Raw genomic sequence first — 112145 nt, forward strand, 5'->3', positions numbered from 1 at the left:
AGTCGATTTGGTGCCGTCCCGGCGGCTGCGATGGAGCCGCGGCACAAAACTGCTTGAACGCGATTCTGCGTGGATCGGATGCGCCGGGCCTTGAGGGCTGACTCGAGCGACATCGCGCGCCACATCAGCGGACGCCAGCAAGTCAATGAATTTACGGCGGAATTTGGCTCCCCGGGCTGGATTCGAACCAGCGACCATCCGATTAACAGTCGGATGCTCTACCGCTGAGCTACCGAGGAAAAGGGCGAACTGTCGTCCGCGCGCGGGTGCGTATAACAAAGCCGGTTGCGCTTGCAAAGGACGAATTCGTCATCTTCCGCAACGCGCCTTGGGAAGGGCCTGGGCCGGCCCCTCCTCCGGGCCGCAAGGTTTTTGGTTTGACGCGTTTTCTTTGCGCGAACGGGCATCCACTTCGCTCGAAAACGCTCTCTCCACTATTCGGCGACGAACGAGGTGGTCTTGGTGCCGGAGTCGTAGCGCAGCCGGAGCGCGGTGAACTTGCAGAGGTTGACGTTCTTCCAGAGTACGGCCTCGTCGTAGTTCTGCCAGTCGACGCGGATGTTCCAGACGCACCCCTCGTCATCATCGTCGAACTCGACATAGGTGCTCGCCTGGTTCTGCAAAACCTTGTCGAGCTCGTTCTCCCATTCGTCCAGGCCATCGTCCGGCGCATTGAAGCCCAGGAATTTGATGGCATAGCCGGTCTCGTTGACGACGGTGACGTTGCGGGCGTCGGCAGCAAACGACGCCGTGGCCGCGATCGAAAGACCGATCGCGATCAGTCCGGACAGAAGATACTTCATGTGAAATTCTCCCGATCGAAACAGGCTGGAAGCGCCTGACGTCGATCGGCGCAGGCGCCGCGGCAACGAATGACGTTGCCTCAAAGAGTCGTCCGGAGTGTGATCGACGGATACGCGATCGATCCGCACTCCGGGATGTTGCGCGACGCGAGACGCGCAACGCGCCTGTTCTTATCGTTTCGAATTCTCAGCAGCAATGAACCGGCATTCATAGATCGGCGCTGTTTGTTTTCTCCGACGCGGGCGCCGGCACTGCGGCGCCGTTGCTTTTGCCGGTCACGGCGCCGACCAGCGCCTTCACGGGATCGTCGCCCGGCGCAAAGCCGCTCTGGCGCAGGATCTCGTCGATCATCGGACGCAGCGCGTGCACCTTGAGCAGCTCGCCGGCAAGGCCTTCGCCGAAACCGACATTGCCGCTACCTGCGCCGTTGCCGCCGAACGCACCGCCGGTGTGCAGGATGCGGACGTCCTTGAGGTTGGCGATCGGCTTCACCATCTCGGCCAGCGCCGAGGGCATGGTCTCGATCCGCTTCTTGGCGATCTCGAAATCGATGACGTTGCTGCCGAGCTTGTTCTGCGCCTCGTTCTTCATGGTGATGACGGCAGCTTCCGCCTCGCCGATGTTGCGGACGCCGACAGCCTTGATCTTGTTGGACTCGGCTTCGGCGGTGGCCAGGGTCTTCACTGCCTCGGCACGGTCGAGCGAGGCCTTCTTCTCGGCTTCGGCCGCGACGATCAATTCGGTCGACTTGCGCTCGGCCTCGGTGCGTGCGGCGAGCACCTGGGTGAGACGGGCGCGGTCGGCGACCTCGACCGCGCGTGCGGTGACGACCTTTTCCTCCGCCGAGACCGCCAGTGCTTCGGCCGTCTTGGCCTCCGCAACGGCTTCCGAGGTCTGCTTGCTCTTGGCCGCGATCTGGATCTCGTTCTCCTGCGTCGCGATCTGGATCTCGCGCTGGGCGTCGGTCTTGCGCTTGTTGATTGCGAGATCGGACTCGATCACAGCGGTTTCCTTGACCTGCTTGGCGCCCGCCTCCTTCTCGGCGACCGCCCTGTCGGTGTCGATGCGGGCGTTCTCCTCGGTGAGGCGCGCGGTCTGGGTCGCGGTCGCGACCTCGGCGCGGGTGCTGGCGGTCTTGTTGGCGATGTCGCGCTCCTGCGACAGCTCGGCTTCCTTCTTGGTCCGCTCGATCCCGAGGGTCTGCTGCCGCGCCTCGAGGTCCTTTTGCGCGATCGCCACCTCGTTATCGCGCACGATGGCGTTGCGGTCGCGGCGGCGGGTCTCGGTCACCGTCTTCAACTGGGTGAGGCCTTCGGCATCGAAGAAATTCTCCGGGTTGAAGAATTTGACGTCGGTCTGGTCCAGCTTGGTCAGCGACACCGATTCAAGCTCGAGCCCGTTGGATTTCACGTCGGACTCGACCGTCGACTGCACGTGCTTGACGAAGTCCGAGCGCTTCTCCTGAAGCTCCAGGATGCTCATGGTCGCGGCGACCGAGCGCAGGCCGTCGACGAATTTCGCCTCGACCTGGTTGCGCAGCGCCTCGGCATCGTTGGTCAGTGCGCCCAGCGTCTGGCTTGCCAGCGCGATGCTTTCCTCGTCCGGGCGGACGCGCACGTAGAACTCGGCGACGATGTCGACGCGCAGGCGATCCTTGGTGATCAGGGATTCCCGCTCCTTGCGCTCGACGGTCAGCCGGAGCGTCTTCAGGTTGACGCTGGCATAGGAGTGGAAGATCGGCAGGATCATGGCGCCGCCGTCGAGCACGACCTTCTTGCCGCCGAGGCCGGTGCGCACAAAGGCCTCGTCACGCGTAGCGCGCTTGTAGAGAATGGTGAAGACGATCCCCAGAACGACGATCAGCGCGACGCCGATCATGGCCGGGACTGCGATGTCGAACATGACTTTCTCCAATGAATGACTTGCTAAGTGCTTAGAGGTGGCTTCGACGGTTTGAGTTCATCCTCGGCCTTCACCGCCACGAAGCGGGTGCCATCGCGATCGACCAGCAGGACCAGGGTTCCCTGCGGCAGGGGCGACGACGAAGGTGCTGCGACCGCCAGGACAAAGTGGCGGTTGCCATGGACGTCGGCGACGCTGACTCGGCCGGGCGGCCCCTGGTCGAGCGGACCGATGACGACCTCACCGACGCGGCCGACGAGATCGCCGAGGCCGACGACATAGCTCTCGTCCTTGGGAATGATCCGCGCGATGGCGCCGCTGGCGGCGCGCACCAGCGGTACCGACACCGCGACGGCCCCGATCGAGGCGACCGTCGCCGGCAAGGGCCCGGCCACCATCCGCGCGATGTCCTGGATCAGGAAACCGGTGATGGAGAAGGCGCCCAGCACCAGCAGCAGGAAGATCAGCAGCGGCACGCCGCCGACATTGATCCAGGAGATGGCGTTGAGCACGCCGTTATCGCTGGGATGGCTGAAATCGACGCTGGTGCCGAGCATCTCGCTGAGGGAGGCCCCGACCAGCATCGTGACCACCTCGAGCGAGCCGACGATGACGATCATGGCCGCCGCGATCGCGAACGGCCTGACCTCGGGCGACATGACGTGTTCGAGCAATGCGCTCATGACACGGCACTCAGGAGCGCGACTTCAACCGCGCCAGCCTCGCCGCAATCTCCTTGTCGCGATGAAGCGAGCTCAGTTCATCGATGTCGCTGGAATACGGGATGCCCTGCGGCACGCCGGTTGCGCGCGCCACCGCCCTGCCAGCCCGCAAGGCCTTGGCTGCTGCGGACGTCCCGCCCGACTTCCGGGGCGACGTCGAGGCCTGATGGCTCGCATGTGCCTCGCTCTTTTCGAGATCGGCGCGGCGCTGCTCGGCATCCTGGAGCGCCGACAGCACCGCACGCAGCGAGGTCACGCATTGCTCGATCTTCTCGTTGTTCTCGTCGATGGCGCGGGAGAGCACCTCGAACTGCGCCTCCAGATCCATCTGCCGCGCGATACCGGCGCGGGCGAGATCGTCGCGGCTGTCAGCGATCGCGCCCTCGATCTTGGCGGCGAGATCGGTCATCTCGCGCTCGATCTCGGTACGGCGCGCGTTGAGGCGGTATTCCTCGGCGCGCGCGGCCGCGAGCGCGTCGCGCGCCTCGCCTTCCGCACGTTCGATCTCGCGGATGGCCTGTCCGACCACCTTGAGCTTGTTCTTGCCTTCCGCCTGCTCGATCGCGTCATAGGCGATCCCGGCGATCAGGCGCCCGACCCGGGACAGGAAGTTGTCGGGGGCGGCAGCGATGGTATCCATAGCGTTCTCCTCCTCTGGCAGGCTGTTCGGCGTGACGCCGTAGTGAACTTCGAAACCGTCGTCGGTGCGGATGAGGTGCGCGGGCACGCTCTGCCCCCAGCCCTCGGCATAGCCGGCGTAGTCGAAGGGCACGCTGAAGCGCCCTTGCACGGTCGCAATCGAAATGGTGGCGGGGCCCTTGATCTTGGCGAGCTTGTCGTCGAGCGGCAGGCGGCGGCCTTGCGCCGCGCGATACTCCGTGCGGTCGCGCAGGCCGAGCGTCACCAGCCGCGAGGGCAGCGCGGTCTGTTTCCGGATCGGCTCATAGGCGTGGGCGTGGAGCAGGACGACGTTGGAACCCACATTGTGGGTCCGGGCCACCTCGTCGAGGATCTCCATCATGCGGTCATAGGCCTGGAATGTCGCCTCGATGGCGGCCTTGGCGGCCGGGTCGGGGGCAAGCCTGTAACGCAGCGCGGACGGCGCGTTTCGGGGCGACTGGCTCATGGAAAGCACTAAAGCACCATTTTGGTGCTTTAGGAAGGGGAAGCTCGATCACGTTCCACTGATCCCTAGGCACTCTGCTGGTTAGTCGCTGCCGACAGGCGGCCCGTTCAAGGCGGCAGATCACACCTAGCTCATCGCCGATCAAGACTTCTTGCACGCGCGGGTTGCAATTTGAGACGAAATGCGGGGAGCGTTAGGCAGGCCGTCACTCTCTCGGCTCGTCATTGCGACTCTTGCGACGAAGCAATCCAGAATCCCTCCGCGGAAATATTCTGGATTGCTTCGCTGCGCTCGCAATGACGGAGTGTGGAGGAGCGCCGCTCCTTCAAACGCACATCTCAATCGTAGACACACCGTCGCATCCTCGCGGCATATCTCGCCCGAGCTTTGCTTCATCACATCGCGAAGCGACATCCGGGATTCGTGCGAGCGGTGGTCCCGGATATCGCTTCGCTCATCCGGGCTACGAAAGCTGGCCTCACGGCCGCCGGCACACCAGGTCGATCTCGATCAGCGCGTCGTAGGCCAATCCGGTGACGCCGACGCAGGTGCGGGCCGGCAGGCGGTCGGCAGCGAAGAAGCTGCGATAGGTCTCGTTCATAGCCGTGTAGTCTTCCTTGAAGCGCGTCAGATAGACGCGCGTCATCACGACGTGCTCGAGGTCGAGATCGAGGCCCGCCAGAACGACCTTCAGGTTCTCCATCACGGCGCGGGTCTGCGCGACGATGCCGTCGGGCAACACGCCCGGCGCTTGCGGCGTGTCCGGCATCTGGCCAGTGACGAACACAAAGCCGTCAGTCTCGACGGCGTGGCTGAAGGGTGCGACCGGTTTCGGTCCGCCGCTGATCATGTGGAATTTCACTCGATGTGTCCTTGTTAAGTCGCGCTCTGGAACAGGCGCTTGCTGAGGATGGCGTGCACGCCCCAATTGCCGTCGACGACCTGCGTGACGCCGAAATCGACGGCGGCCGACATCAGTGCGATCGCCTCGTCCTCACTGAGCCCTTTGGTGTTCATCAGGAAGCGCCGCATCTTGCGGAACGCATCCTTCATGGCGAGGTCGAGCGAGGACTTTGCATAGACCTCGCTCTGCCCTTGCGCGCCGAATTCGGCGAGATAGTTGGGGTGGCTGAAGCCGGTCAGCACCCAATCGGTGGCGGTCTCGATCAGGGGATAAGAGAGATCGGCGAAGGGACGGCCAGCGAGATCGGCTTTCTTGTGCAGGATCACCTCGAAGGTGCCGGTCATCGAGCACTCGATCGCGGTGCCGCTGAGCTCGCCGTCGCCTTGGGCTGCGTGGGGATCGCCGACCGACAGCAGCGCGCCGGGCACGGAGACCGGAAGATAGACGGTCGCTCCCTTCCCCAGCCGCCAATTGTCGAGATTGCCGCCGAAATAGGACGGCGGCACGGAATCGACGAAATCGACCTCGCGCGGCGCCACCGCGATCACGCCGAAATGCGGCCGCAAGGGAATGCGGATGCCGTCGAGCACGGCGTGGCGGCGCTTGATCGTACCGGGTGTGACGGGAACGCCGGGATAGTCGTAGGTGGCATGCACCACGCCAAAGGGATCGGTCTGCGGCTCCCAGCGATAGGAATAGAGCGCGCGGGCATGCGGCGCGTCCACATCGTCAAAGATCTCGTAAATGGTCACGGCCTCGCGCGGCTTGGGACCGCCGAGAAACTCGTTGTAGTGATAGCCCCACCAGGCCGCCACCGAGGAGCCGAACACGCGCCCGGCATGGTTCGGGCTCCGGCTCGCCCGCGGCACGATGTCGAGGATGCGCACCTCCAGCACATCGCCGGGCTGGGCGTCCTTCACAGCGACGGGCCCGGTGCAGATGTGCACGCCAAACCCCTCGCCGGCACCGCGGCCGAACACGCTGGCATCCATCGGTCCTGCGCCGCGGCGGTCGACGTTCTTCTTGTTCCGGGTCCAGCCGAACACGCTTTCGGCGGCTGCATCACCGGCGATCATCATGTCAGGGGCATCGGAGGCGTGCTGCGTCAGAGTTTCGATGGTGATGGTATCGCCCGAGGCGATCTCGATCTGCGGCGCCAATGAGCGGCTGAAATAGCCCCAATGAACGCGGCTGGCCTCGACCGGGAGATGATGATGCCTGCGCTCCGTGGTGGTGCGCTCCTCGGCGCCGGCACAGGCGACGTTGCTGCGGGCCTCGATGCTCGGATGCGCGCGAAGCTGCGCCAGCGCCTCCAGTGGCCAGCCGCGCTGGCCGGCGACGCCATGCTGCGAGGTCGCCCGCTCCGCCTCCTGCTGGCGAAACTCGCGCGGCGGCAGGCCGAAGCGATGACGGAAGGCCCGGCTGAAATGCGCGGAATCGCCAAAGCCATAGGCGTAGGCGATCTCCGAGATCGAGCGATGCGCCTCGCTCGGGTTGGAGAGATCCGCCCAGGCGCGCTGGAGACGACGCTCGCGAACGTAGTGGGTAAAATTGTCGCCGACCGTTTCGAACAGCTTTTGCAGGTAACGTTCGGAAATGCCCTCGGCTTGCGCGACCCGCGCCGGCACAAGGTCGGGATCGTCGAGCCGGCGTTCGATGGTCTGGCAGATCCGGTGCAGCAGCGCGGCCTGCGTCGCGCTCGACCCGGCATCGGACGTCGATGCCGCCAGTTGATGCGCAAGCGTCAGCAGCAGATCGACCAGCGACTGCGCAAGCGAATTCCATTCGGCATCGCTCAAGCTGTCGAGCGTGCGCGCGGTCGCATCCAGCATGCGCGCGAACACATCGGCGAAACCGCCCGGTGGAACCACGCGAGGCTCGCCAAGCCGCGGCTTGCCCGACAGGCGTCCGTGCAACGCTTCGGAGGTCACCGACAGCACGATGGCGCGCATGTCGCGCTGGAACACGATGCTCCAGTCGCCGCTGCGCGGCAGCAGCACAAGATGGCCGACGGGAACGATGCGGTGACCGCCGGCGCTTCTGAGCACCATGCCGTCCTCGACCGGCATCAGCGCGATGGGGAGGTCTTCACTAGCTTGCGAGAGAGGCGCGACGCTCTGCGCGCCAGCGGCCATGCGCGTCAGCGCAACACCTGCGGTCTGGCGATGCGAGGCGGTTGCGTGCCCGTCAAAGAAGGAGTGCCCGCCTGCCGGCTGCAGGCCGACCGCCGCCAGCACGTCCCGCCAGGCTTCGGGGCGGTCGTCTTGCGCGTAGGACTCGCTCGTGAACGGCCGGAAGCTCATCGGATCGACCCAGATTGCAGTCGATCGAAGCAACCTCTGTGCCAGACGAACGCGGTCATCCGTCGCCGCGACGGGCCGCAAATGGGGCTCGTTGGTCAAGTGTTCATCCGGGAATTGGAAGATTCCTCAAAGTATTAGAGTATGGCGAGCCCTCTTCGTCATTCCGGGGCGCGCGCAAGCGCGAACCCGGAATCCATTGCGCGCAGAAGACAGTGGTGAAATGGATTCCGGGTTCGACGCGTTGCGTCGCCCCGGAATGACGAAGTTGAGAGATTCAGTCGCATCGAAACATGTTCTTTCGGATCGTGCCGTGGACGCCCCAATTGGCATCGACCACCTGGGTGACGCCGAAATCGGCGCCGACCGACATCAGCGAGATCGCCTCGTCCTCGCTGAGGCCGTGCACGGTCATCAGGAACCGGCGGAGTTTTCTGAACGCATCGCGCATCGCACGGTCGAGACTGCTGTGATTGGCAATCTCGGTTTGCGCCTCAGTGCCGAGCGCCACGAGGTAGTTCGGGTAGGTGAAGCCGTAGAACGACCAGGCGTGGTCGGTCTCCAGCATGGGATGGTCGAGGCCTTCCAGATGGGTGCCGGCCAGATCAGCCTTCTTGTGCAGGATGAATTCGAAATCGCCGGTCAGCGAGGTCTCGATCGCGGTGCCGCCAAGCTCGCTGTCGCCCTGCGCGGCATGGGGATCGCCGACCGAGAAATAGGCGCCGGGCACGGCAACCGGATAGAACATCCGCGCGCCCTTGCCGATGCGCCAGTCGTCGATATTGCCGCCGGTGTAGCTCGGCGGGATCGAGCTGACGAAATCGGCTTCCGACGGCGCGAGGCCCATGGTGCCGAAATGCAATCGTGCGGGCACCTTCACGCTGGAGAGGATGTTCTCGCGCTTTTTGATGGTGGCGTGGTCGACGCGGACACCGGGATAGTCGATGGTCGGATGCACGATGCCGTCAGGATCGGTCTGCGGCGTCCAGACATAATTGTAGACCGCCTTCGCATGGGGCTCGCCTGACGTGTCCAGCTCGAAGATGGTGACGACCTCGCGCGGCTTCGGCTCCTCGATCAGATCGTGATAGTGAAAGCCCCAGTTCGCGGCGACGTTGGAGCCGAAGCAGCGGCCGGCATGGCAGGCGCTGCAGCTTGGCCGCGGCCTGATATCGAGGATGCGCACTTCGAGAATATCTCCGGGCTCGGCACCTTCGATTGCGACCGGGCCGGTGAGCAAATGCACCCCGATCCCCTCGCCTGCTCCGCGGATGAACGGGCCTTCCGTCGGGCCGGAGCCGCGCCGCGCCACGGCCTTGTGCTCGCGCGTCCACTGGAACACGCTCTCGGCGCCGGCATCGCCCTGGATCATGCGCTCGTAATCGTCGTTGGCGTGATGGGTCAGCGTCTCGATGGTGGCGCGATCCCCGGAGCGCAGCGTCAGGGCCGGGGTGACCTTTTTGGAGAAATAGCCCCAGTGGACGGTTTTCGGCGAAACCGGCAGCGTGACATGCTTCATGAGGTGGCCTCTTCGGGAGTCTTGAACCTTGTGGACGCGCCGCTCATCGCACCGCCTCCGGAGTCTTGTCGGCTTCCATCACGCTGAGGAACCGCGCCGTCAGCGCATTGCGCGGGTTGGAGAGCACCTCGTGCGCCGGCCCCTCCTCGATGATCGCGCCGCCGTTCAGGAAAGCGACTCGGTCGGCGACCTCGTCGGCGAAGCGGATCTGGTGCGTCGAGATGATCATGGTGAGGCCGTCGTCGATGGCGAGACGCCGGATCACCTCCAGAACCTCGTTGACGAGTTCAGGGTCGAGCGCCGAGGTCGGCTCGTCCAGCAACAGCACGCTCGGATTGGGCGCAAGCGCGCGCGCGATGGCGACACGCTGCTGCTGGCCGCCGGAGAGATGCCGCGGCAGCGCATCGGCGCGATGTGACAGCCCGACGTTATCGAGCAGCTCGGTGGCGCGGCGGTCGGCATCGATGCGGGTCATGCCGTGGACCCAGCGCAGGGGCCCGGCGATGTTCTCCTTCGCCGAGAGATGGGCGAACAAATTGAACTGCTGGAACACCATGCCCACGCCGACGCTGGCCCGCTCGTTGGCGACGGCACGCGGCGACAGCCGCTTGCCGTCTTCGCCAAAGCCGAGGCGCCGGCCGCCGACGCGCACGGTGCCGGCATCCCAGTTTTCGAGATGATTGATACAGCGGAGCAGCGTGCTCTTGCCTGAACCGCTCGGACCGAGCAGCGCCACCACCTCGCCCACACGGACCGTGAGGTCGAGACCGTCGAGGACCTTTTGCGGACCGTAGCTCTTGGTGAGATCCTTGACCTCGACCGCGATGTTGTTGCGCGCGATCGTCGCGGTGCGGCGGGCGCGTTCCTCCCGGGTCAGGGCCAGCGGCGGCATATCCGTGAGCTCTGCCTGCGCGGGCTCGGGATCGATAGCGGTCGCATCGGCAAGCTCCAGCTTGGAGACCAGGTCGACGCGGCGCCAGGGCAGATAATCGGGGAGCTTGCGCTCGCGGCCCTTCGTACGGTCGAGATCGAGCAGCCATTCGACGAAAAGCTGGATGCCACTGATGGTCGCGGTCAGCACCAGATAGAGCAGGCCCGAAGCGAAGAAGATCGAGAAGAAGTCGAATGTGGAGGACGCCAGCTGGGTCGAGCGCAGCGTCAGCTCCTGGACCGCGACGACGGAGGCGAGCGAGGAATTCTTCAGCGCACTGACGGCCTCGTTGCCGAAAGCCGGAATCATGGTGCGGATCGCCTGCGGCGCGATCACCCGCCACATCAGGATTCGGGGCGTCATGCCGAGCGCCTGCCCCGCAGTCACCTGCCCGCGGTCGACGCCGAGCACGCCGGCGCGTAGCATCTCCGCGATGAACGGCGCCTCGTTGCAGGCGAGCGCGAGACCGGCGGCCAGCACCGCCGGCAGCTTGATGCCGATATGCGGCAGCGCGTCGTAGGCGAACACCATTTGCAGGATCAGCGGCGTGCCGCGGAAGATCACGGTGTAGGCCCTGGCGATCGCCGCCAGCGGCCAGAAGCGCGAGAGCTGCATGCCGGCGAGGATCAATCCGAGGATCAATCCGCCGCCGAGCCCGAGGGCAGTCACCTCGAGGGTGAGCTCGATGCCCTCGAGCAGATACGGCATGCTCAGGTAATGGAGGAACAGCGACATCAGTCAGCCGTGAGAATGTCCGGCTCCTTGAAGTTGTTCACATCGAGCCCGTGCTTCTTCAGAAGCTCCATGTGCGTGCCGGCCTTCTGCACCTCGATCAGCGCGGCGAGCACGGCGTCACGGAATTTCGGCTTGTCCTTGGGAACGGCGATGCCGACCGAATACGGGATCGTCACCGCGATCGCCTTCTCCAGCTTGTCCGGATAGGCCTTCACCGCGCTGTCGACCGTGTTGACGTCGTTGACATAGGTGTCGGCGCGGCCGGCGAGGATCGCCTGGATGCAGTTGGCGTTGTTGTCGTAGAGCTGGATGGTCGGCTCCGCCTTGCCGGCCTTCTTGCATTCCGGCATCAGCGCCTGGATCAGGGGCACCTCGACATAGCCGGTGTTCTCGGCCGCGGCCGCGCCGCACATCGACATGTTGATGCCGTTGATGCCCTTCGGATTGCCCTTGGCGACCAGCACGCCGTCGAACACCTTCGAGTAGGTGATGAAGTCGGCGGCCTTGGCGCGCTCCTTGGTGGCGTAGATGTCGGAGATCACGATGTCGGCCTGGCCCGCCGAAAGCGTGGTCAGGAGCGCTGCGAACACCACGGGCTTGTAGGTCAGCTTGAAGCCGAGGCATTCGCCGATAGCTTCGCCGAGATCGATGTCGAAGCCGATATATTTGCTGGGATCCTTGGGATCGATGGTCTCATAGCCCGGCGTGTGCGGGTTGATGGCGTTGACGAGCGTCTTGCCCTTCCAGTCCGGATATTTCTCCTGGAGCGTGGTGCAGGCGGCGGGTGCTGCGGCCTGTGCGCCCAGCGGTGCGGCGGCGACGAGGCCGAAAGCGATGGCCGCGCCGAAGCTGGCCTTGCGCCACGGCATCGATGTGCGCGCCATCCCCCGCCGCGCCTGGGGCAAAACCCGTCTGTCCATGTGCTGCTCCTTCGAATTGGCATGGCCATGTGGCTGGACTCGGCCATGTTGCTGAACTCGAAGGTCAGCCTAGGTGCAGAGCGCACGGAAAAGCTTGTCCGCGGGCGTACAAAAAATTGGACGGAAGCGGCCCGCGATTTGGGCAAGTAGCTGCACAAAAACTGTTCGCTGGTCGCAAGCCGATGCAGGTTCGGGATTCCGAATTCGGCGGAACCAAATCACTCTGAATGGTGCAGCGATCAGTACGATCCTGGAATCATCTGGTGAGGCGATTTGACAGAGATATGACGCCTGCTGACGGAGATACGGCGCCAGGCGAACGGATCTGCGGCCGGCATCCACAGCACTCCACAGCCTGTCCGCAGCATATCCACAGGCCGACTATGGCGGATTCGCGAGACGGTACGTGCCACTTGCTGCGCACAAATTCACAGACCTGGCATGTCAGCCGCCGGCCTGGTCGAACACCGAGCGGCAAGCCTCGCTCAAGCTTGATCGGTTACGGCGCAGGCAGGCCGTGATGGCGCGGACATTGGGAATCTCGCCGGCGCAGAGCCGGTAGACGTCGGGGGTGCAGGCCCGGCGCTGCTCTGCCGTTCCCTGCGCATGAGCCGCCGAGGCAAACAGCGTCAGGAACAGCCCGACCGTCGAGGCGCCGCGCGCCCGGCTCGTCACGCCCGCAAACCGCAAGAACCTTGCCTTCATGACCAAGTCTCCCGTTCTGCCCGCCCGCTCCCGGCCCGCGTTGGCCGGTCGTTGCGAAGGGGTAGGAGAAATAAATCGCCGAGAATGTGATCTCTTTCACACTGGCGACGGGCCACGGACGCCTAGGTTCCCGCGGGGATTTTTAAGGAATCGCTAACCAAACGGGCCCCGATCGCCGGATCGTTAAAATGCGAACGATCTGCTCAATCGGGTAACAAACCGGCTTTGCGACATTGCGCCATCCGCGTTCTGCGAGGGTGTGATGAGCGAAGCCGAATTCAACTTGCTGCTGGATGCCGTCCGGGACGCCATGATCATTGAAGATTTTGCGCCCGCGCCGGAGGAGGAATTCGTGCCCCGTTCGTGGTCGTACGCCGCAACGCCCAAAGCCGCCAACGACAATGAGGGCGCCTGGCCCCTGCTGCCCTTTCCGGACGGCTGGTACGCGGCCTGCTGAGGCCCGCTCTGCCGTGAACTGACGCGCCCGCCTTGCGGGCGGTTCGGCATCACCGAGCGCCGGGGACCGGCGCAGCCCGGATCAAGTCTTGACGCGCTCCTCGCCCTGCTGCGGCGCCCGGTCGGGTGCAGCCGGCGGGAAGATGCTGTCATAGATCGCGCGCGCCTCGGCAATGAGGCGGGCCCGCTCCAGCTCGGATTTCGGGACAAATCGAACGACGTCGCCCACGTGCTCTCCAGCTCCAGGGTTTTGGATGCGTCTCTTCGCAGAGGCGAAGTCCATGCCACAGGGCCTGAACCGCACCCCCGGGCAAACCCGGTGGCCAAGGCGCGGCAAGCCTCATCCGCGCGTTCGGCGGAACTCGCGCCGATGGCAATTTGCGCTGGAAAATCAGAAGGTTGCGATGGAGGCCACGACCAGAATTGAACTGGTGTACACGGTTTTGCAGACCGTTGCGTAACCACTCCGCCACGTGGCCCCGTAAGGGCGGACCAATATAGGGGATCAATGGCTTAGGCAACCCCGCGGGCCGCCGGCAGCACAGGGAAATGTCCGGCCGAAATCAGGCGCGCTTGCTGCGCCGGAAGTCGCGCCGGCGGCCCTTCGGCGCGGGCTTGGGTGCCAGTTCCGGCATCTCGGCCTGGACCTCGCGGTAGCGGGTCAGCATCCGTTCGAAACTGGCGTGCAGGGTCTCGGCGATATCAGGGCGCCGCTCGAGACCGGCCAGAATCGTTGCGGCCGCTTCGATGGTCGAGAGGCCGTCGCGGCGCGGCTCCTTGCGCAAGCGTCCGTAACGCGAGGGCTTCTGCGGGTTGAGGATCACGCGCTGGCATTTCAGCATCCAGGGATTGCGCCACCACAAGGCCTTGGCCTGGCTCCAGGTGCCGTCGAGCAGCACGACGCCTTCGAGCTTGCCAAGGATCGCGCGCTGGTTCTCCGCCACCTCGCCCTTGCGGGTCAGCGCCACGATCTCGCCCTCGGCCTCGAGGTCGGCCGCGCGGGCCGAGCCGAGATAGAGCACCCCCCAGCGCGCGGCGTTCTCGACCGGCCGACCCAGGGCCTTGGACAGGCTCGGCCAGGACAGTCCGACCCGTACCGTGGCATCGGTGAAATGCTTCGCCAGCAGCCGCGCGGTGCCAAGCGCCCTGTCCTGCTCCTGCGGATGCTGCAGGATCAGCAGCGACAGCCGGTTCTCGATGGGCGTGACACTGTCGCAGATGCACAGCGGCATCGGCTTCTGACAGTGCGGGCATTCGGGGATCGGCTCGGCCGGCGCGGCGGCCGGGGTCTCGGACGGGTTCGACATGGTCGCCGCTATACGCTTCGCGCGGCGCTGCAACAACCTATTCCGCCGGTGCAGGGACTGGACGCGGCTCGGACCGGCGCCGCAGGCGATCGATCAGAAGGTAGATCACGGGCGTGGTGTAGAGCGTCAGGATCTGCGAGACGAACAGGCCGCCGATGATGGTGATGCCGAGCGGACGGCGCAGCTCCGTGCCGGGACCGGTCGCGATCACCAGCGGAATGCCGGCGAACAGCGCCGCCATGGTTGTCATCAGGATGGGACGGAAGCGCGCCTGGCAGGCTTCAAAAATCGCCTCCGCCGAGGACAGGCCGCGCTGGCGCTCGGCGTCGAGCGCGAAGTCGACCATCATGATGCCGTTCTTCTTGACGATGCCGATCAACAGGATGATGCCGACGAAGGCGATCACCGTCAGCGGCGTATTGGTCAGCTGCAGGGCCAATAGCGCGCCGAGGCCGGCCGAGGGCAAGGTCGAGATGATCGTGAGCGGATGGGCAAGGCTCTCGTAGAGCACCCCCAGCACGATATACATCGCCACCAGCGCGCCGAGGATCAGCAGCGGCTGGCGACCGCTGGTCCTGGCGAAATCGCCGGCATTGCCGTCGAAGCTGCCGCGAATGCCTTCAGGCATGTGCAGCTCCTCGACCGCACGCTGGATGTTTTGCGTCGCAGCCTGGAGCGGCACATCGGGCAAGAGGTTGAACGACACCGTGGTCGAGGGGAACGATTGCGAATGGTAGACCGCGAGCGCGGCCAGTCCGCGCGTCGCATGCACCACGGCCGACAGCGGCACCTGCGCGTCGCCCGCGCCGGCGACATAGATGCGGTCGAGGTTGGAGGGATCGACCTGGAATTTCGGATCGATCTCGAGCACGGTCATGTACTGGTTGCGCTGGGTGTAGATGATCGAGATCTGCCGCTGCGAGAACGCATTGTTCAGCGCGTTGTCGATGTCCTGGACGCGGACGCCGAGGGCCGAAGCCTTCTGGCGGTCGATGGACAAGGTCAGTTGTAGCCCGCCGGGATCGCGGTCGCTGGAGATGTCGGTGATGCCATCGACGCTTTCCATGCGCTTGGCGACGATCGGCGCCCATTTCTGCAACAGGCCGAGATCGGTCGAGGAGAGCGTGTACTGGTAATCGGAATCGCTCTGCCGTCCGCCGGCGCGCACGTCCTGGGCGGCGAACATGAAGAGGCGGATGCCGGGCACCGGGAACAGCGCGCGCCTCAGCCGGTCGATCACCACCTGCGTCGAGACGTGGTCGCGCTCCTCCGGCGGCTTCAGGCTGATGAACATGGTGCCGCGGTTCGAGGTCGCCGGCCCCGGCCCCCCGCCTCCGCTGCCGACGGTCGAGCCGATGCCGGCCACCGCGGGATCCTGCATCACGATGTCGGCGAGGCGCTGCTGCAGGCCGAGCATGGACTGGAACGAGATGTCGGCCGAGGCGCGCGTCGCGCCGATGATGAAGCCGGAATCGTCGGTCGGGAAATAACCCTTGGGGACCTTGACGTAGAGCGTCACCGTGAGGCCGATCGTGGCGAAGAACACCAGCAACGTCAGCATCGGATATTCCAGCACGGTGCGCAGGGTACGGGCATAGAACGCGACGATACGCGACAGCGAGCCCTCGATGATCCGGTCGAACAGCGTCGCGGTGCCGGAGGTGGTCTGCCGGATGTAATGCGCGCAGATCATCGGCGTCACCGTCAGCGACACCAGCGTCGAGACCAGGATCGCGAAGGTCAGCGTCAGTGAGAATTCGCGCAGCAGGCGGCCGACGATGCCGTCCATGAAGATCAGCGGCGTGAAGGCCGCAATCAGCGACAGGCTGATCGAGACCACGGTGAAGCCGATCTGCTTTGCCCCCTCCTGAGCCGCCTGGAACGGCCGCATGCCGTGCTCGAGATTGCGGAACATGTTCTCGATCATGACGATGGCGTCGTCCACCACGAAGCCGACGGAGATGGCGAGCGCCATCAGCGACAGATTGTCGATCGAGAAGCCCGCGACCCACATGCCGGCGCAGGTGCCGGCCAGCGCCAGCGGCACCGAGATGCCGGCGGCGATCGTCGGCGTCATCCGCCGCAGGAACACGAACACGACGACCATCACCAGGAATGCGGTCGCAAGCAGCGTCCATTGCATGTCCAGCACGCTGGCGCGGATCGTGCCGGTGCGATCGACCAGGGTCGATATCTCGACGCCGGCCGGAATCCACTGCTTTAGCGCGGGGATCAGCGCCTTCACCCGGTCGACGGTGTCGATGACGTTGGCATCGCCCTGCTTGGTGATCTGGATCAGCACCGCCGGCTGCTTGTTGAACCAGGCGATCGAGCGGGCGTTGCGGACGGAATCCTCGATGTCGGCGACGTCGGAGAGCCGGGCGAAATTGCCGTTGGAGCTCTTGATGACGATGTCGCGGAACTCTTTCGCCGTGCGCATCTGCTTGTTCAGCGACAGCGTCTCGCTCTGGCGCTCGCCGTTGAAGATGCCGACAGGTCCGAGCGGATTGGCGTTGATGATCGCGGTCCGGACGTCGTCGGTGGCAATGCCGGCGTTCGACAGCGCCACGGGGTTGAGCTGCACCCGCACCGCCGGCTGGTCGGCGCCGGAGACGGTGACATCTCCCACGCCCGGCACCTGCGAGATGCGCTGCGCCAGCACCGTGTCGGCGACGTCGTAGATCGCGCTCGCCGACAGCGTCTTCGAGGTCAGCGCCAGCACGAAGACGGGCGCGCCCGCGGTGTTGGCCTTGCGGAAGCGCGGCAGCGTCGGCAGGTCGCTCGGCAAGTCCACCAGCGAGGCGTTGATCGCCGCCTGCACGTCGCGCGCGGCCTTGTCGATGTTGCGGCCGATGTCGAACTGGAGCTGGATGTTGGTCGTGCCGAGCGAACTCGTCGAGGTGATCTGGTTGATGCCGGATATCTCGCCCAGCCGCCGCTCCAGCGGCGAGGCCACCGTTGCCGCCATCACGGAGGGGTCGGCGCCCGGACGGCTGGCCGAGACGAAGATCGCGGGAAAGTCAACGTTCGGAACCGAGGCGACGGGCAGGAACTCGTAGGCGACCACACCCAGCAGGAACAACCCGATCGACAGCAGCGTGGTTGCGACCGGGCGGCGGATGAAGGGCTCCGAGATCGACGCCATCACTCACATCCCCTCGGTCGCGCCCGCGACCGGCGGGCCGCCGGATTCGGCCGGCGGCAGCGCCTGCTCGAGGCGGCGGTTGATGCGGTCGAGCGCGAGATAGATCACGGGCGTGGTGTAGAGAGTAAGCAGCTGGCTCAGCAGGAGGCCGCCAATGATGGAGATGCCGAGCGGAAAGCGCAGCTCGGCGCCGGTGCCGCTCTCGATCGCGAGCGGCAGCGCGCCGAACAGCGCCGCCAGCGTCGTCATCATGATCGGACGGAAGCGCAACAGGCACGCCTGCACGATGGCCTCATGCGCCGGGATCCCCTGCCCGCGCTCGGCCTCGAGCGCGAAGTCGATCATCATGATCGCGTTCTTCTTGACGATGCCCATCAACAGGATGATGCCGATCAGGCCGATCACCGAGAGGTCCTGCCCGCACAGCACCAGCGCCAGGATCGCGCCGACGCCGGCCGAGGGCAGCGTCGACAGGATCGTGATCGGGTGGATGTAACTCTCATAGAGCACGCCGAGCACGATGTAGATCGTGATCACGGCGGCAAGCAGCAGCCAGGGCTGACCGGCGAGCGCCTTGGCGAATTCGGCGGCATCGCCGGCATAGACGCCGACGATGCTGTTGGGCATTTCGATGCGGGTCTCGATCGCCTTCACGGCTTCGACGGCATCGCCAAGCGCTGCGCCCGGCGCGAGGTTGAAGCTGAGCGACACCGACGGGAATTGCGCCTGGTGCGAGATCGCGAGCGGCGCCGTGGTGCGCTTCAGCGTCGCCACCGCCGACAGCGGCACCTGCGCGCCGGGCGCGCCGACGATCGTGCTCGCCGCGCCCGGCAGATAGAGTTTTGACAGGATCGAGGGATCGCGCTGGTACATGGGCAGCGCCTCCAGCACCACGCGATACTGGTTGGCCTGGCCGTAGATGGTCGAGATCTGGCGCTGCGCGAAGGCGTCATTCAGCGTGTCGGTGATTCCTTGCAGGCTCACGCCGAGCTGTCCGGCCCGGGTGCGGTCGACATCGAGCTGCGCCCGCAGGCCGCCCTCCTGCGCCTCCGAGGAGACGTCGCGGAACAGGGGATCGCGCCGCATCTCCGCAACCAGCTTGCGCGCCCATTCCGACACCAGCGCAGCATCGGTGCCGGTCAGCGTGTACTGGTATTGCGAGCGGCTCGACTGGGTCGAGATCTGCACGTCCTGCACCGGCTGGAAATAAACGGTCATGCCGGGAATGCCCGCCACCCGCTCCTTCAGCCGGGTCACGACCACGCCGACATCGTCGCGCCGCTCGCCGCGCGGCTTCAGCGTCATGACGAGACGGCCGACATTGGTGGTCGGGTTGACCGAGCCCGCACCGATCACGGAGACCACGCCGACCACGTCGGGATCGGCCTTGATGGCGTCGGCGGCCTCGGCCTGCCGCTTCTGCATTTCCGCGAACGAGACGTCAGGTCCCGCCTCCGTCACCGCTGTGATCGAGGCAGTGTCCTGCAGCGGCAGGAAGCCTTTTGGCGCGACGACGTAGAGAACGAGGGTTGCAATCAGCGTCGCGAAGGTCACGACCAGCGTGGCGCGCTGGCGCTCCAAAACCCAGAGCAGCGTGCGGTGATAGAACTCGACGGTGCGGTCGATGAAGCGGCTGATGGCGGCGAGGCCCGGAACCGCCAGCTCCTCGTGCGCATGCTTGAGCAGCCGCGAGCACATCATCGGCGTCAGCGTCAGCGACACCACGGCCGAGGTCACGACCGCGATCGTCAGCGTCAGCGCGAATTCGCGGAACATGCGCCCGACGAGGCCCGACATGAACAGCAGCGGGATGAACACCGCGATCAGCGACACCGTCAGCGAGATCACGGTGAAGCCGATTTCGCTGGCGCCCTTCAGCGAGGCCTGCATCGGCCCGTCGCCGTTCTCCATATGGCGGACGATGTTCTCGATCATGACGATGGCGTCGTCGACCACGAAACCGGTGCCGATCGTCAGCGCCATCAGCGACAGATTGTCGAGGCTGAAGCCGGCGAAATACATGATGCCGAAGCTGGTGATCAGCGACAGCGGCAGCGCCACGCCCGCGATCAGCGTGGCCCGCAGCGAGCGCAGGAACAACAGCACGACAAGCGTCACCAGCACCACGCTGAGGATCAGCGTGAACTGCACGTCGCGCACCGAAGCGCGGATGGTGACGGTGCGGTCGGAGACGATGGTCAGGTTCACGCCGGCCGGAATGGCGCGCTGGACTTTCGGGATTTCGGCGCGGATCTGGCTGACGACGTCGATGACGTTGGCGCCAGGCTGGCGCTGGATGTCGATGATGACGGCCGGCGTGCCCTGGTACCAGCCGCCGGTGCGGTCGTTCTCGAGGCCATCGACGATCTGCGCGACGTCGGCGATCGTGACCGGCGAGCCGTTACGATAGGCGATGATGACAGGCTTGTAGGCCTCGGCCGCGGCGATCTGGTCGTTGGCGGCGATGATGTAGGATTGCTGCGCGCCGTCGAGCGAGCCCTTCGGTCCTGATACGTTGGCATTGGCGATCGCGGTGCGCAGGTCTTCCATGGCGATGCCATAGGCGGCAAGGCGCGCCAGATCCGCCTGGATGCGCACGGCCGGCTTCAGCCCGCCGAGCACGGAGACGCGCCCGACGCCGGAGATCTGGCTCAGCCGTTGCGCCAGAATCGTGTCGGCGATGTCGCTCATCGCGCGCAGCGAGATCGTGTCGGAGCGCAGCGCCAGCGTCATCACAGGCGCATCCGCCGGGTTCACCTTGGCGTAGGTCGGCGGATAAGGCAGCGTCTTGGGCAGCACGCCGGCGGCCGCGTTGATCGCGGCCTGCACATCCTGCGTCGCGCCGTCGATATCGCGGTTGAGGTCGAACTGCAGCGAGATCTGGCTGACGCCGAACGAGCTCGTCGAATTCATCGCCGACAGCGACGGGATCTGGCCGAGCTGCCGCTCCAGCGGCGCGGTAATCAGCGAGGCGATCACGTCGGGGCTGGCGCCCGGCAGCTGCGTCGTCACCTGCACGGTCGGGAAGTCGACCTGCGGCAGCGCCGAGACCGGCAGCGCGAAATAGCCGAGCAGCCCGCCGATCAGGAGCGCGATGCCGAGCAGCGAGGTCGCGATGGGCCGGCGGATGAAGGGTTCGGAGACTCCCATGGAATACGCCTGCCGCCTAGGCGGCTGTTGTCGAGATCATGGCTGCTTGGCTCCAGATCCCGATGCCCCCGGCCCCGGTGCCGGACCGGTTTGTCCCTTCTGGTCGCCTTCAGTGCTGTTTCGCTTGGCGCGGAACTCGCCGTCCCTGGCTTGTCCGTCCTTTTGCGAATCCTTCTGACCGTCCTTCTTCTGAGCGTCCGGTCCGCGCGAGCGCTTGCGCGGGGCGAGATCGGCCGACGGGGTCTGGTCGTCGCGGCCGACGACCACCTTGGAGCCGTCGGACAGATTGGCAAAGCCCGTGGTGACGACCTTGTCGTGCGCCGACAAGCCGCTGGCGATGACAGCATCATGCTCGTTCTGCTGCGTCACCGTCACGGGCTTGGCCGAGACGACATTGTCCTCGCCGATGACATAGCTGAAGGTGCCGATCGGGCCGCGCTGCACCGCCGATGTCGGCACCACCAGCGCCTGTGTCAAGGTCTCGACCTTGAGGCGGACATTGACGAACTGGCCGGGCCAGAGCTGGTAATTGGCGTTGGGGAATTCCGCCTTGAGCTTGAGCGTGCCGGTGGTCTGGTCGACCTGGTTGTCGATGCCGGTCAGCTTGCCGGTGTCGATCACGGTGATGCCGTCGTTGCCGAACACGTCGACCGCGAGCGTACCCTTGGCGGCTGCCGCGTTGACCCGCATGATCTGCTGCTGCGGCAGGCTGAACCACACCGCGATCGGCTGCAATTGCGTGATCACCACGAGGCCGGTGGTGTCGGCGGCGTGGATGATGTTGCCCTGGTCGACCTGGCGCAGGCCGGCGCGCCCCGACAGCGGTGCCACAATCTTGGTGTAGCTGAGCGTTGCCGCGGCGTTGTCGATCGCTGCCTGGTCGGCCTTGACCAGCGCCTCGGTCTGCGCGACCAGCGCGCGCTGGGTGTCGGCCTGCTGCTTGGAGCCGGCATTGGAGGCAGCCAGCTGCTCGTAGCGCGCGAGATCGATGCGCTGGTTGGCGAGCTGGGCCTGGTCCTGCGCCTTCTTGGCGACCGCCTGATCGTACTGCGCCTGGTAGATCGCCGGATCGATCTCGCCGAGCACGTCCCCCTTCTTGACGTCCTGGCCCTCGGTGAAGTTGACCGCGATCAGCTTGCCGTCGACCTGTGAGCGCACGGTCACGGTGTTGAGCGCGCGGATCGCGCCGACGCCGTCGAGATAGACCGGCACATCCTGGATGCGCGGCGTGGCGGCGAGCACCGGCACCGGCAGATCGGGCCGCTGGTTACGGCCGTTCGCTTGCTGTGGCTGCTGATGCCAGACGGTCCATCCGAAATAGCCGAGACCGCCGAGGATCGCGAGCGTGATCAGCATCATGACGAAGCCGCGGCCGCGCGACCTGGTCGCCGTGCCCTCTTTCGCGCCTTCCTTCGTATCCGGCTTAAAGAGCATTGACCGGTTTCTCCATGCGCGGCTCCCAGCCGCCGCCGAGCGCCTGATACAGGCTGACGATGGCGAGAAGCCGTGCGAGTTGGGCCTGCCAAAGCGCGTCTTCCGCCTGAAATAGTGTCTGTTGGACGTTCAGCACGGTCACGATGTCGGCGGTGCCGGCGTGCAATTGCTGCTCGGCGAGATCAAACGCGCGCCGGGACGAGGTGACGACATCGCGCTGCAATTGCAGCTTGATCGTGGTTTGCTTGATCGAGTACAGCGCGTTGTCGACGTCGGTGAACGCCTGAACGATCGTCTTGCGGTAGATCTGGAGCAGTTCGTCCTGCCGTGCCTTGGCGAACTCGAAATTGCCGAGGATCTTGCCGCCATCGAAGATGGGTTGCGTCGCGCTGCCGACGAGCTGGAAGAACGCTGCGTGCGGTTGGAACAGCGACACGAGCGCCGAGCTCTGATAGCCGCCATTGCCGGTCAACTGTATGGTTGGAAAGAACTGCGCGCGGGCATTGCCTATGTTCGCGGTGGCCGAGGCGAGCTGCACCTCCTGGCGACGAATGTCGGGCCGCTGCGTCAGGATTTCCGACGGCAGGCCGGGCGTGACGCGCGGAATCGCGACGCTGTTCAGCGAGCCGCCGGCGATGCGGACGCTCTCGGGCGGCCGTGACACCAACACGGCGAGCGCATTTCTATTCTGGTCGAGCGTCTGGCGCAGCGGCGGCACTGACGCCTTCTGGTTGCCCAGCACGCTCTCCTGCTGCGCAACGTCGAGATCCGTGCCGGTGCCGGCCTTGCGGCGATCCTTGATGGCATCGAGGATGCGCTGTGCGCTCGTGATGTTGTTCTGCGCGGTCCGCAGGCGGTCCTGCGAGGCCAGCACCTGGAAATAGGCATTGGCGACGGCGGCGAGCGTCGTCAGAGCGACCGTGTCGCGATCGAAGCGGTTGGCGTTTGCGGTCTCTTCCGCCGATTGCAGCGCATCGCGGTTCTGGCCCCAGAAGTCGAGCTGGTAGCTCGCACTCAGCGAGGCCGAATAGTTGACGACTTCGCGCCCGCCATTGGTGAGGCCGGACGACGAGGAGCCCGAGGTGCGCGAATAGGTTTCCGATCCGCCCCCCGACAGGCTCGGCAGCAGCGCCGCACCCGCCTGCCGCGCCTGCGCGTCCGCCTGGACGATGCGGGAGACGGCGGCGGCGATGTCGAGGTTGACGGTCTGTGCCTCCTCCATCAGCTGCGTCAGCTCGTTGGAGCGGAAGCCGCGCCACCAGTCCAGCGACGGCGGCGCATCGCCCTTCCCGGCATATTTGTATTGAGCGGGAACATCGAGCGCGGGATCCGGAAGATCCTGCGTCAGCACGCATGCGCCTGAACTTGCAGCCAGGCACAGCACGGCAAGCCAGCGCGCTGCACGACGCGTCCGGGACGCAGACCCTAGAGACCGCCGGACGGCGATCACCGGAACATTCTGTGTCACATCCACCCCCCGCCGGGCAGATCGAGCCGCCACCGCGCCGCCGGATTAACCGATTCGCGGCGGGGTCGTCGGGAGGCTTTTGGCAACTCGTGCACAGGTGATGCTTTCTGCGGAACCTTGAGCTTCATACTAGCCGGGCGCGGAACAGCGGGACAGTGCCGCAGGTGCGAGGTGGCGGGCCATGCGCCTCCCCATCGCGATCATGAAAATGCAAGATATGCCTGTCTTGCAGTGACTTCTCGATCTTTCACGGCGCCGGAATGGGCGCTCAAGCTTACCAAGATTTCATGTGATATTGGCGCCACACCCAGGTGATGCGGCTTCATCCGGCTGCACCGGTCGGCAACGAGCTGCATGCGGCCTCAGCTCCGTCTCAAGGCGTAGCGGGCCGCTCTCACAAGACCGTTAAGAATCGGGCACGAACACCCGGCCCGCGCACGTTTCTCCGGATGCCACTCAACTCGTCCGGGACCCATGCGCGGCCAGCCGGCGCGCACGCGGTAGAGATTGGCTGCGAGAGCTGCTTGCGACGACCGATATCTTCCGTGTCCCGACGGTCGCCGGGCATATTCGTTCCACCGAGATCCGGGATCGCATCCCGGCATCATTCGCGCTGTTCCTTGCTAGGGAATATCGCCGCTCCGCGGGCCGCGTCCACCACCTTCGCCGCAACGCAAAAGCCTTCCCCTTTGGCCTCCCAGGCACTAGGTTCTGGCCAATCAGATCAACCCTTTGCCAGTGATTTCCCCCGACATGACCTTTCGAACCAACGTTGTCGAAGCCATCGGCAACACCCCGCTGATCAAGCTCAAGCGCGCCTCGGAATTGACCGGGTGCACCATCCTGGGCAAGGCCGAGTTCATGAATCCCGGCCAGTCGGTGAAGGACCGGGCCGGCAAATGGATGATCCTGGAGGCCGAGAAGCGCGGCGAGCTCAAACCCGGGGGTCTCGTGGTGGAAGCGACCGCCGGCAACACCGGCATCGGGCTCGCGGTCGTCGCCAGCGCCCGCGGCTACCGCACGCTGATCGTGATCCCGGAGACGCAGAGCCAGGAGAAGAAGGACTTCCTGAAGCTGTGCGGCGCCGAGCTGATCGAGGTCCCGGCCCTTCCTTACGCCAATCCCAACAATTACCAGCATGTTGGCCGCAGGCTCGCCGACGAGCTGCGCAAGACCGAGCCGAACGGCGTGCTGTTCGCCGACCAGTGGAACAACCTCGACAACGCCAAGGCGCACTACGAGTCGACAGGCCCCGAGATCTGGGAGCAGACCGGCGGCAAGATCGACGGCTTCATCTGCTCGGTCGGCACCGGCGGCACGCTGGCCGGCACCAGCCGCTATCTCAAGGAGAAGCACCCCGGCATCGTCAATGCTTGCGCCGATCCACACGGATTTGCGATGTACGAGCTGTTCAAGAACGGTCAGGCCAAATCCACCCCGGGTGACTCCATCACCGAGGGCATCGGCCTTGGCCGCGTCACGGCCGTGATCGAGACCGCCAAGGTCGACGATGCCTTCCTGATTCCGGACGCCGAGGCCGTGTCGGTGATCTACGACCTGCTCCTGCACGAAGGCCTGTGCCTCGGCGGCTCTACCGGCATCAACATTGTGGGCGCCATGCGGCTCGCCAAGCAGCTCGGGCCGGGCAAGACCATCGTCACCGTGCTGTGCGATTCCGGCAGCCGCTATCAGTCCAAGCTGTTCAACGCGGATTTCATGCGCGCCAAGAACCTTCCGGTGCCGGAATGGCTGGAGAAGCGCAGCAACATCAAGCCGCCGTTCGTCTGATCGGCGGCGGCCGCCTCACGTCGGGGACGGGCGTCCCCGTGCGCGCCGGGGCTCGGCCGGTTTACGCTACGTCGTCGCTGTCCGAGCTGCAGCACAATAGTCGCGCCAGAACTGGCGGTAACCCGCTTCGAGCTCACGCGTGTAGATCTCGACATTGCCGGCGGGCGAGGCTGCAATCTTTGCCGGCAGGTCTGCGCGCAACTTCGCAAGAAGCGCCGGCTGCGAGGCAAATTTCCGGGCGATCTCGATATAGCCGTCGTCGTCCTCGGCGACCCAGTCGCCGAGACCGACAGAAGCCATGATCGAGCCGCCGGCCCGCGAGGGGGCGCCGTTGCCGAGCTTGGCCACAACGGGAACACCCGCGTAGAGCGATTCCCAGGTGCTGATGCCGCCATTTTGCGGGAACGTATCAAGGGAAATATCGACACCGGCAAAGGCCAACAGGTGCTCGCTACGCGAGGTGAAGCCCAGGCAGGTGATGTTCTCCTCGGCAATGCCCTGCGCGACGAAGCGTGCGACGAGGCCATCGCGCAGCAGGGGTTCATCGAGCAAACCATGCTTGAGGATGATCCTCGACCCCGGCAGCTCCCGCATCAGGCGCGACCACACACGGATCGCATCATCCGAAATCTTGTAGATGCGGTTGAACACGCCGAAGGTGACGTAGCCGTTGCGCAGCATCGGCGGCTCCGATGGCTGCAGATCCGAGACGGGCTCCATCGTGATCAGACACGGCAGATCGTGGATCTTCTCGGGAAACAGATGCCGGACCGATGGCGGAATGAAAACGGAATCCGCGAGCACATAGTCCATGGTCTGCATGCCCGTGCCCGTCGCATGTCCGAAGCCGGTGGCCTGGATCGGAGCCGGCTTCCGCGCGAAAACCTGCAGCCTGTTAGTGTTCGTGTGGCCCGAAACGTCGATCAGGATGTCGACATTGTCGGCCTCGATGCGATCGGCGAGTTCGTCGTCCGAAAGCTGCCAGGCGTCCACCCAGACGTCCGCCAGTTGCTTGAACATGGCGGTGTACTCGTCCGCTCCCGGCCAGGTGTAGTAGCAGATGATCTTGAAGTTGGCGTGATCGTGATGGCGCAGCACCGGCAGCAAGGTGAGTCCCGCCGAGTGTTGCCGGAATTCGGCAGCGACATAGCCGACTACAATTTGCTTGTCCGGATCGAGCGGCCGCTTCGGCAGTGTCCGCCGCGGCAGCTTGGAGCCGATCAAGTCCCACCAATCGCGTCGCACCGCCTGCTGGAGCGCAAAATCGGCCTCGGGAAGGTAGTCCAGCAAGAAGATCTTGCCCCTGATCGCATCCTCGTAGTCCGGCCTTATCGCCAGCGCGCGATCGAGATATTCAATCGCGGCGTCCATCTCTCCCTGGTTCGAATAACAGAAACCCATCAGCGCCAAGCCGAGCTCGGAGCGCGGATTTTGCTCGATCAAGGCCGTCGCGGCCGCCATCGCCTGCGCGGTCTTTCCCATCACGAGACAGGCCTGTGCCTTGCCCTGGAGAGCCAGCTCGAACTTGGGCGAAATCGCAAGCGCGGCCTCGAAATCCGCAAGCGCCGGCTCCAGGCGCTGCAACTCGTAACTGAGCCGCCCACGCTGGGCGAGAATCCTGGGCGAGCCCGGCTTGATCGCGAGCGCCATGGCAAACTTGGCTGCCGCCTCCTCGTGATGCCGAAGCTCCATGCTGATCATACCGTTGCCGACGATCGCCTCGGCGTGCCGCGGCTGAAACAGCAGGGCGCGATCGAAACTTTCCTTGGCGCGCTCGATCTGTCCGAGCAACATCTCGACCATGCCGCGATTGCAGAATGCATCGGCGTAGTCCGGCTTGATCTTGATTGCGCGCTCGTGCAGCTTGAGCGCCTGCTCGTACTGCCCCAGATGCATCAGCGTATTGCCGAGGTTGGTCAGCGCCACCGCGAAATTCGGCTTCAGCGCGATCGCCTTCTCCTGGCACCGCCGCGCCTCCTCTAGATTGCCGAGATCGAAATGCACGGTTGCAAGGTTGTTGTGGGCATCGTGCAGGCGCGGATCGAGCGCAATCACGCGTTCGAGCAGTTCCTGCGCCTCCTCGAGGCGTCGGCCGTCATGCGCGCACATCCCGAGCAAGTGCATGGCGTCGACATGATCCGGAAGCGCTTTCAGGATCTCACGGCAGAGCGCCTCGGTCTCGGCATATTTTCCCTGGCCATAGGCGCTCGCCGCGGCGGAGATGATGGCGTCCGCCTGCTTCATCAATTTCTTCTGCAATCGCGCGTTCTGGAATGCGCGTGCGCCGGCGCCGCTGTTCTGCAAGATTGCTCTCCGGAGGATGGCCCAGGAGGAGTCTAGCTGATTCGCAAGCCTGGCCAGCCCGGCCGGCAACGCCCCGGGATTTCCCGGTGCTCACGTATGCTCATCCGGCGCAGCCGATCTGCCTACGCAACCTCACCGCCTTCAGAGGGCGACGTACAGTAGTCGCGCCAGAACTGGCGATACCCCGCCTCGACCATGCGCGTGTAGGCCTCGACATTGCCGGCGGGCGAAGCCGCGATCCGGGCCGGAAATTCCGCGCGCAGCTTCGCCAGATGCGCTGGCTGGGCGGCATATTTGCACGCGATCGCGGCATAGCCCTCGTCATCCTCGGCAACCCAGTCGCCAAGACCGACGGCCGCCACGATCGACCCGCCGGCACGCGATGACGAGCCGTTGCCGAGCTTGGCGACGACAGGTACGCCCGCATAGAGGGATTCCCAGGTGCTGATGCCGCCGTTTTGCGGAAAGGTATCAAGTGAAATGTCGACATTGGCAAAGGCCCGCAGATGCTCGTTGCGCGGCGTCGTGCCCATGCAGATGACGTTCTCCTCGGCAATACCTTGCGCCACGAACCGCGCGACCAGCCGGTCGCGCAACATGGGATCGTCGAGCAGCCCGTTCTTGACGATGATCTTCGATCCCGCCACTTCGCGCATCACCTTCGACCACACCCGGATCGCCTCGTCCGAGATCTTGAAGATGCGGTTGAACACGCCGAAGGTCACATAGCCGTTGCGGAGCATGGGAAGCTCCGAAGGCGGCACGTCCAGGATGGGATCGATCGTGATCAGGCACGGCACGTCATAGACCTTTTCGGCCAGCAGATGCCGCGCCGATTGCGGAATGAAGATCGGGTCCGCGAGCACATAGTCCATGGTCTGCAGACCCGTACCGGTGGCGTGCCCGAAGCCCGTGACCTGGATGGGAGCCGGCTTCCGTGAGAACACATGGAGCCTGCTGCCGGTCGTATGGCCGGACACATCGACCAGAATATCGATTCCGTCGGCCTGGATGCGATCGGCCAGTTCGTCGTCCGAAAACTGCGCGGCCTCGACCCATACGTCTGCGCAAGCCTTGAACTTTTCGGTCATCCTGTCCTGCAACGGCCAGCAGGAATAGCAGACGATCTTGAACCCGGCGCGATCGTGATTACGCAGCACCGGCAGCAGCGAGTACGCGGCCGAGTGCTGCCTGAATTCGGAAGCGACATATCCGATCACGATCTGTCTGTCCGGATCGAGATTGCGCGGCGCCAGCGTCCGTTGCGGAAGCTTGGCGCCGATCTGATCCCACCAGTATTTTCGTGCCGCCTGCTGGACCACGAAATCGGCCTCCGGCAGGTAATCCAGCACGAAGATCTTGTATCCGATGGCCTCCGGAAAGTCCGGCGCGATCGCCAGCGCCGCGTCGAGATGCTCGAGCGCCGTCGCGATGTCGCCCTGATTCACATAGCAGGCGGCCAGGAGCGCCATGCCCGCCTCGGATTGCGGATTGACCTCGAGCAGCTTCTTGACGCCCACCATCGCGCCCGCTGTGTTCCGTACCATAATGTCGACTTGCGCCCGCCAGCACAGCGCGAGCTCGTTCCGTGGCGATTGCGCCAGCGCGGCATCGAAATCCGCTGCCGCCTGCTGCAGCCGGGACAGCGTCAAATAGAGCCGTCCGCGCTGCACCAGAATTCTGGGTGAACCCGGCTTGAGCGCCAGCGCGGTATCGAGGGCGGCTTCCGCCGCCTCGAAGTGCCGGAGCTCGAGGCTCACCATGCCCTTGCCGGCGATCGCTTCCGCGTGGCGCGGCTGAAACAACAGGGCGCGATCGAAGTTCTCCCCGGCGCGCTCGAACTGACCGATCATCAGTTGCGCCATGCCACGGTTGCAGAATGCATCGGCATAGTCCGGCTTCAGCCTGATGGCGCGATCGTGCAGTTCGACCGCCTCTTTGGCCTGGCCGAGATGCAGCATCGTATTGCCGAGATTGGTCAGGGTGATCGGACAATTCGGCTTCAGCGCAATGGCCTTCTCCTGGCATGCGCGGGCATCCTTGAATCTCTCGAGCGCGAAATACACAGCCCCCAGATTGCTGTGCGCATCGGGCGAACGCGGATCGAGCATGGTCGCACGCTCGAGCAGGAATTGCGCGTCCTCGAGCCACCCGCCGTCGAACGCCCGCAGGCCGAGCAGGTGCGTGGCGTGGAAGTGATCCGGAACCTCTTTCAGGATCTCGCGGCAGAGTGTCTCGACCTCGTCAAGCCTGCCCTGCCCCAGCGCCTCGATGGCGAAAGACATGACGGCGTCCGCCTGCTTCCTCAACTTCTGCTGCAATCGCGCGTTCTGGTAGGCGCGCGCGCCGAGACTGCTCTGCAAGGTTTCTCTCCGGAGGATGGTCCGAAAAGAGCCAAGCCGATTCGCATGGTGCCAAGCTTACGTACCGGTCAGGCCCGGCGGGGCCGCCGGACTGCGGGCGCTCACCGCAGAATCTGGCTCAGGAACAGCTTTGTGCGGGCGTGCTGGGGGCTGGCGAAGAACTCGTTCGGGGTGTTGGCCTCGATGATCTGGCCGGCGTCCATGAACACCACGCGGTTGGCGACCTCGCGCGCAAAGCCCATTTCGTGGGTGACCACCAGCATGGTCATGCCCTCCTTGGCGAGGTCGACCATGGTGTCGAGCACCTCCTTGACCATCTCGGGGTCGAGCGCCGAGGTCGGCTCGTCGAACAGCATCACCTTCGGGTTCATGGTCAGGGCGCGGGCGATCGCGACGCGCTGCTGCTGGCCGCCGGACATCTGGCCCGGAAACTTGTTGGCCTGGTGCGGGATCTTGACCCGCTCCAGGAACTTCATCGCGGTCGCCTCGGCGTCCCTCTTGGGGATGTTGCGCACCCAGATCGGCGCCAGCGTGCAATTGTCCAGAACCGTCAGATGCGGAAACAGGTTGAAGCTCTGGAACACCATGCCGACCTCGCGGCGCACGGCGTCGATGTGCTTGAGATTGGGCCCGAGCTCGATGCCGTCGACGACGATCTCGCCCTCCTGGAATTCCTCCAGCGCATTGATGCAGCGGATCAGCGTGGACTTGCCGGAGCCCGAGGGCCCGCAGATCACGATGCGCTCCCCCTTCTGGACCTCGAGGTCGATGTCGCGCAGGACGTGAAATTCACCGTACCATTTGTTCAGGCCTGAAATCTTGACGATAGGGTCGGACATGGTGAGCTCGATCAGTTGCGGCGGTGGGCGTTGAGGCGGCGCTCGACGAACAGCGAATAGCGCGACATTCCAAAGCAGAAGATGAAGTAGATGATCCCGGCGAAGGCAAAGCCGGTGAATGCGGTCGACGGCGTCGACCATTTCGGATCCGAGAACGAGGCGCGAAGCGAACCCAAAAGGTCGAACAGCGCCACGATCGAGACCAGCGAAGTGTCCTTGAATAGCGAGATGAAGCTGTTGACGAGGTTTGGAATGACGTGGCGCAGCGCCTGCGGCAGCACGATCAACGAGGTGGTCTTCCACCAGGAGAGTCCCAGCGCGGCGGCGGCCTCGCCCTGCCCGCGCGGGATCGCGGCAAGCCCGCCGCGCACGTTCTCGGCCTGGTAGGCGCCGGTGAACAGCGCGATGCCGATCAGCGCGCGCACGAGGCCATCGACGGTGAAATTGCCGGGCAGGAACAGCGGCAGCATGTAGGTGGCGAAGAACAGCACGGTGATCAGCGGCACGCCGCGCCAGAACTCGATGAAGGCGATCGAGAATATCCGGATCAGCGGAATGGTCGAGCGGCGGCCGAGCGCGAGCGCAATGCCGATCGGCAGCGAGGTGACGATGCCGGTGACGGAGACCACCAGCGTCACCAGCAGCCCGCCCCATAGGCTGGTCTGCACCACCGGCAATCCGCCGTGATCGAGCCCCATCAGCTTGATCACGATCGCGATGGCGAGGAAAGTCGCGATGCTCGCGGCCAGCGCACGCCATCCGGTGCGCAGGCCGCCGCCGAGGACGAAGGCGATCAGTGAGACGACGGCGGTCGTGACGGCGAAGTCGGCCCAGACCGACTGGCCCGAGCCCTGGATCTGGTCGCGCAGCCAGATCAGCGGGAAGACAAGCCAGTGGATCGCCGTGCCGACCAACACGATCAGGTTGCCGATGATCCACAGCAGCGGCGCCATGGCCGAGGTCTTGCTGAGATTGAGCACGACGTTTCCGGCGCCGGTGATGCTGTCGTCGAACAGCTCCAGCAGGCCGGCCGTCCAGCTCAGGCCAAAGCCCTTGATGCCGCCGCCATGCAGCAGGAAGAACGCGACGACCGGAAAGGCGAAGAAGAACAGGCCGGCATTCAAGCCCTTGGCCGGCAGGCGCGGCACGAGCAGCGGCAGCAGCAGCACAGCCGCCAGGACGAGGGCGAGATTGACCCGCCAGCGCTCGGCCTCGGGATAGAAGCCGTAGATTAATTGCGGCAGCTTGGCCTGGATATAAGGCCAGCAGGCGCCGACAGCGAAACCCGCGTTCTCGGTCAGGCAAGCTGCGCGGTCCTGGCCGCTCCAGACCGCATCGACCATCAGGAACTTCACGCTGGGAACGATGGTGAACCAGAGCAGCAAGGCGCCGAGGATCGTGAGCAGGATGTTGGTCGGCGAGTTGAACAGGCGGGTCCGCACCCAGCCGATGAACCCCGTGGTCTTCACCGGCGCGGGCCGCTCGTTTACGAGATCGTGCCGGACGAAGGAGGATGAGGCGATATCGGTCATGCGCCAAGGCTCCGGCTGACGCGCCAACCGTAGACGCTCATGACTGCGCTGGTGACGAGGGAGATCAGGAGATAGACGCCCATCGTCATGGCGATGATCTCGATCGCCTGCCCGGTCTGGCTCAGCGAGGTGCCGGCGAACACCGAGACGAGGTCGGGATAGCCGATCGCGACCGCCAGCGAGGAGTTCTTGGTGAGGTTGAGATACTGGTTGGTCAGCGGCGGCACGATGACGCGCATGGCCTGCGGCACGACGATCAGCCGCAGCGTGGCGCCGCGGCTGAGACCGAGCGAAGACCCCGCCTCCATCTGTCCCTTGTGCACCGACAGGATGCCGGCACGCACGATCTCGGCGATGAAGGCGGCGGTATAGGTCGACAGCGCCACCGTCAGCGCCACGAATTCCGGAATGATGCGCGAGCCGCCGGCGAAATTGAACCCCTTGAGCTGCGGCAGCTCGAAGGTGAAGGGCAGACCGAAGACCAGCATGGTGGCCAGTGGAAGCCCGAACAGCAAGGCCAGCACAGAGGGCCAGATGCGGATCACCTGCCCCCGCTCAAACAGCGCGCGCCTGGCGTAGAAGCGCAATCCCAGCGAGACGACGATGCCGAGGGCCAGCATCGCCAGGAACGGCTCGAACCCGCTTTCGCCGATCGGGCGGGGAATGACGAGGCCGCGATTGCTGATGAAGGCGATGCCGAGCACCGAAATGCTCTGTCGCGGATTGGGCAGGGCCGCGAGCACCGCCAGGTACCAGAACAGGATCTGGAACAGCAGCGGCAGGTTGCGGATGATCTCGACATAGATCTCGCCGACGCGCGACAGCAGCCAGTTGGGCGACAGCCGGCACAGCGCGACGATGAAGCCGATCACGGTGGCGAAAAATATGCCCACCACCGAGACGACGAGCGTGTTGAGAAGCCCGACCACGAACACGCGCAGGAACGTGTCCGAGCCGGTATAGGAGATCAGCGTCTGGTTGACGTCGAAGCCGGCATTGTTGCGCAGGAAGCCGAAGCCGGCGGCGATGTGCTGGTTCTCGAGGTTGGCGCGCGCGTTGGAGACGATCTCGTAGCCGATCCAACCCAGGATCGCGGCGAAGGCAAACTGGACGGCGACGCCGTTCCAGCCTGCCTTGCCGCCCAGAATGCGCCTGATCTTCAGCGCGATCTGGGCCGGCGGTTTTCGAGCCTCGGTGCTCATCGCCGCGTGCCGCTGATCAAGCAGGATCAGCGGATCGGCGGCGCGTACTGGAGACCGCCCTTGTTCCAGAGATTGTTGAGACCACGATTGATGCCGAGCGGCGAGCCGGCGCCGACGTTGCGATCGAACACCTCGCCGTAATTGCCGGTAGCCTTCACGATCCGCACCACCCAGTCCTTGGTCAGGCCGAGCTGTTCGCCGAAATTACCGTCACTGCCGAGCACGCGCTTCAGCTCCGGGCTCTCCAGCTTCGCCTTCTCGTCGACATTCTTCGAGGTGATGCCGAGCTCTTCGGCGGTGACGAGCGCGAACAGCGTCCATTTCACGATGTCGAACCACTGGTCGTCGCCGTGGCGCACCATCGGGCCGAGCGGCTCCTTCGAGATGATTTCGGGAAGCACCATGTGGTCGTTGGGATTGGCGAGCTTGAGGCGATTGGCGTAGAGGCCCGACTGGTCGGTGGTGAAGACGTCGCAGCGGCCGGCTTCATAGGCCTTGACGGTTTCGTCGTTGGTGCCGAACGCGATCACCTCGTACTTCATGTTGTTGGCCTTGAAGTAGTCGGCAAGATTCTGCTCGGTGGTGGTGCCGGTCTGCACGCAGACGGAAGCGCTGTTGAGCTCGAGCGCCGAATTCACCTTGAGCGACTTCTTCACCATGAAGCCCTGTCCGTCATAATAGGTCACGCCGGTGAAGTTGGCGCCGAGCGAGGTGTCGCGCGAGATGGTCCAGGTGGTGTTGCGCGAGAGCAGGTCGATTTCGCCGGACTGCAGCGCCGTGAAACGGTCCTTGGCCGAGGTCGGCACGAACTTGACCTTGGTCGGGTCGTTGAAGATGGCGGCCGCGATCGCGCGGCAGACGTCGACGTCGAGGCCGGTCCAGTTGCCCTTGTCATCGGGCGAGGAGAAACCCGGCAGGCCCTGGCTGACGCCGCAGGACAGCGTGCCCCGGTCCTTGATGGTCTTGAGCGTTTGCGCATCGGCGGCCTGGGCGGACAGGCCGGCGGCGAGAGCGAGAGTGAGAACCAGGGCTACGCGTTTCATGGGCTGAAGGCCTTTCAAAGTCGTCTCAAGGTCAGGAATGTTGTCTCAGGATCGTCTCTGCCAGGGGTAGCCCTGCAAGAGTCATGCTGGGAAACCTTGCCGAACACTCGCCGATCCTGGGAGGCCATACCTTAATCCCCGCCGCAGCGCCCGCCGTGATGGCCGTGGCGCAAGGTTCGGTCAGACGATGGATCGAAGGTCGCGGCAGGCCCCTCAACATGCGGCGACTGAATAGCACCTGCGCATCACAGAACGACTGGCGAGCCGGGTCAAGGGGTTGACGGGACTCTTCTGTGTTCTGTTATTAACGACAGCGGCCTTTCGGCCGGCCCGCACGGCGCAAAGCGCCCGGCGGGAAACGCGGTTTTGAAAGCAGACGCATGGATTCCTCGCACCCCTCCCAGCAACAGGCCGAGACCCGGCTGGTCACCTCCGGCCGCGACACCAAGGCACAGAAAGGGTTCGTCAACCCGCCGGTGTTCCACGGCTCGACGGTGCTCTATCCGACCGCCGAGGACCTCCATGCCCATCGCGGCGAGTTCACCTATGGCCGCCACGGCACCCCGACGACCAGGGCGTTCCAGGACACGCTGATGGCGCTGGAGGGGCCGCAATGCGCCGGCGTCGGCATCGTGCCGTCGGGGCTGTCGGCGATCTCCACCACCCTGCTCTCGGTGCTGAAGGCCGGCGACCATATTCTGGTTGTCGACAACGTCTATCGGCCCTCGCGCAATTTCTGCAACGGCATGCTGACCCGCTACGGCGTCGAGACCACCTATTTCGATCCGCTGATCGGCGCCGGCATCGACAGACTGTTCAAGCCCAACACCCGCGCCGTGCTGGTCGAGGCGCCCGGCTCGCAATCGTTCGAGATGCCCGACATCCGCGCCATTGCCGAGGTCGCGCATGCAAAGGGCGCGCTGGTCATCGACGACAACACCTGGGCGACCCCGCTCTATCACCGCTCGCTCGAACAGGGCGTCGACATCAGCATGCAGGCCGCCACCAAATATATCGGCGGTCACTCCGACATCATGTTCGGCACCATCTCCGCCAACGCCAAGGCCTGGCCGCAGATCGCGGAAGGCATCCGCCTGCTCGGCGTCTGCGCCGGACCCGATGACGTCTTCCTGGCACTGCGCGGCCTGCGCACATTGTCGGTGCGCCTGGCACAGCATCATCGCTCCGGGCTCGACATGGCGCGTTGGCTGGCAGCCCGTCCCGAGGTCACTCGCGTGCTGCACCCGGCGCTGGAGACCGATCCCGGCCATGCGATCTGGAAGCGCGACTTCACTGGCGCTTCGGGCCTGTTCAGCATCGTGCTGAAGCCGGCGCCGCAGAAGGCCGTCGATACCATGCTCAACACGCTCAAACTGTTCGGCATGGGCTTTTCCTGGGGCGGCTTCGAGAGCCTTGCGATTCCCTTCGATTGCGACGCCTATCGCACCGCGACCAAGTGGTCGCCGGGCGGCCCTACCCTGCGACTCCACATCGGCCTCGAGAGCACCGACGACCTCAAGGCCGATCTCGATCGCGGCTTCGCTGCCCTCAAGGCGGCAATGTGAGCACACTGACGAGGCATTGCGCCTGAGGAACGCGCAGTTACGGCAAACGTTAACGCCAACGCGCCAACAAAGGGTTGATCCGCCGACGTTTGGCGCTAGCCTCACCAATCGACTCCAATCCGGACACGGAGCATGGGTACGTTGGTTCTGCTCGATCTGATGGGCGGCGTTGCGCTGTTGCTGTGGGGCCTGCACATGGTCCATAGCGGAATCCTGCGCGCGTTCGGTCCCGACCTGCGGCGGCTGCTCGGCAAGGCGCTGGGCAACCGCATCAGCGCATTTGCGGCTGGCCTCGGGCTCACCGCGCTGCTCCAGAGCAGCACGGCAACCGCCCTGATCACGAGTTCGTTCGCGGCCGAGGGCCTCGTCAGCCTAGCCGCCGCGCTCGCCATCATGCTGGGAGCCAATGTCGGCACGACGCTGATCGTGCAGGTGCTGTCGTTCAACATCGCCGCCATAGCCCCCGTACTGTTCGTGCTCGGCCTCGTCGCCTTCCGCTCGGGACCGCGCTCCCGGATCAAGGACATCGGCCGCGTCTGCATCGGCCTCGGCCTGATGCTGCTGTCGCTGCACATCCTGCTCGACACGATGGCGCCGGCGGAGAACGCACCCGGCATGCGCGTCGTGATGTCGGCCGTAACCGGCGATCCCGTGCTCTGCATCGTCATCGCCGCGCTCGTCACCTGGGCGGTGCATTCGAGCGTCGCCAGCGTGCTCTTGATCATGTCGCTGGCCTATTCGCAGTTCATCTCGCCCGAGGCGGCGCTGGCGCTGGTGCTGGGCGCCAATCTCGGCAGCGCCATCAATCCCGTGTTCGAAGGTGCCAGGCGCGACGATCCCGCGAGCTATCGCCTGCCGGTCGGCAATCTCGTCAACCGCGTGGTCGGGATCGCGCTCGTGCTGCCGTTCCTGGGCGTGATCGCCGCGCACATGCATGCCTGGCAGCCGGATCTCGCGAAGATGACGGCCGCCTTCCACGTCGCCTTCAACCTCGGCACCGCCATCATCTTCATCGGGCTGCTCGACACCATGTCGCGCCTGCTGACGCGGCTGCTGCCCGATCGCGTGCAGGAGACCGACCCGGCCCGGCCACGCTATCTCGACGAGAGCGCGCTGGAGACGCCGTCACTGGCGCTGGCCGACGCCGCCCGCGAGGTGCTGCGCATGGGCGACCTCGTCGAAATCATGCTGCGCAAGGTGATGACTGCGATGATGACCGGCGACCGCGCGCTGGTCGACCAGGTCTCGAAGATGGACAATGCCGTCGACGGTCTCGACGAGGCCATCAAGCTCTACGTGACCAAGCTGATGCGCGGCAGCCTCGACGAGAGCGAGGGACGGCGCGCGATGGAGATCGTCTCCTTTGCCATCAACCTCGAGCATATCGGCGACATCATCGACAAGAGCCTGAGCGAGCTTGCGACCAAGAAGATCAAGCGCCGCTTCCAGTTCTCGGCCGAGGGCGCCGAGGAGCTCGCCGCCTTCCACAAGCGCACGATGGAATCGCTGCGGATCGCCTTCGGCGTGTTCATGTCGGGCGATGCCAACGAAGCGCGCAAGCTGCTGGTGGAGAAGACCACGCTGAAGAACACCGAGCTCGCCGCCGTCGAGCGCCATCTCGACCGCCTGCGCGAGGGCCGGCCCGAGACCATCGAAACCACCTCGCTGCATCTCGACGTGCTGCGCGATCTGCGCCGCATCCACTCGCATATCTGCTCGGTCGCCTATCCCGTGCTGGATGCGGCCGGCGAGCCCTATCGCAGGCGTGAGGCGGAGACGGCCACCCTGCCCGCCTCAGGCGCGGCCTCGGCGTTGCCGCGCTAGAATTGGCAGTCGCTCCTTACGGCCAGTCAGTCGATCCGCTGACCTGTGATCTGCCAAGGCCCGGGATTGAGCACCAGACCCGTCGCCTTGCCCGCCTCATCGTGCGAGAACGCAAGGCGCGTGTGATCGCCGCCATCGACGAAAAACGCGTCGCTGGACATCGGGACGACCGCGATCGGCGCGCCTTTCTCAAAGTCCAGAACGGGCAGCGCTCCGGTGGCCTCGACCTGGAGCTTGCCATCCTTGGCGGCGAGCTGGAGATCGACTCCCGGTGCTCGGATCGAGGCGCGAACGACCGTTAGCTCGATCGGTTCGATCTGCCCCTTGCGCATGATTCTGAGGCGGATCGCAGTGTTAGCGGGTCCGCGCATCTTGTCGAGCACCTGATTGAGAGGCCTGCCTTGCATCGCCTCGCCATCTAAATGCGTGATCATGTCATTGGCAATCACACCAGCCTTGGCGGCAGGCGCGTCCTTGATCGGAGACACCACCTTGACGGCGCCCCCCTGCGTCGTGATCTCCAACCCGACGCCACCAAATGCGCTGGCTTCTTGCCTGTCGCGCGCATTGGATGATGCAAACCTGTATGTTCCTGCGTAGCCGGCAAGCGTATTCGCGTCGACTCTCATGACGCCCGCCGCAGCATCCGGGTTGACCTGATCGGGAATGCGGAACGCACCGTAGGTGAGATCGCGGAACATGCGCTGAAATGGGCCGCTCCCGCCACGCACATGGATCATCTGCGCGGCAACCAGCTGCTCCGTCGGGTCAACCCAGAAATAGGTGCCCGATACGCCCATCCAGCTAAAGCTGCCAGTCGATCCCGGCACCACACTCCACGCCGCATCACTGCGCACGGCAAAACCAAGTCCCCAGGTCGAGCCAGACTGTGGCCCGACGAGACCGCTGGCAAAGCCCGCGAAGCGGATCTCGCCCGGCAGCGCATTTGTAGTCATGCGCCGAACGCTGGCAGGCGACAAGATGCGGACGCCGTCCAGTTCGCCGCCGTTGAGCAGCATCTGGCAGAACCGCAGATAATCACCGGCCGTCGACGCAAGTCCGCCTCCGCCCGAGAACAGACTGGTCGGCCTGGTGATATCCGCCAATACGCTGTCTGGCGGACCACCCCAGCCATTGGCGGGCGGATCGACCAGCCGGGACAACTTGGCTGCCGGCACCGCGAAGGCGGTGTCGACCATGCCGAGCGGTTTGAACAGACGTGTGTCGAGGAACTGGTCGAACGGCTGGCCTGAGGCCACCTCGATCACACGCGCGAGCACATCGACGGAGAGGCCGTAGTCCCAGACGTCACCCGGCTGGTGCGCAAGTGGAAGCTTGGCGAGTTCAGAGATGACGTCGGCAAGAGTCCTGTCCCGGCGCCAAACGCCGGAATTGCCGTAGAGTCGCCTGCCGACAAGCTGATCGACCATTGTGCCGCCGACGCCATAGACGAGCCCGGCAGTATGGCGCAGCAGGTCCTCGACCGTCATGGGGTGCTTCTGAGACTCGTACACCAAATCGATCTTGCCGCTCGCAGCGTCTTTCCTCTCGACGCCGACCATCATGTCCTTGAGCTCGGGAAGATACTGGTGGACCGGTGCGGCGAGATCAAGTTTGCCCTCCTCGACCAGCATTATGGCGGCCACGCTGGTGACTGGCTTGGTCATCGAGGCGATCCAGAAGATCGCATCGCCCTGCAGCGGGCTGGTCTTTGCCTGGTCACGAAAACCGACGGCACGCAGATACGCCACCTTGCCGTTCCGCGCGATGGCCGCCACCGCGCCCGAGAAGGCGCCGGAATCGACCTGCGTCTGCTGCCAAGCCGCGATCCGGGCCAGCCGCGACGGCGAGAAGCCGAGCGACTGAGGATCGCTCACTCGTGCGGCGTCGTACGCATGCGTGACGGTCGCAAGACCGAGGGTCACGAGGCAGAGGATCGGTAACGTCGCGCAACGGCGATGTAAGCGCTTCATCGGGACGATCTTCCAATTGGAGAACGATCGGCGCAAAAATCCACGTCATCGGACCGGTCGGAAAACCGGCATCGCGGCCAGAATGCTACAACTCGTAACACTAACGAAGTGGCGGGTCAATCGACAGACAGCTTGTGATTGCAGCCGTCTCCGGGACCACTGCTATGGGATCAGCGCTCGAGCGTCTTCGAGGTGCGGCCGCGGTTCTTGATGATCAGCATGATGTTGCGGACATAGATGATGGTCGCCAGCGCCTGTCCGAGGATGATGACCGGCTCGCGCTTCACGACGCCGTAGACCAGCGTCATCAGCCCGCCGCCCATCGAGCAGAACCAGAACGCCATCGGCACCACGCTGTTGCCAGCGCGCTCGCTCGCGATCCACTGCACCAGGAAGCGCGCGGTGAAGAACAGCTGTGCGACGAGGCCGAACGCCAGCCAGAAGTCAAACTTGGCGACGAACACATCGTAGAGATAGTTGCTCAGCGCCTGACCGTATTGAATGATCATGCGCTCACCTCAGTCACATCTGGTGTCGGCTTCTTGCGACGGATCAGCCACCACACGCCGACGAGGTCCATGATGCCGATCCACAGCCGGTCGAAGAAGCCATAGTTGGACACGCCGGAACGGCGCGGCCGGTCGATCACGTCGACATAGGCGATGTCGTAGCCTTCGCGGCGGACCAGCGCCGGCAGGAAGCGATGTAGCCCATCGAAATAAGGCATCATCAGGAACACCTCGCGGCGGAACGCCTTCAGTCCGCAGCCGGTGTCGCGCGTGCCGTCCTGAAGGATCGCGTTGCGGACCTTGTTGGCCACGCGCGACTGGAATTTCTTGAAGCCGGTATCCTTGCGTCCGACGCGCTGGCCCGCGGCAAGGCCGACCCGCCCCGCGCCTTTTTCCACCGCAGCGATCAGGTCCGGCAGGAAGGCCGGATTGTTCTGTCCGTCGCCGTCGAGGGTTGCCACGATCACCCCGCGCGCGGCGCGCACGCCACTGCGCACCGCGGCCGACTGGCCGCCTGATCTGGCGTGGCGGAGCTGACGCAGATTGCTCCGCCGCGCCATGATGGCGTTGAGCCGTTCGCCGGTCGCATCAGTCGAACCGTCATTGACGTAGATGATCTCGTAATCCCAGCGGCCATCGAGCGCCGCCGTGATCTCCTCGATCAGGGGCGCGATATTGTCGGCTTCGTTGCGCACGGGAACGACGATGGAAACCGAAGGCTGGGACGTCGACAAATCGAGGCTCGTGGTTGGAATTGGCCTGCCCTATGGAACCGGCGGTCCCGGCAGGCAGCCGCTTTTATGGGGCGGATGCCCCGCGGGCAACCCTTTTGAGGCGCGCTGTGACCGGCCCCGGAAGCGGCACGATGGTGCCGTCGGCACGGATGGCAAAGGCGAGCCGGCGCGCTGCAAACCAGTAGCGGACCGCCATGGCACCGACCAAGCCGACCAGAGCCCCGGCGATGACGTCGCTGGGGTGATGCGCGAGCAGCACGAGCCGTGTCAGCAGGATCACGATTGCGTAAGTGAACATGAACACGCGCAGCCGCGGCCAGAGTGCGGAGACCGCAAACGCCAGCGCGAACGCCGCGATGGCATGACCTGACGGCAGGCTGGCATAGGCTCCCGACCCCTCGAACGGGATGAAATTGAACGGATCGGCCTTGCCGCCGACGAAGGGCCGCCCCCGGCCGATGAGATATTTCAAGATCTCCCCGATGAACGCGGAGACGGCAACAGACAGAAACAGGAATTGCAGCCGCGTGCCCAAGCCCAGCAGCAGCGTGCGGCTTGTGCCGTGAAGCCCTGCCGCAACGAGCGCCACAACGATCAGCACAACTCCGAGCACCGAGAGCACATACTCGTCCTTGCCGAAATCGGTGAGGATGCGGATCGGCCACAGGCTCGGCGTGCCGCGCGCCGGCATCAGCTGGATCTCGGTCAGGTCGAACGCCAGCATCAGCGCGATGACCAGGGCCGCGCCCGCCATGCTGAGCCAGAGCGAATGCCGCGCCAGCTTTCGTGCGGCCTCGGCGCGACGCGAATGCGACGGCGAGCGCACGAGCTGCGCCAGCGCACGTCCCGACACCGTGAGCAATTGCGCAGGATAGCCCGCACGCGGCGCGATATGGGTCGGGGCCGACATCCTATTCGGTACCTTCCGAACGGAAGATCGAGATCGAGATCGCGCGGCCTTGCGAGAAATTGTAGCCGTCGATGCGCGCGCCGACCTTGTAGCGCAGCCCGATCGCCTCGGCGCGCTGTACGAAGCTGCGCTCCGAACGTTGCTCGATCAGCGCGAAGCGGCAGCTGCCCTGCCGCAGGAAGTCCGCCGCGCCCGAGCCGTCGGTGAGCAGCGTCTGCGTGCCGGTCAGGAACACCAGACTCGGCTCGTGATAGCCGGCGGCGGCCGCCTTCGGTCCGACGCAGGTGACGTTGCGGAGCGCCCGCGCGATCTCGATGCTCGGAAACAGCGGGGTCAGCGACGGCAGCACGATGCCCCAGACCACGACCGCAAGCATCAGGGCCGCGACCAGCGCGTTCAGCACCGAGCGCTCGGCGCGATTGGTGTCGAACAGCCACCAGGCGAACAGGCCGAAGATCAGCGAGGCCGCGATGAACGGCCAGGCCACGAAGGCCGGCTGCCGGGTCAGCACGACCGCGCCGACCACTGCGATGATCGAGGCCGCCGCGGGAATCGCGAACCACCAGGCCGAGCCGCGCATCAGCCAGGACCGCGACAGCACGCGCCGCTCCAGCGCGCCGACGGTGAGGATCGCGATCGCCGGATAGAGCGGCAGCACGTAATGCGGCAGCTTGGTCAGCACCGCCTCGAACACGATCCAGGACGGAATCAGCCAGGCCAGCAGGAATTGCGCGCCGGGCTCGCGCCGCGCCCGCCACACCGCAGGTGCCGCCATCGCCGCCAGCGGCGCGCCCGGCCAGAAGGTGATCCAGAACAGCGCCAGGTACATTCCGGGCGGCGCGCCATGGGATTCCTGGGCGCCGATCTTGCTGAGCATGTCGCCGCCGACGGAATCGGCGAAGAAGGCATCGCCCGCACGCCAGAAGATTGCGACGAACCAGGGCAGCACCAGCACCAGCATCCACATCAGGCCCCAGAGCGGACGCAGCTTCCACAGCCAGGAGGCGTCGCGATCCAGGATTGCGAGCGCGACGATGGTGAGCCCAGCGAACATCAGGATCAGCGGGCCCTTGATCAGGATGCCGACCGCGAGCGCGGTCCAGAAGATCGCGGGCCAGCTCCAGGGCGGATGCGTCTCGTCCTCGGCGCGCTGCCAGGACAGGTAAGCCCGCGCCATCGCGCCCATCGTGGCGGTGACGCAGAACAGCAGCATCGCGTCGGTCTTGGCGAGCCGCGCCTCGACGCCGAGCAGCACGGAGGCGCACATCAGCAGCGCCGCGAGCACCGCGGCGCGCCGCGTGACGAAGCCGAGCGCGGCCCAATAGGTCATGAGCACGGCGCCGATCGCGCCTATCAGCGACGGCAGCCGGTAGACCCAGATGCGCAATTCGGCCTTGGGCAGCTTGAGCGCGGATGCGATTTCGACGGCGGCCGATTGCAACCAGTAGATGCCGACCGGTTTCTTGTAGCGGACGTCCTCCTGGAAGCGAATGTCGACATAATCGCCGCTCTCGACCATCTGCTTGGTGGCCTGGGCGAACCGCGCCTCGTCGCGATCGACGGGCGGAATCGTGAAGAAGCCCGGCAGGAACAGCAGCAGCGCGCACAGCACCAGAAAGGCGACCGCGCGGGCGTGGCTGGTCGTCGCGATATCGAGCATGGACACGAGCCGACTGCCAGGATTCACGGGCGATTTCGGCTCACGGGGCGCTCCAAAACGGGGGCTTGGGTAGGTCTCGGCCATTGGTTCCGCTTACGCTGAAACCGCCATCGCCACAACCGCTTAAGGCCGGCTCATTGAATTCGAATGACAACTGTGTCCGCGGCGCCCGTAGCATCGATCACGGTGAGCCGAGCAAAGCCCGGGCCGGGCGGATCGATAAGGCGCTGGCGGCGGCCGTCGATCTCGCCGCGCGCCGCGCCGTTTACCATCACGGTCATGGGCAGAACGCCGCCAGCGACCTTGACGGGCATGGCCGCACTCTCGCGCCCGCCCGAGCGATCGACGTCGATGCGCGAGCCGTTCAGGGGAAACTGGATGTGCAGCGCCTGCTCGCCCCCGGTTCGCACCAGTTCCCCGACCGGACGGAACCGCTTCAACGGCAGCGGCAGTTTCGCGTTGCTGGCAACCAGGGTTCCCTTTGGCGGCTTGGGCAAGGGGGTCAGCGTCTTGCCGCTCCGGGCAAAGGCGTCAAACAGGATGGGCGCGGCCGCGATCCGTCCGATCAGGCCGGGAACCGGTGCCCCGTCGGGCCGTCCGACCCAGACGCCGATGGTCATGCGGCCGTCGAAGCCGACCGACCAGGCATCACGATAGCCGTAGGAGGTGCCGGTCTTGAAGGCGATGCGGTTGTGGGCCGCGTTCTCCGGCGGGGGCGTGCCGAGCAGGACGTTGCCGACCTGCCACGCCGCGACCTGATCCAGCAGCCGCAGCGGCTCGCGGTCGTCCTTGGCCGTGACGATCTCGCGCAGTGGCTTGGTGGTCCCGAGGCGCGCAAAGCCGGCATAGAGCTGGGCAAGGTCCTGGAGAGTTACGCCGACGCCGCCGAGCCCCATGGCAAGGCCTGGCGCCTCATCCTTCGGCAAGATCAGATTGCCGCCGGCCTGCCGCAGCCGCGACGCCAGCCGGCTCGAGCCGACGCGGTCGAGCAGCACGATGGCCGGCACGTTCAACGACAATTGCAGCGCCTTCCTCACCGGCACCGTGCCCTGGAAGGTCATGTCGAAATTTTCCGGCGCGTAGGAGCCGAAGCGGACCGGCCGATCGTCGATCAGACTGTCGGGATGGACAAAGCCGTCCTCGAAGGCGAGCCCGTAGATGAACGGTTTCAGAGTCGAGCCCGGCGAGCGGATGGCGCGAGTCATGTCGACCTGCCCTGCCCGGCTTTCGTCGAAATAATCCGCAGAGCCAACGCGTGCGAGCACGTCGCCGCTCTCATTGTCGACCACGATGATGCCGACCGAGATGTTGGGCCCGAGCGCAATGGCGCGGTCACGAGCCAACGGCTCCAGCACCTTTTGCAAATTCGCATCCAGCGTCAGCTTGATGACGGGACTGTCCTTCACGGTCGACAGCGCGGTGTCCGAGGCATGCGGCGCCAGGATCGGCATCGGCTTGCGCAGTTTCGGCACCGGCACGGCCTTGGCCTGCGCCGCGTCGTCAACGCTGACCACATGCTCCTCGACCATGCGATCGAGCACGCGATCGCGCGCCTTGCGCGCCGCCTCGGGATAGCGGTCGAGCCGGCGCGTCTCCGGCGATTGCGGCAGCGCGACCAGCAATGCGGCCTCGGCCAGCGACAGCCGCTTCGGCTCCTTGCCGAGATAGGCGATCGAGGCGGCGCGAATGCCTTCGAGATTGCCGCCATAGGGGGCGAGCGCCAGATAGAGATCGAGGATCTCTTCCTTGCTCATGCTGCGCTCGATCTCGATGGCGCGCACGATCTGCCGCAGCTTGGCATAGAGCGAGCGCTGTCTCCGCGGCTCCATCAGCCGCGCCAGCTGCATCGTGATGGTCGAGCCGCCGGACACGATGTGGCCGCGCGTGCCGAGTTGCAAGGCGGCGCGGCCCAGCGCCAGCGGATCGATGCCGTCATGGGCGTAGAAGCGCTGGTCCTCATAGGCGAACAGCAGCTTCAGATAGGTCGGATCGACGTTGGTCCTGGTATCGACCGGCAACCGCCAACGTCCATCCGCCATCGCATAGGCCCGCAGCAGCTTGCCGTTGCGATCGACGATGGTCGTGGAGACCTGGCGCGCCTCGTCGAGCGGGAGCGGACCGAGGGAATACACCCACGCGACGAAGCCGGTGATGGCGAGGATGAGGGTGAGCGCGAGGGCGGAGAGGATACGCATGGTCGTGCGCCCTCCTCTCCCGTCGTCGTTCCGGGATGGTCCGAAGGACCAGACCCGGAACCTCGAGATTCTCAGGCGCGTAATCGCGCGCCGTAGTTCGGCTCTTCGAGCCGCCCCGGAATGACGAGATACCTGGTTGGCGTCGCTCATCCCACCACCACTCACTTCGCCGCTCGCACCTCGACCGTTCCCGTGCCGGTGCGGCCATAGCGCGAGGGATTGTACATGTCCTCGACATAGGCCTGCGGCAGCACGTATTTGCCGGGCGAGACCGCGCGCACGACATAGGCGACGGTGAAGACCGCCTTGGAGTCCGAGGCCCGATCGACCGCCGCGGTGAACCGGTCGTCGCGGAACTCGGTGTCTTCAGGCTCCTCGCCGTCCTCGATCCAGTCCAGCGTGCCGCTGTCGCCCGACGAGACCAGCTTCGGATTGTCGATCTCGAGGCCCGCGGGCAGATAGTCGGACACCATGATGTGGCCGTACTCGGGCTTGGCCTCGGTGATCTTCAGCACCACCGCGAAGCGCTGGTTCTGCTTGACCTTGCTGATGTCGGCGGGCTTGCCGTCGAGCGTGAAGTAGCTGCGCTCGATCTTGAAGCCGTTCGACGCTGCCGGCTCCGGCGTCACCGGCGAGCCCGACACCGAGACCACCGCCTGCACCGGCGCATCGCCCGTGTTGGTGATCTTCAGCGGCTTGCCGCTCAGCGTGTCCGCCTTGTAGCTGCGATAGAGCGCAGTCTTGACCGGCTGGCCGTCGACCTCGATCGAGAGGTTCTCCCTGGCGAGCGCCCGCGCCGCCAACACCAGCCACGCATTCTCCTGCGTGGAGGTATAGGGCGTCAGCCCGCGCGCGGTCTCGACCCGTGTCACCGCCTGCGTCAGCGTTGCCTTCGGTGCATTGCCTTCGCTGGCGAGCGAGACCAGCGCTGCGGCATCGCGCAGCTGCGAGCCGTAATCGGTGCGGCCGAACTCCAGCACCGGCTTTGGCGCGAGGCTGTCGAGCGCCGCGCCATAGACGCGTTCGGCGCGGTTGCGGTCGCCGACCAGGGCCAGCGCTGCGGCAAGCTGCGACTTCGCGATCGGGGTCGCGAGGTTGTTCAGCTTGGTGTCGGCGAGATAGCGGAGATCCCCGATCGGAGCTGCGCCGTTGCGGGCGAGCACGTAGAGGCCGTAGGCGAGATCGCGGCCGCCGTCCTTCTCCGGCTCGTTGCCGTTGACGACGGAGTTTCTGATCCGGTCGAGCGCATTCTTGAACAGGACATCAGGCACCGCAAAGCCCTTCTCGCGGGCGCGGGTCAGGAAGTCCGTCACGTAGGCATCGAGCCAGGCGTCGTCGCCGCCCGCCGACCACAGGCCGAACGAGCCGTTCGAGCCCTGACGCGCCAGGAGCCGCTCGATCGCGTCGCGGATGCGCTGGTCGACCTCGGTGTCCATGGCGAGATGCGCGCCGGCCGCGAGCTCGTTGACATAGAGCAGCGGCATGGCCCGGCTCGTGATCTGCTCCGAGCAGCCATGGGGATAGCGGTCGAGCGCTTTCAGGATCGTCGCCGCATCGAGCGCGGTCGACAGGCTAGCCGAGACCGAGACGCTGCCGGTGCCCGGCACGAGGTCGGAGAACATGTCCGAGGTCAGCGTCAGGCTCTCGCCCTTCGCCAGCGTCCGGATCGAGCGCCGCGCCAGCACCTGCGTCGCCGCCTTGACATCGAACGCATAGTGCCGCGCCAGCGCGAGGCCATTCGGCCCCTTGATGTCGACGTCTAGCGTCGCCTGTCCCGCCGCGGTCGCATCGAGCGCGAGCGAGAACGAATTGCGCTGCTTGGCGGCGAGCTTCACCGTGGTTGCGGGATTGCCGGTCATCTTCACCGGGCCGCCCGTCTTGACGTTGATGACGTAGTCGCCGGCCTGGCCCTCGACATTGTCGATCTCCAGGTTGACCGTGCCGTGGTCGCCATTGAGCAGGAAGCGCGGCAGGGTCGTGGTCAGCACCACGGGGTCGCGGATCACGACATCCGTATTGGCGCGGCCGAGCTTGGTCGCGGTCCACGCCACCGCCATGATGCGCGCGGTGCCGGCGAACTCCGGAATATCGAAGCTCACCTCCGCGGTGCCGTCGGCACCAACCGTGACGATGCCCGAATAAAGCGCCAGCGGCTTTTGCGAGGGTGGTGAGCCCTGCAGCTCGGCGGCTCCGGCGTCGCCGCCGGACTTGATCTGTCCGCGCGTGCCCGACATGCCGTCGATCAGCTGGCCGTAGAGATCGCGGATCTCAGCGCTCAGGCGGCGCTGGCCGAGATAGTAATCGTCCGGCGCCGGCGGCTTGTAATTGGTAAGGTTGAGGATGCCGACATCGACGGCGGCGATGACGATCTTGGCGTCCTCGCCCGGATTGAGCCCGTCGAGCTCGACCGGGATCTTCAGCGTCGCGTTGGGGCGGATCAGCGCCGGCGGCGTCAGCTTCACGCTCAGCGTGCGGGTCTGCTTGTCGATGCCGAACCATTTCAGGCCGATCGCACGGCCCGGCATGCGCTGGGCGGCGGCATCGAGCGGACGGCGCAGCGTCGCCACCACATAGGCGCCGGTGCCCCAGTCCTTGCCGACCGGGAGCTTCACCTGGGCGGTGCCTTCCTTGACGTCGATGGTCTGCGTCGTCAGCAGGCGGTCACCGAGCACGTTGATGGTGAGCTTGCCGGCGCTGCGGACGTTGACCGACACCGTCATGGTGTCGCCGGAGGCGTATTGCGGCTTGTCGATCGAGGTTTCCAAAAGGTCGGGCGTATCGGCGCTGCCGTCGGAATACCAGCCGACGTCGAACTGCACCGAGGTCACCGGGCCGTCGGCGTCGTTCGATTTCACATCCAGCCGATAACGGCCGGGCTGCGGCGCCAGCGAGATGCGCGACGGCTTGTCGGCAGCGATCGTGACGTCACCGTCGGCGATGCGCGAGGTCGACTTGACCGGCTCGTACTCCCAGTAATTGTTCTGGCGGTACCACTGATAGCGCGACTCCATCTTCAGGAGCTCGTAGCGCAGGCCGTCGCGGCGCAGCCTCTCGCCCTCCGGCGAGACGAACACGACGTCGAACTCGGCCTTGTCACCCTCGGCGACGTTCTTGTCGCCGAACAGAGGCTTGATGCCGATCTGCGCAGCAGTGGGCGCGACCGGGAGCACGATCTTGCGCTCGACGGCGCGGCCGCCGGTCTCGACCATGCGGACGAAGATCTGCGCTTCCTGCGGACGCGTCGAGGCCGGCTGCTTGTCCAGCGTCACCGGGAAGGTCGCGACACCGTTGGCATCGGCCTCAGGCAGGTTCTCCAACGGCGTGCGCTCGTTCGAGGTGGTCTCCTCGTCGGCAACGCCGAACTGGTAGCCGGCAAAGCCGGGCCGCTCGGCCGCGGGCGCGATCAGCATGTCGCCTTCGAGCTGAAGGCCCGAGGCCGGCGCGCCATAGAGGAAATGACCGTCCGCCTTAAGCTCCACTGGAGCGTTAGCTTTGATCAGCTTGCCCTTGGCGGACAAATCGAATTCGATCCGATCAGGAACGTAATCCTCGACCATGAAGGTGGTCTCGCCGATCGAAGCGCCTTTCGGATCGGTGAAGGCGCGCACGCGCCAGGTGCCGGTCGGCACCGCCGAGTTGAGCGGCACGGACAGGGTGCGGCCGCCGGCGCCCTGGTCGGGCAGCACGGCGCGACGGTATTCGACGCCGTCGGGGCGCTCGACCACCAGCGTCATCGGCCCACCGGTCACGGCGTTGCCCTGCCCGTCGCGCAGCAGCGCAGTGAGGAATACCGTCTCGCTGGAGCGGTAGACGCCACGCTCGGCATAGACGAAGGCATCGGCGCCGGCGGGCACGGCACGCCCCGCAACGCCGCGGTCGGAGAGGTCGAAGGCCGACGTCTTCAGGCTCAGGAAGGCATAATCGGCCTTCTCGCCCGTGACCGTGAGCATCGCCGGCGACAGGCCGCCCTCGCCGCGCGCAAGTCCCGCCTCGAACAGCACGTGACCGGACTCGTCGGTCTTGCGCATCGCCAGGATCTCGTTGTTGCGGGCGACCAGCCGTACCTCGGCCTTGCCGACCGGATCGGTTGAGGCCAGCGAGTTGACGAAGACGTGGATGCCGTCATTGCCGGAATAGGCGGTGACCCCGAGATCGGAGACGATGAACCATTGCGTGGCAAGCTGGTACTCGTCGTCCGAGCCTGGGCCCTTGGCCGCCGCGGTCATCACGTAGACGCCGGGCTGGAGCTCGCCGAGCGCCTGGTCGACCGGGAATGCCGTGGTGACGTCCTGGTTCAGCGTCATCGCGGTCGAAAGCTCGCCCGACCAGACCTTGACGCCGCGCTCGTCGCCGAGATCGCCGAGCTGATATTTGGTCAGCGTCTTCTGGAAATCGCTGTCGACCACCGTGTTGATCAGGTTGCGGTCGCCGATGCGGAAGACGTTGATGTTGACCGCGGGCGTGTTGACGCTGACCACGGGAATGCCGCGCTGGCCGGTCCGCGGCAGCACATAGGCGCGGCTGGTGAAGCGCACGAAGGGCTTGCGATCGCGCACATAGACGTTGAATTCGGCCGATTTCGGCAGGCCCTCCTTCACCGTGGACGGCAGGCCGGCGCGAAGGTTGATGTTGTAGCGCTCGCCGTGCTTCAGGCCGTCGACGCAGAGCTGCTTGCCTTCCGCCGACAGCGCCGGCTTGTCCTGCCCTGCGAGGGCCAGGAACGGCGCGAAGTCGGTGCGCTTGGCGAGCTCCTCGGAGAACTGGAAGCAGGCGCGTGGACTCGCCGAATCCGAGTCCACGGTGTAGTCGAGCAGCCGGAAGCCGTGCTCGTCGCGCAGCTTCTCATATTGCCCGCGGACATCGGCGACCTCGCGCAGGTCGAGCGACAGCCGCAGCGAATCCAGCGCCGGCCGCCACAGCTTGCGTTCGGCCAGCGACTTGCCGAGGACGGCGAGCGCGTCGGCCTCCTCGCCTGGATTGCCGGCCCGCATGTAAGCGATGTAGGCCGCGGTCGAGGCGCGCTCCAGCAGGAAGGTCTGTTCGCTCGAGTTCTTCGGCCAGATCTGGAAGATCACCTTGGCGAGCCGCAGCCAGTTGCCGGCATCGTCAGGGTTCGTGGCCGCGATCTGGCCGAGCACCGACAGGCCCGTGCGGTAATCGTTGCGCCTGAAGGCGGCGTCGGCATCCGTGCGCAGCGTCGCGTTGGTCTTGGCGACCGGGCCCGCCTCGCTCTTGATCTGCGCCTCCAGCTTGATGGCGGAATCAGCGAGATCGTCGCGTTTGAAGGCTTTGTCGGCGGCCTGCGCAGCCGAAAGGCCGAGCGCCAGCGCGGCGCAGATTGTGACGGCGCGAACAAGACCGATCATGGATGGACTCCCGGAAATCGCGGACGAACGCCGCTTGTCGCATGAAATGCGTGGAAAGGTGACGGACTCAAGGCGATGGAACCAGAGGTGCAAAACGTCGCATTCGCCATGACGAGGCAGGCCCAGAGGAGACCAGTCCAGATACCGCCGCGCACGCCGTCCTGATGGCGCAGCAACACCTAGCCAGTCGACCGGCGGCCGTGTCCCGGAAGCTGTTCAGCGTTCCCGGCGATGTGATCCATCGTCCGGTCCGCTGCCGCTCAACCCGGCACCCTGACACCCCACCGTTCCGCTTTGTCGCGGCATTGAGGAAAACGGTTCGGTTCAGGCTTGGCGAAAGACCAGATTTTTCATATTGGCATGCTAGATGAACGGCCAGCCGCCCAAACCGGGCGGCCCAGGACGGTCCCGTAGCTCAACTGGATAGAGTAGCGGATTTCTACTCCGCGGGTTGCAGGTTCGAGTCCTGCCGGGATCGCCAGTGTTTTCAAGATGATGGGCGTTCTTCTCCTGGAAAAACCGTGTCTCACTGGTAGAGACAAAAACCCTCTGATTTCGGGCTTTCCGGTTTAGTCCCGCTGAGTCCGCAGTACACGAATGGTACACGACGCTTCCGCGTTTGTTCTGTTCATGAAGGCTCACCAGCGAGCCCGCCGAACCTTTGGTTTTTTCACCATCTGAAGGCCCATCCGACGGCTCCCACGAAGCCATTTCCCGAGTGCCACGAAATGTCCCTGAAACACAGCCGGCCTAGCCTCCCAGCATTGAACTAAGGGGGACTGCGATGTGGACATTCATTGACAGCTTGTATCGCGAGTTTTGCCTGGCGCGGCTTCAGGAAATGAGGAAGCTCGAGCTGCCCCAATAACCGCGACCGCCGCAGCCAGCCGGCGCCGTCATAAGACTGTGGCATAGCCATTGCATCCTAAACGCCAGCTGGGATTTCAGTGCTCAGTGCGAAAATAGGCGCTGCCGAGACAACGTATTTCGAGCTCGGCAATTTGTTTAGGATCTGGCTCATGGCTTACGACGCAGCCACGGTGCAAATGCTTCGTGATGTTTTAGACGAAGTTCTCTCCAGCCCGGCATTCACCCTTCAGCATCAGCGGACCGCCGTAGAGGTCGCCGAGCGCGTGCTTAAGCTGGCCGCCCAGGGCGAGCGTCAGCCCGAGAACATCAAGCGACACTTGCGAAACGAGTTCTTTGCGCCGGATGTCTCGCGGCATTGAGACGCTCGCCAGCGTGAAACCGGCGGGCCTTAATTTGGTCAGGCCTTCGCGGCTTGCTTTATTCGATGCGGTCGCAGCCCGCAAACCCTGGCGCAACGAAGTAGCTTCGCCTCGGCGTTCCGACACCGCGCGGAAACGCTGCTGTAAGTCGCGCAGTCGCCGCTCGGACCCGGGTCTAACCGGATCTGGACTCGGTAGGCGTGGCATCGGCTCAGCTGCTCCGCCATACAGACCAGGCATGAAATAGAACCAGACCCGGTATTCGTCGGCAAGCACCAGTGCAGGCTGCCTCTGGTCTGTCTCGCGCAACGCCAGCCAGACGACACTTACCTGCCAATCCATCGTCCTTCACGAACGCGTGGGTATCCCCTCCTCGGGCTTTGAAGCGGGCACATCAACCCCATCTATGCGCCGGGCGAATTGCGCCCGAGAAGGACGCCGATGCCACCATCCGAGTGGACGAGAATGGCCATCGCATCAGCAGTGGCCGTCCTCGCAATATCATTTTTGGCAATCGACGCAGGCGTCGACGTGAACACCGGTGCGATCGCAAAACGCGTCGAGACGGCGCGGGCGTCCATCACAGACGCGGTGGCGCGCCAGCACGAGCGCGCCTTCGCCGTTCAGGTATGGTCGCGAGGAAATCACCAGAAGCCGCTCTCGGAGAAGCAGCCCCTGGAGCAGTGCCTGGCGATCGATTGATCCAGACGCGCCGCGTGACGACACCAGGCCCCTTCGACGGCCTTTCGTTTGTTCACGATCCAACTCCGCTTCGTTCGCAAAGCACGAATCGCGACCGCGAGAATCAGCGCTGCGCAAATGTTAATATGAGATTGCCGTAGCGCTGATCGCTTGCGCGCCCGCTATTCCGTCGGCTCATCCTCGCGCCGCTCGCGGGCAAGCTGATGCCAGGCGATGGCAAGCTCGATCAGGCGTTGCCGGTCGGCGCCTTCGGCCGCCGCGGCGCGCTTCATTGCGGCCTCGGCTTCGTGCTGCGGGTCGTACTTGTTGCACATGAAGCGATTGTAACCGCCCGATCTGGACAAGTGCGTGGCAATTTCGCCCGTATGATTGCGGAGGACCGACGTTGTCGTAGGCGATTCAAGCACGCTTTGATTGTGGCGCCAGGGATTTTGCACTCGCGGTTTCAGACCCTCCCCCGGCGCAAGTTGAAAAGAGGCTCGGCTTCATTCCGAGCGATCTGTGAATTGCGTCACAGCCTGCGCACGGCCTCTCGCGCTAAACAGGACCTCAGCGCTTCCATGGGGAGCGCGAGACGGCGTGGGAGGTCTTTCCCGTCATGACACAGGAAGCAACCGCCGAAGCCAGGGTCCCGACACAACGACAGAGGTCCGACCTGTTCGGGATCGTGTGTCTTGCGACGATCGGTCTCGTGATGCTGACCTGGATCGCAGGCCTGGTCTGGGGCGCGATGGCATTCTTCAACTGGCTGGTAGCCTGACGCGCGAGGCGATCAGCGCTCGTTCGCGCGCAACTGGATCGACCGGCAAACAAGAAAGGCGGGCCTTTCGCCCGCCTCCTCGGTTTCAGATCCTGCGCGGAAGCTCAGTAGCACGCGCGCGGATCGGCCTGCACATACTGCCCGTTTGGATAGCGGTAGTAGCAATTGCCCTCGGCCAGATAGTAGCCGGGGCGCGAGGCGGCTGTTGCGCCGGCGATCGCGCCGGTGGCGCCGCCGAAAACCGCGCCTGCGGCAGCCCCCGTTGCATTGCCCGAGATCAGCCCGCCAAGCAAACCGCCGACAATCGCCCCGCCCAGCGCACTTGCGCCGGGGTCGGCCGGCGGCGGCGGAGGGGGCGGTTCATAGGCGACCGGAGGCGGCGCCGGGGCATAGGCCACCGGCACATCGTCGTAATACTCCTCCGAGATGTAGGCGGGCGGACCGGCCATCCGCTGCGGATAATAGTACCAGACGCCGCCGACGTCCCACCACCAGCCGGAGCGGCCGTTATGGACTTCGTGGCGCCAGCGCCCGCCGTCCCAGGCGAGGTTGCCGCGATAGGCATGTCCGCCCCAGTCGCGCGCCGGCGCGGGGCCCCGCGCGTAGTTGCGGCCGGGCGGCGGGCCGCCGGCATTGTGCGGGCCGGGACCAGGGCCGCCAGCGTGAGGCTGGCCGCCGGGCTGCGGCGCGGGCCGGGCCGCCTGCTGCGGTGGAGGACCCTTGCGCATGTTGTTCTGCGGCGGCGCGCCGGCACCGGCCCCTGCCGGCGGATGGCCGTCATGCTTTGGCGGCCCGGCGTCCTGCGCCTGCGCCGAAAGCGCGAGCAAAGACATGGCCGAAACCAAGGGAATGATGATCTTGATGCGGCTGGACGCACTCATGCGTGATTGCCCCCCTATTCTCTCGCTCGCCGTGGTCCCTCGCGCGATAGACGATTCGCCTCGCGCCGGGGTGATGCCGGCTGACATAACTGACCTGCTTGATCGGCCAAGTGATCGGCGAAGTCCCGTTACAAATGATTAAGATCACGGCAATTTTTCGGCCCGACGAGGCCGCAGCGGGCGGAGCTGGAGCGCCGCTAGCGGGCCGGCTCGATAACGTTGCAATTGCTCCGCCCCGACATCAGGCAGTCCTGCATCTTGCTGGCTGAGGTGAGATCACGGGCGAGCCACCAGCCGATCGCGAGGATCACGATGGCGATGATCAGGCCGGCGATGGCGCCGCGGCGGTTGTCGCCGGGTTGAGGTCTTGGCGGGGATTTGGGCTTCTCGCCCGGTTCGGGCTTGGACGCAGGGCTCGACATGACAACCTGATCGCACGGGTCGGCCGGCTTTATCACCTCTGCGGCGTGGCGTCACATCCCGGCCGGCCCTTCCGGCTCAGCCCCGGGTCTGGCGGATCGCATCCTTGCGCAAGGTTTCGACAGCCGGGGTCGCCTCGCGGGTCCGCGGTGCGCAGGTCGTGAGCACAAAGGCGGTCTGGCTGCACTCCCAGTCGGCGCCCAGGACGGCGTTCTCGACCGGTTGCGGACGGGCAAACAGCAGTGCGGCACCCGCCAGCGCCGCCACAACGAGGATAAGCGCGAGCGCCTTGAGGCTCAGCCGGAAGATGGTCATGCCCGTGCTCCGTCTCGTATCGGGGCGGACGCTAGGTGTTGCGTCAGGGCGCCCCCTATGAGGGACATCACAATTCGGCAGTTTTTCGGGGCTACGAGAGATCGTCGGGGGAGCGATTTTTCGTCTACCTGATCGGCTGCGATTATGGGTGGCTTCGCGACGCGCGCCGATGTACACGCTTCTGCGTCGCGTGGCGCCTGCTATGCCCAGCCGACGTACCAACAGGCACCGATGTAGGATCGAAAGCGAGGAAGACAAGGCTCGTCGATGAGTGGATTCAGGGAACCCGGCTTCGCAGACCGGCAAAAGGCGGCGCAGGACGCACGCAAAAATCTTTTGAACAAATTCAAGTCTCAGCCGGGGCCCGATGATCCCGCCGTTGCGGCTCGACGCGCCGAGCGCGAGGCACTCGCGGCCAAGCGCGCCGAGGCCAAGGCTGCGCGCGAGGCGGAAAGGGCCGAGCAGAAGCGCCTCGAGGAGGAAGCCAAGGCCGCCGAAGCCGCGCGGATCGCGCGCGAAGCTGAAGAAGCAGAAGCCAGGCAAGCTGCGCTCGAGGCCGAGCAGAAGGCCAAGCGCGACGCGCGCTACGCCGCCCGCAAGGCAAAGCGCAAGTAGCGTTCGCGAAGCAACGTTCGGAAGTCACGTTCAATTGAAGTTGAACTGAGACTGCTTTCGGGGCGGTCCATCGACCGCCCCGGGACTTTCCGAACCGCGCGCGTCTGCCTTTTGCACGCGCCCGCGACGACAGCCGAAGATCAGTTCTTCTTCATCATCCCGTCGTCTTTCTTCATCCCGTCCTTCGACATGTGATCCTTCTTCATGCCGTCGTCCTTGGACATGGCATCCTTCTTCATGCCGTCCTTGGACATCGTATCCTTCTTCATCATGCCGTCGTCCTTGCCCATCTTGTCCTGGGCATAGGCGGCCGGTGACAGCGCGAGGCCAAGCGAGAGAACGGCAGCCGAGACGCCGAGCGCGATACGGGTACGAATGGTCATGGATCATCTTCCCTTCGAGATGGTGTTTGTCAGCGACGGACGCCGCTATTCGATCTCGACGGATCGACGGCAAGACTTGTTACGGCCTCGCCGGTAAATTTCTCCAGGCCGCGCGTTCACCGCGATCACGTCCGCGGCATCGGACCTCCATTCGGGAAGAGTTGACCGCAAGTGTGCAGCGCAGCACGGCCGGCACTTGCCGCGGCATTCGGTCTCGAACTATCAGATGAGAGAATATCGGGTGAAAGACCGGCTAGGATGGGCCTGAAGCCGGTCTGACAAGACCCGACCCAATCACGCCAACAAGAACAGTCCTAAGAAACGTTCAAGGGGATACACCATGATTACGCGCCGCCATCTGATCGCGACCGCCGTCGCCGCACCCGCCATCCTGCGCTTCGGGACCGGAACCGCGCAGGCCGCCACCACGCTGAAGATCTCGCATCAATTCCCGGGCGGCACCATCGACAAGGGCGATTTCCGCGACCGCCTGTGCCGCATGTTCGCCGCTGAAGTCAGTAAGCGCAGCAATGGCGACATCGCCGCCGAGATCTATCCGAACTCCTCGCTGATCAAGACCAACGCGCAGTTCTCCGCGATGCGCAAGGGCGCGCTCGACATCTCGCTCTATCCGATGCCCTATGCCGGCGGCGAGCTGCCGGAGACCAATATCGGCCTGATGCCGGGTCTCGTCACCACCTACGACCAGGGCCTGCGCTGGAAGAAGGAGCCGGTCGGCAAGGCGCTGACCGACTTCCTCGCTGACAAGGGCATCATCCTGCTCACCTGGGTGTGGCAGGCGGGCGGCCTCGCCAGCCGCTCCAAGCCGATCGTCGCCCCCGAAGACGCCAAGGGCATGAAGGTGCGCGGCGGCTCCCGCGAGATGGACATGGTGCTGCAGACCGCCGGCGCCTCGGTGCTGTCGGTGCCTTCGAACGAAATCTACGCGGCGATGCAGACCGGCGCGTGCGACGCCGCTCTCACCTCGTCCACCAGCCTGATCTCGTTCCGGCTCGAAGAGGTCGCGAAGTCGCTGACCTCGGGCGCAGGCGCATCCTATTGGTTCATGCTCGAGCCCCTGATGATGTCGAAGGCGATCTTCGACAAGCTGCCGAAGAACCAGCAGGACGTCCTGCTTGCCGTGGGTCAGGAGCTCGAAGCCTTCGGCCGCAAGGGCGCGCAGGATGACGACGTCGAGGTCGCCAAGGTCTACGAGAAGGCCGGCGCCAAGGTCTCCGTGCTGGATGCCGCGACCGTCGGCAAGTGGCGCGACATCGCCCGCGACACCGCGTGGAAGGATTACGGCGCCAAGACCGCGACCTCGGCCAACCTGCTCAAGCTTGCCACCGACGTTGCGGCATGAGCCACGGTCCGCTTCCGGATCGTGACGACCAGACGAGCGCTGCCGCAGGCTCCGGCCCCGCGGCGGCAATCGATCGCGGTCTCGCCATCCTCAACAGCATCATCGTCGTGTTCGCCGCGATCGCGCTGGTCGCGGCCTGCGCCATCCTGAGCTACAGCGTGCTCAGCCGCGCGCTGTTCAAGGCCGCCAATTACTGGCAGGACGAGGCCGCCGTGTTCCTGCTGGTCGGCGCCACCTTCATGACGGCCGCCTATGTGCAGCAGAACCGCGGTCACATCGGCATCGAGGCGTTTGTCGGCCTGCTGTCGCCGCTCGCCAACAGGGTCCGGCTCTGGCTGGTCGACGCCGCGACGTTCCTGTTCTGCGCCTTCTTCACCTGGAAGTCCTGGACACTGGCCCATGAGGCCTATGTCGACGGCCAGGTCTCGAATTCGATGTGGTCGCCGCCGCTCGCCATTCCGTATTCGCTGATGGCGCTCGGCATGAGCCTGCTCTGCATCCAGATTCTCGTGCAGCTCGCGCTGCCCTTTGCTGGAGGCCGGCGGCCATGAGCGTGTTCGGGATCGGCATCGCCTACGGCATCGCGACGCTGCTGGTGATGTTTTCGGGCATGCCGATCGCGTTCGCGCTCGGCGCGGTCGCGGTGGTGTTCATGGGCATCTACATGCCGTCGGCCTCGCTCGATACGGTGACGCAGAACGTCTACGAGGAAATGGCCTCGATCACGCTGCTGTCGATCCCGCTCTTCATCCTGAAGGGCGCGGCGATCGGCAAGTCGCGCGCCGGCCAGGATCTCTACTCGGCGCTGCATGCCTGGCTGCATCGCGTCCCCGGCGGCCTTGGCGTTGCCAACGTGTTCGCCTGCGCGCTGTTCGCGGCGATGGCGGGCTCGAGCCCGGCGACCTGCTCGGCGATCGGTTCGGCCGGCATCCCCGAGATGCGCAAGCGCGGCTATTCCGGCGGCTTTGCCGCAGGGATCATTGCAGCCGGCGGCACGCTCGGCATCCTGCTGCCGCCATCGATCACCATGATCCTGTTTGCGGTCGCGGCGGAAAAATCGCTCGGGCGGCTATTTCTCGCCGGCATCGGGCCCGGCCTGCTGCTGGTCACGCTGTTCGGTGCCTATGCCGTGATCCGCTTCCGCCGGGAATACAGGGCGGCCGAAGCGATCTACAAGAACGGCGGACCTGAGGCTGCGATCCTCGCCCGCGACGAGTACACGCTGGCCGAACGCTTCAGTGTGCTGCCGCGGGTGATCCCCTTCGTGCTGCTGCTCACCGGCGTCATGATCGCGCTCTATGGCGGCTTCGCGACGCCCTCGGAAACCGCGGGCCTCGGCGGTCTCCTGGCGCTGGCGCTGATCGCGGCGATCTACAGCGTGTGGCGGCCGAGCGACCTTGCCCCCATCATGAAGTCGACGATCCGGGAATCGACCATGCTGATGATGATCATCGGCATGTCGCTGCTCTATTCCTACGTGATGAGCTATCTGCACATCTCGCAATCGGTCGCCGAATCCATCGTCGCGATGCATCTGCCGCGCTGGGAGCTGCTGTTCGCGATCCTCGTCATGGTCGTCGTGCTCGGCTTCTTCCTGCCGCCGGTCTCGATCATCCTGATGACCGCGCCGATCATCCTGCCGCCCTTGCGCGCCGCCAATTTCGACATCATCTGGTTCGGCGTGGTCATGACCATCGTGATGGAGATGGGGCTGATCCATCCGCCGGTCGGCCTCAACATCTTCGTCATCCGCAACGTCGCGCCGGACATCCCTCTGCGCGAGGTGATCTGGGGCACCCTGCCCTTCGTGCTGCTGATGATGCTCGCGGTGCTGCTGCTGTGCTTCGTGCCGGGGATTTCAACCTGGCTGCCGGACCTCGTGATGGGACCGGACGGGAGCAGGTAACGCTGCCGTAGGGTGGGTTAGCTGCGCGGATGCGCGAAGCGCAGTCGCTGGGCGTAACCCACCTCTTCTCTTTCCGCGGAGGCACGCAGTGGTGGGTTACGCCTTGCACATGCGCTTCGCGCATCTGCTCGACTACCCCCCCCCTACGAATTCTCCTTCCGCCGCTGCTTTGGCGCGTTCGCCACCACCTGCAACAGATCCTTGCGCACGGCTTCGATGTGCCGCTCCAGGAACCGGCAGGCTTCCTCCACCTTCTGCGCGCGGCACAGCGCGATCAGCTGGGCGTGCTCCTTCTCGGCAATGCCCATCGCCTTGGTGTTGGAGAGCTGGAGCCGCGTATAGCGGTCGCTGGTCTGAAGCAGCGACAGCACAATCGCGCGGGTGCGCGGCTGCGGCGCATGGACGTAGAGCGCCATGTGGAAGTCGGCGTTGAGCTGGCCCCAGTCGCTGACATTGCGCGCCTTGATCGCCTTCTCGAATTGCTTGTGGATGTCGTCGAGCCCGTCGAAATCCTCCGCCGTGAAACGCGGTGCCGACTGCGCCAGCAATCGCGGCTCCAGGATGCGGCGCAGGTCGAACACGTCGTTGATCTCGTCCAGCGACAGCTCGGAGACGATGGCGCCCTTCTGCGGCACGATCCGCACCAGGCCTTCGGCCTCGAGCTGGAACAGCGCCTCGCGCACCGGGATGCGGCTGACGCCATAGGCATCCCCAAGCGCGTCCTGGCGCAGCTGCGACCCGGCCGGATAGGTGCCGTCGAGGATCGCCTGCCTGAGCTGGTCGACGATCGCAGCCGACAAGGTGCGATGCTTCAGAGGCTGTTTCATCTGACCTTCCGTCCTGCTTGCCGACTCGTCCGTCCCAAGCGGTCCCTCTCTTGCATGTTGACCTGCCCGGCAAAAGCCGTGACTCCGCAAAAGCCGGTGCCCAGCAAAAGCGCGTCCTGCCGCCGAATTGACCGCAATCTCCGTTTGACTCCCAAAATGTATAAATTATACATTTGGCAATCGCACGACAAATCTTCGGGGTTTGGGGCCTTTTTCATGATCGAGCAGACGATGCCGGCCACCCGCGCGCTCAGCCTCCGACGTACGATCGTCCGGATGTCGAGCGCCCTGCTCGCCTTCGAGCGCCTGGCCCTGATGGGCCTGATGTATCTGCTCACCGGCCTGATCCTGATGAACGTCATCACCCGCTACTCGCATTTCCCGATCTACTGGATCGATGAATCCGCGGTCTATTGCGTGGTCTGGCTGACCTTCATCGGGGCGTCCGCGATGACGCGGCTGCGGCTCGACTTCGCGGTGACGATGCTGACGGAGCGGCTTTCGCCGCAGCACCAGAAGGTTGCCAAGGTGATCTCGACCGGCCTCGTCGTCGTGTTCGGCGTCGCCCTGATCATCACCTGCGTGCTCTGGATGGACCCGATCGGCCTCGCCCGCGCCGGCTTCGACGGGCGCAGGCTCGCGGCCGAGACCTTCAACTTCCTCTATACCGAGCACACCCAGACGCTGAACTGGCCGACCTGGGTGCTCTATATGACGCTGCCGATCTTTGCGGTGTCGATGACCGTGCACGGCCTCGCCAATCTGCTGGAAGATCTCGATCTGGTGCCGCGCACGCCGCCGAAGGGTTTTCAGCTCTCCGAGCTCGACGGGGTCAATTGATGATCACGTCCGCCGCCTTCGTCGCATTCATGCTGGTCGGCGTGCCGATCGGGCTCTGCCTGTGCCTTGCCGGCCTCGTCTATATCGCAGCGTCGGGCAATCCCGTGCTGTTCCAGTCCTATCCGCTCCAGCTGTTCGGCGGCGTCGACAGTTACGGCCTGATCGCGATTCCGCTGTTCATCCTGATCGGCGAGATCATGAACGGCGGCGGCATCACGCGGCGCATCGTCGACATGGCGATGGCGTTCGTCGGCTCGCTCAAGGGCGGGCTCGCCTACGTCAACATCCTCGCCAACATGTTCATCTCCTCCATCCTGGGATCGGCGACCGCGCAGGTCGCGATCATGGCCCAGATCATGGTGCCGGAGATGGAGAAGAAGGGCTACGACAAGACGTTTGCAGCGGGCTTGACCGCCTACGGCGGCATGCTCGGCCCGATCATCCCGCCCTCGGTGATGTTCGTGGTCTACAGCGTGCTGGCGCAGGTCTCGGTCAGCGACATGCTGATCGCCGGCATCGTGCCGGGCGTCATCCTCACCGTGATGTTCTGCCTCGTCATCGCGCTGATGGGATACATGTACAACTATCCCCGCGCCGACTATCAGACGCCGCGCCAGCGCCTGATGACGATCCTGCGGACGTCGCCGACGCTGCTGATCCCGATCGTCATCGTCGGCACGATTCTGAGCGGCCTCGCCAACGCCACGGAATCCGCCGCCGTCGGAGCGGTCGCCGCAGCTCTCGTCGGAAAATACTGGACCAAGGAATTCGAGTTCTCGCAGCTGCCGCAGATGATGCTCCGCAGCGGCATCTATTCGGCGATCGTGCTGTTCCTCGTGGCCGCCGCGGCCGTGTTCTCCTGGGTTCTGATCTTCGGCAAGGTGCCGCAGGAAACCGCCGGCTGGATCCAGTCCGCCGCCAAGGACCCGATCAGCTTCATGCTGATCTGCAACGTCATCCTGCTGGTGATCGGCACCGTCATCGACGGCATTCCCGGCCTGATCATGACAGTGCCGATCCTGCTGCCTGTTGCAACCGACGTCTATCACATCGATCCCCGGCAGTTTGGCGTCGTGGTCGTGATCAACCTCGTGCTGGGCTTGCTGTCGCCGCCGGTCGGGCTCTGCTTTTTCGTCGCGGCCGCCGTCACCGGCGCCAAGCCCGGCAAGATGTTCATGGTGACGCTGCCGTTCTTCGTCATCTCCTGCGTCCTGCTGGTGCTGCTCTCGCTCTACCCCTCGCTCTCGCTGATCCTCGTCAAATAGCCCGTACAAAAGGAAGCCCGACCATGTCGCTTTCACGCCGCCGCTTTCTCGCCGCCAGCGCCGCCGCATCGGTGTTCGCGCCGTCGCTGGCGCTCGCCCAGGCCAAGGAGTTCCGCCTCGGCCTGATCACGCCCAACGGCCATTCCTGGAACAAGGCCGCGCTCAAGTTCGGCGATGAGCTGAAGGCCGCCACCAACGGCCGCCTGACCCTGACCGTGTTCCACTCCGGACAGCTCGGCAACGAGCCCGCGATGATGCAGCAATTGCAATCCGGCGCGCTCGACATGGGCTTCATCCAGGCCGCCGAGCTCGGCTCGCGCGTGCCGCACATCGCCGCCATCAATGCGCCCTACATCGTCCGCTCGACGCCGGCGGTGGCGAAATTCGTGCGACATCCGGCGGCCATAAAACTGTTCGAGGTGCTGCCGCAGGAGACCGGCACGATCGGTCTCGGCTGGGGCATCACCGGCATGCGCGCGGTGTTCTCCTCCAAGGACCTCAATTCGCTCGCCGACATCAAGGGCATGAAGCTGCGCATCAATCCGACGCCGGTCTACCGCGATTTCTATTCCTCGCTGGGCGCAGCCCCAACGCCGATCCCGACGCCGCAGGTGTTCGATGCCATGGCCAACGGTCAGGTCGATGGTCTGGAGGCCGATCTCGAATTCTCCTGGAACCAGCGCTTCGACAAGGTGTCGAAGGTGATCCTGCAGATGAACGCCGTCTTCATGCCGATGGCCGCGGTCGTCTCCGGCCGCGTCTGGCAGTCGCTGCCTGCAGCCGACCGCGAGCTGATCACCAAGACGATCAAGACGACGCTAGATGCGCAGATCGACGAGCTCGCCGGCAACGAGCCGGCACTGATCGAGAACTTCAAGAACGCGCCGATCCCGATCCGCCAGGTCCCGGCCGGCGACACCGAGGCCGTCATCGCCGAGTTCGACAAGATCTGGCTGCCGAAGGCACCTGTTCTCGCCGAGCTGCGCAAGGTCGGCGCCACGCTCTGATCTCACCCGCCATCCTCTTCGCAACTGCCGGCGGCCCCAGCCCCCCCGCCGGCAAATCTACCTGGAGTCAAACATGAGCCGCCGCGTTTCCTGGGAAGGCGTCTTCCCGGCCGTTACCACGCAATTCCACGACGATCTCTCGCTCGACATCGACGCGACCGCCAAGGTGATGGACGGATTGATCCGCGACGGCGTCTCCGGCCTGATCGTCTGCGGCTCGGTCGGTGAGAACACCTCGCTGGAGCGCAAGGAGAAGGTCGCGATCATGGAGACGGCGAAGTCGGTCGCGGCCGGCCGCGTGCCCGTGCTCTGCGGCATTGCCGAATTCACCACGGCCTTCGCGGTCGAAACGGCGAAGGAAGCCGCGCGCGTCGGCATCGACGGCGTGATGGTGATGCCGGCACTGGTCTATTCGTCCAAGCCGCACGAGACCGCTGCGCATTTCCGTGCCGTCGCCAGCGCGACGGATCTGCCCGTGATGCTCTACAACAATCCGCCGATCTACAAGAACGACGTCACGCCGGACATCCTGGCGACCCTCGCCGACGTCGAGACCGTGGTCTGCTTCAAGGACTCCTCGGGCGACACCCGCCGCTTCATCGACACAAGGAACATGGTCGGCGACCGCTTCGTGCTGTTCGCCGGCCTCGACGACGTCATCGTCGAGAGCGTCGCCATGGGCGCCGTAGGCTGGGTCTCCGGAATGTCCAACGCCTTCCCGCGCGAGGGCGAGACGCTGTTCCGCCTGGCCAAGGCCGGCCGCCTTGCCGAGGCCATGCCGCTCTACGAATGGTTCATGCCGCTCTTGCATCTCGATGCCCGCCCGGACCTCGTCCAGTGCATCAAGCTGTGCGAGCACATCATGGGCCGCGGCACCGCGCTGACCCGCCCGCCCCGCCTGGCGCTGCTGCCGCAGGAGAAGGCCGCGGTCGAGGCCATGATGGTCAAGGCGCTCAAAAATCGGCCGCGCCTGCCGGATGTCGGCCTGAAGGCGGCCTAACGAAAGCTCTCTCCGTCGTCATTGCGAGGAGCCCTTGCGACGAAGCAATCCAGAATATTTCCGCGGAGGGACGCTGGATTGCTTCGCTGCGCTCGCAATGACGGAGAACTAGGAAACCGCCCGCCTCTTCTTCGCATTCAGCGCCGATGCCACGCGGCTGACGGGCGGCTTGCCCAGCACGGCGCTCATCGCGTTGGTGGCCGCGAGCAGCTTCTCCATATCGACGCCGGTCCTGATCCCCATGCCTTCGAGCATGTAGACGACATCCTCGGTCGCGACATTGCCGGTCGCACCCGGCGCGTAGGGACAGCCGCCGAGGCCGCCGGCGGCGGCGTCGATGACGCGGACGCCCTCTTCCATCCCCGCGTACAGGTTGGCGAGCGCCTGGCCGTAGGTGTCGTGGAAATGCATCGCGAGCTTGGAAGGCGGGATGCTCGCCGCTACCGCGCGCAGCATCTCCTTCGCCTTGGCTGGCGTGCCGACGCCGATGGTGTCGCCGAGCGAGATCTCGTAGCAGCCGAGATCCCACAGCGTATTGGCGAGATCAGCCACCGCCTTCGGCTTGATCTCGCCGTCGAACGGGCAGCCGAGCACGCAGGAGATATAGCCGCGCACCTTGACGCCATCGTCCCTGGCGCGCGCCAGCACCGGCTTGAACCGCTCGATGGATTCCGCGACCGTGCAGTTGATGTTGGCGCGGGAAAAGCCTTCGGAGGCCGCCGCAAACACGGAAACGACTTTCGCGCCCGCGGCGCGCGCAGCGTCATAGCCCTTCTCATTCGGCACCAGCACGTGGAATTCGGCGCCCTTGATGTGGCTGACGCCGCGCAGCACGGCATCCGAACTCGCCATTTGCGGGATCGCCTTGGACGAGACGAAGGCGCCGACCTCGACCGTATCGAGGCCGGCCGCAACCAGCGCCTCGATGAAGGCAATGCGGGCCTCGACGCTGACGGGCGTCTTCTCGTTCTGGAGGCCGTCACGCGGCCCCATCTCGATGATGCGGACCTGGTCGCTCATGTCAGTCTCCCGAAGGTTCGACCACGGCGAGCTCGACGCCCTCCTGTACGATATCGCCGACCTTGCACTTGATGGATCTGAGCACGCCCGCGTATGGCGCCCGCAGCGTCTGCTCCATCTTCATCACCTCGAGCGTGAGGATCGGCGCGCCCTTGTCGAGCTTCGCCCCCTCCTCGGCCAGCACGGCAACGACCGTGCCCGGCAAGGGTGCCGCGATCTTGTCTTCGCCGACATGCTCCTCGCTCTCGCCGCCGAACGGATCGACCCAGTGCAGTTCGAAGCGGCCGTTGCGCGTGCGCAAATAGAGCTCATGGCCGTCGATCACGGCCGCCACGGTCGATTTGACGCCGTCGAGCGTCAGATCGAACCCGCCCTCCTTCGCCGCGATCGTGAAGGCGAGCTCGCGTTCGCCGATCACCAGCGTGGACGGCCCGCTGCCGTAGTTCAGAGCGATCTTCTGCTCCGGACCATGTCCGACGCGGAAGGAAAAGCTGCGCTGGCGGCGGCCGACCGGCTGCCAGCCAAACGTCTGCCACGGAGAGCTCGCCTCGGCCTGCGCGGTCTGCCGCTCCTCGATGACGATTGCGGCGACTGCGGCGCAGAGCTCGAGCTCTCCAGGAGCTGGCGCCGCCGACGTCAGCACCGCCAGCTCGCGCTCGATGAAGCCGGTGTCGATCGCGTTCGCGCGCACCTTCGGGTGCGTGATCAGGGCAGACAGGAACGGAATGTTGGTGACGATGCCGCGGACGTCGGTCTCCTCCAGCCCGCGGTTCAGGCGGTCGATCGCGACGTCCCGCGTCGGCGCCCACGCAATCGTCTTTGCCAGCATGGCATCGTAGTAAGGCGAGACCGTATCGCCCTCGCGATAGCCGGCGTCGATGCGCAGGCCGCCGGTTTCCGCCGGCATGCGCCAGGTCGAGATCTTTCCGACCGACGGCATGAAGTTCTTGGTGGGGTTCTCCGCGTAGACGCGCGCCTCGATCGCATGGCCGTTGAGCTTGATCTCGTCCTGCTTCAAGGGCAGCGCCTCGCCGAAGGCGACGCGCAGCTGCCATTCGACGAGGTCGATGCCCGTGATCAGCTCGGTCACGGGATGCTCGACCTGCAGGCGCGTGTTCATCTCGATGAAGAACACGTCCTTGCCGTCGGAGACGAATTCGATGGTGCCGGCGCCGACATAGTTCACCGCGCCCGCCGCCTTGCGCGCGGCGGCGCAGACCGTCTCGCGCTGGGCGGCGTTGAGCGTCGGCGACGGCGCCTCCTCGATCACCTTCTGGTGCCGGCGCTGCAACGTGCATTCGCGCTCGAATAGCGACAACAGATTGCCGTGGCTATCGCCAATCACCTGCACCTCGATATGCCGGGGATTGTCGACGTACTTTTCGATCAGCATGCGGTCGTCGCCGAACGCGGCCAGGGCTTCGCGCTTGGCGCTGACGATCGCAGGCCCCAGCTCCGCCGCGGAGCGCACGATGCGCATGCCACGGCCGCCGCCGCCGGCGGAGGCCTTCACCAGCACGGGGAAGCCGACCTTCTCGGCCGCCTTCGCCAGCGTCGCATCGTCCTGCGCATCGCCGTGATAGCCGGGCACCAGCGGCACGCCGGCTTTCTCCATCAGCTCTTTTGAGCCGGACTTCGAGCCCATTGCCGTCATCATTCCGGCGGTCGGGCCAACGAACACCAGCCCGGCGTCCAGGCAGGCCCGCGCGAAATCCGCATTCTCGGACAGGAAGCCGTAGCCGGGGTGAACCGCTTCCGCGCCGGTCTTGCGCGCGGCCTCGATCAGTCGCTCGACATTGAGATAGCTGTCGCGGGCACGCGCCGGCCCGAGCAGCACCGCCTCATCCGCGAGCGCGACATGCATCGCATCGCGATCGGCGTCGGAATAGACCGCGACCGTGCGCAGGCCCATGGCCCGGGCGGTGCGGATGACGCGGCAGGCGATCTCGCCGCGGTTAGCGATCAGGAGGGTGCGAAAACGGCGGTAGAGCTTTGTGCGGTCCATCGCATCACATCCTGAACAGGCCGAATTTGGTCGGCTCGATCGGCGCATTCGATGCCGCCGAGAGGCCGAGGCCGAGCACGAGGCGCGTGTCGGCGGGGTCGATCACGCCGTCGTCCCAGAGCCGCGCGGTCGCGTAATAAGGATGCCCCTGGCTCTCATATTGCGCGCGAATGGGCTCGCGGAACTTGTCTTCCTCTTCCTTCGACCAGCTGTCGCCCTTGGCCTCGATATTGTCGCGGCGGACCTGGCTCAGAACCATCGAGGCCTGCTCGCCGCCCATCACCGAGATGCGCGCGTTCGGCCACATCCAGAGGAAGCGCGGCGCGTAGGCGCGGCCGCACATGCCGTAATTGCCGGCGCCGTAGGAGCCGCCGATCACGACGGTGAATTTCGGCACCGAGGCGGTCGCGACCGCCGTCACCAGTTTTGCACCGTCGCGCGCGATGCCGCCGGCCTCGTATTTCTTGCCGACCATGAAGCCGGTGATGTTCTGCAGGAACACCAGGGGAATGCCGCGCTGGCAGCACAGCTCGATGAAATGCGCCCCCTTCAGCGAGCTCTCGCTGAACAAAATGCCGTTGTTGGCGATGATGCCGACCGGATAGCCCCAGATATGGGCGAAGCCGCAGACCAGCGTCGTGCCGTACAGTTTTTTGAACTCGTCGAACTCCGAGCCGTCCACCACACGGGCAATGATGTCGCGCACGTCGAACGGCTTGCGGCCATCGACCGGCACCACGCCGTAAATCTCCTCCGCGGCAAACAGCGGATCGCGCGGCGGATGCATGTTGAGGTTCGGCCGCACCGACGGCTTCAGCGTACCGACGATGCGCCGCGCAATCCCGATCGCATGGGCATCGTTCTGGGCGTAATGATCGGTCACGCCGGACTGCCGCGAATGCACATCGGCGCCGCCGAGCTCCTCGGCGCTCACGACCTCACCGGTCGCCGCCTTCACCAGCGGCGGGCCGCCGAGGAAGATGGTGCCCTGGTTGCGCACGATGATGCTCTCGTCCGACATCGCCGGCACATAGGCGCCGCCGGCGGTGCAGGAGCCCATCACGATCGCGATCTGCGGGATTCCTTGCGACGACATCTGCGCCTGGTTGTAGAAGATGCGGCCGAAATGGCGCTCGTCCGGAAATATCTCGTCCTGCAGCGGCAGGAAGGCGCCGCCGGAATCCACCATGTAGACGCAAGGAAGGTTGTTCTGCCGCGCGATGTCCTGCGCGCGCAGATGCTTCTTCACGGTCATCGGGTAATAGGTGCCGCCCTTGATGGTGGCGTCATTGGCGACGATCACGCATTCGCGCCCCGAGATGCGCCCCACCCCGGTGACGACGCTCGCGGAATGCACGTCGCCGCCATAGAGGCCATAGGCCGCAAGCGGCGACAGCTCCAGGAACGAGGTGCCGGGATCGACCAGCAGGTCGACGCGCTCGCGTGCCAGCATCTTGCCGCGCGCGGTGTGGCGGTTGCGCGAGGCCTCACCGCCGCCGCCGGCGACCTGGCTGAGCTTTTCGCGCAAATCGGCGACCAGGCCGCGCATGGATTCGGCGTTGCGTGCAAAGTCCGACGAAGAAGGATCGATGCTGGAATGGAGCGGCATGTTGAGTCCAATGAGGTGAAGGATTTAAGCCGTCTCGGCCATCAGCTCGCGGCCGATCAGCATGCGGCGCACCTCGGATGTCCCGGCGCCGATCTCGTAGAGTTTGGCGTCACGCCAGAGACGGCCGACCGGGAATTCGGATGTGTAGCCGACCCCGCCAAGCGCCTGGATCGCCTCGCCCGCCATCCACGTCGCCTTCTCCGCCGAATAGAGGATCGCCGCGGCCGCATCCTTGCGTAAGCTGCGCGCATGGTCGGCGCGGTCGCAGGCGCGCCCCACCGCATAGACATAGGCGCGCGTGGCCTGCCAGGTCGCATACATGTCGGCGAGCTTGCCCTGCATCAGCTGGAAGTCGCCGATCGGCTGGCCGAACTGCTTGCGCTCGTGCATGTAGGGCACGACGGCATCCATGCACGCCGCCATGATCCCGAGCGGGCCGCCGGAGAGCACAGCGCGCTCATAGTCGAGGCCGGACATCAGCACCTTGACGCCCTCGCCCACCTTGCCCATCACGTTCTCCTCGGGCACCTCGCACTCGTCGAAGAACAGCGGATAGGTGTTGGAGCCGCGCATGCCGAGCTTGTCGAGATGCTGGCCGTGGGTGAAGCCCTTGAAACCCTTTTCGATCAGGAAGGCCGTCATGCCGCGCGGGCCGGCCTCCGGATCGGTCTTGGCGTAGACCACCAGCACGTCGGCATCGCCGCCATTGGTGATCCACATCTTGGAGCCGTTGAGCACGTAGCGGTCGCCGCGCTTGTCGGCGCGCAGCTTCATCGAGACCACGTCGGAGCCGGCGCCGGGCTCGGACATCGCGAGCGCGCCGACATACTCGCCGGAGATCAGCTTGGGCAGATAGCGCTGGCGCTGCGCGTCATTGCCGTTGCGGCGGATCTGGTTGACGCAGAGGTTGGAGTGGGCGCCGTAGGACAGCCCCACAGCGGCGGACCCGCGCGAAATCTCCTCCATGGCGACGATATGGGCGAGATAGCCCATGTTGGAGCCGCCATATTGCTCGGGGGCGGTCATGCCGAGCAGGCCGAGGTCGCCAAGGCGCTTCCACAGGTCCGCCGGGAACAAATTGGCCTTCTCGATCTCGGCAGCGCGCGGGGTGATCTCCGCCTCCACGAAGGCGCGGAGCGTGTCGCGCAGCATACCGATGTCTTCGCCCAGATCGAAATCGATGCTCGGGATGTTCAAGGCGATTCCTCCGTTATTTGACCCCGAACCTAGCGGTCTCGGGGCCCTCAGGCGGTCGAAAAGGTTGCATTTTCCGCCAAACTTGGCGAGGATTTTCCGGAGGGAATTCCGATGACTTTCCAAGCCGCAGCCGCGATCCCGCGCCGCGCCGTGACCCCAGCCGCCTTCGTCCGCGGCGTGGTGGCCGCCTATGCGCGATATGGACTGGACCCGGCTGAAGCGTTGCAGCGGGGTCAAATAGCGCCAGACCTTGTCAATTCTCCGGATGGGCGGGTCACGGCCGTCCAGTTCGAGGCCCTGGCCGGCCATGCCATGCGCGAGCTCGACGACGAGGCGCTCGGCTGGTTCTCGCGCCGGCTTCCTTTCGGCACCTATGGCATGCTGTGCCGCGCCTCGATCACGGCGCCGACGCTGGAGGTGGCGCTCAAGCGCTGGTGCCGGCACCACCGCCTGCTCACCGAGGACGTGCTGCTTGATCTCGAGGTCGGCGAGGAGACCGCAATCGTGTCGATCCGGGAGCGGCATGACCTCGGCACCTTGCGCGAATTCTGCCTGGTCACCCTGCTCCGCTACGTGCTCGGCTTCTCCTGCTGGGCGGTGGATTCCAAGATCGCGCTCCGCGCCGCCGAATTCCCCCACCCGGAGCCGGGCCACGTTTCGGTCTATCCGACCATCTTCTGCAGAAACGTCAGCTTCGACGCGGCCCATGCCCGCATCATCTTCGACAAGCACTATCTCTCGCTGCCGCTGACCCGCAGCGCCGCCGATCTCGACAACATGCTCAAGGGCGCGCTCAGGCTCACGGTGCTGCCCTATCGGCGCGACCGCCTGCTGGTCGAGCGTGTCCGCCGCGTGCTGCGCAATGCGCGCGGACGCAGTCTTGGCGCAGAGGATGTCGCGAGCGAGCTCGCGCTCTCCACGCGCACCATGCACCGGCGCCTGCGCGAGGAATCCACCTCGCTGCGCGATCTCAAGGAAGAGGCAAAATTCGAGCTGGCCAAACAGGAACTGATGCGCGGCCGCGCCCCGATCAAGCGGATCGCCGAGATCGCCGGCTTCCGCAACGAGAAGAGCTTCTCGCGTGCCTTCCGCACCTGGACCGGCGCCTCCCCGCGCGAGTTTCGCGGCAGATATCGCTGAGGCGCGCCGTTATCTGCTTGTCATAAACTGACGGCCCCCGAGATCGCTCCCGGAGGCCGCAATGTCCTGGATCAGGTCTTGAATTCAGGCGTTAGTTCTGCGCGCCCGAACGAACCTTGGGCTGCTTCGGCTGCTTGGTCTGCTTCGGCTGGAAAGCGAGCGCGTCGTTGGTGGTCTTGGCGCCGCCGCTCTGCGAGCACGTGCCGCCGATGCCGCCGGCCGCCTGCCGGCAGGCTTCCATGGTCGGAAAGCCGCAGCCATGAGCGGCCTGGGCTCCGTTGGTGATGCAGTAGTCTTCTGCCTGCGCAGCCGGCGCGGTCAGAACCAGAAACGCAGACGCAAACAGCATCGCAGCGGAAGCCGCGAACGTCTTCGAGATCGATGTCATGTTGTCTTTTCCTGCTTCAGGGTCCCACAAAAGAGTCCTCGGCATGCGAGGCAGGCTGAGGTTCACACCTTGCATCTAGGCGGCGCTGCGGAGCCGACAATCACGGCTCAGCGCATTGCAGGACTTCCCAAATCACATGTCACAGTTAGGTGAGTTACTAATGCATTCTGGTTCGGCTTTGGCGAAGCCTGCGATCAATCGGTCCGAGGGAACTCGAATCAACTAGCTCGCCGGCACCGCCGCGACCTCCTGCAACGGCAGCGGCACGTCCTTGGCAACCCCGAGCACCGGAAAGCTGCGGACGTTCTTGACGTCAGGCATCGCGGCGAAATGCAGCAACTGCTGGCGCATGTTCTCGACGCTCGGCGCGACGCATTTGAGGAGATAGTCGGTGTCGCCCGATATCCGCCAGCACTGCTGGATGCGCGGGATCGCGGCGATCGAGCTCTCGAACGCCTCGAGCACCGGCTGGGCCTGGCTGCCGAGCTGGATCGAGACGAACGACACCACCTCATAGCCGAGCAGCCGCTCGTCGATCACGGCGCGCACTGCCCGGATCACGCCGCGGCTGAACAGCGATTTCAGCCGGCGCAGGCAGTTCGGCGCGGAGACGCCGACGCGCAGCGCCAGCTCGTTGTTGCGAACCCGCCCGTCCTGCTGCAACTCGGATAAGATCTTCAGATCGACGCCGTCGAGCTGGTCACGCCCCGCCATCCCCCCACCCCGTCATGGTCGTGTCATGGCGACCAGCGAAGCACGGGGCGAGATTGGTGCCAACCACCTAGGCTTCCCTGAGGCTGAAAAGGCGAGGCGGGAAGCTTGCCTGCGGCCCATCCTTCGAGACGCCCGCCTCCAGCGGGCCCTCAGGATGAGGTCACGTTTCGCGGCAGGATATTAGACCCTCATGGTGAGGAACTCGCCAAAAGCGGGCGTCTCGAACCATGCAGGCCGAGCTCACGCGGCCCCATCTCTGATGAGAATGGTCTTTAATGCGTCCAGGGCTCGCCGCGCCGGAACGAGAAATTGTCGGCATAGGCGACCGGCCGGCGAATCGAATCCTGGGGCTCGATGACCTGGTAGGCGATGCCCTTGCGCTCGCAATAGGCGACCGCCTCTTCCCTGCTGTCGAAGCGCAGGGTGATCTGCTGCTTCATGTCGCCCGACGAGGTCCAGCCCATCAGCGGCTCGACCGCGCGCGGCTGCTCCGGCTCGTAGTCGAGCTGCCATTCCTTCGTCTTGGACCGGCCGGATTGCATCGCGTTCTTGGCGGGCTTGAAAATGCGTGCGGTCATGGGTGGTCCGGGCCTCGTTTTTCGTCTTTTCGTTCGATTTCGATGCGTCAGGGTGGCAGTTGGTGGAAACCTCAGGGATAGTATAGAGACACCGATTGGGAACTGATTGGTGATTCCGGCACCCCCGGTAGCCTCTGCGACGGTATAGTCATTATGCTGCACCGTGACAATTGCGTACCCGCCTTCCGCGCCGGGATCCCGCCCGGCGGCACAACCTCCCCGACCTCCGCCTGTCCGCCCCCTTCGAGAGCTCCCGTCGCATGGCCTTCCTGAACATCAACGCCACGCTGCCCGAAAAGGGCCGCGACCTCAGGCTCGACCTGTTTCGCGGTGTCGCGAACTGGGCGATCTTCCTCGACCATATCCCCGACAACGTGGTGAACTGGATCACCACGCGCAACTACGGCTTTTCCGACGCCGCCGACCTGTTCGTCTTCATCTCCGGCTACACCGCCTCCTTCGTCTATGCGCGGATGATGCTGGACCGCGGCTTCATCGTCGGCGCCACCAGGCTCACCAAGCGGGTCTGGCAGCTCTACGTCGCCCACATCATCCTGTTCGTGATCTACATCGCCTCGATCAGCTATCTGGCGCTGCGCTTCGGCGATTCCGAGATGATCAACGAGTTCAACGTCGCCGGCCTCGTCGACAACGCCACCGAGACGCTGCGCCAAGGCCTGTTCCTGCGCTTCAAGCCGCTCAATCTCGACGTGCTGCCGCTCTACATCGTGCTGATGGGGCTATTTCCGCCGGTGCTGTGGTTCATGCTGCGCAAGCCCGATCTGACCATGGCGCTGTCGATCGTGCTGTGGCTCGCCGCGCGCCATTACGGCTGGAACCTGACCGCCTATCCGGCCGGCCAGTGGTACTTCAACCCGTATTGCTGGCAGGTGCTGTTCGTGTTCGGCGCCTGGTGCTCCATGGGCGGCGCGCGGCGCTCGATGACGCTGATCAATTCGCCGATCACGCTGTGGCTCTGCCTCGGCTATCTCCTGTTCGCGCTTGTCATGACCATGGCCGGCCGCTTCCCCACTCTCGCCGGCATGTTCCCGGAATGGCTGTTCTCGGCCTTCAACCCGAACGACAAGACCAACCTCGCGCCCTACCGCTTCCTCCATTTCGTCGTGATCGTGATCCTGGTGATCCGCTTCGTGCCGAAGGACTGGCCGGGCCTGGAATGGAAGGTGTTCGACCCGCTGATCGTGTGCGGCCAGCAGTCGCTCGCGGTGTTCTGCGTCGGCGTGTTCCTGTCCTTCGTCGGCCATTTCGAACTGTCGATGAGCTCGGGCTCGCTGTTCGCGCAGCTCTTCGTCTCCATCGCCGGCATCGCGATCATGACGACCGTGGCCTATTACATCTCGTGGTCGAAGAAGCAGGACAAGCCGCTGAAGCCGCCGCCGGCCAAGCCGGCAGCGGAGGCGAAGGCCGCCTGAGCCGGGTGCGTCCGCCCGTTCGGGCGGGCCGTTCCGATGCCGCTTTCGCTTTGTCCAGGCCCCGGATTGACCTGCGTCAACCAGGGCCGGCGCCGGCCGACCTAGTGTCGCTGCGACTCCCGTCGCCGCACCGACGTCGGCGGCTTCCTCCCGGACAAGGCCCAAACGCATGCCCTCTCATTTTCACGCCGTTGTATGGATCGACCACGCGCAGGCCCGGATCTTCCATCTTGGCCTGAGCGGCTCCGACGAAATCACGCTGCATCCGCATCTGCCGACGCGACATCTGCATCACAAGGCCAACGTGACCGGCAGCGGCCATGCCGCGCCCGACAAGACGTTCTACGCTGAAGTGACCACGGCCATCGCCGATGCCGGCGAGATCCTGATCATCGGTCCGGCGAGCGCGAAGACCGAGCTCGCCAACCACATTCGCGCGCACGCCCCGGATCTCGCCAAGCGGATTGCCGCGGTCGAATCGGCCGATCATCCCTCCGACAACGAGATCGTCGCCTACGCGAAACGTCACTTCAAAATGCCGCCGCCGCGCGTGCAGGCGCCGGGATCGGCCACCGGCGAGCGGCACGCGGGTTGAGCGGGAGCGCGGCCTTCTAAAGCGCGATGAGATTTGGATGAACCGTCATCGCGCTTCAGGTTGTTGTTTACGCATGATCTCTCCGGAAAACCGCTTCGCACTTTGCGCTACGCGGCCCTCCGGGTCCGGATCATGCTCTAGGCCGCCTCTTCGCCGTCGAACTCGGTGAGTTTCTTGTAGATCCAGTCGCGGCCGTCGTGCCGGCGCCAGACCTTGCCGTAGACGAGCTGCCCGTTGATCGAGCGGCGTGGCACGATCACGGTCCAGAGGTGCCAGATTTCGGTCCAGCTCGACTGCGTATTGACGGTTTTGACGTTGCGATCGAAAGACATGACGCAGAACTCACAGAATACGCGCGCCGCGACGAACTGTGATCTTGAGTGAGCACGAATTTCAGGCAGCCCATCGCGAGCCGGGACCGATCTGATAACGCCCCACGAAACGGCCGCAACAACCGCTCGCCCTTAACCTAACCGATCAACCTTACCCGCCGTGGACGGATGGCCGGACCGGTTGAAAGCCGACGCCGGCTTTTCTAGAATGCATGTGATTTGAATGAGCGTGCCGTTTTGGACGCGCGGTGATTTTGAACTGACATTGCATTTGAAAAAATGACTTACTGGCTTGGGGCGACCGCAATGAATTTGCAGTGTGTGTGTTTGCGCTTGGCTGTGCGATCTGTGCCGCCTGCCCCATTGCTCCGGACGTCGGTTCAGGAGCCGCCCAAGCCCGCCAACGATAACCAGATGATATGGCCGTTCGTGCCGTTTCCGCCGGGTTGGCACGCGTCGAGCTGATTGCGTTAGGTCTGAAAAGCGCAACGCCGCACAAGCGGAATATCATCGCTTGGCGGCGTCCGTTTAGGCATTGGGCGCTGAAATCCCCAACACCCATATGTCTGTGGCAACAGCCAAAGGTTCGATGAATCTTTGGTAATTCTGCGCCCCTGGGCCCTCGCCAATGCCTTGAAAAATCGCGCGGAAGTCGTGCCATGCGGGCAATGAGCGCCATGGCTTTGGCCGGCTTCGGGCATGTCTCGTGCGAGCGCTTCAGGACACCATCGGCCGCCTGCCCTGCCGCGGCGATCAACCTGGGCTAGACCGCAGCGCTGGCACCGGCACCGGACGTGCTGCCGGATGCGGTCTGGGCATTGGCGCCAAGTGCGGCGCCAAGTGCACCTTGCGCGTTGTAGGTCTGTCCGGCCTGACCGCTTTGACCGGCTTGCGAGCTCGCGGACGTCTCGACCTCCGTCGTGCCGTCGGAATAGGTGATCGTAGTGGTGGTGACTCCATCGATGGTGATCGAGACCTCGCTGACGATGGTCTTGGCCGAGCCGCCGCTGCCTTCCGATTCCGAGCTTCCGCCCGCCGATTGCGACGACGATGTCGCCGACGTCGATGACGTGGCCGAAGTCGACGAAGCCGCCGATGTCGAAGATGCCGCGGAGGATGACGCCGTGGCGGTCGACGGGGTCGCCGTCACCGGCGCGCTGGTTGATGCAATCGCACTGATCGACATGAAAGCCTCGTCCGCAGGGAACCTCGGGCGCAACGCCGGTTGCGTAACCGCCCTTCCGCTTCAACGCGGCGAGCGGGCGAAGCAGGCGCTGGAGGTTTGAAAAATTCGGTGTGGCGCGCATTTTCCGGACCCGACCGCAGCAACCAAACGCTGCGCTGCGCGTTGCAACGTTTCCCCACCTATCCGGGACATCCACCCGCGTCCGCGATCTACGCGCGCCCTCGTGGATGGATTAGTCACCTCGTCTCACGTCCGTGTGAGCTGGAGCGCGGCCGGTGAATTTCTTCGACCGAGCAGAGACCAATGAACAGCGGGCCGCACGGCAAGGGGGCACAGTGAGCCAGATTGATACGACCGAGAAACTCTCCGAGGCACCGGAGAGCGGAAGCTCACTGTTTGCGCTCTGCGGGCTTGGCGTCGCGGGGATCGTCATGCTGGGCTGGATCTGCGCCCTCGCCTGGATCGCCTGGCGACTCGTCGATTGGTTGTTGTTCTGAGGCGGGCCCATAAGGCCCTCAACGTTGTCGACACCGGGACTGGTCGGGGCAGCTGGATTCGAACCAACGACCTGCAGTACCCAAAACTGCCGCGCTACCAGGCTGCGCTATACCCCGAATGTCCGGCGAGCCCCGTCGATACACGCTTCCAAAGGCGTCAGCAAGCTTACAAACCGGCGCCAGCAAGGCTGGCAATGCCCCTCTTGGGCGACCCTATTTGCTGCCGAACAGCGGGTGGCCGACACGGTCGCCGGGGCGGATGCCGTATTTCTGCGCCGTTCCCGCCACCACCTCCAGAACCGCCCGGGCGGGGCCCCGCGAGGAGATGATCTTGGTCGACAGCGGCTCGGTGTTTTCCGCAATCCGCAGGATGCGGCCGTCGGCGCGGATGAAGATCATGTCGAGCGAGACGTAGGTGTTCTTCATCCACATCGAGACTTCCTGCTCGGGATTGAAGTCGAACAGCATGCCTTTGCCGTCGGCCAGCTCCTTGCGGTACATCAGGCCGGTCTGCTTCTCCTCCTCGGTCGTCGCCATCTCCACCGAGAACACCTGCACGCCGTTCTTCGTGACGATCTCGAGCGGCTGGAAGCTGGCGGCACGCGCCGGCGCGCCGGCGGCGGCAAAGGTGGCGACGAGGATGGCGACCAGCCAGCCCCTCGCAATGGACCAGACGGCCTTTCGATCGAAGTTCATGGGACGGTACTCGAGGCGGGTGGGACTGAACCAGTCCTTACGCGGCGACCATCACAAAAGCCAGAGGCGCGCTGGCCGGCCAGCGCGCCTCTGCTCACGATTGCGGGAACTGGCGCCTTCAGTGCGACTGCAGGCCGGGCGATCCGGTCTCGGGATGGATCTCGGCCGCCATCATGCCCTTGGAGCCGGGCCCGAAGCGGACCAGCACATATTGGCCGGGGCGCAATTCGGTCATGCCGAAGCGGCGCAGCGTCTCCATGTGCACGAAGATGTCGGGCGTGCCCTCGCCGCAGGTCAGGAAGCCGAAGCCGCGCAGCCGGTTGAACCATTTGACCTGGGCTCGCTCCAGCCCGCTGGTCGGCGTGACCGTGACATGGGTGCGCGGCGGCAGCATCTGCGCCGGATGGATCGCGGTCGACTCGTCCATCGAGACCACGCGGAATGCCTGGTAGCCCTTGGCGCGCTGGATGCACTCGACGACGATGCGTGCGCCCTCATAGGCGGTCTGGAAGCCGTCGCGTCTAAGCACGGTAACGTGCAGGAGCACGTCGGGCCAGCCATTGTCGGGAACGATGAAGCCGTAGCCCTTGGAAGCGTCGAACCATTTGATGACGCCGGTCACCTCGACGAGATTGGCGCTGGCCTCGCCCAGTCCGGTGAACGGACTGAGTGCACTGTCGCGGCCGGCGCCGCCATGCTCGCCCGGCGTCAACCGCCCCGGCGAGGTACCCTGTCCCGGAACTCCAAGCTTCTTGGACTCAAATCCGTCCGACGACCCCATAACCCCGGACCCCACACTGCCATGCAACCCGCCACATTGGCGGCGCTCGAATCACGCGTCTTAAGAGAATGTTCTCAATTCGACGCGACGCGAATCTTTCGACTCAAAAGATAACACTCCCGGTTGCGACGCATAGACAAAAAAGAGATTCGCCGGAACCTATGAACAGCTTGCACAGCCGCGAATCAAACTAACGCCTCAATTGCCGACGAAGGGCCCGAGGGTTTCGCCGATGTCGTGACGGATGACGAGATCGGCGATGTCGTCCTGCTCGGTCGGCTCGCGATTGATGATCACCAAACGTGCACCGCAGTTCTTCGCCATCATCGGAAAGCCGGCCGCCGGCCATACGATGAGCGAGGAACCGATCGCGATGAAGAGGTCGCAATGTTGCGACAGCTCGGTCGCGCGCTGCATTTCATCCTCGGGCATCATCTGGCCGAACGAGATCGTGGCCGTCTTCACCGGCTCGTCACACACGGTACAGTTGGGTGCGGCGTCGTCCTCGTCGAATCGTCGCTTCACCCAGTCGAGCTGATAGGACTGCCCACATCCGATGCAGCGCGCATAAGTGGTATTTCCGTGAAGTTCAATCACGTGCTCGCCGGCAAAGCCCGAGGCCTGGTGCAGATTGTCGATGTTCTGGGTGATGACCGCGGGAATCTTGCCGGCGCGGTAGAGCGATGCCAGCGCGCGATGGCCGCGGCCGGGCCTGGCCGCCGCAAAGACCTCCTCCATCGCAAAGCGGCGGCGCCAGGCTTCGTCGCGCGCCTCCTGGCTGGCGACGAATTCGCCGAACTCGATCGGGCGGTAGCGCGTCCAAATTCCGCCCGGCGAGCGGAAGTCGGGGATGCCGCATTCGGTCGAGATGCCGGCGCCGGTGAACGGCACGATGGTCCTGGCCTCGGCGATCATGTCGCCGAGACGTTCGACGCCGCTGCGAAGATCTGATGCAATCATGGGCCAGCCATCCTGACTTTCATGCATGGCTCTATAGCATGGCCCGCGCGCGACGTTGCCGTCATCTCCTGGGGCGCGCCCTGCCCTGCAGCCGATTCAGCGCGCATCAGGCGCCGTTCGGCTAGCTGCGTCGCACCCAAGCGACAAGAATGTTGGCGCTCTTATCCACCGCGAACGAACGCGCGGAGCGACACGCGGAAAGAAGCGGGCCCGGCATTTTTTTCCGATCACCGCTTATCACAATCCTGCAATGCCTCGTCCCCATTGACGCCCCAATCAGAAGCGCCAATGCATATATTGAATGCGACTCAGCGCACGATGCGGCGGCAGCGCTTGAGTAAACACGTAGACAGAGTCCAATAGACGAAGTCCCGTAGACAAAGTCCAAGTGCGAACAGAGGGGATGGACATGACCGAAGACGAACAACGCAATATCCGCGAACGCGAAGAGATCGCCGCCCGTGTCGCCGCCTTCCGTGCCACCCAGGAGAAGTTCAAGCGCGAACGCGAAGAGTATTTCGTGACGACGCTCGAGAATGCCCGCAAGGTGGAACGGCCCTCGCTCTGGCCATAAGACGCGTCTGATCGATACGCATGAAAAAAGCCCGGAGCATCGCTCCGGGCTTTTTCACGTTGTTGGACCGTTACCAGTGGCGATAATAGTAGTGGTGCCGGTAGTACGGTCCACCATAATAGGCGTACGGGCCCGATCCGTAATAATAGGCCGGCCCGTCATAGTAGCCGTAGCCCGGACCGTAGTAGCCGTACGGATGCGACGCGGCGACCGCGCCTGCGGTGATCGCACCGGCGGCAAGGCCGAATGCCAGGCCCGGCCCGATGCCGCGTCTGTGCGCCTCGGCGGGCGCAGGCGCCGCGACCGCGGTCACGCCGACGGCTGCGACGGTGGCGAGAACTGCCAGTGTTTTCTTCATGATCTCCTCCTTCCTTCGCAACAGGAAGCACAACGCGGGCCGCCTGCGATGGTTGCGCGCAAGGCGGAACCGGGGGGCTGTCAAAAAATACCGATGCAGGCGGAACGAAATCGCCTCGCCCGCATTAAATCTGCAAGTGCAGAGCCTCCGCTATCCGGTAGAGGCAAAAGCACGGAAGCCCCGTCAGTATCCTCCGCGATGCTGGCGGGGTTTTCAGTTTCAAGGGAGCAGTTCCAAGGGGGCAAATGGCAGCAGACGATAACGACTGCCAGCGGGGCGGATGCCGAGGAGGAAGGATGCCCATATCCGCTTTGCTGGCCCGTATCCGCGGGCTTGTTCCCAAATCCGATGATCAGCACTTTGAGGAGATCGTGCGCAATTTCGGTGTCGGCACGCTGCGCCCGCCGCCGACGCCGATGAGCGACGGCGAACTCGCGCGGGCCATCGCCGAGTTCCTGAAACATCAGCCCTCATCCGAATCCGTCGCGACCCTCGGCCGGCGGCTCGACCCCTCCTCCCGGCTCTAAAGCGCGACGAGATTTTTATGAATCGTCAACGCGCTTTAGGTTGTTGTTTACGCATGATCTTTCCGGAAAACCGCTTCGCACTTTGCGCTGGCGCGGCCCTTCGGGTCCGGATCATGCTCTAGCCGGATTTTTTTCGCGCGCGCGGAACAAGCGCCCCTTGCGCACGTTGAGGTTGTCTTGAGGAAATGCGAGGGCCCCGACATGCCCGCCTGGCTCGAAGTTCTGCTCAACCTGTCCGGCTTCGCCGGGTTCGTGGCGCTTGCAACTCGCGGCGCTTCGTCCCGTGATGCGTCGGCGACCGACCGGATCCACACCGACGAGCGTTAATTGGCGCGCGGCACTTAATTGGCGCGCGGCACTTGGCCCGCCGTGCGCACCAGCCTGTCGGCCTTGACCGCGACGCTTGTGTCCTCGGCTTGCGGCCGCAGCGAGAAGCTGATCACCACGAAAGCGAGGCAGAACAGCGAGCCGACGATGGCGACCCGCCGGTAGGTGTGCCGATCGCCTTGATAAAAGGACGGTTCTGAAAAAGGCGTCATGACGTCGTTCTTGGTAAAATCGCTTCCTGGAAAATTCGCTTCTTAAAAGTCGCTTCTTGGCGAAGCCGTTTCTTGCTTGTCTTTACCTGATACCTACTCCAGTCCGCGGCGATCGCAACGCGATTGGGCTTTTAACCTAACCGAATAGGGTTATCGGCTTGCGCGCAAGCTTTCGTTAGGCGTTCGCGCAGGCGCTGTTGCGCCTTCAGACCGCGACGAAGGTCCATGGCATTCATCGTCCGGCTTTGTTCCAGCTTCGCCTCCATTTCGTTCTCGAAGAACGAATCGGAATCGAAGAAATCGGCGCGGAGCAACTCTTAACAAGAGGTGTGGATCACGCGTGCGAATGGCCGGTCATCGCGAGCCGATCGCGTTCGCAGCGACGCACTCGCGTTCGCAGAGACGCACTCGCGCTCGCAGAGACACGCACAGCATCGACGGCCGGCCTTGGCTTTCGCATCGGGATTCAGGCAGCCGCGACTTGTTCTGCATCCGACTCCTTTTCGTTCTCGCAGAACGAATCGGAATCGAGAAAACCAGCGCGCAGCGTTTCCTAACGATCGATGAAGTCGCGCGGCGCCGCTGCTTCCGCGGCAGGCAACTTCGGCGGCACGAATGTCGAGACGACCGCAAACACGATGACGAACTCGCGGCAGGGTTCGCATCGAAAGCTGTTGGCCGAGATTGCCATCATCGGCCTGGCGCATCGCGGGCATGTCATGTTGCGCGAACGCTGGTGCAGGATGATGGTTCCTAAGCGAGCGGCGGCGAGCAGACGCAAGCGCACCGCGCGCGCCGCTCGGCGATATCAGATCAAGCGCGCGCCGCCAGAACAGGACCGCGCCTGCCTGAAATCGTCGATGCCGGCCGAACGTACGTCACGCCGCCCGCTTGCCTTTGCCCTTCTCTGAAAAGCATTCGAGGATCTGGATGCGGAGCTCTTCCGCGGCGGGGCCGTCGACCTTCCTGAGCTCGTTCCAGAGCCGGATCACTTCGCGCTGCTTTTCGACGGTCATGAGTCACCTCCAGGGTGGCTCAATAGAACAAAAAGAGAACATCAAGTCCAGAGATTTTCGCGCAGATCGTCTTGAACCTTCTGGGCGCTGCGCAGACTCATGAAGGCTGGGGATTTCAGCGCCCAGTCACATAGCAGCGCCGCGTGGACGAGCATATTCCGTCGCCGCGGCGCTGTTGCATTTTGGATTTTCAACCTTAAGTTCGAGGCATGACTGACGGCCAGGCGCTGAAATCCCATCGCCGTCAGTTTGGAAAACCCCGCGCGCATCGCGCGGGGTTTTTCTTTTGAGGCGCCGGCTGAAGCGAAGCGCCTTGCGGGATTGTTCGCGCTCGCGGCCACCGAACACCCATCTCGTCTTCAGATCGTGAACCTTTGGCGGGCTGGCGCGTCTAATTGGTGAAGCTTCCCCCAAGCTTCCCCCATTAGAAAGCCCCGCTTCCCCCAGGCGGGGTTTTCGCTTTTTGTGGACGGCGCGAGGCCGGCCTGCGCTTCAAATCAAAAAGCGAAAGCCCCGTTCCGAATCCATCGGAACGGGGCTTTCGGCACGCAAGGCCGCGCGCGAGCGCCGGATCAGACGGCGTCCTTGGCCACCTTCAGCGGCGAGGCCTTGACCGACTTGCTCGCCGGCTTGGCCGCAAACTGCATCGGCTCCTTGGTGAAGGGATTGATGCCCATCCGCGCTTCGGTCGCCGGCTTGTTCACGACCGACATCTTCACGAAACCGGGAATAACGAACTCGCCGGACTCGTTGAGCTCCTTGTAGCCCACCGTCGCCATGTACTCGATGACCGACTTCACGTCGTTCTTCGAGAGCTGCGTGCCCTCGGCAATCGCATCGATCAATTGAGTCTTGGTCATCTTCGCCATGTCAAAATCCTCTGGATTGGGTGGGCGTGAGCTGTGAGGTCACTTGCCGGGCACATGACAAAGCCGCGCAGCGCGCTTCGTGTTCATGCCGGAGGTCGGGAAGTCACGGGGCTTAGAACCCATCGAGGCCGAAAACGCAAGCCGCAGTTTCACGTGATTCCCGTCACTTTTTGCTCGCGCGACGACGCTTTTGATGCCTGAGCAAGCGCCTCGTCCTTCGAGACGACCGCCTCCAGCGGTCTCCTCAGGACGAGGCTAGGAAATTGCTGCCGCGCCCCCGGCCTCATCCTGAGGGCCCGCCAAAGGCGGGCGTCTCGAAGGATGGGCTGCGGGCGAGCTCCGCCTTCTTCGTGCGCGACAGCCCTGCTCCATGCCCGGTCCCGACGCAATCTAAGGAGTCACCTCACCGTGAAACTTGTGATGAGATGCATGTTGTTGAGACTTCAGTAACCCAACGCATCCAAGCTTCATTAGGTATCGTTGCGTTGGAGTATCCCCACAGTGCTGAATTTTGACGAGCTGCGTGAACTCGCAGCCGATGTTCGCGTGTTTGTCGATGTCGCCGAGGACAAGGCCGAGGCGCTGAGAACCGTGATCGCGGCTTATGACGTGGTGCTGGCGATCTTTCCGTCCGCGGAAGGCATGGGCCTGCACGTCATCAAGGGCAAGGAGATCCTGGACAGGATCGCGACATCGCGGACCCATGCGATCTACAGCCACACGGCCATCGCGGTTCCCGATCTCGAACATGCCAAAGCGCTCAAGTACCTGACGACTCCCGTCGCGCAGCGGATCGCAGCGTAGCTGCAGAGCGATCGAGGCAGACTTGAGAAAAGAGTTCGCGAGACCGCCGCTCATCGCGACGGTCGGCGGCCTCGCATGGTGCGGAGCTAGAGCATGATCCGGAAAAGTGTGCAGCGATTTTTCGAAAAGATCATGCTCAAACAATAACCTAAAGCGCGATGACGATTCATCCTAATCTCATCGCGCTTTAGTTCGAACGATCAGCTGCCGGGCGGGCTATAGGACGCGCGCAGCTTCGCTGCGTTCTGCCGCACCTGCTTGATCTCGTCCTGCGTGAACAGGCGCATCAGTTTCACGTTCTGCAAGGTGCCCGCCGTGACGGTGAGGCCGGAGATGGCCGGCGCGCTACTCGGATCAGGCACGTCGAAGATCACGAGAACGCCGGGGCCGTCGGTCGCGACGCTGTACATCGAGACCAGCTTTCCGCCGGCCGCCTCGATCAGCTTCTTCGCCGCTTCCTGGCGATTGGTCGTCGGATTTTCCAGAATGGCATTGAGAGCGCGCGGCGTGTATTGCCCTGTGAGACAGAAATGCATGGCTTGCTCCGTTCTGAAATGAAGACGCGCATCGTGACGAGATGATCGTCGCGATCGTGGGATATGAGACGTTGGGATCTGAAATGAATGCAGTACACTGCCCGCCGTGGGCATAAACGCCGCCAGGTACTGACGAGGCTTCGGCACACCTCGTTGGCGGCTCGCCGGGGAACATACATCAGCGGGCGCGCGTGTGAAAGGCGGTTTCGAGAAACCTCCCGGAGAATGTCTGTCCGTCCGAACGTCCTCATTTAGGAAATCGGTTTCCTTATTCCTGTTGATCAACACACCAGGCCGCGGCGTAAAACGCCTCGCCCGACTGGCGCAGGGCTATCGCATATGAAGAAGTGTGGCGGATAGCTCGCCCGCAGCCGATCCTTCGAGACGCCCGCCGATGGCGGGCCCTCAGGATGAGGGCGGAGTGCGCGGCTGCAATTTCAACGGGGCCAATGCTGCTTAGCCTCATCCTGAGGAGACCGCTGGAAGCGGTCGTCTCGAAGGACGGGGCGCTTGCTCTGGCCGTCGCCAAGAAGCCATCTGCGATAGCCCTGCCGACTGGCAGGAGGCTCCGGCTGTTGTATGGTCGGATGTTTCTTGCGAGGGACTGATGAAGATTGCCATTGTTGTCGCCGGCTTGATCGTTGTTGCCATTGCCGCCCTCGTGGCGATCCAGCCGGGCTTTTTGAGACCTGCGTCGCTGGCCAATTTGAAAAAGTCCGACATCCTCGGCTTCTCGCCCGGGATGACATTCGAGGAAACGAACAAGGTCATCACGCAACGCCGCTACCGCTGCCGCCAGCTTCGCGACACCTTTACCCTCGAATGCGCAGCCGATGGCGCCAAGGTCACGATCGACAGCGATCCAGCTGACGCCAGGCATCCGATCTGGCGCGTCCATGCGGAGCTGAGCAATCCGGGGCCGCAAGACGCCACCGTCAAATCGATCTCCGACCAGTTCAACGCCCGGCCGACCAAAGACGCCCGCAAGGGATGGACATGGATCGTCGGCCGTGGCTTGAGGCTGAGCTACGACAGCGCCGCCTTGACGCTCGTGGACGAGGCCGAAGAGGCCCGGCGCGGCAAGGACGGATCGAGACGCTAGAGAAATCTAAGGCTCCATCAGCACCTTGAGAGCGCTGAGAATGACGAAAGCACCCAGACCGTAGGTGAGTGCATTCACGACCCAGGAAATCGCTACGCCCAGGAAGGTGGAGCCTCCGACCGCTCCCCAGAAGAAATACGCAACCGTGATGCCGGGCCACTCCAGCGAAAGATAAGCAAAGTCGGTCAGCGGCTCGATGGCGAGGAGCCCCAATGAGACGAGCGCCCCGATGGCCAACGCGATGACGAGGTTCGCCTTCACGGAGGGCATCAGAGACCCAGCAGCCCGGCGACAACAGGAATGAGGAAATAGGCGGCGATCCCGAGCAGGCCGCCCACGACAAAGCGTGCAGCGCGGCCGCGAATCCTCGTATCGAGCCACGCACAAACGGCCACCGCAGCCTGTCTCAGCCAGTCACCAATGAGGCTTCTGACGAGATCCAACAGGAGTTCTGCAACGAGTGCGGCCATGGCGTTTAGTCGCCCCCATCTCTGGCGGGGTTCAACTGCCGAGGGTTTGACCGTTTGGGTTGGCAACAGCGCGAAAGCAAAAATTTGGCGAGCCGGCAGCCGGACGAGTTACGGTGGCACTGTCACCGTAATTCAGGAGTTTTGCAACGAGTGCGGCCATAGCGCTTAGTCGCCCCCATCTCTGGCGGGGTCCACAACTGCCGCGGGGTTGAGGGGCCGAAAATGCCAGGTCCGTTGACTGCTATTACACACACGGATTAGATGCTATTGGCGATTGGAACAACTTCTCAGCCTCAGCGAGCGCCATGACCGACCTCTCCGCTCTTAAACCAACAGAGAAGCCTTTGGTTATCGACCTCGTTAGGGAGGCGGGCGTTGACGTTACGGCTTGGAGCGACTTCAGGGGCGGCAATCCAGCAACGAATCCGAAGTACTGCTACAATTGGTCATTCCGTCAGACCGATGAGGTGGTTGTCGCACTTTTCTTCTATGACGACCTCACGATCGTCGGTGACGACATCGTCCACGACCAAAACATCCGCCTGCGAGACGGGCGGCTCGGGGGCAGAGGCGCTACTCAATGGAAGATGCGCGCAAACGAACTCGACGAGAACTTGCGGATCGCTTACCGAGATGGGCTGCCTATTCGCGCGATAATTCTGCAAGGTGAGAAGCGCGACCATCTGAATGCAGAGTCGGAGTCTTCCGCGGTTGAAAAGCGGTTACTTGATCCAGTTGCCTGGGCAGTTACAACCTACGACATGACGAGCGGCAATTGCATTGTGACCCGCGGCGCTCTGCCGACAACTTCGACGACACAGGACGATCCTGAAATAGCAGGGTTTGAAGGGGAACAGCGAAGGCGCTATATTTTGCACCGGCGACGCGAAGCATCCATGCGCGCAAAGAAGATTCAGGCTGCACTCTGGCAGCACAAGGCGTTGAAGTGCGAGGTGCCTCGCTGCAATTTCGATTTTGCGGTCACATATGGAGATCTCGGAAAGGAATTTGCCCACGTTCACCACCTTAGGCCGCTAAGCGAAGCTCCTGCTGAGGGTCGCAAAATTGAATTGAAAGATCTCGCAATCGTCTGCGCGAACTGTCACGCGATGATCCACCGCGGGGGGCAATGCAGGCCCCTCGCCGAGGTCATACCGTCTTCGTAGATTTCTCGACGTAATTGCGCTGACAGCGCATTCAATTGACTGACATCATCCGCCCAGCGGACAATATGCATTTGGCTTACAGCCAGCTGCGAACGTTGAGTGCACCATCTCCGCAACATCAATTGAAGTGAGCAGTTTACGAGCACAAGTACTGGGGATGTAAATGTTCTGGGCTCTTAGTGACTGGTGGACGACATTGAGAGAATGGGCGATCATTCTGAGAGATTGGCTAGAGCAACACTCTCGCTGGATCGAACTCGCATCGCTGGGAAATTCGAACCTGGTCAAAACTGCGGTGCTCATGCCTGCCTTCGGCTACATGCTGCTGCTCAACGACAACGTGCACCAATACATCACAATCAAATACGATGGGTGGCTGCTCCACTTCTTGCCTAGCACTTGGCGCATTTGGCTTCTCTTTTATGGCAGCTTTTTTCTATCAATAGCGACCCTACTCTTCAGCTATTTCTGTCACCCAGATTTTAAGCGTTGCGCGACTCCCTACCAGAAATCTGAATCAGAGAGCGAGCACGTCCTGAGAATGGGAGGACTGCCGGGAGTTGCAGACGAACTACGGCAAGAATACGCGAGGCTGAGCGAGCGCGAGGAACAAATCTTTACTTTGAAAGCCTTTGAACCAGCACTCACTGGTGACGATGTTGCGCGTCTCAAAACAATCTCGAAGTGCTTGATATATCGCTATCTAATCAGAAGCGTAAGGCGGCCCGGGTTGAGGCTATTTATCTACCTTCTCTTTCGAATCGGCCTAATCCTGATAGCCATACCCGCGATTTTTACATTCTTGCAGGTCAGTGCGATCGCTGCGAAGCGCATCTTGTTGTGAGACATTGGCGGCTTACCACGGGCAGCGCAAGCGGCAGCGGTAATTTCCAGTGCGCTTGGTCCCCGCTGGCCAACTCATTTCGCAGACCATCCCCCTCACGCACATTTGCCCCCGCCCCCTGCCCCTCCTCCCTGTTTCCTGCTATCTCCTACCCCCGCCGTCCCGGCCCAAAGCAAAACCCTCCACCGTTCAAAGGGAGCAACAACCATGCGTTATCTCCACACCATGCTGCGCGTGCGCAATCTCGATGTCGCGCTGAAGTTTTACCAGGATGCGCTGGGGCTGAAGGAGGTGCGGCGGATCGAGAACGACAAGGGGCGGTTCACGCTGGTGTTCCTGTGCTCGTCGGACGATCTCGACGCGCTGGCCGATCAGCCCAAGACGCGCGGCGCGCCGCTGGTCGAGCTCACCTACAATTGGGACGAGGAGAAATATGGCGAGGATCGCTTCTTCGGCCATCTCGCCTATGAGGTCGATGACATCTACGCGACCTGCGCGAAGCTGCAGAAGGCCGGCGTCACCATCAACCGTCCGCCGCGCGACGGCAACATGGCGTTCGTCCGCTCGCCCGACCTGCACTCGATCGAGCTGTTGCAGAAAGGCGAGCCGAAGCCGCCGCAGGAGCCGTGGCTGTCGATGCCGAACACCGGCCATTGGTAAGGCCTGATTGGCAAGCCCCGCGCAGCAGGAACAAGCCCGCACCGGGGGCGTTCACTCCTCAATGATGCGATTGGAGGAGAACGCGATGGGACGCGGAATCTTGTTGTGGCTGCTGGGCGTGCCGATCCCGGTGATCATCCTGTTGTGGCTGTTCTTCGGCCACTGACGTCGGGCTCTGTATGCGAGGAAAAAGCTCCGCCCCGGGCGGAGCTTTTTGCATGAGGGCTAGGTGCAATCGCCGACGCTGCGGTGAGGAAATTCCGCTATCACCTGCGCAAGACATCGTAGCCCGGGTGAGCGCAGCGATACCCGGGAACGCTGCAGGCAAGGTCCCGGATGTCGCTTCGCTCATCCGGGCTACGACACCGAAGAACGCGCGGGAGGATCACGTGCCGGACCAAAAAATCACGATCTGGGGCCGTGCAAATTCGGTCAACGTGCAGAAGGTGCTGTGGTGCCTCACCGAGCTTGGGCTTACCTACGAGCGCATCGACGCCGGCATGCAATACGGCAAGACTCGCGAGGCCGACTATCTCGCGATGAACCCCAATGCGCGGATCCCGACCCTGGTCGAGGGCGACTTCGTGCTGTGGGAGTCGAACTCCATCATGCGCTATCTCTGCCTTGCGCATGGGCGCGGCACGCCGATCTATCCGGAGGCGCCGAACCTTCGCACCAGCGTCGACCGCTGGCTCGACTGGACGCTGTCGGCGGTGCAGCCGGTCGACCGCCCCGTGTTCTGGGGCATCGTGCGCACGGCGCCCGCCGAGCGCGACATGATCCAGGTGCAGCGCGATGCCGATGCCGCCGCCGAGGTGTGGGCGATCGCCGACAATCTGCTCGCCTCGCGCCGCTTCATGGAGGGCGACCAGTTCACGCTCGCCGACATCGCGATCGGCTCCTATGCGCGGCGCTGGCTCGGCGTCGAGGGCATCAGCCGGCCGGCTCAGCCGAACCTGACGCGCTGGCTCGCCGAGCTCGGCAAGCGCCCCGGATTTGCACAATTCGTCGCATCCCCGATGTCGTGAGCCGCTGCCGCCGCTCAAGGCTCGACGCGTGCACAGGAAATCGCCGTTCGGCCGCGAAGTTTCGAGTTCGTCGCGACACTTGACGGCTACTGTGCATGGGGTTGTTTTCGCGCTTTTTATTTGACCACCGCGCCTAAAGCCAGCCGCGCTCGACCAACAGCACGCAGATGATCAGCAGCAGCGTCACCGCTGCGGTGGCGAGCCGCGCCGGCCAGCTGAGGCCGCGGCCGACCCACCACAGCAGCGCGCAACACACCAGCACGGGGACGAGGATATCGAGCCGCAACAGATCCGGCGGCATGCGGCTCTAGCGCCTGACGGCGGCGTCGACGCTGATCGCGCCGCCGATCTTCACGCAGGTGCCGGTCGCCTCGACCAGATGGAAGCCGGCTCCATACGATGCGCAGGCATTCGCCTTCGCCGTGGCGGATGCGCCCTTCAGCGGCAACGCCTTGCCCGCCGGCGCCGGCTCGGCGGCCGGAAGGCGCAGCGCCTCGGCCGCGGCTGCGGACGTGATGAGCAACGAGATCAGGATGAGGAGCGTCGCGCGCATGCCGACCTTCTAGCCCGGACCGGCGCCGCGCGCCATCCAGCCGGTGCGCGCAGGTAAGGTCAGATGAACCTGACGCCGGCCGACTTGCCGCGGCGCCAGATCACCTGGCAGCTCCGCCCGGTGCGGGCATCGCGCGCAAACGCCATCCGGATCACGCCGGGCAGCTGGCTCGCGTCCTCGTCCATCGTGATCTTGGCGCCGGTATCGGAGATGTCCTGGACCAGGCAATGCCGTGCCGCGAACCCGCCGTCGAGCGTGATCCAGGCATGCCGCGACAGCAGCTTGCGGGCTGCGCGCTTCTTGGGTTGTGGCATCGGCTAAAACTCTCCCCCTCCAGCGCTAACTCAGGGAACCCTAAGAAACCGTTGAAATCGCCTCCGAATGATGCCGGAGCGGCACTGTCCACCGGTTCCACAAGACGTTCCCGAACGGCTTGCCCGCAGCCGCAAAGGCCACTATACGTTCGCCCGCCGCAAGCCGCCGGGTACGACTCAGGTGGTCGGCGGCCGTGCCGCCCAAAGCGGCGGGGCCCTGCGTTTGCTCCCTTCGTCTATCGGTCAGGACGCCACCCTTTCACGGTGGAGAGAGCGGTTCGATTCCGCTAGGGAGCGCCACGTGCCAGACGGCGCGCTGCTGCGATATTTCCCCCTTGCAGTGAACCTCCCCACCCCTGGGCTCCGACCAATCCTCTGATGGAACCGGTGCAGGCCCATGGAGCAGCAGCAATCCGCCTCGGACAGACAGCCCGGCGTTGCCGGGCAGCCGCCGTCCTGGATGCACCGCGCAGCTCCATACGCGCCGGGCCGGCGCGCCAAGATGCTGGAGCACATGGCGCGCGCCAGATCGCTGCCGCAGCGTCAGGCCGCACCGAGGCCATCGCGCACGAATGGCGTGGAGATCCTCAGCGACGTCATCGGCCACTTCGTCCTGTTCGGCATCATCGCCATCATCTTCCTGTCGCGCATTCCTCTCTATGTCGGCGCCTTCCTGCTCTTCACCGACGGCGAGCGGATCGAACGCCTGCTCGCGGCGACCGGCATCCGGTTCGAGCCCGATGCGGTCGGGCCCGATATCGTCAAGGGCTTTGCATCCTGGTTCGGATGGTTCGCGCTGCTCGGCGCACTGAAAGGCTCGGTCCCTGCCCTGGTCGCGCAATGGATGCCCCCGGCCGAGTCATGGTCGTTCATTGCCGGCATCGCCCTTCTGTTCGCCTGCCTCGAAGTGTTCGGATCGTTCGCGATCCGGCGCGTATTGGCGTGGTTCGGATTGCAGCGCCGGGCCGATGGTCTGATCTGGACGACGATCAAATTCCTGATCGCCCTCGGCTTGCTGGCTTTGGTGGTGCTGCTCGGCTAGGTGCCGCCGCCGTGCTCGGCAATGACGATGTTGTGAGAGCATCACGGTGCATGACGGCTCCGCACATTTACCGGAAATTTACCCCTGCTCCTGAGCGGCGGTATCATTTGCTTAGAATTTGGCGGCTACCGTGGAATTACGGAAATCATCCGCAACCGATCGGCGTTCATGTCCGTCGCAGAATTCCTCAGGCAGCGAGCAGTGGAAGTCACCGTGAACGGCAGCTATTCGCTGCCGCGCTGGTACGATTGCGAGGGCAAGCTGCGCAGCTTCGCCTGCCGGACCAAGCGCGTCTCGCCGTTCCGGATGATCGTGGACGTGCCCGTCGTCGGCAAGGTCGGCGAGCGCGTGACCTCCTACTTCCAGGATTTCGGTGAATTCCAGTGCACCATCAGCGCGACGCTGAAGGCGGGCTTCCTGATGGAGCTCGATATGACGCGGGCGCGGCGGGCCTGGATGTCGGAGAAGCTGACCTGGCTCGAGAAGAAGCAGAGGGACGCCAGCGTCCAGGAGCTGCGGCGCGACGCCCGCTTCGTTCCGCAGGTCTCGCACACGCTGCTGACGCTCGCCGACGGCAGCATCCATCCCTGCTTCATCATCGACGTCTCCACGGCCGGCGTCGCCATATCCTGCGAATACGACCCGCCGGTCGGAACCGCGCTTGCGGTCGGCGCCTGCGTCGGACGCGTCATCCGCAAATTCGACAATGGCTTTGCCGTCAAGTTCGCCGAAAAACAGTCGCGCGACGACCTCGTCCGGCTGATCGTTCGCTCGCCCCTGGCGCAGTCAGCCTGATACCGGCCGGGCCGTTCTTAACTCTTTCTTAACTAAAGACTGGAGGCGGAGGCCCCTGCGCGATAGGGTGTGACCCAGTACGTCCGCAATCAGTGCGGGCCTTAAGTATTGGAACTCCCGGAATGTCCATCGCCGAGTCCGCCCCGGCTGAAATCGCGAAAGCCACCGTCACCGCGGCCAAGCCGCAGCTTCCGCCCGGCGTCGTCACTGAAGGCCCGCTGGTTCAGGCCAAGCTGCGCGAGAGCTATCTCCTGCTCGGCATCCTCTATGTCGGCGCGGTCGCGGGCATCGTCTGGGCCGTCACGCAAGGCGTCGGCAAGGTCGAGCTGTTTACGTTCGTCTGGATGTTCGCGCTGACGACCTTCGGCATCGGCGCCGGCATGCACCGCCTGTTCGTCCATCGCAGCTTCCGCACCGGGCCGATCATGCGCGTCTTCTTCTGCGCGATCGCCCAGATGGCGGTGCAGGGCTCAATCGCCAAATGGGTCGCCAACCACCGCCGCCACCATCTCTACGCCGATGACGTCGGCGATCCCCACAGCCCGCAATTCGACGGCTTCGGCAATCGCTATGCCAGCGCGCTCAAGGGCTTCCTGCATGCCCAGGGCAGCTGGGTGTTCGACCAGGCAACCACCGACAACGAGTACTATGCCAAGGACATCCTCGCCGATCCCATTGCGATGTTCTTCGTGCGCACGCGCTGGGTCTGGTACGGAATGTCGGGCGTGTTCATCCCTGGCGTGATCGGCTACACCTTCGGCGGCGTGCACAGCATGATCGGCTGCGTGCTGTTCTCCGGCCTGCTCCGCGCCTATCTGCTGATCCTCACCAGCCAGCTCACCGGCTCGGTCTGCCACGCCTACGGCTATCGCCGCTTCGAGGTCGACGACGCCTCGACCAACGAATTCGTGACCACGATCCTCACCTTCGGCGAGGGTCTGCACAACAACCATCACCGCTTCCCGCGGGACGCCTATATCTCGCACGCCTGGTGGGAGATCGATCTCAACGGCCTGATCATCCTGGGCCTGGAAAAGATCGGTCTCGTCCACGACGTCTTCCACGCCTCGCACCGTCAGCTGGAGCGGGCCGAAGCACAGGCGGCCTCGACGGCGCGCTGAACCGACAGGCGGCGGCCGCGCGTTGCGGCCGCCTTGCCTCCGCTTCGCCGCCCTATCGCGGCCCCATTGCGGGATCAGCTTTCGACGGTCCGTGCCGCATGCCGGACGTCATTTGCGGACTTGCGATCGGGGGACCGGATGCCAGTCAACAAGATCACTTGGGACAGGGTCGGCCGGGTCACAGAGCCTGGCCGCTACATGTACACGTTTGGCTGGCTCACCATCACCGCCGACGATCTCGAGATCTGGAAGCAATACCCGAGCGCCGCCTTCACCCTGCTCGCGCACCATGCCGAGGAGGACGCGTCCATCGGCGAGGAGTTCCATCTCGGCGCCTTCGACATCGCCCCCGAAGCGCCGCCGCCATTCACCACGCACTGAGGACTGGGAGCAGGTGCGGGCCCGCCGGATCGCATCGCCACCGCGCGGCCGCATCACGAAGCGTGGCTAGGCCGCTTCGCTTCCGCGTCGCCTCTGGACTCGGCGTCAGGGCGCGTGCATCGTGAATCGAAGAAACCTGCGCATTCCCTTGATCTGACTTGCCAATTCGCACCCCGGCCGCGAAGCGCCGCCTTTGCCATTGATGGCGAAGCGATTCTGTCATGCAATTGATTGCGCTCGTATTCTAGACGTGGCGGCCCTGATGAACGGCGGCTGCCACGCGCGTTAAGCGAGGCGACAGCAAGCGCATGACACATGGTCGCATCGGGAGAACGTAGATAAGCGGACCAAGGGAACCTATTTTCGGCGCCGATGTACCTGATTGAAGCGTTACCCACCGTCATCGGAACTGCCGCCATCGCCCCGGCGCTGCTGATGCTCTGGCTCGTCATTGCCGCCGAGGAACGCCCTGGCCCGCCGGCCCAGGTCTGGACCGCGTTCCTGTTAGGTGCAGCCAGCATTTCGCTGCTGGGCCTCGCCCGCGCCCCCTTCGCCAAGATGGTCGCGGCCCCCGACAATCCCTGGGCGGCGCTGGCCATGCATTCGATCTTCGGCGTCGCGCTGCCTGAGGAAGCCGTCAAGGTGATCGCCATCGTGCTGGTCTCCTCGACCAAGCGGCGGACCTTTGCCAATCCGATGGACACCGTGGTCTATGGCGCCGCGGTCGGCCTCGGCTTCGCCGCCTACGAGAACCTCGCCTATCTGGTCCAGCATGCCGAGATGTGGCGCTCGCTGGCCGCCTTGCGTAGCGTGCTGACGGTGCCGTTCCACGGCGCGCTCGGCATCATCGCCGGCGCCTACCTGACCATCGCGCGGGCCGGCACGGCACTGGGCGCCAACCGCCACCACCGCGACTGGGCCCGCCTGTCCAGCCGCCTCTTGATCTTCGCCGGCCCGCTCGCCCTGCATTCGGCGTTCGACTTCCCGCTGCTGACGCTCCAGCGCATGCCTGATCTCGATCCCGCCTTGCGGATGTGGCTGGGTGCGGCGAGCCTGCTGGTCGGCTTCAGCTCGATCGCCTTCGCCATTCGCCTGGTCCGGCGCGTCGCGCGCCATCACGCGCCGCGAACCGACATCGCGCGGGAGCGGCTCAGCCAGCTGCGCCGGATGTGGGCGCTGCTGCTGGCCGGCGGCGGCGTCGGCTTCCTCGGCCTCGCCTTCGTGCTGACCTCGATCCATCACTGGCTGATCAACCCCGAGCGCAATCTGACGCTGGCGCTGATTCCGATCGGATTCGTCTCGATCCTGCTCGGCCTCGCGCTTCTGATTGTCACGATCGCGATCTACATTCTTGGCCGCAACCGCGTTCGCACCAGCGGCGAAGGTTTTTCGTCTGCGCACGGCGGCGGCTGAACCGCGGGATGGCGAGCACGCCGCGCGTATCCTAGATTGAGCGCAGACCTTTCGATCCGGAGCCTTCCGATGACATCGCCCGAGGATTTTTCACGTCTGCAGTCCGCGATGAGCGAGGCGGTGAAAGCGCATTGGAAGGCCTTCCTGTTCGAAGGCATCCTGCTCGCCGCTCTCGGCATCGCCGCGCTGATCCTGCCGCCGCTCGCGAGCCTTGCGACCGCGATCTTTCTCGGCTGGGTGTTCCTGATCAGCGGCATCGGCGGGCTGATCGTCACCTACTGGGCACGGACCATGCCGGGCTTCTGGTGGTCGCTGATCTCGGCTGCACTGGCCGTGCTCGCCGGCATGCTGCTGCTGGCCCGTCCGATGCAAGCCGTGCTGACGCTGACCATCGTGCTCGGCGCCTATTTCCTCGCCGAGGGCGTCGCCACCATCATGTACGCACTGGAGCACCGCCGCGAGCTCAGCGGCCGCTGGTCGTGGCTCCTGATCTCGGGCCTGGTCGACATCGCGATCTCCTTCATGGTGATCACGGGGCTGCCGAGCTCGGCGGAATGGGCGATCGGCGTCCTCGTCGGTATCAACCTGCTGTTCGGCGGCGCCACCCTGATCGGCATGGCGCTGGCGGCGCGCAACAGCAACACCTGAGGGCTCTCGTCGCCCGACAGGCCGATTGGGGGGTGACAAGGCGCCAACGGCACGCTATATGGCCTGCCATGATCACCGTCGCCACCAGCTATTTTTGGTACTTTAGCTACGACAGCTCGCTGGCGGCAGGAGGATCGCGCTCAATCTGAAATATTGAAGCAAACGTCCGAACAGCCGCCAGACCTGGCGGCTTTTTTATTGGCCGGCAGGTTCTAAAACAGACAGGAGCCCGCCGTGCTGAGCACGACTGACGATCTTCGTATCCGCGAACTGAAAGAGCTGAGCACGCCGGAAGAGGTGATGCGGGAGGTCCCGCGCACGCTCACGGCGACCCGTGTGGTCATGGCCGCGCGCAACGCCATCCATGCCATTCTCACCGGCCAGGACGACCGCCTGCTGGTCGTGGTCGGCCCCTGCTCGGTGCACGATCCCAAGGCCGCGCTCGATTATGCCGAGCGCCTGACGAAGCTGCGCGAGGACCTCGCCGACCAGCTCGAGATCGTGATGCGGGTCTATTTCGAGAAGCCGCGCACCACCGTCGGCTGGAAGGGCCTGATCAACGACCCCGATCTCGACGGCAGCTTCGACATCAACAAGGGCCTGCGGCTGGCGCGTAACGTGCTGTCGGCCGTCAACAATCTCGGCCTTCCGGCCGGCGCAGAATTCCTGGACATGACGACGCCGCAATACATCGCCGACCTCGTGTCCTGGGCCGCGATCGGCGCGCGCACGACCGAGAGCCAGATCCACCGTGAGCTGGCTTCCGGGCTGTCCTGCCCGGTCGGCTTCAAGAACGGCACCGACGGCAATGTGCGGATCGCGGCGGACGCAGTGAAGTCGGCTTCGCATCCGCATCATTTCATGGCCGTCACCAAACTCGGCCGCTCGGCAATCGCTTCGACCGCCGGCAACGAGGACTGCCACATCATCCTGCGCGGCGGCAGCAAGCCGAACTACGATGCGGCGAGCGTTGCGGCCGCCTGCAACGAGCTGGCGAAATCCGGCGTCGCGCCGCTGGTGATGGTCGACGCGAGCCACGCCAATTCGAGCAAGAAGCCGGAGAACCAGCCGCTGGTGATGACCGACATCGCCGGCCAGATTTCCGGCGGCGAGAACCGCATCATGGGCGTGATGATCGAGAGCAATCTCGTCGCCGGCCGCCAGGACGTGGTGCCGGGCAAGCCCCTCACCTACGGCCAGAGCATCACGGATGGCTGCATCGACTGGGAAACCACGGCAAAAGTGCTCGAGCAACTCGCCGACGCGGTCGAAATCCGGCGTAACGCACAGCGCGCGGGACTGCACGAGCAGTCGGCCTGAGGGACGGCCAATGCGGGCGGGGCGATGCTGTTCGCGCCCTGCCCGCTATTGCAATCAGCAGCCGCGGCAGATGCTCTTGATCTTCTTGTCGAGCAGAGCGTCTTCCTTGTTCACGGGATTGTTCGGATCGCTCAGATTCTTCTCGCTCGGCACATCGCTGGCACGCGGCTGGCGATGACCGACGGGCGCCGGCAACACCGATCCGGAGGACGCACCGCTTGATGTCGATCCCTTGGAGCCGCCGGTCTGTGCAACCGCGGCGCCGCCGAGCAAGACCACAAGTGATGCTGTCAGCATGATCTTCTTCATGTCCGTTCCTCCATTCTCAAATCGGCGTCCATGCCATCATCACTCATGCCTTGGGCGGATAGAGATGAACGTCGCCGCAATAATCCACGATACGATAGCGCGTTTCCGATTCCGCTTCACGCGCCTCGCCTGCGGTTTTTTGCACCGCCAACACGTAATTCGGCCCGACCGGCGACTTGCCGGCGCCGCCGGGGATATCGATGACATAGTCAGGCTGACACAGTCCTGACACCCGTCCGCGTAGCTGCCGCATCAACTCCTGTCCCTCCGCCAGCGTCGTGCGCAAATGCGCAGTGCCCGGCGCCAGATCGCCGTGATGCAGGTAATAGGGCTTGATCCGGCATTCGACGAAAGCTCGCATCAAATCCGACAAAGCGGCCAGGTTGTCGTTGACGCCGCGCAAAAGCACGGACTGGCTGACCAGGGGAATTCCGGCATCGACGAGCCGCGCGCAGGCGGCACGGGCATCTTCCGTGAGCTCGCGCGCATGGTTGGCATGGAGCGCCACCCATGTGGTCGCGCCCGGAACCTTCAGCGCTGCGACCATCTCGTCGCTGATCCGCGCCGGGTCGGCCACGGGGACGCGGGTGTGAAGGCGGATGATCTTAACGTGATCGATTGCAGCGAGATCGGCCATGATCTCGCTCATGCGACGCGGCGACAGCATCAGGGGATCGCCGCCGGTCAGGATCACCTCCCAGATTTCGTCATGCGAGCTAATGTAGTCGATCGCGGCGCGATAGGCGCTGTCGGACAGCGCGTTCTCCTTGCCGGGCCCAACCATCTCGCGACGGAAGCAGAACCGGCAATAGACCGCGCAGACGTGAACCAGCTTGAACAGCACGCGATCGGGATAGCGATGCACGATCCCGGGAACCGGCGAATGCGGATGATCGCCGATCGGATCGGCGTTCTCCCCGGGGTGCATCTCCAGCTCCGCGGCGGTCGGAACGAATTGCCGCGCGATGGGATCGTCGGGATCGGAGGCGTCGATCAGCTCGACCAGCGCCGGCGTGATCGCGACCGCATAACGCGCGGCGACGCGCTCGAGCGCGGGCAGCGCCGCGGCGGGAGCGAGCTGCTCGGCCACGAGCTCGGCTGGCTCGCGCAAGGTGCGTGCAAGGTTGGTCTTCGTCATCTCTCGCTTAACGTTTCTTCTGCAGGCGGCGTCCACACCACCTGATCAATCCGTGTTGCGCCGCTCGCCAGCATCACCAGCCGGTCAAAGCCCAGTGCAACACCGCTCGCTTCCGGCATCTCGGCGACTGCGGCGAGAAAACCCTCGTCGAGCGGATAGGCCTCGCCATAGCGGCGCTGCTTTTCCGCCATCGATTCCGTGAAGCGGCGGCGCTGCTCCTCGGCATCGGTCAGTTCGCCAAAGCCGTTGGCGAGCTCGACGCCGCAGGCATAGACCTCGAACCGCTCGGCGACCCTGGGATCATCCGCCTTCACCCGCGCCAGCGCCGCCTCTGGAGATGGGTATTCGAACAGGATGGTCAAACGTCCCTGCCCCAGATGCGGCTCGACATGCTCGACCAGGATCTTGCTGAAGATGTCCGACCAGGTGTCGTCCCCGGCCACGCGGACTTTGCCGCCGGCCAATTGGGCGAGCGCGGCACGGTTACCCTCGCCGGCGGAGATTGTCGACAGCAGATCGATCCCCGCGAACCGCTCGAAGGCGCCCGCGACCGTCAGAAGCTCCGGCTCGGCAAAAGGGTCGGCGGTGCGGCCGCGGAAGGAGAACATCCCGATTCCCGTCGCCTGCGCCGCCCTTGCGATGACGGCGACCGTGTCGGCAATAATGGCGTTGTAGGGCTCACCGGCCCGGTACCATTCCAGCATGGTGAATTCGGGCAGATGCAGGTCGCCGCGCTCGCGGTCACGGAACACCCGGGCGAACTCGAAGATTCGGGGCTCCCCGGCCGCCAGCAGCTTCTTGCAGGCGAATTCCGGCGAGGTCCGCAAGTATCGGCTGACCCGGCTGCCATCGGGCCGCATGATCTCGGTCCGGGGGGCGTGCAGATGGGTCTCATTGCCCGGGGAGACCTGAAGGACCGAGGTTTCGACCTCGATAACCCCCTGCTCGGCGAAAAAGCCCCGTAAAGCTCCGGTCACGGCGCCCCTCGCCTGGAGGAATGGCCGCCGGTCGAGGTGCCTGCCGGGCGACCAGAATGGCGACATCGGCTTGTCCCCAGCCATTAACCGACCGCTCCGCAGTCCAGCAAAAGGCTGGCGTTCAACGACAAAATGCGTATGTTGCGGCCCGAAACGGGCGCCGAGGTCTGATTTGAGGCCCCAAGTCCCCCATCAATTTGACCACGTCCTGGCCGCAGCCGGGCCAAGCAAGCAGGAAATACAGCTTTGAGAGTCATCGCCAGTTCTATTCGCAAGGGCAACGTGATCGAGCAAGACGGCAAGCTCTATGTCGTCGTGAGCGCCGAGAACATCCATCCCGGCAAGGGCACCCCGGTCAGCCAGATCGAAATGCGCCGAATCTCGGACGGGGTAAAGATCTCCGAGCGCTACAAGACCACCGACCAGGTCGAAAAGGCCACCATCGAAGAGCGCAACTATACCTTCCTGTATGAAGATGGCGACGGCTTCCACTTCATGAACCCCGAGACCTACGACCAGGTCCAGGTCTCCAAGGACGTCGTCGGCGACGCCGCCGCGTATCTCCAGGAGAGCATGACGGTCAAGCTGTCGATGCACGACACCAACCCGGTGTCGATCGCGCTGCCGCAGCGCGTGACGCTGGAAGTGGTCGAAACCGAGCCCGTGACCAAGGGCCAGACCGCATCGTCCTCCTACAAGCCTGCGGTGCTGTCCAACGGCGTGCGCACCACCGTGCCGCCGCACATCTCGGTCGGCACCCGCATCGTGGTGATGACCGAGGACGGCTCTTACTCCGAGCGCGCCAAGGACTAAGCGAGGGGGCGAGGATCGGAACAGGTGCCGCCGGGGGACGAGACAGTGGGTAGGAAGAGTTTCCGCTTCGTCTCGCTGCTTCTGGCATCGCTGTCGCTCCTCCTTGCCGCTCCGCTGGCCGCGGACGAATTCCGCAGCCCCTCACTCACGGCCCTGCGCGTCGATTGGCGCGCAGCGCTCGACCAGCTCCGCGCCGAGATCAACAGCCGTCCCCAGATCGCCGGCGACTTCATCTTCATGCCCCGCCGCTCGGTGCCGCGCTACGATCCGCGTGCAACGCCGGCCCTGGTGCAGCTCAACGGGATCTCCTCGCAGTTCTTTACCGGCATTGCCCGCAGCGCCGTGCCCGTGCTGCTGCCGTTCGATGTTGGTGCCTACCTCGAGGCCCGGCGCAGTGGCGCGCCGTCGAGCCTGTCGACGTCGCGTTACCAGGCCGATTTCAATCCCGTCGATATGTTCGATTCCGGTCCCGCCGGTTACAGCGCGACCTTTTCGCTCGAACCTGGCGCCGGCGACGGCATGCCGTCGCGTGTCTTCGCAAGGCCGGTCGAGGTCCAGATCACCGGCTCGGCGCTGCTCTACGACATCGCCGATCCCACCGCCGGCAAGGGCGAGCCGGTCAAGCCGCTCGCGGCGACCTATCCGGACCTGCGCCGGTTCATCCGGGAAGGCTATGTCCGCTACGCCTTCACGCGCTTCGGCGTCGCCTATGTGGTCTCGATCCAGTGCCTCGACAGCGTCGCCAAACCGCGGCGGCTGGCCTGCAAGGAGGCCTATCCGGTTGCCGAGCGCTTCCTGAAGGCCCTGCGCATCGCCGGCGGCCAGCGCATGCGGCCGCTGATGGACGTCGCCTCCAACGTTCTCGATCGTCCCGCGGCGCGCTCACCAGATTTCAGCTATCGTCCGAGCGGCGACATCATCCCCAACACCGGCTATCGCAACAAGAGCGGCCGTCCCGACGCGATAGCCTATGCGCAGATCCGCTTCCCACTGGAGAAGGCGCCCGCTTTCGTACGCTCGCAGTCCTACGCCAGGCGCGACAGGAACGATGGCCCAACCGCCTATCCCTGGCGCGACAATTTCTGCGAGTCCCGCAGCTTCGAAGTCTGGCAATGCGCCGGCGGTTACGGCCATCAGGGCGAGGACATTCGTGCGGCCGAGTGCCCGCCGCCGGGCGAAGGCCGCGAACCCTGCGATCGCAAGCAGCGCGTCGTCGTCGCGGTACGCGACGCCGTCGTGATCCGCACCTCGAAGGACCAAGCCGCGACACTTCAGGTCAACAGCCGCAACGAGCACATCCGCTTCCGCTACATGCACATGAATCCGCAGGCGATGAATGCCGATGGCCTGCTCAACGGTCGCATCGTCGCCGAAGGCGAAAAGATCGGCATGGTATCGAACTATCTCGACCATCCCGCCGGCACCTCGATGCATCTGCATTTCGACGTCCAGGTGTTCACCCGCGACGGCTGGATCTGGGTCAGCCCCTACGTAACGCTGATTTCGGCCTATGAGCGCCTGATCCGCGCGCGCGGCCGCGAGATTGGCCCGGAGATCGCCGTCACGGCCCAGCCGGTGGCCCACGCGCTGCCGGAGGACGTGATCAAGCCGGACCTGCGTGAGGGATCGAGCAGCGAGGAGAATTGAGGCAATTAGCGCCTCACCGCGCAGCTCTCCGCCCCATGCGCGCGCAGACTGACCGGATCGACGTCAGGACCATCCCGAAGCATCGCGCCTTCTCTGGCCCCGGAATTGCTTGGCTCTCGCCAGGCAAACTGGAAGAAGGGAAGCACATGCGTTGTCTCACCACGGCGGTCGTTCTGGCCGTTGCATTCGCCGTGCCGGCTCATGCGGAGGAATTGACCGGCACGCTGAAGAAGATCAAGGACACCGGCGCGATCACGCTCGGCGTGCGCGACAGTTCCGTGCCCTTCAGCTATATCGACGAGAAACAGAAGACCGTCGGCTACGCCATCGACATCTGCATGAAGATCGTCGAGGAGATCAAGGCCGAGCTCAAGCTGGACAAGCTCGCGGTCAACGAGAACCTGGTCACCTCGTCCAACCGCATTCCGCTGATGGCCAACGGCACCATCGATCTCGAATGCGGATCAACCACCAACAACGCAGAGCGCCAGAAGCAGGTGTGGTTCACCAACACCCATTTCCTCACGGCGAGCCGCTTCGTGTCGAAGAAGGCTTCGAAGCTCGACCAGGTCGATGACCTCAAGGGCAAGGCCGTCGTCTCGGTCTCCGGCACGACCAACATCACCCAGCTCAACAAGGCCAATGCGGCCCGGTCGCTCGGGATCACCGTGATGAATGCCAAGGATGTCCCGGAGGCGTTCCTGATGGTCGAGACCGACCGCGCGGTAGCCTTCGTCATGGACGACATCCAGCTTGCGTCCATGATTGCCTCGGCGAAGGATCCGTCGCTCTACGCCATCAGCACCGGCGCTTTTTCCGATCCCGAACCCTACGGCATCATGCTGCGCAAGGACGACGTAGCATTCAAGGCCGTGGTCGATCGGGCCACCGCAAGACTCTACAAGAGCCCGGAGATCGAGAAGATCTACAACAAATGGTTCATGGAGCCGGTGCCGCCGCGCGGCCTGAACTTCCACGTGCCGATGCCGGTCTCGATGAAGAAGTCGTTCGAGCACCCGTCGGACAATCCCGATCCTGCGTCGTATGGGGGCTGACGAGAGAGCCCGCTGATGCGTAGCCCGGATGAGCGAAGCGACATCCGGGACTTTTACGACGACTGCCCCGGGTGCCGCTTCGCTCACCCGGGCTACAGTCAATCCAGATACGTAGTGAGCTGCGCGCCCTCGTCCGCGACGAACACCGCGATCAATTCCGCCGGCTCCGTCGCGCTCGCGTTCGCCGATACGAGATGCGTCGAGCCTGGCGGCTCGAAGAACGACTGGCCGACACCAAAAGTCACGACCGGACCGCCGCCGAGCTGCGAGCGGATCTCGCCTTTGGTGATGTGCGCGGTCACCGAACCCGCGTGGCGGTGCGGCCGCGAAAATCCGCCGGGACCGTAGAACACGCGCACGATCGTGACGCGCTTGCCCGGCACATTCGGCAAGGCGTAGGAGCCGATCGGCTCGACCTTGTCGAGCGGCGAACTCTCGGCCGCGGTGGCGCAGAGCGGCGCAAGTGCGCCGGAGACGGTGTCGATCGTCAGCGGCAGCGCCTTGCCGATTGCGAACGCGCAGGCGAGCCCTGTGACGACGGCGAGCACGGCCGAACGTGACAATGTCGGACGTTCCATTACAGAAAAGCTCATGGCTGTCATCGTGATCTCTCCTTCCTGCAATCAGGATGCTGCGGCCGGCCGCTTTGCAGGCGTCCAGCGAAACGCCGCGCCAAAACGGTTCCAGACATTGATCGAGGCGACCGCGGAGGTCAGATACGTCAGTTCCGTCTCGGAGAATTCGCGGGACGCTTCCGCGTAGACCTCCTCGCTGACGCCCTCGGGCAGACAGGTCAGCGCCTCGGCCCAGGCAAGAGCCGCCCGCTCGCGCGCGGAAAAGATCGGCGCCTCGCGCCAGACCGCGACCAGATGGAGCTTGTCGACGGGCACGCCGATGCGCTCCGACAACAGGACGTGATGCTGTACGCAGAAGGCGCAGCCATTGATCTGCGAGGCGCGCAGCTTGACCAGTTCGAGCAGCTGTTTGTCGAGGCCTGCCTTGGCCGCCAGCTGGCCCAGCGCCAGCACCAGATCATACAAGTCCGGCGCGATCCGCTTGAAATCCTCGTATTCGCTGCGGGCGTGTGACATCGCCATGAACCTCGTGTCATTATAAGAGCACTTACATTGTATAAGAGCTCTTACATGCCGCGCAAGACCGCTGATATCACGAGATCGAAAAACCGGGAGACGCCCCGGCCGATTGCCGTCCGCGTGCCCGCCCCTGGCGAAGGCAAGCGCGGCGAAGAGGGCTATCTCGGCTATCTCCTGCGCCAGGCCCACGCCGCGGTCCGCCTGACGATGGAGCGGACGCTCGCCGATCTCGGCGTCACGTCGCCGCAATTCGCGGTGCTGACGATGCTGAACGCCTATCCAGGACTATCAGGCGCCGACGTCGCCCGCCTTACCTTCCTGACGCCGCAGACCGTCGGCGTCATCATCCGCAATCTCGAGCGCGACGGCGCGATTGTGATGACGCCCCATCCGGTCCATGGCCGCATCCAGCAGTGGACACTGACGCCGCGCGGGGCGACGCTGTTGAAGGCCTGCCGGGAGCGGGTGATCGCGCTGGAGAGGCGCCTCGCACGTGATCTGGATGCCAAGGCGGAAACCGCGGTCCGGCGCTGGCTTGCCGGCATCGCCGCCGACTTGCAGGAGGACTAGACGGGCCTAGTCGCTGCCGCCTCCGACGCCGCATCACCCGCCGCCATCGGAATCCGAGAAATTGCCGGCGTCGCCGGCGCCCTGCATGCCGCGGCCAAAGTTCTCGGCGATGATCATCAGGATCACGACGCCTAATCGCCCTTCAACACCTTCTTGACCTCGCCGTCGGGCCACGTCTCGCCGGCAGCGATCACCCGGACTCGGCTCTGGTCCGTGCCATTCACCAGCACATGCGAACTTACCCGGTCGCCGCTTGGCTCCAGTCGCAAATCGGTCTCGGGCTTCCAGCTCAACGTGGTCGCGAGATCGCCGGGGAAGATCTGCCATCGCGATCCGTCGTCGAGCTCGACGACGTGGCTTTCCGCATGCGCACGTATCTTCATCCCACCTCGAATATTTCGATGAACAGACCATGTTCGGAGGGAATGCAGCAGCGCAACAGTTTGTTCCGGTGAACGCCGGCCGGCGCCTGGTCTTCGTGTTCCAGGAACCGTCCCACAGAGACCCTGTTTCCGGCTAGAATGTGCCCATGAACCACGCTGATTCCTCGCCCCGATACACCCGCCGCTCCCTGCTCCAGTCAACGCTCGGCGCAGCCGCTTTGCTGGCGCTCCCGATGCGCGTTCTCGCCGCACCTGCCGGCTTCGACGAATGGCGCGAGAGCTTTCGCGCACGCGCGCTGGCCAAGGGCATTTCGGCTGCGACCTGGCAGCGCGCGATGGCGCGGGTCGAGCCCGACATGAGCGTGTTCAAGCAGATGCGCAACCAGCCCGAATTCCACGAGCAGGTCTGGCAATACATCAACCGCCGCGTCTCGGACTGGCGCATCATCAACGGCAAGATCGCGCTGAAGAACAACGAGGCGCTGCTCGCGCGCATCGAGCGCGATTTCGGAGTCGAGCGCGGCACGCTGCTGGCGCTGTGGGGCGTCGAGTCCGCCTATGGCGATCCCTTGGTGCAGCAGAACCACATGACGCCGGTATTTCCCTCGCTCGCCGCGCTCGCCTGGAACGAGCCGCGCCGCAAGGCCTATTGGGAGACCGAGCTGATCAACGCGCTGCGCATCGTCGACAAGGGCTGGAGCACGCCCGAGGAGATGAAGGGCTCCTGGGCCGGCGCGATGGGGCACTCGCAATGGATGCCGGAAGTCTGGCTCAATGTCGGCATCGACTATGACGGCGACGGCAAGGTCTCACCGTTCGGCAAGCCCGACGATGCGCTGGGCTCGACCGCAAAATATCTCGTCAATCGCGGCAAGTGGCATCGCGGCGAGCATTGGGGCTACGAGGTGCGCGCGCCCGGTGACATGAGCGGCAGCCGGACCTATGCGGCCTGGCAGGCGGCGGGCGTCACCCGCGCCGATGGCCAGCCGTTTCCGCAGCCGAGTGCCTCGGCGCAGATGTGGACGCCGGTTGCGGGCGGGCCGACATTCCTGCTGGGGCCGAACTTCTACTCGGTGAAGAGCTACAATCCCTCGATGAACTACGCGCTGGCGATCTGCCATCTCGGCGACCGCTGTCTCGGCGCGCCGCCCTTCATCCAGCCCTTCCCCGGCTCCGAGCGCACGTTGACACTTGCCGAGGTGCAGGAGATGCAGACACGCCTGACCAAGGCCGGTTTCGACACCGGCGGCACCGACGGCCGCGTCGGCAACGACACGATGAAGGCGATCAAGGATTTTCAGCAGCGCGCCGGGATCACGCCGGCCGATGGCTATGGCGGGCTGAAGGTGCTGGCGAAGCTGCGGCAGGGATCGTAGGCCGACCCCCTCCCCTGCCGTCATTCCGGGGCGCGCCACTTGGCGCGAACCCGGAATCCATTCCACCGCGTCGCTAGCTGCACGATGGATTCCGGGCTCGCGGTTCGCGCGCCCCGGAATGACACCGTGGTCAATGCCTGTACTGCGGCTCCTCGGCATCGAGCTGCCGGCGGATCGCGGCAAGATGCAATCTCGCGGATTCGGAATCGCCCTCGCGCATCTGCTTGTATGTTTCGGCGGCAACCGCGGGATCGACCGGCAGCACCTTGCGTCCCGTCGACATCGCGAGCACCTGCACCTCGGCGGCGCGCTCGAGATAATAGAGATCGTCCCAGGCCTCCGCGATGGTCGGGGCCAGCACCATTACGCCGTGATGCTTCATGAAGACGATGTCGGCATCGCCGACGGCGGAGGCGATGCGCGCACCCTCGCGGTTGTCGAGCGCGAGACCATTGTAGTCGCGGTCGACCGCGGTGCGGCCGTAGAATTTCAGCGCAGTCTGGCCGGCCCAGATCAGCGGATCGCCCTCGGTCATCGACAGTGCCGTTGCATAGGGCATGTGGGTGTGGAAGGCGACCTTGGCGCGCGGCAGGCGCTTGTGCATCTCGGCATGGATGTAGAAGGCGGTCGCCTCGGGCACGCCCTCGCCGTCGAGAACATTGCCGTGGAAGTCGCAGATCAGGAGCTTTGACGCCGTCAGCTCGCGGAAGGCGTAGCCGTAGGGGTTGACCAGGAACAGATCGTCATGGCCCGGCACAACCGCCGAGAAATGGTTGCAGATGCCTTCCTCAAAGCCGTTGCGCGCGGCCATGCGGAAGCAGGCGGCGAGGTCCTCGCGCGCGGTGCGGATCGCATCGGTGGCAAGGTCCGGCCGGTTCGAGCGGAATGGCGCGGGCGAGGAAGCAGGCGAATGAAGGCTGTGCGCCATGGCGAAGGACACCTTTGTCGGTCGGAAGCTGCCGACGTTGTACAGGGGCTGCGCCTGCGCGTCAGCCCCTGCGACCGCCACCCTGCCCTGCGCCGCTCAGGCGCGCCGCGGCACGCCGCCGGCGTTCATGCCGCCATCGATGACGAGCTCGCTGCCGGTGACGTAGCGCGAGGCATCGGAGGCCAGATACAACACGCCGGAGGCGATCTCGGCAGCCTGGCCGGCACGGCCCAACGGCGTGACGACCCGCGCGCGCTCCTCCGGATCGATCGGGGCGTTCTGCCCGGCGCCGCTCGCTCCGGTCGGGATCTTGCCCCAGATCGGCGTATCGATGATGCCGGGATGCACCGAGTTGACGCGAATGCCGTCGCCGGCGGCCGCGCACTCCATCGCGATCGACTTGGCGAACAGCCGTACGCCGCCCTTGGTTGCCGAATAGGCCGATAGGCCCGGCGAGCCGCGCAGGCCCGCCAGCGAAGACATCATGACGATCGAGCCGCCGCCGGTTTTGCGCATCAACGGCAGGCAGTGCTTGACCGAAAGAAACACGCCATCGAGATTGATCGCGTTCTGCTTGCGCCAGTCGGACAGCGTCATGTCGACGATCGAGGGCACGGCAATGCCGATGCCGGCGTTGGAAACGAGCACATCGAGCCGGCCATAGCGCTTGGCGATCTCAGTGACGACCTCGATCCAGCGCTCCTCGCTGGTAACGTCCTGCTCCAGGAAGATCGCCTTGCCGCCGGCTTTTGTAATGCGCCTGGCGAGCTCGGGGCCGCGCAGCTCGTCGATATCGGTGATGAGGACGGTGGCGCCCTCGCGCGCGAACAGCTCGACGATGGCCTCACCAATGCCGGAGGCGCCGCCCGTGACCAGCGCGACCTTGCCCTCAACCTGCCCTGCCATGTTCACTCCCTTTTTTGTTGTTTGAGCGGCTTTATTTTTGACGCATGATCTCGTCGGATCTTGCGTTATCTAATCACGGATGGTCCTTGGTCCGGTAGCGCGACGTCGACCACGCGAAATTGCACGCGCTCGGCGCCCTGGTAGCGATCGACCGAGAGCGAGCCCGCGACATGCATCTGCTGGCCGCGATTGGCGAGCAGCGCATTGCCGAGCTTCTGGCCAACCGAATGGAACGCGATGCCGTTAACGATCGCGCCATCTCCCGACTTGAAGCGCAGGCGCAGATGCGCCTGACCGACCTCGTCGGCAAACACGAGCTGGTGCGCCGGCAGCGCCAGCACGGGCTCCGGATTGCCGCTGCCGAAGGGACCTGCGCGATTGAGCGTGGTCGCAAGCTCCGGCGTCACCGCACGTGCGGAGACCGCGCCATCGATATAGAGCTCGTTGACGTGGCGCGCCGCGGCAACATCCTGCGCCAGCGCGTTCTCGAGATAGGCGCGGAATTCGGCGAGCTTCTCCTTCCGCAGCGTCACGCCCGCGGCCATCGCGTGGCCGCCGCCCTTGAGCAGAATGCCGTCGGCAACCGCCTGCCGCACCGCCTTGCCGATATCGACGCCGGCGATCGAGCGGCCCGAGCCGGTGCCGATGCCGCCGGGCTCGAGCGCAATGGCGAAGGCGGGCCGCGAGAACTTCTCCTTCAGGCGCGAGGCAACGAGACCGACCACGCCCGGATGCCAGCCTTCCGACGCCGTGACGATCACGCCGAGCTTGTCCTCGAGACCGATCGAGGCCAGCGCCTCGGCTTCGGCCTGGGCTTCGGCCGCCTGCTCGATGACGCGGCGCTCGCTGTTGAGGCGGTCGAGCTCGGCCGCGATCCGCGCCGCCTCGACGCTGTCGCCTTCGAGCAGCAGCCGCACGCCGAGATCGGCGCGGCCGATGCGGCCGCCGGCATTGACGCGCGGGCCCAGCATGAAGCCGAGATGCCAGGCCTCCGGCGGGCCGTTGAGCCGCGCCACATCCATCAGGGCGGTATGGCCGACATGGTCGCGCCGCCGCATCGCGATCAGCCCCTTGGCGACGAAGGCGCGGTTGAGGCCGATCAGCGGCGCGACGTCGGCGACCGTGCCGAGCGCAACGTGATGCAGCATGCCGAGCAGGTCGGGCTCGGGCATTTCTGTGCTCCAGAAACCGCGCTGGCGCAGTTCGCGATTGACCGCGACCAGCGTCACCAGCACGAGGCCGACGGCGGCGAGATGGCCGAGGCCCGAAAGATCGTCGGGGCGGTTCGGGTTGACCAGCGCATCGACCTCGGGAAGATCGAGGCCACATTGGTGGTGATCGATCACCACCACGGACATGCCGAGGCGTTTGGCCTCGGCGAGCGGCTCGATGCTGGTGGTGCCGCAATCCACGGTGACGAGCAGCGTCGCGCCCTTTGCCGCAAGCCCCCTCACGGCTTCGACGTTCGGGCCGTAGCCCTCAAAAATCCGGTCGGGGATGTGGATCAGCGGATCGAGCCCACAATGGCGCAGGTGCCAGGCGAGCAGCGCCGCCGAGGTCGCGCCGTCGACGTCGTAGTCGCCGAAGATCGCGACCTTCTCGCCCCTCGCCGCCGCATCCGCGATCCGCTTGGCGGCGGCCTCCATCTCCGTGACCGTGAACGGGTCCGGCAGCAGCTTGCGGATGGTCGGATCGAGGAAGTCGGCAACGGCGTCGGTGTCGATCCCGCGCCCCGCCAGCACCCGCGCCAGCAATTCGGGAAGCTGGTGCTGCTGCACGATGGCCAGCGCCTTGGCCGCCCCGCGGGCGTCCAGCCGGTCGCGCCAGAGCTTGTCAGTGAGCGAGCGCGCCACTCCCAAGAACGCCTGGGGTGCTTCGACGGGCAAGGCTGTGGCAGGCGGCGTCATGACGGGGCTATCGGTTGGGAACTCGGATCCGGGTGATCACGCTGGCGGCCCGGGACTGGCTTCTAGGGGATTGGCCGGGAAAGTCCGGCGATTTGCAACGGCCGGGCCGCACAAAGCGGTGGATGGCCGGCCTGCGGGCCGGAGTGACTACCATTTAGGCATTCCGCCGAACAGCAAATTAAGCAGGCGTTAGGCGGAATCCTCGAAAAAGAATCGTATTCGATCTGACGTGATTTTGTTCCGGGTTCATTGCAGATCTGGCCTCATTGCCAAGGAAGTCCCCGATGTCTGCTGCGCTGGGTCTGAAAGCCAAGCCGATCGCCTCCGAACCCGTTGATGATGATTCCGACATCTCCGCGCTGATCAATCGCCTCACCGCGGAGGTCAACCAGATCGCGGTCGACAAGACCAAGGCGATCCAGCAGATCACCAACCAGATGAAGATGCTGGCGCTGAACGCGCTGATCGAAAGCTCGCGCGCCGGCGCGCAAGGCGCGGGCTTCGCCGTGGTGGCGCAGGAGGTGCGCGGCGTCGGCCAGCAGGTCGAGACCATCGCGCGCGAGCTCGAGACCCAACTGACGAAACGGACCGGCGATCTCGTCGCCTCGATCGACCGGATGAGCCAGCGCTCGCGCGGCGAGCGCATGGTCGACCTGTCCCTCAACGCGGTCGAGCTGATCGACCGCAATCTCTATGAGCGCACCTGCGACGTGCGCTGGTGGGCGACCGACTCCGCCGTGGTCGATTGCGCGGCCTCGCCCGCGCCGGCCGCAGTCACCTATGCCTCGCAGCGTCTCGCCGTGATCCTCGGCGCCTACACCGTCTATCTCGACCTCTGGCTCTGCGACCTCGACGGCAACGTCATCGCCAACGGCCGCGCCGACCGGTTTCGCGTCATCGGCCAGAACGTCGCCCACACCAAATGGTTTCGCGAGGCGCGCACCTTGCGCTCCGGCGACGACTATGTCGCCGGCGACGTCGAG

At 64.6% G+C, this 112145-nt stretch carries 109 protein-coding genes and 5 tRNA genes (1 of these 114 cut by a window edge); 44 read left to right on the plus strand and 70 right to left on the minus strand.

The annotated features are described in order from the left end of the window. Positions 1-164: 164 nt before the first annotated feature. The 11 genes from GGD63_RS02170 to GGD63_RS02220 all read right to left on the minus strand — a co-directional run bounded on the left by GGD63_RS02170 (position 165) and on the right by GGD63_RS02220 (position 12568). Positions 165-239: transfer RNA gene (locus GGD63_RS02170), tRNA-Asn, on the minus strand. Between the two features lie 195 nt (positions 240-434). Further along, on the minus strand, positions 435-803 hold the full coding sequence (locus GGD63_RS02175) for a hypothetical protein (RefSeq protein WP_183239249.1): 369 nt from the start codon (positions 801-803) through the stop codon (positions 435-437). A 208-nt stretch (positions 804-1011) separates the two neighbouring features. After that, positions 1012-2706 (minus strand): flotillin family protein, encoded by a 1695-nt coding sequence (locus GGD63_RS02180; RefSeq protein ID WP_183239250.1) that lies wholly within the window; start codon positions 2704-2706, stop codon positions 1012-1014. Positions 2707-2729: 23 nt separating this feature from the next. Then, a complete protein-coding gene (locus GGD63_RS02185; RefSeq protein WP_183239251.1) occupies positions 2730-3389 on the minus strand; it encodes an OB-fold-containig protein in 660 nt (219 codons plus the stop codon). A 10-nt stretch (positions 3390-3399) separates the two neighbouring features. Then, a complete protein-coding gene (locus tag GGD63_RS02190; protein ID WP_183239252.1) occupies positions 3400-4563 on the minus strand; it encodes a PspA/IM30 family protein in 1164 nt (387 codons plus the stop codon). 469 nt (positions 4564-5032) lie between these two features. Beyond that, positions 5033-5416 carry a RidA family protein gene (locus GGD63_RS02195; RefSeq protein ID WP_183239253.1) on the minus strand — a complete coding sequence of 128 codons (384 nt, stop codon included), beginning with the start codon at positions 5414-5416 and terminating at the stop codon, positions 5033-5035. A 14-nt stretch (positions 5417-5430) separates the two neighbouring features. Then, positions 5431-7761 (minus strand): acetamidase/formamidase family protein, encoded by a 2331-nt coding sequence (locus GGD63_RS02200; RefSeq protein WP_183239682.1) that lies wholly within the window; start codon positions 7759-7761, stop codon positions 5431-5433. 274 nt (positions 7762-8035) lie between these two features. After that, positions 8036-9277, minus strand: coding sequence for an acetamidase/formamidase family protein (locus GGD63_RS02205; protein ID WP_183239254.1), 1242 nt, complete (start codon positions 9275-9277; stop codon positions 8036-8038). Between the two features lie 43 nt (positions 9278-9320). Beyond that, the gene (locus GGD63_RS02210; RefSeq protein WP_183239255.1) at positions 9321-10943 is read right to left on the minus strand and encodes an amino acid ABC transporter permease/ATP-binding protein; all 1623 of its coding nucleotides are present in this window, start codon (positions 10941-10943) and stop codon (positions 9321-9323) included. After that, the gene (locus tag GGD63_RS02215; RefSeq protein ID WP_183239683.1) at positions 10943-11827 is read right to left on the minus strand and encodes an ABC transporter substrate-binding protein; all 885 of its coding nucleotides are present in this window, start codon (positions 11825-11827) and stop codon (positions 10943-10945) included. The genes GGD63_RS02210 and GGD63_RS02215 overlap by 1 nt, the downstream gene beginning before the upstream one ends. A gap of 480 nt (positions 11828-12307) precedes the next feature. Continuing rightward, complete coding sequence (locus GGD63_RS02220) at positions 12308-12568, minus strand: hypothetical protein (protein WP_183239256.1); 261 nt, start codon at positions 12566-12568, stop codon at positions 12308-12310. 262 nt (positions 12569-12830) lie between these two features. Between GGD63_RS02220 and GGD63_RS02225 the strand changes: the two genes are divergently transcribed. Continuing rightward, the gene (locus GGD63_RS02225) at positions 12831-13025 is read left to right on the plus strand and encodes a hypothetical protein (protein ID WP_183239257.1); all 195 of its coding nucleotides are present in this window, start codon (positions 12831-12833) and stop codon (positions 13023-13025) included. Between the two features lie 81 nt (positions 13026-13106). Here the strand turns inward: GGD63_RS02225 and GGD63_RS02230 are convergent, their stop codons facing one another. From GGD63_RS02230 to GGD63_RS02260, 7 genes are all read right to left on the minus strand, one after another. After that, positions 13107-13253, minus strand: coding sequence for a hypothetical protein (locus tag GGD63_RS02230; protein ID WP_167361661.1), 147 nt, complete (start codon positions 13251-13253; stop codon positions 13107-13109). Positions 13254-13429: 176 nt separating this feature from the next. Continuing rightward, positions 13430-13503 (minus strand) — tRNA-Cys (locus GGD63_RS02235). 84 nt (positions 13504-13587) lie between these two features. Then, complete coding sequence (locus GGD63_RS02240; RefSeq protein WP_183239258.1) at positions 13588-14331, minus strand: tRNA-uridine aminocarboxypropyltransferase; 744 nt, start codon at positions 14329-14331, stop codon at positions 13588-13590. 37 nt (positions 14332-14368) lie between these two features. Beyond that, positions 14369-17476 (minus strand): efflux RND transporter permease subunit, encoded by a 3108-nt coding sequence (locus GGD63_RS02245; protein ID WP_183239259.1) that lies wholly within the window; start codon positions 17474-17476, stop codon positions 14369-14371. Positions 17477-17479: 3 nt separating this feature from the next. Then, positions 17480-20626: an efflux RND transporter permease subunit gene (locus tag GGD63_RS02250; protein ID WP_183239260.1), complete on the minus strand. Its 3147-nt coding sequence runs from the start codon at positions 20624-20626 to the stop codon at positions 17480-17482. A 36-nt stretch (positions 20627-20662) separates the two neighbouring features. Beyond that, positions 20663-22060, minus strand: a complete 1398-nt coding sequence (locus GGD63_RS02255) for an efflux RND transporter periplasmic adaptor subunit (RefSeq protein ID WP_183239261.1) — start codon at positions 22058-22060, stop codon at positions 20663-20665. Beyond that, on the minus strand, positions 22050-23534 hold the full coding sequence (locus tag GGD63_RS02260) for an efflux transporter outer membrane subunit (RefSeq protein ID WP_183239262.1): 1485 nt from the start codon (positions 23532-23534) through the stop codon (positions 22050-22052). Before GGD63_RS02260 ends, GGD63_RS02255 begins: the two co-directional genes overlap by 11 nt. 747 nt (positions 23535-24281) lie before the next feature. Between GGD63_RS02260 and GGD63_RS02265 the strand changes: the two genes are divergently transcribed. Beyond that, positions 24282-25316: a cysteine synthase A gene (locus GGD63_RS02265; protein WP_183239263.1), complete on the plus strand. Its 1035-nt coding sequence runs from the start codon at positions 24282-24284 to the stop codon at positions 25314-25316. A gap of 66 nt (positions 25317-25382) precedes the next feature. On the opposite strand, the gene GGD63_RS02270 is transcribed toward GGD63_RS02265, so the two are convergent. From GGD63_RS02270 to GGD63_RS02295, 6 genes are all read right to left on the minus strand, one after another. Further along, positions 25383-27620 (minus strand): tetratricopeptide repeat protein, encoded by a 2238-nt coding sequence (locus tag GGD63_RS02270; RefSeq protein WP_183239264.1) that lies wholly within the window; start codon positions 27618-27620, stop codon positions 25383-25385. A 122-nt stretch (positions 27621-27742) separates the two neighbouring features. Next, positions 27743-29983 (minus strand): tetratricopeptide repeat protein, encoded by a 2241-nt coding sequence (locus GGD63_RS02275; protein WP_183239265.1) that lies wholly within the window; start codon positions 29981-29983, stop codon positions 27743-27745. Positions 29984-30084: 101 nt separating this feature from the next. Continuing rightward, a complete protein-coding gene (locus GGD63_RS02280) occupies positions 30085-30822 on the minus strand; it encodes an amino acid ABC transporter ATP-binding protein (RefSeq protein ID WP_183239266.1) in 738 nt (245 codons plus the stop codon). 11 nt (positions 30823-30833) lie between these two features. Beyond that, on the minus strand, positions 30834-32354 hold the full coding sequence (locus GGD63_RS02285) for an amino acid ABC transporter permease (RefSeq protein WP_183239267.1): 1521 nt from the start codon (positions 32352-32354) through the stop codon (positions 30834-30836). After that, positions 32351-33556 carry an amino acid ABC transporter permease gene (locus GGD63_RS02290; RefSeq protein ID WP_183239268.1) on the minus strand — a complete coding sequence of 402 codons (1206 nt, stop codon included), beginning with the start codon at positions 33554-33556 and terminating at the stop codon, positions 32351-32353. The genes GGD63_RS02285 and GGD63_RS02290 overlap by 4 nt, the downstream gene beginning before the upstream one ends. Positions 33557-33582: 26 nt before the next feature. Then, positions 33583-34599 (minus strand): amino acid ABC transporter substrate-binding protein, encoded by a 1017-nt coding sequence (locus GGD63_RS02295; RefSeq protein ID WP_183239269.1) that lies wholly within the window; start codon positions 34597-34599, stop codon positions 33583-33585. Positions 34600-34979: 380 nt separating this feature from the next. Between GGD63_RS02295 and metC the strand changes: the two genes are divergently transcribed. Together metC and GGD63_RS02305 are read left to right on the plus strand one after the other, a co-directional pair. After that, complete coding sequence (metC, locus tag GGD63_RS02300; protein WP_183239270.1) at positions 34980-36164, plus strand: cystathionine beta-lyase; 1185 nt, start codon at positions 34980-34982, stop codon at positions 36162-36164. Positions 36165-36296: 132 nt separating this feature from the next. Beyond that, the gene (locus GGD63_RS02305) at positions 36297-37988 is read left to right on the plus strand and encodes a Na/Pi cotransporter family protein (RefSeq protein ID WP_183239271.1); all 1692 of its coding nucleotides are present in this window, start codon (positions 36297-36299) and stop codon (positions 37986-37988) included. A 26-nt stretch (positions 37989-38014) separates the two neighbouring features. Here the strand turns inward: GGD63_RS02305 and GGD63_RS02310 are convergent, their stop codons facing one another. From GGD63_RS02310 to GGD63_RS02340, 7 genes are all read right to left on the minus strand, one after another. Then, positions 38015-39961: a serine hydrolase gene (locus GGD63_RS02310; RefSeq protein ID WP_183239272.1), complete on the minus strand. Its 1947-nt coding sequence runs from the start codon at positions 39959-39961 to the stop codon at positions 38015-38017. Between the two features lie 170 nt (positions 39962-40131). After that, complete coding sequence (locus GGD63_RS02315) at positions 40132-40470, minus strand: lipid-A-disaccharide synthase N-terminal domain-containing protein (protein ID WP_183239273.1); 339 nt, start codon at positions 40468-40470, stop codon at positions 40132-40134. After that, positions 40467-41204, minus strand: coding sequence for a glycosyltransferase family 2 protein (locus GGD63_RS02320; protein WP_183239274.1), 738 nt, complete (start codon positions 41202-41204; stop codon positions 40467-40469). The genes GGD63_RS02315 and GGD63_RS02320 overlap by 4 nt, the downstream gene beginning before the upstream one ends. Before the next feature lie 64 nt (positions 41205-41268). After that, a complete protein-coding gene (locus GGD63_RS02325; RefSeq protein ID WP_183239275.1) occupies positions 41269-42114 on the minus strand; it encodes a phosphatase PAP2 family protein in 846 nt (281 codons plus the stop codon). Between the two features lies 1 nt (position 42115). Continuing rightward, positions 42116-43858 (minus strand): glycosyltransferase family 39 protein, encoded by a 1743-nt coding sequence (locus GGD63_RS02330; protein WP_183239276.1) that lies wholly within the window; start codon positions 43856-43858, stop codon positions 42116-42118. A gap of 50 nt (positions 43859-43908) precedes the next feature. After that, positions 43909-45969, minus strand: coding sequence for a penicillin-binding protein 1C (gene pbpC / locus GGD63_RS02335; protein WP_183239277.1), 2061 nt, complete (start codon positions 45967-45969; stop codon positions 43909-43911). 161 nt (positions 45970-46130) lie between these two features. Further along, on the minus strand, positions 46131-51335 hold the full coding sequence (locus GGD63_RS02340; RefSeq protein WP_183239278.1) for an alpha-2-macroglobulin: 5205 nt from the start codon (positions 51333-51335) through the stop codon (positions 46131-46133). Between the two features lie 404 nt (positions 51336-51739). On the opposite strand from GGD63_RS02340, the gene GGD63_RS02345 reads away from it, so the two are divergent. After that, positions 51740-51816, plus strand: a tRNA-Arg gene (locus GGD63_RS02345). Positions 51817-52396: 580 nt separating this feature from the next. Here GGD63_RS02345 and GGD63_RS02350 read toward each other — a convergent pair. After that, a complete protein-coding gene (locus GGD63_RS02350; RefSeq protein WP_183239279.1) occupies positions 52397-52906 on the minus strand; it encodes a hypothetical protein in 510 nt (169 codons plus the stop codon). A 123-nt stretch (positions 52907-53029) separates the two neighbouring features. On the opposite strand from GGD63_RS02350, the gene GGD63_RS02355 reads away from it, so the two are divergent. After that, positions 53030-53266: a hypothetical protein gene (locus GGD63_RS02355; RefSeq protein ID WP_246785338.1), complete on the plus strand. Its 237-nt coding sequence runs from the start codon at positions 53030-53032 to the stop codon at positions 53264-53266. 161 nt (positions 53267-53427) lie between these two features. Here GGD63_RS02355 and GGD63_RS02360 read toward each other — a convergent pair whose 3' ends face one another. Continuing rightward, positions 53428-53703: a hypothetical protein gene (locus GGD63_RS02360; RefSeq protein WP_183239708.1), complete on the minus strand. Its 276-nt coding sequence runs from the start codon at positions 53701-53703 to the stop codon at positions 53428-53430. Positions 53704-53864: 161 nt separating this feature from the next. Here GGD63_RS02360 and GGD63_RS02365 point away from each other — a divergent pair, with 161 nt between their 5' ends. Continuing rightward, complete coding sequence (locus GGD63_RS02365) at positions 53865-54026, plus strand: hypothetical protein (RefSeq protein ID WP_183239281.1); 162 nt, start codon at positions 53865-53867, stop codon at positions 54024-54026. Positions 54027-54130: 104 nt separating this feature from the next. Here GGD63_RS02365 and GGD63_RS02370 read toward each other — a convergent pair whose 3' ends face one another. The 3 genes from GGD63_RS02370 to GGD63_RS02380 all read right to left on the minus strand — a co-directional run bounded on the left by GGD63_RS02370 (position 54131) and on the right by GGD63_RS02380 (position 55642). After that, complete coding sequence (locus tag GGD63_RS02370) at positions 54131-54907, minus strand: hypothetical protein (protein WP_183239282.1); 777 nt, start codon at positions 54905-54907, stop codon at positions 54131-54133. A 197-nt stretch (positions 54908-55104) separates the two neighbouring features. Next, positions 55105-55329: a hypothetical protein gene (locus GGD63_RS02375; protein ID WP_183239283.1), complete on the minus strand. Its 225-nt coding sequence runs from the start codon at positions 55327-55329 to the stop codon at positions 55105-55107. 76 nt (positions 55330-55405) lie between these two features. Then, positions 55406-55642 carry a hypothetical protein gene (locus GGD63_RS02380; RefSeq protein WP_183239284.1) on the minus strand — a complete coding sequence of 79 codons (237 nt, stop codon included), beginning with the start codon at positions 55640-55642 and terminating at the stop codon, positions 55406-55408. A 267-nt stretch (positions 55643-55909) separates the two neighbouring features. Between GGD63_RS02380 and GGD63_RS02385 the strand changes: the two genes are divergently transcribed. Next, entirely contained in the window at positions 55910-56257 is a 348-nt protein-coding gene (locus GGD63_RS02385; RefSeq protein WP_183239285.1) for a DUF6481 family protein, read from the plus strand. Positions 56258-56397: 140 nt separating this feature from the next. Here GGD63_RS02385 and GGD63_RS02390 read toward each other — a convergent pair whose 3' ends face one another. Continuing rightward, positions 56398-56640 carry a pentapeptide MXKDX repeat protein gene (locus GGD63_RS02390; RefSeq protein ID WP_183239286.1) on the minus strand — a complete coding sequence of 81 codons (243 nt, stop codon included), beginning with the start codon at positions 56638-56640 and terminating at the stop codon, positions 56398-56400. Between the two features lie 340 nt (positions 56641-56980). Here GGD63_RS02390 and dctP point away from each other — a divergent pair, with 340 nt between their 5' ends. The 3 genes from dctP to GGD63_RS02405 are packed head-to-tail and all read left to right on the plus strand — an operon-like array spanning position 56981 to position 59909. Further along, entirely contained in the window at positions 56981-58003 is a 1023-nt protein-coding gene (gene dctP / locus GGD63_RS02395; protein WP_183239287.1) for a TRAP transporter substrate-binding protein DctP, read from the plus strand. Continuing rightward, on the plus strand, positions 58000-58554 hold the full coding sequence (locus tag GGD63_RS02400) for a TRAP transporter small permease (protein ID WP_183239288.1): 555 nt from the start codon (positions 58000-58002) through the stop codon (positions 58552-58554). Before dctP ends, GGD63_RS02400 begins: the two co-directional genes overlap by 4 nt. Beyond that, positions 58551-59909: a TRAP transporter large permease gene (locus GGD63_RS02405; protein ID WP_183239289.1), complete on the plus strand. Its 1359-nt coding sequence runs from the start codon at positions 58551-58553 to the stop codon at positions 59907-59909. The genes GGD63_RS02400 and GGD63_RS02405 overlap by 4 nt, the downstream gene beginning before the upstream one ends. Before the next feature lie 143 nt (positions 59910-60052). Here GGD63_RS02405 and GGD63_RS02410 read toward each other — a convergent pair whose 3' ends face one another. After that, a complete protein-coding gene (locus GGD63_RS02410; protein WP_183239290.1) occupies positions 60053-60736 on the minus strand; it encodes a GntR family transcriptional regulator in 684 nt (227 codons plus the stop codon). Between the two features lie 216 nt (positions 60737-60952). Here GGD63_RS02410 and GGD63_RS02415 point away from each other — a divergent pair, with 216 nt between their 5' ends. From GGD63_RS02415 to GGD63_RS02430, 4 genes are all read left to right on the plus strand, one after another. Next, on the plus strand, positions 60953-61576 hold the full coding sequence (locus GGD63_RS02415; RefSeq protein ID WP_409334039.1) for a TRAP transporter small permease: 624 nt from the start codon (positions 60953-60955) through the stop codon (positions 61574-61576). After that, positions 61576-62841 carry a TRAP transporter large permease gene (locus tag GGD63_RS02420; protein WP_183239291.1) on the plus strand — a complete coding sequence of 422 codons (1266 nt, stop codon included), beginning with the start codon at positions 61576-61578 and terminating at the stop codon, positions 62839-62841. The genes GGD63_RS02415 and GGD63_RS02420 overlap by 1 nt, the downstream gene beginning before the upstream one ends. A gap of 23 nt (positions 62842-62864) precedes the next feature. Further along, entirely contained in the window at positions 62865-63848 is a 984-nt protein-coding gene (locus GGD63_RS02425) for a TRAP transporter substrate-binding protein (RefSeq protein ID WP_183239292.1), read from the plus strand. A gap of 73 nt (positions 63849-63921) precedes the next feature. After that, a complete protein-coding gene (locus GGD63_RS02430; protein ID WP_183239293.1) occupies positions 63922-64848 on the plus strand; it encodes a dihydrodipicolinate synthase family protein in 927 nt (308 codons plus the stop codon). A gap of 108 nt (positions 64849-64956) precedes the next feature. Here the strand turns inward: GGD63_RS02430 and GGD63_RS02435 are convergent, their stop codons facing one another. From GGD63_RS02435 to GGD63_RS02450, 4 genes are read right to left on the minus strand one after another with little or no spacing between them, the layout of a single operon-like run. Beyond that, positions 64957-65868, minus strand: a complete 912-nt coding sequence (locus GGD63_RS02435; RefSeq protein WP_183239294.1) for a hydroxymethylglutaryl-CoA lyase — start codon at positions 65866-65868, stop codon at positions 64957-64959. A gap of 1 nt (position 65869) precedes the next feature. Beyond that, a complete protein-coding gene (locus tag GGD63_RS02440) occupies positions 65870-67873 on the minus strand; it encodes an acetyl/propionyl/methylcrotonyl-CoA carboxylase subunit alpha (RefSeq protein WP_183239295.1) in 2004 nt (667 codons plus the stop codon). A gap of 4 nt (positions 67874-67877) precedes the next feature. Continuing rightward, positions 67878-69482 (minus strand): carboxyl transferase domain-containing protein, encoded by a 1605-nt coding sequence (locus tag GGD63_RS02445; RefSeq protein ID WP_183239296.1) that lies wholly within the window; start codon positions 69480-69482, stop codon positions 67878-67880. Positions 69483-69506: 24 nt separating this feature from the next. Next, positions 69507-70679, minus strand: coding sequence for an isovaleryl-CoA dehydrogenase (locus GGD63_RS02450; RefSeq protein WP_183239297.1), 1173 nt, complete (start codon positions 70677-70679; stop codon positions 69507-69509). Positions 70680-70790: 111 nt separating this feature from the next. Between GGD63_RS02450 and GGD63_RS02455 the strand changes: the two genes are divergently transcribed. Then, positions 70791-71819: an AraC family transcriptional regulator gene (locus tag GGD63_RS02455; RefSeq protein WP_183239298.1), complete on the plus strand. Its 1029-nt coding sequence runs from the start codon at positions 70791-70793 to the stop codon at positions 71817-71819. Between the two features lie 91 nt (positions 71820-71910). On the opposite strand, the gene GGD63_RS02460 is transcribed toward GGD63_RS02455, so the two are convergent. The 3 genes from GGD63_RS02460 to GGD63_RS02470 all read right to left on the minus strand — a co-directional run bounded on the left by GGD63_RS02460 (position 71911) and on the right by GGD63_RS02470 (position 73499). Further along, positions 71911-72207, minus strand: coding sequence for a DUF3551 domain-containing protein (locus GGD63_RS02460; protein ID WP_183239299.1), 297 nt, complete (start codon positions 72205-72207; stop codon positions 71911-71913). A 222-nt stretch (positions 72208-72429) separates the two neighbouring features. Then, the gene (locus GGD63_RS02465) at positions 72430-72921 is read right to left on the minus strand and encodes an Lrp/AsnC family transcriptional regulator (protein WP_183239300.1); all 492 of its coding nucleotides are present in this window, start codon (positions 72919-72921) and stop codon (positions 72430-72432) included. A gap of 272 nt (positions 72922-73193) precedes the next feature. Beyond that, positions 73194-73499, minus strand: a complete 306-nt coding sequence (locus GGD63_RS02470; RefSeq protein ID WP_183239301.1) for an ETC complex I subunit — start codon at positions 73497-73499, stop codon at positions 73194-73196. 260 nt (positions 73500-73759) lie between these two features. On the opposite strand from GGD63_RS02470, the gene GGD63_RS02475 reads away from it, so the two are divergent. Next, positions 73760-74932, plus strand: a complete 1173-nt coding sequence (locus GGD63_RS02475) for an OpgC domain-containing protein (RefSeq protein ID WP_183239302.1) — start codon at positions 73760-73762, stop codon at positions 74930-74932. Between the two features lie 169 nt (positions 74933-75101). Then, positions 75102-75527, plus strand: coding sequence for a translational machinery protein (locus GGD63_RS02480; protein WP_183239303.1), 426 nt, complete (start codon positions 75102-75104; stop codon positions 75525-75527). 137 nt (positions 75528-75664) lie between these two features. Here the strand turns inward: GGD63_RS02480 and GGD63_RS02485 are convergent, their stop codons facing one another. After that, positions 75665-75859, minus strand: a complete 195-nt coding sequence (locus GGD63_RS02485; RefSeq protein ID WP_183239304.1) for a hypothetical protein — start codon at positions 75857-75859, stop codon at positions 75665-75667. Between the two features lie 962 nt (positions 75860-76821). On the opposite strand from GGD63_RS02485, the gene GGD63_RS02490 reads away from it, so the two are divergent. Together GGD63_RS02490 and GGD63_RS02495 are read left to right on the plus strand one after the other, a co-directional pair. Further along, positions 76822-77145, plus strand: a complete 324-nt coding sequence (locus GGD63_RS02490; RefSeq protein ID WP_183239305.1) for a hypothetical protein — start codon at positions 76822-76824, stop codon at positions 77143-77145. Between the two features lie 175 nt (positions 77146-77320). Then, on the plus strand, positions 77321-77542 hold the full coding sequence (locus GGD63_RS02495) for an RNA-binding protein (protein ID WP_183239306.1): 222 nt from the start codon (positions 77321-77323) through the stop codon (positions 77540-77542). 40 nt (positions 77543-77582) lie between these two features. Here GGD63_RS02495 and GGD63_RS02500 read toward each other — a convergent pair. The 4 genes from GGD63_RS02500 to GGD63_RS02515 form a co-directional block, all read right to left on the minus strand. After that, positions 77583-77659, minus strand: a tRNA-Pro gene (locus tag GGD63_RS02500). 96 nt (positions 77660-77755) lie between these two features. Next, positions 77756-78238: a DUF192 domain-containing protein gene (locus GGD63_RS02505; RefSeq protein ID WP_183239307.1), complete on the minus strand. Its 483-nt coding sequence runs from the start codon at positions 78236-78238 to the stop codon at positions 77756-77758. 118 nt (positions 78239-78356) lie between these two features. Further along, positions 78357-79019, minus strand: coding sequence for a cold-shock protein (locus tag GGD63_RS02510; protein ID WP_183239308.1), 663 nt, complete (start codon positions 79017-79019; stop codon positions 78357-78359). Positions 79020-79217: 198 nt separating this feature from the next. Then, positions 79218-79979 (minus strand): Sir2 family NAD-dependent protein deacetylase, encoded by a 762-nt coding sequence (locus tag GGD63_RS02515; RefSeq protein ID WP_183239309.1) that lies wholly within the window; start codon positions 79977-79979, stop codon positions 79218-79220. A 409-nt stretch (positions 79980-80388) separates the two neighbouring features. Between GGD63_RS02515 and GGD63_RS02520 the strand changes: the two genes are divergently transcribed. Further along, complete coding sequence (locus tag GGD63_RS02520) at positions 80389-80553, plus strand: hypothetical protein (RefSeq protein ID WP_183239310.1); 165 nt, start codon at positions 80389-80391, stop codon at positions 80551-80553. Between the two features lie 70 nt (positions 80554-80623). Here GGD63_RS02520 and GGD63_RS02525 read toward each other — a convergent pair whose 3' ends face one another. Further along, complete coding sequence (locus GGD63_RS02525) at positions 80624-80911, minus strand: hypothetical protein (protein WP_183239311.1); 288 nt, start codon at positions 80909-80911, stop codon at positions 80624-80626. Positions 80912-81222: 311 nt separating this feature from the next. On the opposite strand from GGD63_RS02525, the gene GGD63_RS02530 reads away from it, so the two are divergent. Together GGD63_RS02530 and GGD63_RS40555 are read left to right on the plus strand one after the other, a co-directional pair. Continuing rightward, a complete protein-coding gene (locus GGD63_RS02530) occupies positions 81223-81438 on the plus strand; it encodes a hypothetical protein (protein ID WP_246785339.1) in 216 nt (71 codons plus the stop codon). A 201-nt stretch (positions 81439-81639) separates the two neighbouring features. After that, positions 81640-81765 carry a hypothetical protein gene (locus GGD63_RS40555; RefSeq protein ID WP_283811915.1) on the plus strand — a complete coding sequence of 42 codons (126 nt, stop codon included), beginning with the start codon at positions 81640-81642 and terminating at the stop codon, positions 81763-81765. Between the two features lie 14 nt (positions 81766-81779). On the opposite strand, the gene GGD63_RS02535 is transcribed toward GGD63_RS40555, so the two are convergent. Further along, on the minus strand, positions 81780-81977 hold the full coding sequence (locus tag GGD63_RS02535) for a hypothetical protein (RefSeq protein WP_183239313.1): 198 nt from the start codon (positions 81975-81977) through the stop codon (positions 81780-81782). Between the two features lie 563 nt (positions 81978-82540). Here GGD63_RS02535 and GGD63_RS02540 point away from each other — a divergent pair. Next, the gene (locus GGD63_RS02540; RefSeq protein WP_183239314.1) at positions 82541-82888 is read left to right on the plus strand and encodes a hypothetical protein; all 348 of its coding nucleotides are present in this window, start codon (positions 82541-82543) and stop codon (positions 82886-82888) included. Here the strand turns inward: GGD63_RS02540 and GGD63_RS02545 are convergent. From GGD63_RS02545 to GGD63_RS02555, 3 genes are all read right to left on the minus strand, one after another. Beyond that, positions 82856-82993 carry a hypothetical protein gene (locus GGD63_RS02545; protein ID WP_183239315.1) on the minus strand — a complete coding sequence of 46 codons (138 nt, stop codon included), beginning with the start codon at positions 82991-82993 and terminating at the stop codon, positions 82856-82858. The two genes, GGD63_RS02540 and GGD63_RS02545, sit on opposite strands and share 33 nt — an antisense overlap. A 41-nt stretch (positions 82994-83034) precedes the next feature. Then, entirely contained in the window at positions 83035-83334 is a 300-nt protein-coding gene (locus tag GGD63_RS02550) for a hypothetical protein (protein ID WP_183239316.1), read from the minus strand. A gap of 231 nt (positions 83335-83565) precedes the next feature. Continuing rightward, the gene (locus GGD63_RS02555; RefSeq protein WP_008558895.1) at positions 83566-83862 is read right to left on the minus strand and encodes an HU family DNA-binding protein; all 297 of its coding nucleotides are present in this window, start codon (positions 83860-83862) and stop codon (positions 83566-83568) included. A gap of 501 nt (positions 83863-84363) precedes the next feature. On the opposite strand from GGD63_RS02555, the gene GGD63_RS02560 reads away from it, so the two are divergent. Beyond that, entirely contained in the window at positions 84364-84666 is a 303-nt protein-coding gene (locus tag GGD63_RS02560; RefSeq protein ID WP_183239317.1) for a hypothetical protein, read from the plus strand. Between the two features lie 200 nt (positions 84667-84866). On the opposite strand, the gene GGD63_RS02565 is transcribed toward GGD63_RS02560, so the two are convergent. Continuing rightward, positions 84867-85202, minus strand: a complete 336-nt coding sequence (locus GGD63_RS02565) for a GYD domain-containing protein (RefSeq protein ID WP_183239318.1) — start codon at positions 85200-85202, stop codon at positions 84867-84869. 607 nt (positions 85203-85809) lie between these two features. On the opposite strand from GGD63_RS02565, the gene GGD63_RS02570 reads away from it, so the two are divergent. Then, entirely contained in the window at positions 85810-86304 is a 495-nt protein-coding gene (locus GGD63_RS02570; protein ID WP_183239319.1) for a hypothetical protein, read from the plus strand. A gap of 6 nt (positions 86305-86310) precedes the next feature. On the opposite strand, the gene GGD63_RS02575 is transcribed toward GGD63_RS02570, so the two are convergent. Both GGD63_RS02575 and GGD63_RS02580 read right to left on the minus strand, forming a co-directional pair. Then, positions 86311-86574 (minus strand): hypothetical protein, encoded by a 264-nt coding sequence (locus GGD63_RS02575; protein WP_183239320.1) that lies wholly within the window; start codon positions 86572-86574, stop codon positions 86311-86313. Continuing rightward, on the minus strand, positions 86574-86774 hold the full coding sequence (locus GGD63_RS02580) for a hypothetical protein (protein ID WP_183239321.1): 201 nt from the start codon (positions 86772-86774) through the stop codon (positions 86574-86576). Before GGD63_RS02580 ends, GGD63_RS02575 begins: the two co-directional genes overlap by 1 nt. Positions 86775-87079: 305 nt before the next feature. Here GGD63_RS02580 and GGD63_RS02585 point away from each other — a divergent pair, with 305 nt between their 5' ends. The 4 genes from GGD63_RS02585 to GGD63_RS02600 all read left to right on the plus strand — a co-directional run bounded on the left by GGD63_RS02585 (position 87080) and on the right by GGD63_RS02600 (position 90472). Then, entirely contained in the window at positions 87080-87940 is an 861-nt protein-coding gene (locus GGD63_RS02585) for an HNH endonuclease (RefSeq protein WP_183239322.1), read from the plus strand. A 163-nt stretch (positions 87941-88103) separates the two neighbouring features. Next, positions 88104-88784, plus strand: a complete 681-nt coding sequence (locus tag GGD63_RS02590; RefSeq protein ID WP_183239323.1) for a hypothetical protein — start codon at positions 88104-88106, stop codon at positions 88782-88784. Between the two features lie 207 nt (positions 88785-88991). Continuing rightward, entirely contained in the window at positions 88992-89444 is a 453-nt protein-coding gene (locus GGD63_RS02595) for a VOC family protein (RefSeq protein WP_183239324.1), read from the plus strand. A 389-nt stretch (positions 89445-89833) separates the two neighbouring features. Continuing rightward, positions 89834-90472, plus strand: coding sequence for a glutathione S-transferase family protein (locus GGD63_RS02600; protein WP_183239325.1), 639 nt, complete (start codon positions 89834-89836; stop codon positions 90470-90472). Between the two features lie 133 nt (positions 90473-90605). On the opposite strand, the gene GGD63_RS02605 is transcribed toward GGD63_RS02600, so the two are convergent. Genes GGD63_RS02605 through GGD63_RS02615 form a run of 3 tightly spaced genes read right to left on the minus strand, consistent with a single transcriptional unit; the run spans position 90606 to position 91339 of the window. Continuing rightward, a complete protein-coding gene (locus tag GGD63_RS02605; protein WP_183239326.1) occupies positions 90606-90773 on the minus strand; it encodes a hypothetical protein in 168 nt (55 codons plus the stop codon). Between the two features lie 6 nt (positions 90774-90779). Next, positions 90780-91025, minus strand: a complete 246-nt coding sequence (locus tag GGD63_RS02610; protein ID WP_183239327.1) for a hypothetical protein — start codon at positions 91023-91025, stop codon at positions 90780-90782. 59 nt (positions 91026-91084) lie between these two features. Continuing rightward, positions 91085-91339, minus strand: coding sequence for a PilZ domain-containing protein (locus tag GGD63_RS02615; RefSeq protein ID WP_018641780.1), 255 nt, complete (start codon positions 91337-91339; stop codon positions 91085-91087). Between the two features lie 225 nt (positions 91340-91564). Here GGD63_RS02615 and GGD63_RS02620 point away from each other — a divergent pair. The 8 genes from GGD63_RS02620 to GGD63_RS02655 all read left to right on the plus strand — a co-directional run bounded on the left by GGD63_RS02620 (position 91565) and on the right by GGD63_RS02655 (position 98059). Then, a tRNA-Glu gene (locus GGD63_RS02620) sits at positions 91565-91639 on the plus strand. Positions 91640-91736: 97 nt separating this feature from the next. Further along, on the plus strand, positions 91737-92381 hold the full coding sequence (locus GGD63_RS02625) for a hypothetical protein (RefSeq protein WP_183239328.1): 645 nt from the start codon (positions 91737-91739) through the stop codon (positions 92379-92381). Between the two features lie 168 nt (positions 92382-92549). Further along, entirely contained in the window at positions 92550-93176 is a 627-nt protein-coding gene (locus GGD63_RS02630; RefSeq protein WP_183239329.1) for a PilZ domain-containing protein, read from the plus strand. Positions 93177-93298: 122 nt separating this feature from the next. Further along, on the plus strand, positions 93299-94297 hold the full coding sequence (locus tag GGD63_RS02635; protein ID WP_183239330.1) for an acyl-CoA desaturase: 999 nt from the start codon (positions 93299-93301) through the stop codon (positions 94295-94297). 138 nt (positions 94298-94435) lie between these two features. Next, the gene (locus tag GGD63_RS02640; protein WP_183239331.1) at positions 94436-94678 is read left to right on the plus strand and encodes a hypothetical protein; all 243 of its coding nucleotides are present in this window, start codon (positions 94436-94438) and stop codon (positions 94676-94678) included. Positions 94679-95050: 372 nt separating this feature from the next. Continuing rightward, complete coding sequence (locus GGD63_RS02645; RefSeq protein ID WP_183239332.1) at positions 95051-96091, plus strand: PrsW family glutamic-type intramembrane protease; 1041 nt, start codon at positions 95051-95053, stop codon at positions 96089-96091. Positions 96092-96160: 69 nt separating this feature from the next. After that, complete coding sequence (locus GGD63_RS02650) at positions 96161-96739, plus strand: HdeD family acid-resistance protein (RefSeq protein ID WP_183239333.1); 579 nt, start codon at positions 96161-96163, stop codon at positions 96737-96739. Positions 96740-96973: 234 nt separating this feature from the next. Beyond that, positions 96974-98059: a 3-deoxy-7-phosphoheptulonate synthase gene (locus GGD63_RS02655; RefSeq protein WP_183239334.1), complete on the plus strand. Its 1086-nt coding sequence runs from the start codon at positions 96974-96976 to the stop codon at positions 98057-98059. A gap of 54 nt (positions 98060-98113) precedes the next feature. Here GGD63_RS02655 and GGD63_RS02660 read toward each other — a convergent pair whose 3' ends face one another. Genes GGD63_RS02660 through epmA form a run of 3 tightly spaced genes read right to left on the minus strand, consistent with a single transcriptional unit; the run spans position 98114 to position 100567 of the window. After that, complete coding sequence (locus GGD63_RS02660) at positions 98114-98368, minus strand: hypothetical protein (protein ID WP_183239335.1); 255 nt, start codon at positions 98366-98368, stop codon at positions 98114-98116. Between the two features lie 43 nt (positions 98369-98411). Further along, the gene (locus tag GGD63_RS02665) at positions 98412-99506 is read right to left on the minus strand and encodes a lysine-2,3-aminomutase-like protein (RefSeq protein ID WP_183239336.1); all 1095 of its coding nucleotides are present in this window, start codon (positions 99504-99506) and stop codon (positions 98412-98414) included. Beyond that, positions 99503-100567 (minus strand): EF-P lysine aminoacylase EpmA, encoded by a 1065-nt coding sequence (gene epmA, locus GGD63_RS02670; protein WP_183239337.1) that lies wholly within the window; start codon positions 100565-100567, stop codon positions 99503-99505. Before epmA ends, GGD63_RS02665 begins: the two co-directional genes overlap by 4 nt. Positions 100568-100729: 162 nt before the next feature. Between epmA and efp the strand changes: the two genes are divergently transcribed. From efp to GGD63_RS02685, 3 genes are all read left to right on the plus strand, one after another. Then, a complete protein-coding gene (efp, locus tag GGD63_RS02675; RefSeq protein WP_183239338.1) occupies positions 100730-101296 on the plus strand; it encodes an elongation factor P in 567 nt (188 codons plus the stop codon). 24 nt (positions 101297-101320) lie between these two features. Then, positions 101321-102943, plus strand: a complete 1623-nt coding sequence (locus tag GGD63_RS02680) for a M23 family peptidase (protein ID WP_183239339.1) — start codon at positions 101321-101323, stop codon at positions 102941-102943. Between the two features lie 146 nt (positions 102944-103089). Further along, the gene (locus GGD63_RS02685; RefSeq protein ID WP_183239340.1) at positions 103090-103998 is read left to right on the plus strand and encodes an amino acid ABC transporter substrate-binding protein; all 909 of its coding nucleotides are present in this window, start codon (positions 103090-103092) and stop codon (positions 103996-103998) included. A gap of 98 nt (positions 103999-104096) precedes the next feature. On the opposite strand, the gene GGD63_RS02690 is transcribed toward GGD63_RS02685, so the two are convergent. After that, complete coding sequence (locus tag GGD63_RS02690; RefSeq protein ID WP_183239341.1) at positions 104097-104600, minus strand: cupin domain-containing protein; 504 nt, start codon at positions 104598-104600, stop codon at positions 104097-104099. Between the two features lie 21 nt (positions 104601-104621). Beyond that, positions 104622-105089, minus strand: a complete 468-nt coding sequence (locus GGD63_RS02695; RefSeq protein WP_183239685.1) for a carboxymuconolactone decarboxylase family protein — start codon at positions 105087-105089, stop codon at positions 104622-104624. Positions 105090-105143: 54 nt separating this feature from the next. On the opposite strand from GGD63_RS02695, the gene GGD63_RS02700 reads away from it, so the two are divergent. Then, positions 105144-105662 (plus strand): MarR family winged helix-turn-helix transcriptional regulator, encoded by a 519-nt coding sequence (locus GGD63_RS02700; protein WP_183239342.1) that lies wholly within the window; start codon positions 105144-105146, stop codon positions 105660-105662. A 131-nt stretch (positions 105663-105793) separates the two neighbouring features. Here GGD63_RS02700 and GGD63_RS02705 read toward each other — a convergent pair whose 3' ends face one another. Then, entirely contained in the window at positions 105794-106045 is a 252-nt protein-coding gene (locus GGD63_RS02705) for a hypothetical protein (protein WP_183239343.1), read from the minus strand. 146 nt (positions 106046-106191) lie between these two features. Here GGD63_RS02705 and GGD63_RS02710 point away from each other — a divergent pair, with 146 nt between their 5' ends. Further along, on the plus strand, positions 106192-107421 hold the full coding sequence (locus GGD63_RS02710; RefSeq protein WP_183239344.1) for a lytic murein transglycosylase: 1230 nt from the start codon (positions 106192-106194) through the stop codon (positions 107419-107421). Positions 107422-107551: 130 nt separating this feature from the next. Here GGD63_RS02710 and GGD63_RS02715 read toward each other — a convergent pair whose 3' ends face one another. From GGD63_RS02715 to recJ, 3 genes are all read right to left on the minus strand, one after another. After that, complete coding sequence (locus tag GGD63_RS02715; protein ID WP_183239345.1) at positions 107552-108349, minus strand: aldolase; 798 nt, start codon at positions 108347-108349, stop codon at positions 107552-107554. A gap of 96 nt (positions 108350-108445) precedes the next feature. Then, positions 108446-109255 (minus strand): SDR family NAD(P)-dependent oxidoreductase, encoded by an 810-nt coding sequence (locus tag GGD63_RS02720; protein ID WP_183239346.1) that lies wholly within the window; start codon positions 109253-109255, stop codon positions 108446-108448. A 65-nt stretch (positions 109256-109320) separates the two neighbouring features. After that, positions 109321-111162, minus strand: a complete 1842-nt coding sequence (recJ, locus tag GGD63_RS02725; RefSeq protein ID WP_183239347.1) for a single-stranded-DNA-specific exonuclease RecJ — start codon at positions 111160-111162, stop codon at positions 109321-109323. Between the two features lie 284 nt (positions 111163-111446). On the opposite strand from recJ, the gene GGD63_RS02730 reads away from it, so the two are divergent. Next, positions 111447-112145 carry the 5' portion of a methyl-accepting chemotaxis protein gene (locus GGD63_RS02730; protein ID WP_183239348.1) on the plus strand. It continues 378 nt past the right edge of the window, so the window shows 699 of its 1077 coding nt (coding positions 1-699); the start codon lies at positions 111447-111449; its stop codon lies off the right edge, out of view.

The organism is Bradyrhizobium sp. cir1 (genome assembly GCF_014198245.1).
In the GTDB taxonomy this organism is placed as follows: Bacteria; Pseudomonadota; Alphaproteobacteria; order Rhizobiales; family Xanthobacteraceae; genus Bradyrhizobium.

Excerpts from the sequence above, each read along its gene's own strand:
- GGD63_RS02710 (WP_183239344.1), top strand. The coding sequence starts at position 106,192 with ATGAACCACGCTGATTCCTCGCCCCGATACACCCGCCGCTCCCTGCTC.
- GGD63_RS02420 (WP_183239291.1), top strand. The coding sequence starts at position 61,576 with ATGATCACGTCCGCCGCCTTCGTCGCATTCATGCTGGTCGGCGTGCCG.
- GGD63_RS02365 (WP_183239281.1), top strand. The coding sequence starts at position 53,865 with ATGACACAGGAAGCAACCGCCGAAGCCAGGGTCCCGACACAACGACAG.
- GGD63_RS02565 (WP_183239318.1), bottom strand. The coding sequence starts at position 85,202 with ATGCATTTCTGTCTCACAGGGCAATACACGCCGCGCGCTCTCAATGCC.
- GGD63_RS02425 (WP_183239292.1), top strand. The coding sequence starts at position 62,865 with ATGTCGCTTTCACGCCGCCGCTTTCTCGCCGCCAGCGCCGCCGCATCG.
- GGD63_RS02430 (WP_183239293.1), top strand. The coding sequence starts at position 63,922 with ATGAGCCGCCGCGTTTCCTGGGAAGGCGTCTTCCCGGCCGTTACCACG.
- GGD63_RS02400 (WP_183239288.1), top strand. The coding sequence starts at position 58,000 with ATGAGCCACGGTCCGCTTCCGGATCGTGACGACCAGACGAGCGCTGCC.
- pbpC (WP_183239277.1), bottom strand. The coding sequence starts at position 45,969 with ATGCGTATCCTCTCCGCCCTCGCGCTCACCCTCATCCTCGCCATCACC.
- GGD63_RS02685 (WP_183239340.1), top strand. The coding sequence starts at position 103,090 with ATGCGTTGTCTCACCACGGCGGTCGTTCTGGCCGTTGCATTCGCCGTG.
- GGD63_RS02265 (WP_183239263.1), top strand. The coding sequence starts at position 24,282 with ATGACCTTTCGAACCAACGTTGTCGAAGCCATCGGCAACACCCCGCTG.
- GGD63_RS02180 (WP_183239250.1), bottom strand. The coding sequence starts at position 2,706 with ATGTTCGACATCGCAGTCCCGGCCATGATCGGCGTCGCGCTGATCGTC.
- GGD63_RS02225 (WP_183239257.1), top strand. The coding sequence starts at position 12,831 with ATGAGCGAAGCCGAATTCAACTTGCTGCTGGATGCCGTCCGGGACGCC.
- GGD63_RS02640 (WP_183239331.1), top strand. The coding sequence starts at position 94,436 with ATGCCAGTCAACAAGATCACTTGGGACAGGGTCGGCCGGGTCACAGAG.
- GGD63_RS02660 (WP_183239335.1), bottom strand. The coding sequence starts at position 98,368 with ATGAAGAAGATCATGCTGACAGCATCACTTGTGGTCTTGCTCGGCGGC.
- recJ (WP_183239347.1), bottom strand. The coding sequence starts at position 111,162 with ATGACGCCGCCTGCCACAGCCTTGCCCGTCGAAGCACCCCAGGCGTTC.
- GGD63_RS02280 (WP_183239266.1), bottom strand. The coding sequence starts at position 30,822 with ATGTCCGACCCTATCGTCAAGATTTCAGGCCTGAACAAATGGTACGGT.
- GGD63_RS02405 (WP_183239289.1), top strand. The coding sequence starts at position 58,551 with ATGAGCGTGTTCGGGATCGGCATCGCCTACGGCATCGCGACGCTGCTG.
- GGD63_RS02545 (WP_183239315.1), bottom strand. The coding sequence starts at position 82,993 with ATGACCGTCGAAAAGCAGCGCGAAGTGATCCGGCTCTGGAACGAGCTC.
- GGD63_RS02570 (WP_183239319.1), top strand. The coding sequence starts at position 85,810 with ATGAAGATTGCCATTGTTGTCGCCGGCTTGATCGTTGTTGCCATTGCC.
- GGD63_RS02585 (WP_183239322.1), top strand. The coding sequence starts at position 87,080 with ATGACCGACCTCTCCGCTCTTAAACCAACAGAGAAGCCTTTGGTTATC.
- GGD63_RS02490 (WP_183239305.1), top strand. The coding sequence starts at position 76,822 with ATGGTGATCGAGACCTCGCTGACGATGGTCTTGGCCGAGCCGCCGCTG.
- GGD63_RS02595 (WP_183239324.1), top strand. The coding sequence starts at position 88,992 with ATGCGTTATCTCCACACCATGCTGCGCGTGCGCAATCTCGATGTCGCG.
- GGD63_RS02340 (WP_183239278.1), bottom strand. The coding sequence starts at position 51,335 with ATGATCGGTCTTGTTCGCGCCGTCACAATCTGCGCCGCGCTGGCGCTC.
- GGD63_RS02705 (WP_183239343.1), bottom strand. The coding sequence starts at position 106,045 with ATGAAGATACGTGCGCATGCGGAAAGCCACGTCGTCGAGCTCGACGAC.
- GGD63_RS02250 (WP_183239260.1), bottom strand. The coding sequence starts at position 20,626 with ATGGGAGTCTCCGAACCCTTCATCCGCCGGCCCATCGCGACCTCGCTG.
- GGD63_RS02485 (WP_183239304.1), bottom strand. The coding sequence starts at position 75,859 with ATGTCTTTCGATCGCAACGTCAAAACCGTCAATACGCAGTCGAGCTGG.
- GGD63_RS02535 (WP_183239313.1), bottom strand. The coding sequence starts at position 81,977 with ATGACGCCTTTTTCAGAACCGTCCTTTTATCAAGGCGATCGGCACACC.
- GGD63_RS02350 (WP_183239279.1), bottom strand. The coding sequence starts at position 52,906 with ATGGATTGGCAGGTAAGTGTCGTCTGGCTGGCGTTGCGCGAGACAGAC.
- GGD63_RS02355 (WP_246785338.1), top strand. The coding sequence starts at position 53,030 with ATGGCCATCGCATCAGCAGTGGCCGTCCTCGCAATATCATTTTTGGCA.
- GGD63_RS02285 (WP_183239267.1), bottom strand. The coding sequence starts at position 32,354 with ATGACCGATATCGCCTCATCCTCCTTCGTCCGGCACGATCTCGTAAAC.
- GGD63_RS02645 (WP_183239332.1), top strand. The coding sequence starts at position 95,051 with ATGTACCTGATTGAAGCGTTACCCACCGTCATCGGAACTGCCGCCATC.
- GGD63_RS02440 (WP_183239295.1), bottom strand. The coding sequence starts at position 67,873 with ATGGACCGCACAAAGCTCTACCGCCGTTTTCGCACCCTCCTGATCGCT.
- GGD63_RS02215 (WP_183239683.1), bottom strand. The coding sequence starts at position 11,827 with ATGGCGCGCACATCGATGCCGTGGCGCAAGGCCAGCTTCGGCGCGGCC.
- GGD63_RS02245 (WP_183239259.1), bottom strand. The coding sequence starts at position 17,476 with ATGGCGTCGATCTCGGAGCCCTTCATCCGCCGCCCGGTCGCAACCACG.
- GGD63_RS02515 (WP_183239309.1), bottom strand. The coding sequence starts at position 79,979 with ATGATTGCATCAGATCTTCGCAGCGGCGTCGAACGTCTCGGCGACATG.
- GGD63_RS02510 (WP_183239308.1), bottom strand. The coding sequence starts at position 79,019 with ATGGGGTCGTCGGACGGATTTGAGTCCAAGAAGCTTGGAGTTCCGGGA.
- GGD63_RS02255 (WP_183239261.1), bottom strand. The coding sequence starts at position 22,060 with ATGCTCTTTAAGCCGGATACGAAGGAAGGCGCGAAAGAGGGCACGGCG.
- GGD63_RS02205 (WP_183239254.1), bottom strand. The coding sequence starts at position 9,277 with ATGAAGCATGTCACGCTGCCGGTTTCGCCGAAAACCGTCCACTGGGGC.
- GGD63_RS02330 (WP_183239276.1), bottom strand. The coding sequence starts at position 43,858 with ATGGCCGAGACCTACCCAAGCCCCCGTTTTGGAGCGCCCCGTGAGCCG.
- GGD63_RS02615 (WP_018641780.1), bottom strand. The coding sequence starts at position 91,339 with ATGCCACAACCCAAGAAGCGCGCAGCCCGCAAGCTGCTGTCGCGGCAT.
- dctP (WP_183239287.1), top strand. The coding sequence starts at position 56,981 with ATGATTACGCGCCGCCATCTGATCGCGACCGCCGTCGCCGCACCCGCC.
- GGD63_RS02700 (WP_183239342.1), top strand. The coding sequence starts at position 105,144 with ATGCCGCGCAAGACCGCTGATATCACGAGATCGAAAAACCGGGAGACG.
- GGD63_RS02720 (WP_183239346.1), bottom strand. The coding sequence starts at position 109,255 with ATGGCAGGGCAGGTTGAGGGCAAGGTCGCGCTGGTCACGGGCGGCGCC.
- GGD63_RS02690 (WP_183239341.1), bottom strand. The coding sequence starts at position 104,600 with ATGACAGCCATGAGCTTTTCTGTAATGGAACGTCCGACATTGTCACGT.
- GGD63_RS02290 (WP_183239268.1), bottom strand. The coding sequence starts at position 33,556 with ATGAGCACCGAGGCTCGAAAACCGCCGGCCCAGATCGCGCTGAAGATC.
- GGD63_RS02310 (WP_183239272.1), bottom strand. The coding sequence starts at position 39,961 with ATGAAGCGCTTACATCGCCGTTGCGCGACGTTACCGATCCTCTGCCTC.
- GGD63_RS02505 (WP_183239307.1), bottom strand. The coding sequence starts at position 78,238 with ATGAACTTCGATCGAAAGGCCGTCTGGTCCATTGCGAGGGGCTGGCTG.
- GGD63_RS40555 (WP_283811915.1), top strand. The coding sequence starts at position 81,640 with ATGCCCGCCTGGCTCGAAGTTCTGCTCAACCTGTCCGGCTTCGCCGGG.
- GGD63_RS02370 (WP_183239282.1), bottom strand. The coding sequence starts at position 54,907 with ATGAGTGCGTCCAGCCGCATCAAGATCATCATTCCCTTGGTTTCGGCC.
- GGD63_RS02520 (WP_183239310.1), top strand. The coding sequence starts at position 80,389 with ATGACCGAAGACGAACAACGCAATATCCGCGAACGCGAAGAGATCGCC.
- metC (WP_183239270.1), top strand. The coding sequence starts at position 34,980 with ATGGATTCCTCGCACCCCTCCCAGCAACAGGCCGAGACCCGGCTGGTC.
- GGD63_RS02650 (WP_183239333.1), top strand. The coding sequence starts at position 96,161 with ATGACATCGCCCGAGGATTTTTCACGTCTGCAGTCCGCGATGAGCGAG.
- GGD63_RS02580 (WP_183239321.1), bottom strand. The coding sequence starts at position 86,774 with ATGGCCGCACTCGTTGCAGAACTCCTGTTGGATCTCGTCAGAAGCCTC.
- GGD63_RS02325 (WP_183239275.1), bottom strand. The coding sequence starts at position 42,114 with ATGTCGGCCCCGACCCATATCGCGCCGCGTGCGGGCTATCCTGCGCAA.
- GGD63_RS02695 (WP_183239685.1), bottom strand. The coding sequence starts at position 105,089 with ATGTCACACGCCCGCAGCGAATACGAGGATTTCAAGCGGATCGCGCCG.
- GGD63_RS02295 (WP_183239269.1), bottom strand. The coding sequence starts at position 34,599 with ATGAAACGCGTAGCCCTGGTTCTCACTCTCGCTCTCGCCGCCGGCCTG.
- GGD63_RS02605 (WP_183239326.1), bottom strand. The coding sequence starts at position 90,773 with ATGCCGCCGGATCTGTTGCGGCTCGATATCCTCGTCCCCGTGCTGGTG.
- GGD63_RS02480 (WP_183239303.1), top strand. The coding sequence starts at position 75,102 with ATGCCCTCTCATTTTCACGCCGTTGTATGGATCGACCACGCGCAGGCC.
- GGD63_RS02175 (WP_183239249.1), bottom strand. The coding sequence starts at position 803 with ATGAAGTATCTTCTGTCCGGACTGATCGCGATCGGTCTTTCGATCGCG.
- GGD63_RS02380 (WP_183239284.1), bottom strand. The coding sequence starts at position 55,642 with ATGACCATCTTCCGGCTGAGCCTCAAGGCGCTCGCGCTTATCCTCGTT.
- GGD63_RS02625 (WP_183239328.1), top strand. The coding sequence starts at position 91,737 with ATGGAGCAGCAGCAATCCGCCTCGGACAGACAGCCCGGCGTTGCCGGG.
- GGD63_RS02185 (WP_183239251.1), bottom strand. The coding sequence starts at position 3,389 with ATGAGCGCATTGCTCGAACACGTCATGTCGCCCGAGGTCAGGCCGTTC.
- GGD63_RS02315 (WP_183239273.1), bottom strand. The coding sequence starts at position 40,470 with ATGATCATTCAATACGGTCAGGCGCTGAGCAACTATCTCTACGATGTG.
- GGD63_RS02385 (WP_183239285.1), top strand. The coding sequence starts at position 55,910 with ATGAGTGGATTCAGGGAACCCGGCTTCGCAGACCGGCAAAAGGCGGCG.
- GGD63_RS02375 (WP_183239283.1), bottom strand. The coding sequence starts at position 55,329 with ATGTCGAGCCCTGCGTCCAAGCCCGAACCGGGCGAGAAGCCCAAATCC.
- GGD63_RS02415 (WP_409334039.1), top strand. The coding sequence starts at position 60,953 with ATGATCGAGCAGACGATGCCGGCCACCCGCGCGCTCAGCCTCCGACGT.
- GGD63_RS02665 (WP_183239336.1), bottom strand. The coding sequence starts at position 99,506 with ATGACGAAGACCAACCTTGCACGCACCTTGCGCGAGCCAGCCGAGCTC.
- GGD63_RS02305 (WP_183239271.1), top strand. The coding sequence starts at position 36,297 with ATGGGTACGTTGGTTCTGCTCGATCTGATGGGCGGCGTTGCGCTGTTG.
- GGD63_RS02465 (WP_183239300.1), bottom strand. The coding sequence starts at position 72,921 with ATGGCGGGGCGTGACCAGCTCGACGGCGTCGATCTGAAGATCTTATCC.
- GGD63_RS02575 (WP_183239320.1), bottom strand. The coding sequence starts at position 86,574 with ATGCCCTCCGTGAAGGCGAACCTCGTCATCGCGTTGGCCATCGGGGCG.
- GGD63_RS02470 (WP_183239301.1), bottom strand. The coding sequence starts at position 73,499 with ATGACCGCACGCATTTTCAAGCCCGCCAAGAACGCGATGCAATCCGGC.
- GGD63_RS02210 (WP_183239255.1), bottom strand. The coding sequence starts at position 10,943 with ATGTCGCTGTTCCTCCATTACCTGAGCATGCCGTATCTGCTCGAGGGC.
- GGD63_RS02475 (WP_183239302.1), top strand. The coding sequence starts at position 73,760 with ATGGCCTTCCTGAACATCAACGCCACGCTGCCCGAAAAGGGCCGCGAC.
- GGD63_RS02200 (WP_183239682.1), bottom strand. The coding sequence starts at position 7,761 with ATGAGCTTCCGGCCGTTCACGAGCGAGTCCTACGCGCAAGACGACCGC.
- epmA (WP_183239337.1), bottom strand. The coding sequence starts at position 100,567 with ATGGCTGGGGACAAGCCGATGTCGCCATTCTGGTCGCCCGGCAGGCAC.
- GGD63_RS02555 (WP_008558895.1), bottom strand. The coding sequence starts at position 83,862 with ATGGCGAAGATGACCAAGACTCAATTGATCGATGCGATTGCCGAGGGC.
- GGD63_RS02525 (WP_183239311.1), bottom strand. The coding sequence starts at position 80,911 with ATGAAGAAAACACTGGCAGTTCTCGCCACCGTCGCAGCCGTCGGCGTG.
- GGD63_RS02455 (WP_183239298.1), top strand. The coding sequence starts at position 70,791 with ATGACTTTCCAAGCCGCAGCCGCGATCCCGCGCCGCGCCGTGACCCCA.
- GGD63_RS02630 (WP_183239329.1), top strand. The coding sequence starts at position 92,550 with ATGTCCGTCGCAGAATTCCTCAGGCAGCGAGCAGTGGAAGTCACCGTG.
- GGD63_RS02460 (WP_183239299.1), bottom strand. The coding sequence starts at position 72,207 with ATGACATCGATCTCGAAGACGTTCGCGGCTTCCGCTGCGATGCTGTTT.
- GGD63_RS02410 (WP_183239290.1), bottom strand. The coding sequence starts at position 60,736 with ATGAAACAGCCTCTGAAGCATCGCACCTTGTCGGCTGCGATCGTCGAC.
- GGD63_RS02590 (WP_183239323.1), top strand. The coding sequence starts at position 88,104 with ATGTTCTGGGCTCTTAGTGACTGGTGGACGACATTGAGAGAATGGGCG.
- GGD63_RS02390 (WP_183239286.1), bottom strand. The coding sequence starts at position 56,640 with ATGACCATTCGTACCCGTATCGCGCTCGGCGTCTCGGCTGCCGTTCTC.
- GGD63_RS02540 (WP_183239314.1), top strand. The coding sequence starts at position 82,541 with ATGAAGTCGCGCGGCGCCGCTGCTTCCGCGGCAGGCAACTTCGGCGGC.
- GGD63_RS02445 (WP_183239296.1), bottom strand. The coding sequence starts at position 69,482 with ATGCCGCTCCATTCCAGCATCGATCCTTCTTCGTCGGACTTTGCACGC.
- GGD63_RS02715 (WP_183239345.1), bottom strand. The coding sequence starts at position 108,349 with ATGGCGCACAGCCTTCATTCGCCTGCTTCCTCGCCCGCGCCATTCCGC.
- GGD63_RS02240 (WP_183239258.1), bottom strand. The coding sequence starts at position 14,331 with ATGTCGAACCCGTCCGAGACCCCGGCCGCCGCGCCGGCCGAGCCGATC.
- GGD63_RS02435 (WP_183239294.1), bottom strand. The coding sequence starts at position 65,868 with ATGAGCGACCAGGTCCGCATCATCGAGATGGGGCCGCGTGACGGCCTC.
- GGD63_RS02635 (WP_183239330.1), top strand. The coding sequence starts at position 93,299 with ATGTCCATCGCCGAGTCCGCCCCGGCTGAAATCGCGAAAGCCACCGTC.
- GGD63_RS02220 (WP_183239256.1), bottom strand. The coding sequence starts at position 12,568 with ATGAAGGCAAGGTTCTTGCGGTTTGCGGGCGTGACGAGCCGGGCGCGC.
- GGD63_RS02610 (WP_183239327.1), bottom strand. The coding sequence starts at position 91,025 with ATGCGCGCGACGCTCCTCATCCTGATCTCGTTGCTCATCACGTCCGCA.